Genomic DNA, 114390 nt, shown 5'->3' with positions numbered 1-114390 from the left:
CGGCCTGTGCGGCGGCGTGGCGATGTTCGTGGTGCTGGCCGCCGCGTCCGCGATCGTCACCCGCACGGTCGAGGCCGCCCAGATCACCACCATGCCGATGCTGATCGCCTGCTTCCTCGGCGCCGGGTCGTTCTTCCCGCTGGACGCGCTGCCCGGCCCGGTCCAGGACGTGTTCGCGCTGCTCCCGCTCGCACCCGTGATCGACCTGATCACCATGGGCTGGACCGGCACGGCACCGCTCGCGGACGCCGTCCGGCCGCTGCTGCTGCTCGCCGCCTGGCTGGCCGCCGGCGTGCTGATCACCCGGCAGTGGTTCCGCTGGGAACCCCGGCGATAGGGTCGGACCGGTGAACCCGATCGCGTGGTGGCACGCGCGCAGCCAGGCAGAACGCTTCGACGTGTCGTTCCGCAGCTCGTTCTACGTGAGCCTGCTGGCCGTGCCCATGCTGATCGGCACGTCCGTGGGCGTGGACCGCGGCTCGCAGGCGGCGCTGATCGCCACCGTGCTGGCGGTGGCCGACATGGCCCTGATCATGCTGCTGATGCACCACGGCATCGAGCACTACCTGGGCCGGCGCGAGCGGCCCACCGTGCTCCTGCTGACGGCCGGCGCGGTCACCGTGCTCGGCTCGGCCGCCGGGATCGCCGCGTTCCCGCTCCCGGACCCCGGGCACACCGACAGTCCCGCCAGCCTGATCCTGACGGCACTGTCCTGCACGTACATGGTCGGCCTCGCCGGCCTGCACAGCCTCTGGCCGGCGATGGTGGTCGCGGGCGCCGGGACGGCCGCGAGCACCGCGCTCGCGTTCGCCCAGGGCGCGGAGACCCCGCTCGGGCCCGCGACCGCGCTGCTGTTCCTGCTGCTGGTGCTGTTCGGGACGTACCGGTCCTCGCTGTGGATGCTCAGCGTCGTGTGGGAGCTGGACCGGGCCCGTACCGTGCAGGCCAACCTGGCGGTCACGGAGGAACGGCTGCGCTTCGCCCGGGACATGCACGACGTGCTCGGACGCAACCTGTCCGTGATCGCGCTGAAGGCCGAGCTCGCGGCGCAGCTGGCCAAGCGAGGGCGGGAGCAGGCGGTGGAGGAGATGCTGGAGGTGCGCCGGATCGCGCAGGACGCGCTCGCGGACGTGCGGGCGGTCGTGGCGGGGTATCGGAGCGCGGAGCTCGGGGACGAGCTGGCCGGGGCGCGGTCGCTGCTCGCCTCGGCCGGGATCGAGTGCCGGGTGATCGGTGACCCGGTGGACCTGCCGCCGGAGGTACAGGGGACGCTGGGGTGGGTGGTGCGGGAGGGGGTGACGAACGTGCTGCGGCACAGCGACGCGCGGAGCTGCACGATCACGTTGCGGTCGGACGCGCCGGGTACGGTGACGCTCAGCATGGAGAACGACGGTGCACGTGTTCCCGGCACGATCCGGTACGGCGGCGGTCTGCTCGGCCTCACGGAACGGGTCGCCACGCTGCACGGCGGCCTCACGGCGGGCCCGGTCCCGCCGAGCGGGTTCCTGCTGACCGTGACGATCCCGCTCCCGGCGGCGGGATCCACGCCTCCGGCGGCGACGGTCTCGCTGCCGCCCGCATGATCAGCGTCCTGCTCGCGGACGACGAGCATCTGATCCGTGGGGCGATGGCGGCGCTGCTGTCGCTGGAGGACGACCTCACCATCGTCGGGCAGGCCGCCACCGGGGGCGAGGCCGTGCGGATGGCGCGGGCGCTCAGGCCGGATGTGGCCCTGCTCGACCTGCAGCTGCCCGACACCGACGGGATCGCGGTGGCGGAGCAGATCAACTCCATCTGCCGGACCGTGATCGTCACCAGCCACGGACTTCCCGGGCATCTCAAGCGGGCGCTGTCCGCGGGCGTTCGCGGCTTCCTCTCCAAGACCGTGTCGGCGGACATCCTGGCGACGGTGGTGCGCACCGTCCACGCCGGCGGGCGCTACGTCGACCCGCAGCTCGCGGCGGAGGCGATCAGCATCGGGGACAGTCCGCTGACCGTGCGGGAGGCGGAGGTGCTCGCGCTGGCGGCCACGGGTGCCCCCGTCGACGACATCGCGCGGCGGTCGTCGCTCTCGCCGGGGACGGTCCGCAATTACCTCTCGTCCGCGGCCGGGAAGCTCAACGCCGTCAATCGTCACGAGGCGGCGCGGACGGCGCAGGCGTTCGGCTGGATCTGATCCGCTACGCCGGGGTGGGCGGGGCCGGCCGGGCGACGAGCGGGGCGAAGGAGTCCAGCGCGGGGGCGCGGATGACGTAGCGGTCGATTCCCCAGCGGCGGCGGTGGCGTGCGATGGAGGCGGCGATCTCGTCGAGCGTGCCTACCAGGACGAACGGGGTCTCCAGCAGTTCCGCGGCGGACAGGCCGGAGTCGCCGAAGGACGTGAGTGCGGCCTCGGCGTCGTCGGTGACGATCGCGGCCTGGACCAGGGCCTCCAGCGGCGGGCCGGAGGCCAGCGCGACCTGGGCGTCGATCTCGTCGACGGACCAGCGGGCGGTGTGGCGATGGCCGTCGGGCAGTGTTTTCCCGAGGCCGCTCAGACCGACGATGTCGGCGTGGGCGCCGGCCCAGCGCAGCAGCTCCGTGTTGCCGCCGCCGAACGTCAGCGGGATGTGGTCCTGCACCGGCCGGGGGTGTTCCAGGCGGGCGCCGGTCATGGACAGCGACGGGGTGGAGACCGTGACCTCCTCGCCGGCGAGGAGGCGTTGCACGGCGGTGGCGACGTCGATGCAGCGCTGGACCCGGCCGGCGACGCCGGGGCGGGAGCGGCCGATCGCGGACCACTCGGCGGGGGTGTGGCCGGCGCCGATGCCGAAGCGGGCGCGGCCGGCGGAGAGCATGTCGAGCGTGGCGACGGCGGTGGCCAGCAGCATGGGGTCGCGGATGCCGGCGTTGGAGACGTAGACGCCGAGCCGGATGCGGGTGGTGACGGCGGCAGCGGCGGCGAGCACGGGGTACGGGTCCGCGCACACGCCGGGGTGGTCCGCGGTCAGCAGCGTGTCGTACCCGGCCTCCTCGGCGCGGCGGGCCAGGGCGAGCCAGGCCTCGGCGCCGTCGCGGGGTGTGGCCTGCAGCGAGAACGTCGTCACCGGTTCAGCGTGTCCGACCCGTACCCGGAAGGACGAGCCTTTCTGCGGATAGCAGAGGATGGACGCTGTGAACGAGGACGAGATTCTGGACATCGTCGACGAGAACGACGTGGTCGTCGGGCAGGCGCCGCGTGGCGAGGTCTACGCGAAGCGGCTGCGGCATCGCGCGGTCTTCATCCTGGCGCGGGACGCGGAGGACCGGATCTTCGTGCATCGGCGGACCGCGGAGAAGCTGGTGTTCCCGTCGTACTACGACATGTTCGTGGGCGGGGTGGTCGGCGCCGGGGAGGACTACGACCTGGCCGCGCACCGGGAGGCGTCCGAGGAGCTGGGCGTGACCGGCCTGCCGCAGCCGGCGCCGCTGTTCAAGTTCCTCTACGAGACGCCGGAGCACACCTGGTGGTCCGCGGTGTACGAGGTGCGCTGCACGTCGCCGGTCGCGCCGCAGCCGGAGGAGGTGGCGTGGCACGCGTTCCTGACCCGGGAGGAGCTGGAGGCGCGCCTCGGCGAGTGGCAGTGGGTGCCGGACGGGTTCGCGGCCTACCAGCGGCTCCCCAAGTTGGCATAGCGTCATCGGTCGGCCACGGGTAGCGTCGGGATCCGACCGTCCACAGAGACCTTCCGCTTCAACCGCCGCACAGTCCGCCGGCGTCCCGGCCTGCGAAACCGGGGCGCCGGCGGTGCGGTATCACGCCGACGGAGGGGAGTAGAACTCCGTCGTGTTCTTCGCCGCCGCCTCGGCCTGCTCCGGCGGCGTGCCGGCCGCCACGCTCGCCCGCCGCCAGTCCTCGCCGGCCAGCGTGACGAACGTGCGCCCCTCCTCGGACACCGACCACGCCTCGATCACGGCCGGGTCGATGGCCGCGTCCGGCGCGGTGAGGTGCATGGCCAGGCCCATCAGCGACAGGTCCCAGCCGAGGCCGACCGCGCCGGGGCCGAACTGCGCCCACCGCTCGTCGTCGACGTGCGCGATGTGGTCCAGCGTGAGACGGGTCCGCTCCGGGCCCTCGGCGGTGAGCCGGACCTCGATCCAGGAGACCTCGCCGCCGAACTCCCAGGTGGCGTCGAAGCTGCGCGGCGGGTCGCAGGCGGTGACCGTGCCGGACGCGTTGCCGTGCAGCTCGTACCGCCCGCCCGGCTTCAGCTCGCCGGTGACCGGCGTGAACCAGCGGGCCAGCCGGTCCGCGGTGGTGCACGCGTCCCAGACGTCCTCGACCGGCGCGTCGTAGGTCTGCGTGGCGGTGACCACGCGCGCCTCCCCCGCCTCCAGCGTCCGCGCGCCGACCTGCCGCCGGACCGCGTTGACCTGCGCCACTACGTCGATCATGCCTGGCCCCTCTCGCTCGAAGGACCCAAATATAAGTCAGGACTGAAATTGAGCGGCCAGCGCGGTCAGCGTGTCACCGAGCGGCGCGTCCAGGCGCAGACCCGCGTACGCGTCTCCCCTGGTCACGCCCCTGTTGACGATCGCGACCGGGATGCCGAGCTTGGCCGCGCGCAGCACGAAGCGCCGACCGGACATCACGGTCAGCGAGGATCCGAGCACCAGCAACAGCCGGGCCGACTCGACCATCGCGAAGCACTCCTGCACCCGCTCCCGCGGCACGGTCTCGCCGAAGAACACCACGTCGGGTTTCAAGAGCCCATCCCCGCAAGCCCCGCACGGTACGACTCGGAACTCCCCCTCCAGGGCCGGGTCGATCGAGACGTCACCGTCGGGATTGACCGTGGTGACCTCGGCCGCGAACGCCGGATTCGCCTCGTGCAGCCGCGCGTCCAGCACGTCCCGCGGGCTCAGCTCGCCGCAGTCCAGGCAGATCACCCGGTCCAGCCCGCCGTGCAGCTCCACCACCCGTTTCGCGCCCGCGGCCTGGTGCAGCCCGTCCACGTTCTGCGTGATGATGCCGCGCAGCACGCCGGCCTGCTCCAGTGCCGCCACCGCGGCATGACCCGGATTCGGCGCCGCGCGCGCGATGGTCCGCCAGCCGAGGTGGCTGCGCGCCCAGTAGCGCCGGCGGGCGTCCGGCTCGCGGGTGAACGCCTGGTACGTCATCGGCGTCTGCACCCGCGCCAGCCCGGTCGGCCCGCGATAGTCCGGAATGCCCGACTCGGTGGAGAGCCCCGCGCCGCTCAGCACCGCCACGTCCCCGGCCGCCACCAGCGCGGACAGCCGCCCTATCCCGTCTTCCACGCGCTCCAGGCTACGTCGCGGACGTGACCTCACGCTCGAACCGGTCCCTCAGCGCGCGCGGCGGGTCGACCGTGGTGAAACCCTTCCTGGCCTGTACCCGGAATCGCTCCGGCATCATGGCGCGCAGCTGGGCGTCGAGGTCCTGTTCGAGCGTGGTGGTCTGCAGCCGGTCGCCGGGCCGGTCCGCGTCCAGGTGCAGCACGACCGGGCCCGCGTTCATCAGCGCGGCCAGGAACGGCGTGCCCGGCTTCCCGCTGGCGCACAGGTAGTAGCCGTACGCGGTCCGCACGTTCCGCTCGCGGCCGTCGCCGGACGGGTCGATGCCGAAGATCTCGGCCTCGCAGAGCATCCGGTCGTCCGGGCCGAGCTGGTGGCCGTGCCGGGCGTGCTCGTCCGCACTGGCCCGCTCCATCTCCGTCGCCAGCGCCACGGTCGCCCGCGCGCGCAGCTCGGGCTCGGCGAGCCGGGGCGCGACCGCGTTCCAGTACAGCCCGGCTGCCACCAGCGCGACCGCGGCCACCACCTCGGGCACGATCCACCAGGCGTTCCGACGGAGGCGCAATACATCGACGATTGACGACACGTTCGCCATTCTGGCAGGTGGCGGCCCGCACACGGAAGGGCCCGGGTAACCTCGCAGGGCCCCGTACGTCGCAAGGAGAAAACGAGCCGTGCAGATCCTGTTGCCCCCGTCCGAGGGTAAGGCGCATCCGGCCCGGGGCGCCGCCCTGGACCTGGCGTCGCTGGCGTTCCCGGAGCTGACCCCGGCCCGCGAGGCCGCGCTGGACGCGTTGATCACGCTGTCCGCGGGCGACGAGGACGCGGCGCTGGCCACGCTGGGGCTCTCCGGCGGACAGCGCGACGAGGTCCGGCGCAACACGCTGCTGCGGACCGCGCCGGCCACGACCGCGGCGAAGCTCTACACCGGCGTGCTCTACGACGCGCTGGACCTGGCCACGCTGCCGCCGGCCGCGAAGCGCAGGGCCACCGCGCAGATCCTGATCTTCTCCGGCCTGTTCGGCGTGTCCCGGCTCGGCGACCGCCTCCCGGCGTACCGCTGCGGCATGAATGTGAAGCTCTCGCCGCTGGGCGTCATGTCGGGTCACTGGCGGCGTGCGCTCCCGGAGATCATGTCCGGCCTGGGCGGCCCGGTGCTCGATCTGCGCTCCTCCTCCTACGCGGCCGCGTGGCGCCCTTCGGGCGATCAGACCACGAACGTCGCCACGGTACGGGTGCTGCACGAACGTGTGATCGGCGGCGAGATCACACGGTCCGTGGTCAGCCACTTCAACAAGGCCACGAAGGGACGCGTCGTCCGTGACCTGCTGCTGAGCGGCGCCGCGCCGCGCTCGGTTCCCGCGCTGGTCACCGCGTTGCGCGACCTGAAGTACATGGTGGAGGAGCCCGCGCCCGGCGCGCTGGACGTGGTGGTCCGCGAGCTGTAGGACCCCCTCCACAGTCGGGTGACGGGGCAGCCACGGAGCGCTGCGGGCGCTACCCTGTGCCGGTCACCGGTCGGTCTCTCGGGAGGGTGTTCAGTCGTGTCTGCGGACCACAGCGAGGTGGCCCCACCCGGGGTGGACACCAGCACGCCGCACTCTGCCCGCATCTACGACTGGTGGCTCGGCGGCAAGGACAACTTCGCGGTGGACCGCGCGGTCGGCCAGGCGTTCCTGAACACGATCCCGACCATCCGCGCGATGGCGAAGGAGAACCGGGACTTCATCCACCGCGTCGTGGCGCACCTGGTCCGCGACGTGGGCATCACCCAGTTCCTGGACATCGGCACCGGCATCCCCACCAGCCCCAACCTGCACGAGGTCGCGCAGGGCATCGACCCGCGTTGCCGGGTGGTCTACGTCGACAACGACCCGATCGTGCTGGTGCACGCGCGGGCGCTGCTGGTGAGCAGCCCCGAGGGCGCGACGGAGTACGTGCACGCCGACATGCGGGACGCGGCCGGGCTGCTGGCGACGCCGGCGCTGGCCGCCACGATCGACCTGACGAAGCCGGTGGCGCTGACCCTGATCGCGGTGCTGATGCTGATCGCGGACGAGGACGATCCTGGCCGCGCCGTGCACGAGCTGATGGACGCGCTCCCGTCCGGCAGCCACCTGGTGATCACCCACCCGGCGTACGACTTCGACCCGCCCGCGATCGAACGGCTGGTCGCGATCACCCGGGGCCAGATGACGTTCGTCCCGCGCTGGCGCAAGGACGTGGAGGCGTACTTCGCGGTCCCCGGCTGGGAGATGGTCGAGCCGGGCCTGGTGCCGGTGATGTCCTGGCACCCGCCGACGCCGCCCGAGGACCCGACCGCGGCCTACTACTGGGCCGGCGTGGCCCGCAAACTCTGAGCCGGACAGGTCTGAGTTTCACAAGAAAGTGGTGGTGGCCGGGGCATACCGGCCACCACCACTTTCTCTATGTCCCCGCGGCTCCGCGCACCGCGGGAGGGATCAGGCAGTCCGGGACTGCGGCAGCACGATCTTCTTGTCCAGCATCGGGTCGATCTCGGAGCGCGGCTGCACGAACCGGGCGGTGATCGTGTCCACGCCTGTCCCCCGGGAGCTGCTCGGCCGGTAGGTCACGGTCGCCGCGTCGCGCGACGCGACCTCGACGATGCCGGCACGCCACTCACCGCCGCGGAACACCCACACGCGGTCCTCGGGCCGGTAGGTGTCGGTCGAGGCCACCTGGGCGGGGTCGCGCCGATGGGGATCAACACTGGGGACAGACATGTTCATGACCCTCCTGCCTTGGAACGCGCCAGTTCGGTCGGCTGCCTGGGAATCACCGGTTTCATCGGGGTGACCGGCGGTCTAGGGGCCGGCGCGGCCTGCGGCTCGCGGCAGCGGAGGCTCTTCGCCACGTACATCTCCGTGTCGGCCCGGCCGAGCGCTTCGGCGAGGCTCATGCCCGGCGTCACCGGGACGAGTCCGACCGAGGCGGTGACCGTGACGGACAGGTCGCTCACTGTTCCCCCGAGGGGGATCGGCGAGGACAGCACGGTGGAGATGCGGGTGGCGTGGCTTCCGTTGGCGACGTCGATCGCGGCTCCGGTCAGCAGCGCGGCGAACTCGTCGCCGCCCAGCCGGGCCACCAGGTCGTCACCGGCATAGTCGGCCAGCCGCCGGGCCACCGTGCTCAGCACCGTGTCTCCCGCGGCATGACCGTACTCATCGTTGATGCGTTTGAAGTCGTCGAGATCCACGACCGCCGCGACGATGCCGAGCTTGTCATGGACCGCGACGCGCTCGGCGCCGAGCCGATAAAAGGCCCGCCGATTCGGCAGGCCGGTGAGGGGGTCGTGGAGTGCGGTGTGACGCTCGGCGTCGAGGGCGAGGCGCAGACCCGCGGCCTCGGCTTCGGCGCGCCGCGCCCGGCGGTGCGACCGCCAGGCGAGCCCGGCCGTGCCCGCGGCGAGCAGACAGGCCAGCGTCAGCGTCACATCCACGACCCGGACCCCCGTATATGAGCCGGAGCGGTGGCGAAGCAGTCCCGTGCGCGTCCGCCCGACCCGCACGCGGGCGGCCGGCACCGGGCGGAGCCCCTGACTGACTGGTCACTCAGTGTGTCAGTCGCGGCTACGCCAGCGAGGAAAAATGTCTGATTCGCCACCAGAAATCCGATTTCCGATCACAGAGAGTGAACGAGTATGTGCTTATGCACATGAGCTATCATCCTCGGTATGCCATGCAGGCGCAAGAGCGAATGCACGTGCATCCACGGCGTGCACAAGCACGCCGGGGAGGTTTGGTTGAGCCGCGTCCACGCCGGCCCATTGGGGGCGGTCGGCGCTCAGCGGTCACGTCCCCCAACCCAACCAGTAGAGAGAACCGCGATGCAGCAGACGACATACAACGGCGTTCCCGCCGCACAGTTGCCGGTCACCTGGCAGAAGAGCAGCTTCAGCAACCCGAGCGGCAACTGTGTCGAGCTCGCACCGCTCCCGGGCGGCGGCGTGGCGATGCGCAACAGCCGGGACCCCGAGGGCCCCGCGCTGATCTACACCCCGGCGGAGATCGAGGCGTTCATCCTCGGCGCCCGCGACGGGGAGTTCGACCACCTCGCGTTGTAAAAGCCCTGGAAAGTCTGAAAAAACCGGTGTGCGCCTGATACCACCGGGCGCACACCGGCCGGCCAATCTCCGGCCGAAAGTCCGACCCCTGGGACTGGAAGAGAATCGTGCTCCACGCGCTAGGCTGAGCGGCGGCTCATGGCGTGCGCCGGTGGATTCGGCGTGCCCAGAGGCAGGATCGCTTCGGTTCGACGGGGACCTTGGTTCAGCAGGCGGAGGCTGACGACGGTGAGCACGGCAGACAAAGACGGCGGTTCGGCGGGCAGCCCGACCGTCCTCCGGATGCTGCTCGGCTCACAGCTGCGGAAGCTCCGTGAGGCCAAGGGCGTCACCCGGGAGAAGGCCGGCTGGGAGATCCGATCCTCCGAGTCGAAGATCAGCCGGATGGAGCTCGGCCGGGTCGGCTTCAAGGAACGCGACGTCGCCGATCTGCTGACGCTCTACGGCGTCGACGACGAGCAGGAGCGCGCCAGCCTGCTGGCCCTGGCGCGGGAGGCGAACACGCCCGGCTGGTGGCAGAAGCACACCGACGTCCTGCCGAACTGGTTCCAGGCCTACCTCGGCCTGGAGACCACGGCCACGATCATCCGCAACTACGAGGTGCAGTACATTCCCGGCCTGTTGCAGAGCGCGGACTACGCACGCGGCGTCATCCTGCTCGGCCACGACAGCGCCCCGACGGACGAGATCGAGAGCCGGGTCAACCTGCGCATGTCCCGGCGGCTCGTGCTCAAGCGCCCGGACGCGCCGCGCTTCTGGGGCCTGCTCGACGAGGCCGCGCTGCGCCGCCCGATCGGCGGCCCCGGCGTGATGCGCGCGCAGATCCTGGAGCTGCTGGAGCTGGCCAAGCTGCCGAACATCACGCTTCAGGTCATCCCGTTCGAGGCCGGTGGCCACGCCGCGGCCGGCGGCGCGTTCAGCATCCTGCGCTTCCAGGACCAGGAGCTGCCCGACGTGGTCTACATGGAACAGCTGACCAGCGCGCTCTACCTGGACAAGCGCGAGGACGTGGACCACTACGCGGCGGCGATGGAGCGCCTCTGCGTGGAGGCGCTCCAGCCGTCTGACACCATCACGTTCCTCGAGCGGATCCTCGAGGAGCTCTACCCGGTCTGACCCGTCACTTCTCGTCGAGGTCCTTGAGCCGGATCATGTTGAGGTCGTTCGGGTCCGCGTTCCACTTCTGCAGCGTGGAGCCGTCGCACGGGCCGACGTAGATCTTCATGACCTTGTTGGTCGCGTCGAAGTAGTCGGGCGTGGTGGCGTTCTGGTCCCGCGGCTGCAGGCAGAACCCGTAGCCGTCCTTGATCTGGTAGCTGGTGCCGTAGTCGTCGGTCTTGCCGTACACCGTCCACCGCTGGTTCTGCGGGATGAGCGAGGCCGGCGTGGTCACCGTCGGGCACCTGAGGTTGAACCGGACGTAGGAGCCGACCGTGGTCGCACCGGGGCTGCTCATGCAGTAGTCGTTGGCGGAGCCGCTGCGGATCACCCCGACCGTGAAGTTGGTCGCCTTCTTGAAGTCGGTGCCGTCCGGCGGCACCGGAAGCGTGAACTTCTGGTTCCAGCTCACGCCGTTGGTGTTCACCGAGGTCTTGCACGGCCACGCGATCAGCGCCGGGCTGGACAGCACGTGGTTCGTGATGTCCAGGCACCGCCCGAACTGGCGGTAGTTGATCAGCTGGCCGGTCGCGGTGCCCGCGGCGCCGGCGCCCACGGAGAAGTCCTGCTTGAAGACCTTCTGCACATTGTTGCCGGAGCCGCAGGTCTGCAGGATCACGTTGCTGGCGGCCCGCGCGGTCTGCGCGAACATGCACAGGCTGTTGCCGTCGTAGGTGCCGTTGGAGTAGGTGGGCCGGAAGAACGAGCTGTCGTCGAACGTCCACCGCTGCGGCTGCGCGGTCGGGTTCGCGCACGGCGTGAAGACGACCGCGGCGCCCGCGACCGGGACCGACGGGCTGGCGCTCGAGCTGTATTCCAGGCACATGCCCAGCGGGTACCGGCCGGTGCCGGAACCGACCAGGCTGAGCGTCAGGTTGTCGTTGTACGCGAACATCTGCGACGCCTTGTTCGGCACACAGCGCTCCATCCGCACCTGCGTCGGCGCGGCCGGCGGCGTGGTCGGCGTGACCACGGAGTCCAGGCACAGGTCGGCGCCGCCGTCGTTCGCGATGTGGACCAGGCCGCCGACCACGTTCTGGTTGCCGAGCCGGAACGTGTAGGTGCCGTTGACCGTACGCGTCGGCACGTCCGCGAACGTCGTGGTCGGCTGGTCCGCGCCGATCGAGACCAGGTAGGCGTAGGCGGGCACCGCGCCGGTGCCGGTTCCCGGGTTGCACCGCAGCTTGTTCGCGGTCAGCCAGGCCTGGTCCTTGTTCTGCGGGTCGCCGAGGTAGTAGTCGACCGTGGTCCGGTAGACCGCGGTGCTGCCGTCGCCCAGCGAGCCGGTCAGCGTGCCGCACGGCAGCTTGGTCCGGTCCGAGCCGGTCGCGGTGGCGATGGCCCGGATGTGCCCGACCGCCACGTCCAGGCCGGCCTGCGCCGCGTGCAGCGCATGCACCCGGCGCAGGTCGACCCGGGTGGACGCGACCTGGCTGAGCACCAGCGTGCCGAGCAGCGCGGCCAGCGTGGTGCCGATCAGCACGATCAGCATGGCCATCGGAATCGAGCCGCGGTCGTCACGCGGCGACGGGAGACGCCAGATCCTGGTCACAGCCCGGTCCTCTCGTTGCACAGCCCGGTCGGGCTGGTCCCCGTCGTGTTCAGCGCCGTGAACGTGATGTCGGTGATCCGGCTGGTCGAGCCGCCCGCACCGCCGCCCGTGGTGGTGAAGTTGAGCCGCAGCCGCTGGTAGTCCTGCTCCGCGGACGGCGTGACCAGCGAGAACGCCGGCTTGGTGGTGACGCCGTCCTTCGCCGGAGCCACGCCGCTGAGCAGCGTGACCCAGCCGCCCGACGGCGTGGTGCCGTCCACCCAGCTGCGCTGCTGGAGCTGACCCGTGTCGGTGCGCAGCCGCAGCTGCACGCAGGTCGGGTTACTGACGCCCGGAGGCGGCGCCATCATGTACTCGACCGCGCTGACCGTGGTGCCGATCAGCGGCGTGGAGACCGCCTGGGCGTAGCGGACCTCCTTGTCCAGGCGCAGGAACACGTTGTTCACCTGCTCCTGCGCCGCGTTGGTGGCGTCCACCTTGTTGAAGGTGCGGTAGATCGTCACCACCGAGGAGGTGAAGAGCACCATCAGCACCGACATGATCGCCATGACGACGACCATCTCGATCATCGTGATGCCGGCGTCCCGCTCCTCGTCGTGCTCCCGGGCGTTCACGAGACCGTCCAGGTGAGGACGCTGGTGATGTCCGTGTTCGCCGGGTTCTGCGCGTCCCGGACCGTGATCGTGAACTTGTAGGTGCCCTTCACGGTCGGCCGGCCGCTGATCACGCCGGTGCTGGTGTTGAGCGACAGGCCGGTCGGCACGGTCGACAGACCGGAGCCGGCCCAGGACCAGGTGTACTGCCTGCTGGCGTTCTGGATGCCACCGGTGGCCACGACGGTCACGTTGGTCATGGTCTGGTTGTAGGTCAGCGTCCTCGTCACGGTCGGGTCGGTGAGCTCCAGGTTCGGCACGACCCAGGAGAACGACGTCGTGGACGTGTTCTGGTTCTTGTCCGTGACGGTCGCGCTCACCGCGTAGGTGCCCACCTTGTTCGGCGTGCCGGAGATGACGCCGGTCGCGGTGGCGAGCGTGAGGCCCGGCGGCAGGTTCGTCGCCGCCCAGGTGGCCGGCGTGCTGCCGTCGGTGACCCGCAGCGTGACCGCGGTGATCGCGTTGCCGCCGGTGGTGTTCTGGTTGCCCGGACTCTGCGCGGCCGGGAGACGGGTGACGGTCCAGGTGAACGTGGCCGTGTTGACCAGGTCGTAGTCGTCCTGGACGGTGACCGTGACGGTGTAGGTGCCGGCCGTCGCCGGTGCGCGGCCGGAGATCAGGCCGGAGGTGTTCATCGTCATCGTGGACGGCAGCCCGTCCGCGGAGATCCAGTTCAGCGGCGCGGCGCCGTCGGTCGCAGTCAGCTGCAGGCTCACCGTGCTGTTGACGTCGTCGATCTGGTTGCCCGGCGGCACGATCTGCGGCGGCATCGCCTGGTCGTTGGAGTCGAACTTCGGCTCCTGCTCCGCGTTGCTGACCAGCGTGGCGGTGACGTACGAGCAGACGCCACCGGTCTTGTCGCAGACGCTGTCGTTCCAGTTCACCGCGACGACGACACGGAAGAACCCGTACGCGCCGGACGCGGTGGTGCAGGTGCCGCCGGCCGGGAGGTTCTGCCAGCAGCGGCCGAGGTAGAAGCTCTGGCGGTAGTCGACGCCACCGAGCGTGACGGTCATCGGCGTGGTCGGCAGCTGCGCGGTCGGGCCCGAGCCCACCGCGGCCGTGCTGTCGTAGGCCATGGTCATGCCGGCCAGCCACGGCGCGACGCCGGGGACCGGGTTCTGCCACTGGGTGAGCGAGCTGTTCTGGTCGCGCTTGAGCGCGAGCTGCTGGCCGGCCAGCGAGCGCACGCGTTCCATCGCGTCGCCGGCCATCTGCGCCGCGGCCTGGGTCCCGGTCTGCTTGCCGGAGGCGCGCATGGACTGCACGAAGAACGTGCCGAGCGCGGACATGACAAGGCCGATGATCCCGATCGCCACGATCGTCTCGACAAGCGTGAAACCCGCGTCGGGCGCGGGTGCGGACGGACCGGTCCGTCGGCGGATGACGGCGCGCATCGCGCACCTCCTCTCGTACCTGGTGCCTGATCGGCTGGACCGGCGAGGTCCGGTAGACCCCGCCGGTGAAAGCAACCGGATTGTCAGCTGACGGCCGTCGCGCCGTCGGAAGCGGCGACGGGCGCGGCGCCGGAGACGAACACGTGCAGCGCGAGCGAGGCGGTGACGTCACCCTCGATCGAGCCGGCCTGGGCGGAGACGCCGACCGAGTCGATCAGCACGGCACGGTCGCGGTGCTGCTGCAGGTCGTTGAGGAACCGCTGGACGTTGTCCGAGTCCCCGGTCACGCTCATGCTCAGCGGCATGTCGAAGATGACCGGCGTGGTGCCCTCGATCCGGGCCGCGCCGGCCACGGAGAGCGAGCTGACCTCGACCTTGTTGTCCGTGGCCGCCTCGCGCAGCGCGCGCAGCAGGTCCGGGAACTGGTCGGACTCCGGGACGGCGCGCAGGATGTCCGCCAGCTCCGCCTGGTACGAGGGCAGGTTGACGCTGTCCTGCTCCAGGCGCTTGAGCGTCGCCTGCTGGGCGGCGGCCTTGTCGAGGTTGTCGGTCGCCGCCGTCCGGGTGGTCCGGGTCGCGTCGTTCTGCGGGCCCACCAGCAGCAGCCAGGTGAGCAGCGTCAGCAGCGCCGCGACGGCGGCGCCACCGGCCATCCAGATCTTGTCCGCGTGCTGGCCGCGCATCATTTGCCTCCGGTGGTGGGCGCGGTGGCCGGCGACTCCGCCGGATCGGGCGAGAAACGGCCGCCGAGCGCGGCCTGGGTGATGTCGACCTGGAGCGTGAAGCTCTCCTTGCCCTCCGCGGTGGCGACCGTGGTCGGCAGCGGGTTGGCCAGTCCGGTCACCCGGCGCACGTTGTCGACGAACGCCGCGATCTGGTCCTTGGTCGCGGCCTTGCCGGTGATCGTCACGCTGCCGACCAGCTTCTCCTCGGTCTGCGACGGCAGGCCGTCGCCGGAGGAGGCCGCGCTGCTGAGCCCGGCGGAGACCTGGCCGATCTCCACGCCGGCCGGTGCGGCGCCGCGGATGTCGGCCAGCAGCTTCTGCCACTGCGTGTCGGTGGACATCAGCGTGCTCAGCTGGGTCTGGGCCGCGTTCAGCTTCGCCTTGGTGTCGGTCAGCTCGCGGTACCGGCCCTGCTCCTGCTGGGCGGACGCGACCTGCGCCTCGGACCGGGCCAGTTCCTCCTCGGCGGTGCCGGACTGGACGAACGTGCTGCCGTACCAGCCGGCCAGCAGCAGCACGACCACGCCGAGGCCGCTGACGACCGCGGTCCGGGTACGCCGGGTACGGCGCCCGTCCGTGACCTCGTCCGGCAGCAGGTTGGCGGAGATCCGGACCAGGCGCAGCGGGTCCAGCTGCGGGGCCGGCATCTGTGCGGTGAAACCGGGTTCGGTGGTCATCACGCCGCTCCGAGGGTGAGGCCGATGGACACGGCCGCGGAGGAGCGGAACCGCTCCAGGTTGTCGTGCTGGCCGCGGTCGAGCGCCCGCAGCCGGCTCATCGGGTCCGCGATCACGGCGGGAACGTGCAGCTCGTTCGCGAGCGTCTCGGCCAGGCCGGGCAGCAGCGAGCCGCCACCGGCCAGCGACAGCCGCTGCACCTGGGTGGGCCGTTCGCTGGAGCTGAGGTACGTGAACGAGCTGCGGATCTCGCTGATCAGCGGCCGCAGCGCCTCGCGCAGGATGTCGGCCACCTCCGGGCCCTCCTCGCGGCGCAGGCCGACCCAGCACTTGACGGCCTCGGCCTCGGTGACGCCGATGCCGAGCCGGCTGGCCAGCACCTCGGTGAGCTCCTGGCCGCCGCGCGGCACGGTGCGCACGATCAGCGGCTCGCCGTCCGCGTGCACGACCACGCTGGAGGCCTGCGCGCCGATGTCGACGATCGCCTCCACGGCCGAGTCCAGCCAGGCCGTGGAGCGCAGCAGCGCGAACGTGGCCAGGTCGACGCGCTCGACGTGCAGGCCGGCCCGCTCGACCGCCTGCACGGCCATCAGCACGGCCTCCTTCGGCGCGGCGATGAGCAGCCCGCGGATGGTGTCGCCGGACGGCTCCTCCAGCGGGTAGAAGTCGAGCAGCGCGCGCTCCACGGCCAGCGGGAGCATGTCCCGGACCTGGAACGGCAGCGACTTCTTCAGCTGGTTCTTGGGCAGCTTCGCGACGGACATCTCGCGTACCACCGCCTGGGGGTTGGTGATGCCGAGCGACACGTGCCGGCTGCGGAACTTGGTGGTGGTCCACAGCTCCTTGAGCGCGGCGGTGACCGCCTCGGCGTCCCGGATCACGCCGCTGACGACCGCGCCGGCCGGCAGCGGGGTCTGGGCGTAGTTCAGGATGCCGAGACCCTCCTTGCCGCGTGAGGTCTCGACGGCTCGCACAGACATCGATCCGATGTCCAGGCCGATGAGGTTGGTGGCAGCCATCGAGCGTCCTTTCACGTACCGCGGGCGGGGTTGGGGTGTGGGTCTTGTAAAGGTCAGACGGAAGGCAGGAGCGACAGGTACCAGCCGGCGAGCGGGCCGGCCGCGAAGATCGCGAGGAACGCGCCGATCAGCATGTAGGGCCCGAACGGGACCGCGGTCTTGCCGTTCGCGCGGCGCGAGGCCAGCAGCGCGGCGCCGGCCAGGCCGCCGATCAGGAACGCGGCGAACGCGCCGACCAGCAGGGCGTCCCAGCCGAGCCAGCCGAGGTAGAGGCCGAGCACGCCGGCGAGCTTGACGTCGCCGCGGCCCATGCCGCGCGGGTGGACCACGGTGAGCAGCTTGTAGAAGAGCCAGAGCGCGGCCATCGCGGCGATCGCGCGGACCGCCTGCCCCCAGTCGCCGCTCGCGATGACCGCGGGCGCCAGGAGGACCAGGCCGACGAGGTACGACGGGAGGACGATCGCGTCCGGGAGGCGCTGCACGTCCAGGTCGATCAGGGCCAGCGCGACCGCGATCGAGGCCAGGTAGAGGTAGGCGGGCAGCTCCGGGGAGAACCCGAACCGGGCGGTGATCGCCACGAACAGCAGCGCGGTGCCGGCCTCGACCAGCGGGTATCGGGCGCTGATCGGTTCCTTGCAGGTGGCGCACTTCCCGCGCAGCGCCAGCCAGCCGAGCACCGGCACGTTGTGCCGGGGCCGGACCGCGTCGCCGCAGCTGGGGCAGTGCGAGCCGGGGCGCACCAGCGATTCGCCGCGCGGCACCCGGTAGATCACGACGTTGAGGAAGGAGCCGACCGCGAGGCCGAGGATCGCGGTGAGGAGCAGCAGTGGAGCCACGGCGGGTCAGTCCTTTCGGTCGGCGGGGAGTGGGGTGATGGGCCGGCGGGGTGTCCGCCGGCCCATCGTCAGTGCGATTTAGCGGTTGCCGGCGAGGCAGGCCGCCATGTCGGCCTGGCCCGCGGCCTCCTTGACGGAGCCGCCCTTGAGGCCGTTGTAGACGAAGAACTTGTTCGCGTCGACGTTGCGGGCGCAGAGCATGTAGAACGCCGGGTTACCGCTGGCGGCGGCCACCAGGAGGTAGCTGACCTCGTTGCCGGCCGAGACGTTGGAGGTGACGGACGGCGCGGTGGTACCGGTCGGCGAGCCCGCCGGGACGGTGCCGGTCAGCGTGAGGATGCCGCTGGCGGACGCGACGGCGGTGCCGGCGGTGCCCGGGTACGCGTTGCCGTTCTCCGAGTAGAACTGCTCGACCGTGCTGATCGCCGCCCGGATGTCGGACTGGGCGGCCTTGTTCAGCGCGCCCTTCCGGTAGTTCAGGTAGACCGGGACCGCGATGGCGACCAGGATTCCGATGATCACGACGACCACCAGAAGCTCGATCAGGGTGAAGCCCTTGTCGCTCTCCGCACGCTTCTGCTGCGACTTGGCGATGAGGTGCTGCATTGAGTGCCTCCTGTGGCGCTCGGGGGGAGGGGGAACCGGTCGTCCTTGACCGGGGTGAAGCGGTATTGCGTGGGTGTGTCTCAGGAGGTCCCGCCGATGTTCTGGTAGATCGTGAACATCGGCAGGTACAGGCAGACGACCATCGAGCCGACCGAGAGGCCCATGAAGACCACCATCAGCGGTTCGATCGAGGCGGTCAGGGCTTCCGCGGCGTCATCAACCTCGCGGTCATAGAAGTCGGCAATCTTGCCGAGCATCTGACTGATTTGGCCGCTCTCTTCTCCGACCTCGATCATCTGCGTGACCATCTGCGGGAAGACCTTGTGCTTGGACAGCGGCCCGGACATGGGCTGACCGTCACGGATCGCGGCCTGAAGATCCTTCATGGCCTCGGTGATGACGGAGTTGCCCGTGGTGGCGCCCACGACGTCGAGCGCCTGGAGCACGGGCACGCCGGCGGCGAGCAACGTGCCGAGGTTGCGGGAGAACCGGCTGATGGCCATCTTCCGCAGCAGGTTGCCGAAGACCGGCAACCGCAACTTGAACCGGTCGAACCACAACCGGAAATCGGTGCTGGTCCGCAGCGCGGACTTGACGCTGATCACGACCGCCGCGACCACGCCGATCGTCAACGGCCCGGACCAGTACAGACTGTGGCTGACGTTGACGATGATCTGCGTCGGCAACGGCAGCTGGCCGCCGAGCGACGAGAACATGCCCTCGAAGACCGGCACGATGAACAGCAGCACGCCGCCGATCAGGATGAAGCTGAAGGCAAGAACGATCACGGGGTACGTCAGCGCGCTCTTGATCTTGCCGCGGAGTGCCGCGTCCTTCTCGAAGTTGATCGCGATGCGTTCCAGCGCGTCGTCCATGAAGCCGCCGGCCTCACCCGCCCTGATCATCGCGATCATGAGCGTCGGGAAGATCCGGTCGTGCTTGCCCATGGCCGTCGACAGCGCGATGCCCGACGCGATGTCCGAGCGGATGTCGCTGACCGCCTTGCGCAACGGCGCCTTGGCGGTCTGCTCCTCCAGCACGGCCAGCGTGCGCAGCAACGACATGCCGGACGCGGTCAGCGTCGCGAACTGCCGCGAGAAGATCGAGAGATCCTTCAGCGTGACCCGGTTGCTCATGCCCGGGATGCTGATCTCCTTCTGCATGCCCTGGCCGGACTGCGCGATGGAGAGCGGCACGATCCCGCGCTGGCGCAGCAGCTGGGCCGCCGCCGCCTCGTTCGAGGCGTCGATCTTGCCCTTGCTGCGCTTGCCGGTGGCATCGACGCTGCTGTAGTCGAAGGTCTTGGTGGATGCCACCGCGTCACATCCGTCCGGTGAGACGGCGCAGCTCTTCCACCGAGTGGCAGAGGTCGAGCGCCTGGTCGATGGTGATGATCTGGTGCCGGACCCGCTCGGCCAGGTGCTGGTCGAACGAGAGCATGCCGTCGTTGCCGCCGGCCTGCATGAACGACGGGATCTGGTGGGTCTTGCCCTCCCGGATCAGCGACCGGATGGCCGGCGTCGCCGTCATGATCTCGGTGATGATGGTGCGGCCGGTGCCGTCCGCCCGCGCGCACAGCGCCTGCGTGACGACCCCCTGCAGCGCCATCGACAGCTGCGCGCGGATCTGCTGCTGCTGGTGCGGCGGGAAGATGTCGATGACGCGGTCGATGGTCTGGGTGGCGGACTGCGTGTGCAGCGTCGCCAGCACCAGGTGACCGGTCTCGGCCGCGGTCAGCGCGGTCTGCGTGGTCTCCAGGTCGCGGAGCTCGCCGACCAGGATGATGTCCGGATCCTGCCGCAGCGCGTGCTTCAGCGCGGTCGAGAAGTCCCTGGTGTCCGCCCCGACCTCGCGCTGGTTGACCAGGCTCTTCTTGTGCGGGTGCAGGAACTCGATCGGGTCCTCGATCGTCACGATGTGCGCCGACCGGGTCCGGTTCGCCAGATCCAGCAGCGCCGCGAGCGTGGTCGTCTTCCCCGAGCCGGTCGGCCCGGTGACCAGCACCAGCCCGCGGTGCAACGAGGCGAACCGCCCGACCGACTCCGGCACGCCCAGCTCGTCCAGCGGCCGGATCCGGTCCGAGATCGCCCGGAACGCCGCGCCGACGGAGCCGCGCTGCTGGTAGAGGTTGACGCGGTACCGCGACACGTGCGGCACGCTGTACGCGAAGTCGAGCTCACTGACGTCCCGGAACCGCGCCCACTGATCGTCGGACGTCGCCGCGCGGGCCAGCATGGCCACGTCGATCTGACTCATCCGCTCGTAGTCCGGCAGGTACCTGAGCTCGCCGTGCACCCGGATCGTGGGCGGCGCGCCGACCGTCAGGTGCAGGTCCGAGCCGCCCGCGTTGATCAGCGCGACGAGCATGGCGTCCAGCGACTCCCGGTTGTCGTGCCGGTCACCGCCCTGCACCAGGTCGTCGAGCGTCTGCTCTACGATCACCACGGCTCCTTCGAGGTCCAAACGGGGGTCCCGCTCCACTCAGCGGGCACCGGAGACTTCGGCACAAACGCAGCGGACCTTAGAAACGCCCTCTACGATCTCCGGACCACCCCCGCTCGGCGCGAACACGCAGCCCACCGGCACCGCCGCATCACTCCCCGCGCCATCCCGGGTCGCACCCCTCCAGCCCCGGTCCCCCGGTGCCCGCCGCGATCCAGCCCGCCGGCCCCGCGACACCGCGCGCTCGCACGCTCGCCCCGCCGGCCCCGCTATATCACGAAATTTCGGGCGCGGCGCGCCCGAACTGAGCCCTAACGGCACCCCGCCCCGACACCCCAAAGATCAAGACACAGACAGATCACCCGCCGCCTCGGCAAACACCGAGCCGGCCACCAGAGACGCAAGGATCTTGAACAGCCCTGACGCCCGCCCGCCGGCGGGTCTTTGTCTTTTATGCGCAAGCAGCCACAGAGGTGACCGCCTGGCTGCCCCGTATGCCGTCGACCCGCCCGCAGGGGTGCAGATCATCGGCAGGGCCGCCACCAACGCACCGGCGGCATACCGCGTAACGCAAGCCTGAACCCGACCACGACGCTGACCGGCACCGGCCCACCCGACGCAACCCTCAAAACCGGACCACCCACGAACCCGGCACCAAGCAGCGAGAAGCGACCGCCCAAACGCGAGAACCGCGAAGCCGCCGCACGACAGACCAAAGCTGGCGGCCCTGCCGATGATCTGCTCGGCTTGTCCCGGATCGACGGCAGACGGGGCAGACAGGCCGCACGAAACCCAGCCACCCACGGGTGTGGGCATCGCATTTGAAATGGCCTTTCCGCCGCCCCGGTGTCGGAGGCTCCCGCCGGAGGCCCGCCGGAGGCGAAAACAGCAACCAGCCCACCCAACGCAACCAATAACACGAAATATCGGGCGCGCAGCGCCCGGACCGCTCTATTCGGAACCACTCCACCGGCAGGCGTCGACCGACGGATCGCGGCCGACCACGGCCGCCGCGTGTGGGTGGATCTCTTCTATGGCCACGCGGGCCTCCCCCAAGGCGTCGGTCAGATACGGCCTCACCGTCAGCCGACGGATGAAGCACAGCGACAGCTCGCGGCCGGCCGGCGAATCGCGCCCAGCCGACAATCGCGCCCAGCCAACGAACCGCGCACACCCGACGAATCACCCCCAGCCGGCGGATCGCGCACAGCCGGCGAACCGCGCACAGCCGACAGATCGCGCACAGCCGGCGAACCGCGCACAGCCGGCGGAGGGTTAACAGCCGGTGGGGTCTTTGCTTGGAGCGTGACCACACGCGGGACCGGCAGGGAGGAGCCCCTGGGCGACGACCGGTGCCCGCGGGAGCATGCGGACCGCAACCACCCGCAAAGCGGGAAAATGCCCCAAATCTTGACCTTGAGACGGCAGCGGCTAGATGGCCACCCGGAGGACCTCCGAGATCGAGGTCTGCCCATTGGCTGCCTTCAGGAGCCCGTCGATGCGCAGGTCGAACATCCCCTGGGCCTGCGCGACCTCGTGGATGTCGCTGGCCGGCGCGCGGGCTACCGCCAGCTTCTCGATCTCCTCGGTGACCGGCATGACCTCGTGGACCGCGAGGCGCCCCTTGTAGCCGGTGCCGGCGCAGGTGCGGCAGCCTACCGGCTTCCAGAGGTTGGCGGGTGGGTCCCACTGGTCGAAGGGCCAGCGGGCGGCCTCGAGCTCGGCGTCGGGGGGCTCGTACTCGGTCTTGCACCAGTCGCAGAGGCGGCGGGCGAGGCGTTGGGCGAGTACGCAGTCGACGGAGGAGCCGACGAGGAACGGTTCGATGCCCATCTCGGTGAGGCGGACGATGGCGCTGGGGGCGTCGTTGGTGTGGAGCGTGGAGAGGACGAGGTGGCCGGTGAGCGCGGCCTCGACCGCGAACTGGGCGGTGATCGGGTCGCGGATCTCACCGATCAGGACCACGTCGGGGTCGGAGCGGAGGATGGCGGGGAGGACGGCGGCGAAGGTCAGGCCGGCCTTGATGTTGACCTGGACCTGGTTGATGCCGGGGAGCCGGTACTCGACCGGGTCCTCGACCGTGATGATGTTGACGGTGGGCTTGCTGATCTTCGCGAGTGTGGCGTAGAGCGTGGTGGACTTGCCGGATCCGGTGGGGCCGGTGACCAGGAGCATGCCGTGCGGCTTGCCGAACGAGCCGGAGAAGCGTTCGTAGTTGTCCTCGGTGAAGCCGAATCCGGCCAGGTCGAGGTTGATGCCGCCGGTGTCGAGCACGCGGAGCACGATCTTCTCTCCCCAGACCGTGGGGAGCGTGGCGGTACGCAGGTCGACCTTGCGGTTGTTGAGCTGCATCGTGATGCGGCCGTTCTGCGGGATGCGGCGCTCGGTGATGTCGACGTTCGACATGATCTTGAGGCGGGAGATGAGCGCGCTCTGCACGGCCTGCGGCACGGTGTCGACCTCGTGCAGCACGCCGTCGATGCGGTAGCGGACGCGCAGGTCCGTCTCGGACGGCTCGAGGTGCAGGTCGGAGGCGCGGTTCTGGATGGCCTGCTCGATCAGCGAGTTGACGTAGCGGACGATCGGCGCGTCGTCGTCGCCCTGGCTGAACGAGGCCATCGAGGGCGCCTGCTCGACGCGCAGGCTCTCGGCCATGTCGCCGAGGTCGTTCTCCTCGCGCTGGAGCTTCTCGATGATCTTGCGGACTTCGGTGCGCGCGACCACGACCGGGCGGACCACCATGCCGGTGGAGGCGCGCACGTCGTCCAGCGCGACGACGTCGGCCGGGTCGGTGACGCCGACGATCAGCTCGTTGCCGTCGATCGCGATGCCGATCACGCGGTGCCGGATGACCAGCGGCAGCGGGATCTTGGTGAGCGCGGCCTGCTCGATCGGGTAGCCGACCAGGTCCACGGTCTGGACGCCGTACGCGTCGGCCGCGGCGGCGGTGAGCTCCTGCTCGGTGACGATCTGATCGTTGATCAGCACCGCGCGGATCGAGCGCCCGCTGCGTTCCGCCTCCTCGGCGGCGTAGTCGACCATCACCGGGTCGACTCCACGCTGCTTCAGGGCGTCCATCAGCGGGCGGAAGGTCTGGTCCATCGGGTCCCTCATCGGCCGCCGACGGCCCGACCTGAGGTGTTTATTCCGTTATGCACGGCTCAGCACGTGGCTTCAGGGCGCGGTTCGGGCATTGGCTCGGTGCCGCGGATCAGCGGCACGATCTCGGCGGCGGCGACCGGGCGGGCGAACAGGTAGCCCTGGCCGTACTCGCAGCCCAGCTCGCGCAGCGTGGTCCACTGGTCGGCGGTCTCGATGCCCTCGGCCACGGTCTGCAGGTGCAGCGTGCGGCCCAGCTGCACGACCGCCTCCGCGAGCGTGGCGTCCCCGGAGTCCGCCGTGATCCCGTCCACGAACGAACGGTCGATCTTCAGGATGTCCACCGGGAACCGCTTGAGGTAGCTCAGCGAGGAGTAGCCGGTCCCGAAGTCGTCCACGGCGATCCGGACGCCCAGAGCTTTCAACGCCTCGAGGGTACGGACGGTGACCTCCGTGTCCTTCATCAGCAGCGACTCGGTGATCTCCAGGACCAGCTTGCCGGCCGGCACACCGGTGCGCTCGATGATGCCCGCGATCTCGGCCACCAGACCGGTGTGCTGGAACTGCCGCGGCGACAGGTTCACGCTCATCCGCAGGTGCGCGGCCTCCGGGTGGTCCGCGATCCACTCCGCGAGCTGGCGGCAGGCCTGGTCCAGCACCCAGCGGCCGAGCGGCACGATGAGCCCGGTCGCCTCCGCCAGCGGGATGAACGCGAGCGGGCTGACCAGGCCCTTCTCCGGGTGGTTCCACCGGACCAGCGCCTCGAAGCCGATCAGCTCCCGCAGCGGCAGTTCCACGATCGGCTGGTAGTGCACCACGAACTGCTCCTCGAGCAGCGCGCGCTCCAGCGCGGCCCGCTGTTCCGCCTCCTCCAGCACGTCCGCGTGCTTGGCCGGGTCGTAGACCGCGTAGCCGTCCCGGCCGGCCGCCTTCGCCGCGTACATGGCCAGGTCCGCGTCGCGCAGCAGCTCGTCGGCCTCGCCGAGGTCGTGCACGCCTGCCTTGATCACCGAGATGCCGATGCTGGCGGTGCAGATGACGTCGCGGATGCCGAGCGTGACCGGCTCGCGGACCGCGCGGACCAGCCGGTCGGCCAGCTCCGCGGCCTCCAGCTCGGTCAGGTCCTCGATCAGCACCGCGAACTCGTCGCCGCCGAGCCGGGCCAGCGTGTCCGCCGGGCGCAGCTGCGCGGAGAGCCGCTGCGCGATCACGCGCAGCAGCTGGTCGCCGGCGGTGTGGCCGAGTCCGTCGTTGACCAGCTTGAAGTCGTCGAGGTCGATCAGCATGAGCGTGATCCGGCCGGCGTCGCGCTGGTTGCGCGCGGCCGCGTGGGTGACCCGGTCGCGGAAGAGCGCGCGGTTCGGCAGCCCGGTCAGCGCGTCCGTGAACGCCTGCCGGGTCAGCTCGTCCTCCATGTGCTTGCGGGCCCCGACGTCGCGGATGCTGAGCACGGCCGCCTGCAGGTTCGGGTCGGCGAGCCGGTTGACGCCGATCGCCTCCGCGTAGACCCAGGTGCCGTCGCCGCGGCGCAGCCGGACCTCGATCCGGCTGGTGTGCTCCGGCGCGGCCGTGAACAGCGTGGACATGAACTCCCGGGCCCGGGTCAGGTCGTCGGCGTGGGTCATCTCGCTGAGCCGCTCGCCGGTGATCCAGGCCGGGTCCCGGCCGAGCAGGTGGTGGGCGGCCGGGCTGGCGTAGGTGACCTCGCCGTCCGGGGTGACGGCCAGCACCAGGTCGGACGCGTTCTCCAGCAGCGCCTCGGTGCGGTCCTCCGCGGCGCGGCGGCGCGCGTCCTGGGCCAGCCGGGTCTGCGCGGTCAGCACGCTGGTGGCGACCACCGCGACCAGCACCGCGACCAGGCCGGCGACCATGGTGGCCTGGGCGTCCGGCCGGCCGTGCGCGAGCGCGAGGAAGCTGCCGATGCAGAGCGCGCCGAGCACGGCCACCGGGATCGGCGGGTAGAGCACGGCCGAGGTGACCAGCACCACCATGGCGCCGGCCGGGAAGATCGCGAGCGCGGCATCGTCACCGCTGGCGAACAGGTAGAGCAGCGGGAGTTCGAGCAGCCACCAGGCGAAGAGCCATTCCCGGGCGTACGGGCGGCGGACCACCCGCGCCCAGGGTACCCAGAGCAGCCCGAACTGGATCAGCGCGGCCGCGATGATCGCGAGGACCAGCCACCGGGACGACGCGGGCCAGTCCAGGACGACGCGCACCGCGCCCACGGCCGAGATCACGATGGCGATCCAGCAGCCCATCCTGATCTGCCGGGTCCAGTGCTCGACCTGGTAGCCGTCGTCGATGGACTCGAACCTCATGGCCGCCCCGTTCGGCGCGCCGTCTCGCCAGCTGAGAGGAAACGAACCGCGTTTGAGCTGCCGAAACGGTCACACATGATCAGGCTCACACCCTCAGGTGCGGCGTTTCGAACTAAGGCTGACCTAACCTGGGCGGTCAGACTTACGCGCGAGCGAGCGAGGGATAAACGCAACCATGGAGGATCTCCGCCCACTGCGGGTCGCCGTCATCGGCGCCGGTCCGGCCGGCATCTACGCCGCCGACATCCTGTCGAAGAACCACCCGACAGCGACCGTCGACGTCTTCGACCGGCTGCCCACCCCGTACGGCCTGATCCGTTACGGTGTCGCCCCGGACCACCCGCGGATCAAGGAAATCATCAACGCTCTCCACAAGGTGCTGGACAACCCGCGGATCCGCTTCATCGGCAACATCGACTACGGCGTCGACGTGAAGCTGGAGGAGCTGCGCCCGTTCTACGACGCGACGATCTTCGCGACCGGCGCGGACAAGGACCGGGAGCTGGACATCCCCGGCGTGGACCTGCCCGGCAGCTACGGCGCGGCGGACTTCGTCAGCTGGTACGACGGCCACCCGGACGTCTCCCGCGAGTGGCCGCTGACCGCCACCAAGGTCGCCGTGATCGGCGCCGGCAACGTGGCCGTCGACGTCGCCCGGGTGCTCGCCAAGACCGCGGACGAGCTGCTCGAGACGGAGATCCCGGACAACGTCTACCAGGGCCTGCTGGCCAGCCCGGTCACAGACGTGCACCTGTTCTCCCGGCGCGGCCCGGCGCAGGTCAAGTTCACGCCGATGGAGCTGCGCGAGCTGGACCACTCCCCCAACGTCGACGTGATCGTGCACCCCGAGGGCATCGAGTTCGACGAGGGCAGCCTGGAGGAGATGCGCAAGACGCGCCACGTGAAGATGTGCGTGGACATCCTGCAGAACTGGGCCGTCCGCGACCCGCGCGAGGACCGCAAGCGCCGCCTGCACCTGCACTTCCTCCAGGCCCCGGTGGAGATCACCGGCGACCCGGCGACCGGCGTGACCGGCTTCCGCACCGAGACGCAGGAGCTGGTCGGCGACGGCACCGTGCGCGGCACCGGCGAGTTCACCGACTGGGACGTGCAGGCGGTCTACCGGGCGGTCGGCTACCTGAGCAAGCCGCTGGCGGAGCTGCCGTTCGACACGCGTACCGGCACGGTGCCGCACGAGGCCGGCCGGGTGCTGGACATGGACGGCAACCACATCCCTGGCGTGTACGTCACGGGCTGGATCAAGCGCGGCCCGGTCGGCCTCATCGGCCACACCAAGGGCGACGCGAACGAGACCGTCACCAGCCTGCTCGCGGACGCGCCGGCGATGGCCGAGGCGTCCCAGCCGGACCGGGACGCGGTCATCTCCTACCTGCAGCGGCGCGGCGTGACGTACACCACGTGGGCGGGCTGGCAGCTGCTGGACGCGCACGAGATCAAGCTGGGCGAGCCGCACGGCCGCAAGCGGGTCAAGGTCGTCCCGCGCGAGGACATGATCACCCTTTCGAACGGCTGATTGACCGGGCCGGGCCTCACGGCCCGGCCCGCTTTCATGTCAGGGCTGGTCGGCCATGACGAAGTCGAAGTCGCCGTCCTCCGTCATGGTGGCGTCCAGCGCCTTGTCGTCCAGGGCCTGCAACGCCACCGGGCAGAGGAACAGGTACGCGCCGCCCGCCTGCATCACCGTGTCGCCCTGGCTGGGCCGCGGCGACAGACCCACGGTCAGCTCGCCCGCGCTCGGGTCCGCCGCGATCCGCAGCCCCGCACCCGACGGCGCACGCTCCCGCTCCGCGAGCCGGCGGATCACCTCCGCCGCGTTGCCGGTAACCATGAACATGCTGTGCTCCACATCCTCGAAGTCCTGGGGGTCCGAGGGGGACAACGCGCGGGCCCCGCATGCGTCACCTTTCCGGCACACTGTTGCCCATGACGACACGCTGGTGGCGGCGGTACGCCTGGCTGGGGACTCTGATCGTCCTCGGTGGTCTGTACGCGCTGGTGCTGACAACGCTGGTCCGGACCGAGAATCCGAACCTCGTGCCCTCGGTGATCCTGCTCGGCGCCACGGTCGTGCCCGTGTCGTTCCTGGTCTTCGCGGAGGGCCGCACCGGCCGCTGGCAGGTCTCGCCGGCCGTGCTGATCTGCACCGCGTTCTTCGGCGGCGTCATCGGCGTGGTGGTGGCCGGCTGGCTGGAGTTCGACGCGCTGCGCGGCCTCGGCACGCTGCCCATGCTGTTCGTCGCGATCATCGAGGAGACCGCGAAACTCGTGGTCCCGGTCGTGATCCTCGCGGTCACGCTCGGCTCCGGCCGCCGGGAGCCCGCGGACGGGCTGGTCATCGGCGTGGCCAGCGGCGTCGGATTCGCCGCGCTGGAGACGATGGGGTACGCGTTCACCGCGCTGCTGTCCTCCAAGGGCAGCATCGGCGCGGTCGAGCAGACGCTGCTGATCCGCGGCGTGATGGCACCGGCCGGGCACATCGCCTGGACCGGGCTGACCACCGGCGCGCTCTGGGCACTCGCGGCCCGCCCCGGCGGCCGGCGGATCGGCACGTTCATCGGCGTCTTCGCGTTCGCGATCGTGCTGCACACGCTGTGGGACAGCATCGGCAACGAGATCGCCTACGCGGCGCTCAGCCTGGTCAGCGTGGGCTCGCTGCTGTTCGCCATGCGCAGATACCGGGCCCTGGCCAGGTGAACGAGGTGGGACGGCGCGCGCTCGTGCCGTACCTGTGGCTGAATCTGACGCTCGTGATCGTCGCGGCGCTGTGGCTGACGCTGCACCTCGCGGTCGACGCCGGTGGCGCGGTCCTGCCCGGGTACCTGATCGGGCTGTGCGCGATCGCGATCACCGCGGTGCCGATCGGCCGGGCCGGGATGCTGCCCTCGCTCAACCCGGCCGCCCGGCGCTTCTGGCACGGCCTGCGCGTCACCGCGCTGCTGTGCGCGGCCGGCTGGGGCGTCGCGGTCGCCGGGATCGTGATGGACCCGCCGCCGCCCGGGATCGCGCCGCGGCTGTCCCCGCTCACCACCGTGCCGATCGTCTGCGGCGCGCTGCTGTTCCTGACCGTGGTGCTGCTGCTCCCGCTCGGCACACGCAGCCCGGCCGAACGCCTGCGGTACGCGCTGGACAGCACCACGGCCGTGCTGGCCGGCTCGGTGTTCGTGTGGCACTTCGTGATCGAGCCGCTGGTCCCGGGCCGCGGCCCGGTCAGCGAGTTCGCGCTGCTGGCGATCGCGGTCGCGAGCCTGCTGGCCGGGTGCGTGCTGACCCGGCTGCTGCTCGGCGGCGACATCCCGGTGGACCGGCCCGCGATGTACCTGCTGTGCGGCACCGGGCTGCTCAGCGCCGTGTCCGGGTTCGCCACGATCGTCTGGGGCGAGCAGGGCAAGCTCGGTGCCGCCGTGATCGCGGTGCCGGCCGCGGCGCTGGCCCTGACCGGGGCCGCGATCCGGCAGGCGTACGCGCCGGAGGCCGTCCCCGCGGACCGGGCCGGTACCCGGATCCCGTTCGTCGTCTTCCCGTACGTGGCGGTCGCGGCCGTCAACGGCCTGCTGCTGCTCGTCGCGAACGCCGGCGCCGCGGACCGGCACGTGCGCACCGTGGTCATCGCCGCGGTCGCGACGTCCGCGCTGGTCGTGCTGCGCCAGCTCACCGTGCTCAGCGACAACACCCGGCTGGTCACCCATCTGCGCGCGCAGGAGATGCGGCTGCAGCGCGAGGCGACGCACGACGCGCTGACCGGGCTGGCGAACCGGGCGCTGTTCAACTCGCGCCTGCACTCCGCGGACGGCGCCACCGTGCTGCTGATCGACCTGGACGACTTCAAGACCGTCAACGACACGCTCGGCCACGCGGTCGGCGACCGGCTGCTGAAGGCGGTCGCGTCCGCGCTGCGGCAGGCCACCGGCGACCGCGGCCTCCCGGCCCGGCTCGGCGGCGACGAGTTCGCGGTGCTGGTCCCGTCGGACGGGCAGGCCGACCAGGTCGCGCAACGGCTGCTGGAGGCGCTGCACCGGCCGCTGCTGGCCGGCGGGCACTGGCTGCTGGCCCGGGTGAGCATCGGCGCGGCCACGGCCCGGCCCGGCGACCAGGCCGAGGACGTGCTGCGCAACGCGGACATCGCCATGTACGCCGCGAAGGCCCGCGGCAAGGCCCGGCTCGTGCACTACGCCAGCGGCATGGCGGAGCCGGTCCTGGACCAGATGCAGACCGGTGGCGAGCTGCGCCGGGCGCTGGACGCGGGCGAGCTGACGCTCTACTACCAGCCGATCGCGGACCTGGCCTCCGGGCGGACCATCGGCGTGGAGGCACTGGTCCGCTGGCAGCATCCGGTGCGCGGGCTGGTCTGCCCGGCCGAGTTCATCGCGGCGGCGGAGCGGACCGGGCTGATCGTGCCGCTCGGCCGATGGGCGCTGGGCGAGGCCTGCCGTCAGGCCGTCGCCTGGACCGAGGAGCTGGGGGACGCCGCGCCGTACAAGGTCAGCGTCAACGTCTCCGCCCACCAGCTGCAGGACCCGTCGTTCCCGGCCGAGGTGTCGGCGGCGCTGGCCGCGTCCGGGCTGGCGGCGGACCGGCTGGTCCTGGAGATCACCGAGTCCGCCGCGCTGCGCGGTGGCGCGATCATGGCGACGCTGCACGAGCTGCACACGCTGGGGATACACCTGGCGCTGGACGACTTCGGCACCGGTGAGTCCTCGCTCAGCCTGCTGTTCGCGTTCCCGGTCGGGATCCTGAAGCTGGACCGCTCGTTCGTCACCGGCATCGAGATCGACACCGCGGCGGGCGTGCCGGACGAGGCCCGGCTCGCGGTCGCCCGCGCGGTCCAGCAGATGGCCGATGCCCTCGGCCTGGTGACCGTGGCCGAGGGCATCGAGAACCCGTCACAGGCGGCCCGCCTGCGCGAGCTCGGCTACACGACAGGGCAGGGTTACCTGCTCTCCAGGCCGCTGTCCCCCGCCGACCTCGCAGCGTCCCTGACCGGGGCCGTCTAGGGCGTCACGAAGGCGTTGACGAACGCCAGGCTGCCGAAGACGCTGTCGACGAACAGGCCGCCGACGGACGGGCCGCGGATGGTGCAGGTGAGTTCCGTGTAGAGCGGGACCACCGGGGCGTACTCCCGCATGATCTTCTCGTCGAGCGCGGCCCACTGCGGGCTCTGCTCGTCGATCGGGAGCGCCTGGATCCGGTCGAACTCCGCGTCGAGCGGGCGCGCGTCCAGGTAGGACGTGCCGTTGTTGCCGCCCTCGGCGTTGATGCTGCGGCCGTCGTAGAGCGCGGGCAGCACGGCCGCGCCGCTCGGCCAGTCCGGGGCCCAGGAGTCGAGGTAGAGGTCCCAGGGGTTGTCGGCCTTCTGGATCTCGGGCAGGTAGTTGTCCGCGGGCACGGCCTTGGTGGTGATCGTGAAGCCGGCCGCGCGCAGCCCGGTCGCGAGCGAGGTCGCGGCCAGCTGTCCCTCCGCGTCGTCCGCGTGCGCCAGCACCAGCTCGCCCGCGCCCGCGACGTCCACGGCGGACTTCGGGTACGCGTCGTAGGCGTGCCATCCGATCGTCGACGGCGGCAGCAGCGTCGTGAGCGGACGGGCGACCGCGGCGCCGCCGAGCGCCTTGACCAGGCTCTCCCGGTCCACGGCCCTGTTGAGCGCGGCCCGCACGGACAGGTCGGTGACCCGGCGGGTGTTGATGCTGAGCATGGTCAGCCGCGGGGTCTGCGACCGGAGCATGCGCGGGTCGAGCGCGGGGTCGCCGGTGACGCGGGACAGCAGCGACGGGGGCACGCCGTCGAACGAGACCGCGGACGCGTCCGGGCCCTGCGCCGCCATGATCCGGTTGGTCTGCGCGACCGGGTCCGCGCCGAACGCGAGCGTGAACCGGTCCGGGTACTGGTGCCGGGTCGCGTCCGTGGCCGGGTCCCACTGGGGGTTGCGGACCAGCCGGAGCTCGGTGTCGCCGGTCCGGCCCTCTATCTTGTACGGCCCGGTCGCCACCGGTGCGCGGTCGTAGTCGAGCCCGGTGTCCGCCGCGGCCGGCACGGGCGCGGTCGCCGGCAGCGCGGCCGCGAACGGCAGGTCACACTGCGCCTTGGGGAAGCGCAGGCGCAGCGTGCGGTCGTCCGGGACCTCGACGCCGGGTGGCAGCGCCGCCTTGTCCTTCTCGAAGTCGAAGGCCTTGTCGTACTGCGGCGTGCCGGACAGCCACTCCTGAAGGTAGGTGGGGCCGCCGGCGAGCGTGAGGTCGAACGAACGCGCGATGCCGTACGCGATGTCCCGCGCGGTCACCGGCGCGCCGGTCTCGAACCGCACGTTCTCCTTGATCCGGAACTCCCAGGTGCGGCAGTCGCCGTTCACGTCCGTGCCGGGCGTCTCCGCCAGGTCGCCGACCAGCGTGAGTTTCCCGCTGCCGTCGTCGGCGAAGGTGGTGAGCCGCCGCGCGTACAGCTGGGAGATGCTCAGGCCCATGAACGAGTAGATCCGTTGCGGGTCCAGCCGGGCCAGCGCGGTCTGCCGGAACACGGTCACGGTCCCGCCGGGTACGGCGCCGGCTGTCTCGGGTGCGGGCCCGCGCGACGCGGCCGGGTCGGTCGCGATCACGCCGGTCGGCTGGCGGACCGGGTCCTCCTCCGGTGAGGCGCCGCCGCGCGGGTTGTCGGTGCAGGCCGCGCAGGCCGCCAGCACCAGGGCGAATGCCATCGTTCTCCTCATCGATCCCCTATCTATCGCAACCGCGGGTCTATGACGGCTTGCAGTCCGTCCACGATCGTGTTCGCGCCGATCACGAACACGGCGCCGAGCAGCACGGCACCGAGCATGACCGGCAGGTCGTCCGCACGGACCGCCGCGATGACGGTCCGGCCCAGCCCGTTCAGGCCGAAGGTGGTCTCGGTGATCACGGTGCCGCCGAGCGCGGCGCCGACGTCGAGCGCGCCCAGCGTGGCCAGCGGTCCGGCCGAGGCGCGCAGCGCGTGCCGGCCGACCACGGCGCGCCCGGTCAGGCCCTTCGCGGCCGCGGTGCGCACGAAGTCGGCGGAGAGCACGTCGCCGACCTGGGCGCGGGCCAGCCGGGTGTAGCCGGGCGCCAGCGTGGTCGCCAGCGCCACCCACGGCAGCAGCAGGCCGCCCGCCCAGCGCCCCGGGTCGTCGGTCAGCGGCGTCCAGCCGGGCGGGGGCAGCGTGCCGGTGCCGTACACCAGGATCAGCAGCAGCACGGCGCCGACCAGGTAGAGCGGCAGCGCCAGACCGGCCAGCGACAGCGCGCCGACGAGCCTGTCCGTGAGCGAGCCGGGGCGGGCGGCCGCGAGCGTGCCGAGCAGCACGCCGCACGTCATCCACAGCACCGCGGCCGGCACCACCACGCTCACGGTGATCGGCAGCGCGTGGGCCAGCACGTCACTGACCGGCTCGCCGCCGGCGTAGGACCGGCCCAGGCACGGCGCGGGGCAGCCGTCCGCACCGGTCACCAGCCGGCCGACGAAGGACAGGTACTGCACGGGCACCGGGTCGGACAGGCCCCACTCGGCGCGGATGCGCTCCAGGCGCGCGGAGTCGCAGCTCTTCGCGCACATCGCGGCGGCCGGATCGCGCGGCACGGCGAAGAACAGCAGGAACGTCAGCACGCTCACCGCCGCCAGCGTGAGCAGACCGACCGCGACCCGGCTCAGCAGCCGCCGCATCACCGGCCCGGTCCCGGGTCGAACGCCCGCCGCACCGACTCGCCCAGCACCGTGAACACGAAGACCAGCAGCACCAGCGCCAGGCCGGGAAAGATCACGTAGGCCGGGTCGGTCTGCAGGTAGCCGAGGCTGCGCTGGATGGTCCGCCCCAGGTCCGGCGTGGGCTCCAGCACGCCCAGCCCGAGGAAGCTCAGCGCCGCGCCCGCGGACGTGAACGTCGGCAGCAGCAGCGCCGCGCCCGCGGTGATCGGCGGGCCCAGGTGCGGCAGCACCTCCCGGCCCAGGATCCGGCCGGGGCCGGCGCCGAGCGCGACCGCCGCGGTCACGAACTCCCGCTCCCGCAGCGCGCGCACCTGGCCGCGGACCAGGCGCGCCACGCCGGTCCAGCCGAGCGCGCCGAACAGTCCGATCAGCACCGTCATCCGGAACGTGCCGGGCACCGCGTCCCGCGGGCCGTAGAACGCCAGCTCCAGCGGGCGGATCACGGCGATCGCGCAGAGCAGCAGGGGCAGCGCGATCGCCACGTCGGTGAGCCAGGTGAGCAGCGCGTCGACCCAGCCGCCGAGCAGGCCGGCGACCGCGCCGATCACGGTGCCGAGCGCGGTGGCCAGCAGCACGGCCGGGGCCGCGACCGTGAGCGAGGTGCGCAGGCCGTAGACGATCTGGATCATCAGGTCACGGCCGAGTCCGGGCTCCAGGCCGAGCCAGTGCACAGTGGACACTCCGCCCGCGATGCCGTACGGCATGCCGTACGCGTCCAGGTCGTCGGCGAACGTGTCCTGCGGGCCCGCGCCGTAGATCGCGGCGATCAGCGGCGCCGCGGCCGCGACCAGGGTGAGCAGGAGAGCACCAGCGGCTGCGGCCAGCACGGACCGGAAGCGCCGGAGCCGAAACGACATGACTCACATCAAATCGATCGGGATCGCGCAAATCAAGTCCGTATTTCGAGCAGGATCGAAGGTCCGTAGCCCAGACGGCCGCCACCGAGCACTCTATGTGCCGAGGACGGCGGCAGACGGGGGGTCGCCGTCCTCCTGGTTATGCTCCCGATGTGGCATTCTGTCGCGTGTTCGACAGCACCATCGACACCGCGGGCGGACACTGACGACCAATGGGCACTCTCTCGATCCACTTCACGGCCGAAGACGTGGCCCGCACCCGCCTCGCCCGCCGGCCGGACCCACTGTGGGAGATCGTCTGCAGCCTGCACCGCCTGCAGACCAAGCGCGGCTACGCCGCCTACGAGGGCTGGCACAAGCAGGCCCGGCTCGATCTCGGCCGCGCCGGGATGAACGATCTGCTGCGCAGCACGCTGCTGCCGATCTCACCGCTCGGCCGCTACTTCCCGGACTTCCTCACGCCCGGCGACATCACCGGCCTCGACCAGGGCATCGACGCGGTCCAGCACACCGAGGCCGCGCGCGTGAAGGAGGAGATCAACCTCATCCCGGACGCGGCCGGTGCGGACGTCTTCCTGGAGGACCTGGCCGCGGGCCGCACCCAGGCGATGCACTCGCTCGGCGACGGCCTGCGGAAGTACTTCGAGGTGGCGGTCGCGCCGTACTGGACCGAGATCTCCGGCGTGATCGCGGACGACCGGGCGCTGCGCGGCACCATGATGCTCGACAACGGCGCCGGCCACCTGCTCGACGACCTCGGCCCGCGCTGCGAGTGGAAGGCGCCGGTGCTGTCCATCCACGGCTACCCGATGGACCGGCACATGCACCTCGGCGGCCGCGGCCTGCTGCTCGTGCCGTCCTATTTCTGCTGGCAGGACCCGATCGCGCTGGCCAACCCGGAGCTGCCGCCGATGCTGGTCTACCCCGCCTACCGTCAGCGCCCGGCCGCCGCGGTCGGGACACCGGACGGCGGGCGCCGCCTCGGACCGCTGATCGGCGGTACCCGCCTCTCGGTGCTGCGCGCGGTCGCGGACTCGGCCACCACCGGCGAGATCGCCCGCCGCGTCGGCATCTCGCCGGCCACGGCCAGCCATCACGCGACCGTGCTGCGCGAGGCCGGGCTGATCACCAGCCAGCGTCACGCGAACCTGGTCCTGCACCAGGTCACCGGCATCGGCCGCGCACTTCTCGAAACCTAGAACCCTTTCTTCCCGCTCCCGGCGTGATTGCGGTCCGCATGCTCCCGCGGGCACCGGTCGTCGCCGGCGCTCCTCCCTGCCGGTGCCGCCGTGGTCCGGAAGAACCCGCCCGGTAGTCATAGGACTTCCGGCACCGACCCGCATGGGTTTGCCGGACCACGGCGAGACCGGCTCCTCGCGACGAGCGGAGCGCCGGCGGAGCCCGACGCGAGGTTTGCCCGCGGGAGCAACGCTGCTGAGCCACGCCGGAAGCGGGTAGATGAATTAGATCTTGATCTTGATCTGCAGCGGTGCACCATGAGGGACGCCCCGATCACGGGGGACCGCCGCGAAGCGTCGCGAGACAGTGATCAGGGCGTCCCTCATGGTGCTGGAACGACATGAGGGACGCCCTGATCATGGGGAGTTGCGGAGCGCACGGGCCGCGCGAGGGCTGGTCAGGGGGAGAATTCCCAGACCAGGGCGAGGTAGGTGCCGAACCAGGCGGAGAGCGCGGTCAGGGCGGTGAGGGTCACGGCCAGATGCGGGAGGCGGGCGCGGGCCAGCGCGAACGCTACCGGGATCAGCAGCGGGAACGCGGGCATCAGCAGCCGGGCCTTGGAGTGGAAGTAACCCTCGCCGCCGAGCGCCAGGGCCAGCACCACCGCGGCGAAGACCAGCAGCGGCCACGGGAGCCGCTCGGTGATCGCCAGGAACAGCAGCAGCACGCCGAGTGCCAGCACCGCGATGTTCATGTAGAGCGTCAGCGGGGAGGGCTCGGTGAGTACGGCCTTCGTCGTCCTCAGCGTGAAGACGCCGCCGTCGAACGCCATGCCCCACGCCTCGTCCTGCACGCGGAAGTAGCCGTCCGGGCTGCCGAGCCGGACGCCGACCCAGGCGATGTAGGCCAGCAGGCCGAGCGGCGACAGCGCGCCGGCCAGCCAGGGTCGCCAGCCGCCGCCGGTGAACCGGCCACGGTTGCCGATCACCGCGACCAGCGCGGCCAGCCCGACCGCGACCGCCAGCGCGCCACCGGTCGGGCGGGTCAGCCCGGCCAGCGCGCAGAGCAGCGCCGCGGTCAGCCAGTGGCGGCGCAGCAGCGCCCAGAGCGACCAGGCGGCCAGCGCGGTGAACAGCGTCTCGCTGTAGCCCATCGACTGGACCAGCGCGTGCGGCAGCACGGCCCAGAGCGCGGCCAGAAGCACGCCGGTGCGCCGGTCCCGCAGGTGGGTGCCGACCGCGGCGAGCCCGGCGGCGGCGACCAGGCCGGCCAGCCAGGAGACGACCACGCCGGCGATCGCGGCGCCGCCCGGGAGCACCAGGTCGACGGCCACGATCAGCGCCGGGAAGAGCGGGAAGAACGCCAGGTTCGTGGGGTCGGCGGCGCCGTCCGCGCCGATCGGGATCGCGGTGTCGTAGCCGCCGGTGGCGATGCCGGCGTACCACTTCGCGTCGAAGTCGGTCAGCAGCGCGGTGACCGGCTGGCCGGCCATCTTCGCGAACACGACCAGGACCGCGAGCGAGAAGAGCCGCAGCACGAGGTACGCCAGCACGGCCGGGCCGAAAGCGCGGAGCAGCCGGGTGTGCCACGGGCCGGAGGCGACGGCCTCCGGCGCGGCCGGATCCCCGGGCTCGGCCGGCGCGGCCGGTTTCCCGGGCCCGGCGGACGCGGACGAGGACGGCGGCACCGGCGCGGCGGCGGGCGTGCTCACGACAGGACCCGGCGGTAGACGTCTATCAGCGAGGCGGTGACCGCGTCCGGCTCCAGGCGGCGCAGGCGCTCGCGGCCGTTCGCCCGCCCGCGCGAGGCCAGGATCGGCTTGAGCGCCTCGGCCAGGTCGGTGACCAGCGCGTCCGTGGCCTCGGTCGTGCCCCACGGGTCCGGGAACGGGACCACGGTGGACGGCGTGACCGCGTCAAGGATCTCCGGGGTGTCGCCGACGTCGACGGTGACGACCGGCAGGCCCATCACCGCGGCCTCCTTGACCACCAGCGGGCCGCTCTCGGTGCCGCGCCGCGACGTGAGCAGCAGCGCGTCCGCGGCGGCGAACTTGCGGACCACGGCGTCGCGCTCCTGACCGGCCTCGGCCAGGACCAGCTCGCGGACCGGGAGCCCGTCCGCGGACAGCTTGTCGAGGACGGCGCGGAACACGTCGTACCCCTTCACCTGGTTTTCGGGTAGGGCACCGAACAGGACGACCTGGTCGCCGGGGGCGATGCCGAAGCTGGCCCGGACGCGTTCGCGGTCGGCCGGCGGCGTGAACAGGCCGAAGTCGACCGCGTTCGGCACGACGAAGCCGTCCGGGTCGCCGGCCGCGACCGCGAGCCGCCGGGACGGGTAGATCGTGGCCGCGACCGTGCCGGTGGTGGCCCGGGTGATCCGGCGCTGCCAGGGCTCGTTGACGTCGCTGCCGTACAGCGAAAGGACCCTGGGCACGCCCTTGACCAGCCGGGACGCGAGCGCGGTGAGTCCGTAGTGGACGTGCACGACGTCGTATCCGCCGGACGCGACCCGGGCACGCACGCGCGGCGCCGCGGTCAGGTAGTCGGACTTGCCGCGCGACTGCGCGACCACCTCGACGTCGACGTGGTGACCGGCCGCGCGCAGCGACTCGACCTGGTCCTTCACGAAGACGCCGCGGAACCCGCCGGGGGACGGCCACAGGTTGGTGACCGCCAGGATGCGAAGCGACGGCGGGGGGTCCGCAGACCCACCCGCCGCCGCGAACGACTCGGACATCAGTTCCCGTCGAAGTATGAACGGACCGCGGCGATGACCTCGTCGCGCTGCGCGTCGGTCAGCTCCGGGTAGATCGGGAGCGAGGCGCAGGTCGACTCGAACTTCTCGGTGTTCGGCAGGTCGCCCTGCTTGCCACCCAGGTACGCGAACGCGGGCTGCAGGTGCAGCGGCAGCGGGAAGTGGATGCCCGCGCCGATGCCGGCCGTCTTCAGGTGCGCCAGCAGCGCGTCCCGGTCCGCGGTGTGCAGCACGAAGTGGTGGTAGACGCTGCGACGGCCCGGGGCCTCCTCGACGAACGTCAGGTCGCCCACGCCCTCCAGGCCGGCCCGGTACCCGGCGGCGATCTCCCGGCGGCGGTCGTTGTCCGCGTCCAGCGTCTTGAGCTTCACGCCGAGGATCGCGGCCTGCAGCGTGTCGAGCCGGTGCGCGTAGCCGATGATGTCGTGCGCGTACTTGCTGATCCGGCCGTGGTCGCGCAGCTTGCGGACCTTCTCGGCCAGCTCCGGGTCGTTCGTGGTGATCGCGCCCGCGTCACCGAACGCGCCCAGGTTCTTGCCCGGGTAGAACGAGAAGCAGGAGATCGCGCCGTACGCGCCGGCCCGCACCGTGGAGCCGTCGGCCAGCGTGAACGAGGAGCCGTGTGCCTGCGCCGCGTCCTCGATCAGCGGGACGCCTGCCTCCTCCGCGATCGCGCCGATCGCGGAGAGGTCGACCGGCTGGCCGTGGATGTGCACCGGGATGATCGCCTTGACGTCGCCGGGGGCGAGCGCGGCCTTCAGCGCGGCCGGGTCCATGCAGCCGGTCTCCGGCTCGATGTCCACGAAGCGCGGGGTGGCGCCGAGCCAGACGACCGGCTCCGCGGTGGCGATGAACGTGTGCCCCGGAACGGCGACGACGTCGCCCGGACCGACCTCGAGCGCGGCCAGCGCCAGGTGCAGCGCGGCGGTGCCGGAGCCGACGCCGACCGCGAAGCGCGCGCCGCAGAACTCCGCGAACGCGGCCTCGAACTCCACCAGTTCCTTGCCACCGATGAACCGGGTGTTCGTGATGACCTCGGCCATGGCGGCGTCGATGCCGGCCTTGTGGCGCTGGTAGGACGCCTTGAGATCAACGAGGGGAATCGTCATGCGCTCGCTCCGATGGACTCGAGGGGTGGGTAGGGGCGGTGGTCCAGACCGGCCGGGCAGGTGAGCTCGTCGGTGGTCTTGGTCTGGCGGCCGGGGTTGCCGACCACCACGGCGCCGGGCGCGACGTCACGGGTGACGACCGTGCCGGAGCCGATGATCGCGTGCGCGCCGATGCGTACCCCGGGCAGGATCGTGGCATTTGCCCCGATCTTGGCGCCCTTCTCGATGTGCACGCCCTTCATGCAGGTCGAGACGGAGGGGCAGCGCGGGAACGGCGCGTTGGTGAGCGTGACGCGCGGGCCGATCCACGCGTCCTCCTCGATCACCGAGAACTCCGGGATGAAGCACTGCGAGTGGATCCGGACCCGGTCCCCCAGCGTCACGTGGTGCTCGACGACGGAGAGCGAGCCGATCGAGACGTTCTCGCCGATCGTGTTCGACTCACGGACCAGCGCGTGGTGGCCGGTCGCGAACTTCGGGCCGATCGTGTTGCCCGCGTAGAGCACGGTGTGCGTGCGCAGCGTCGCGCCGGCGCCGATCACCGTCTTCTCGTCCGTGGGGCCGGAGCGGCCGATGACGCAGAACTCCTCGACCACGCTCCCCTCCCCCAGCTCGACGCCGTCCGCGACCACGGACAGCGGGCTGATCACCGGGCTGGTCATGCGGACTTCCGCTGCGGGTTGACCGCGATCTGCTCGCCACCCTTGCGCAGCGACTCCTCGACGGCCTCCAGCACGGCCACGACCTCAACGCCGTTCCACCCGTCGGTGCGCGGGCGGGCGCCGGTGTCGACGCACTCCAGGAAGTGCTTGAGCTCGGCGCCGAGCGGCTCGGCCATCGGCAGGCTCGGCACGCGCATCGCGCCGTCGCGCAGCTTGTACTGCCAGGCGCCGTACGCGTCCGGGTCGAGGCGGTCGGCGCCCTTGTCGTACACCCGCAGCTTGGTCTCGGAGTCGACGTCGTCGAAGACCATCATCTGCTTCGAGCCGACGACCGTGGTCTTGCGGGTCTTGGACGGGTCGAGCCAGCTGACGTGCATGTGGGCCAGCACGCCGCCGGGGTAGCCGACGGTCACGAAGACCACGTCGTCGACGTTCTCGTTCAGGTAGCGGGCGCCGCGCGCGGAGACCCACTCCGCGCCCTTGCCGACCAGGAAGTTCGCGATCGAGACGTCGTGCGGGCCGATCGAGGTGAACGCGTTGACGTCGCTCTGGATCCGGCCCAGGTTGAGGCGCTGGGAGTGCAGGTAGAGCAGGTCGCCGATCTCGCCGGCGTCGATGATCTTCTTCATCTCCAGCACCGCGGGCACGTACTCGAAGACGTGGCCGACCATCAGCACCCTGCCGGCCGCGTCCGCCTGGGTGGCGAGCGAGGCCGCGTCCTCGGTGCTGAGTGCGAGCGGCTTCTCCACCATGACGTGCTTGCCCGCGTCCAGCAGACGACGGGTCAGCGGCGTGTGCGTGGCGGCCGGCGTGGCCACGATCGCGGCGGTCACCTCGGGGTCGTTGAGCACGACGTCGAGGTCGCTCACGACCTTCACCTGGGGGTAGAGCTGCTGGGCTCGGGCGGCCCGCTCCGGCGACAGCTCCACCAGGTAACGCCAGCGCGCGCCGGCGTGGTTCTGCAGGTTCCGGGCGAGGTTCGGGCCCCAGTAGCCGAACCCGATCAGCGCGACTCCACTCATGGTCGCCCCCTACTTCTCATCGTCGGTACGGCGAGCGGTCGGCTCGTCGGTGTCGGTGCTCACGGCCGTCTCGGCGGTCCCGGTGCTCGTGACGGCCACCGGCTCCTGCTGCTGCGCGCGGGACAGCATCACCCAGGAGATGCCCAGCACGGTGAAGAGCAGCGCCGGGAAGACCGGGTCCTCCAGCGACGGGGAGAGCACGGCGACCAGGCCGGCGAAGACGATGACCGCGATGCCCCAGAGCGTGGTCGGACCGGCCCGGTGCTGCTTCCACCGTTCCCTACGATCGCCCCACGAGCTGCGCAGCAGCGGCCAGGCCAGGAAGAAGATCCAGGTGAGGTACGCGACGACGCCCAGCAGACCGGTCTCCACCAGCAGGTGCAGCCAGAACGAGTCGACCTGCTTCTCGTTGGACCCGTAGAGCTGGAAGCCCTCCGGGCCGAAGCGGGTGTCCTGGTACCACTTCGGGTCCGCGGTGTAGGCCGCGATGCCGCCGAACTGGCCGATGCCGTAGCCGAGCACCGGGCGCTCGAAGAACAGCTTGACGCCCTGCTGCGCGTAGAGCACCCGGACCTCGCGCTCCGGGATGCCCTTGTCCTTGTCGCAGTTCGGGTTCGTCTCGACGCAGAACTCGTCGTCCTCCGCGCCGCTGGGCAGCCAGAGCGCGCTGAGCACGCCACCGAGGCGGCGTTCCAGCTCGGCGCGGTTCTCGTCCGAGATCGCGACCTGGCCGACGGAGAAGACCAGCACCAGCGCGGTGGCGACGGCGATCACGGCGTACTTGCCGCGGCGGATGATCGCGATGACGATCGCGGCACCGAGGAAGCCGAGCGCGGACTCGCGGGACTGGGTGGCGGACATGGCCAGCGCCAGGAAGCCGAAGCCCAGCCACCACTTCCAGCCGACCTTCTCCTTCGTGACGAACCAGCAGAGCAGGCCCATCAGCGCGATGGTGAGGAAGTGACCGAGGTGGTTCGGGTGGTCCATGAACGCGTGGGCGCGGTTGATGTTCGCCCAGGTCATGTTGTTCCAGCCGAGCAGCAGGTACGCGTTCATGCCGAACAGGAACTGCAGCAGCGCGACGACCGCGTTCAGCACGACCAGGACCGCGACCGGGGTGAGCACCCAGCGGATCTGCTTCTTGCCGGGCCGGGCCGCGCGCCAGGCGTAGAACACGATGACGCCGCGCAGGTAGACGTAGCCGGCCTGGGCGGTCAGCGACAGGTCCGAGCCGTTGGTCAGGCCGGCCAGCGCCAGGATCACGCCGAGCACGACGACCGCGATGTCGGCCTTGGTGGTGAAGTCACGCCACCGGTTGCTGATCACGACGACCAGCGCGGTGATGGCGAGCAGGATCAGGTAGACGGCGTTCTTGACCTGCTTGGGCCACGGCGGCAGGTCTTCGATGGTGCGGTTCGCGGCGTGGTCGACGGTCGTGGTGCTGAAGAGGGTCTGCACCCACGCTTCCAGCACGACCTCGACGAGGAGGAAGGACAGCAGGACGAGCAGGACTCCGGACAGCCAGCGAGTGAGGCGGCCGCGCGCCGAGGGCGCCGCATCATCCCGCTCGGCGTCACGCGAGAGAACCATCGAAGACAACCTGAACTCTTCCCGCCGCCACCGAGCCGGTGGCGGTCTTAGCCGGCCCCGCGGGGGCCGAGCGCCGTCGGACAGGGACAGTGGCCGGGTGTCGGGCCCGGTCACCCTTTCGGTTGACGGAGGCCGGCGCGGAACCGGCATCCGCCAGAAGGCTACCTTTCACGCAGCGTCACCGCTACCCGGGGTGGCGGGCGTGCCGCGACCGTCGCGCCAGAGCGTGCGGAGGTCTCCCGCCAGCACCGATGCGCCGATCAAAGCTCCTAGCAGGGCCGCTGCGACGTCTATCAGAACACCGGCGTTCCAGTGGTCCAGCAGGGCCGCGAACACAAGTGCCGAACCGACTACGCACAGTGCGCGAAGGACCGGTCCGAACCAGGACATACGGAGCAGGCGCCAGGCCACGATCAGCGGGATACCGGCCGTGATCGCGGTGCCCAGGACGTAGCCGCCCGCCACGCCGGCGGCACCGAACGCCGGGGTCAGCAGCGCCACCGCGATCAGGCCGGTGGAGGCGCCGGCCACCGCGGCCAGCGTGGGGACCCGGACGTGCTCGCCGCTGGACAGCGAGTTGACGGCCGCGACCGGGATGACCGCGAGATACGTTCCGGCCAGGATCAGGCGCAGGATCGGGGCGCCGTCCGCGTACCTGCCGGAGCCGAAGATCGTCAGCACCTCCGGCGCCAGCAGGATCGCGCCCACGAACAGCGGCGCGAGCACGGCCAGCAGCGCGCGGGTGGAGATGTCCGCCTGCTTCCGCACGCCCTCGGCGTCACCGGCGCCGTGCGCGCGCGCCATCGCCGGGAACAGCACCATGCCGAGCGCGCGGGGCAGGAAGTAGAACGGTGCGACGATCGCGACCGAGGCGGTGAAGTACGCGACCTCGTCGCGCGTGGCGAACCAGCCGGCCAGGATCTGCGTGCTCTGCAGGAAGCCGCTGGCGCAGACCGTGCCGATGCAGGCGAGCAGGATGTAGACCCAGATCTCGCGCCGGTCGGGGACCGTGCCGCCGGGGTGGTCCCGGCGCAGCCCGGCCCGGGTCCGCCGCAGTCGCCACCAGCCGGCCACGCCGAAGACGCCGTACCCGAGCGCGAGCGGCAGCACGTAGAGCGGGATTCCGGTCAGCACCACCGCCACGGTGCTGCCGACGGCGATCACCGAGGAGGCCAGTTCCAGTTTCGCGTAGTGCGCGACCTCGCCGAACGCGTAGAGCGTGGCCTTCTGCACGGTGTACGCGCAGAAGGTCACGCAGAGCAGCACGACCTGGACCACGTCGAGCGCCGGGAGGTCGTAGAACAGCCGGCTGACCGCGCCGGCCCCGGCACCCAGCACCACGGCGGCGGCCAGACCGAGCCGGGACAGCAGCCGGTCGACCGCGCCGACCGCACCGAGGTCGCCCCGGCCCTGTTGGAACGGGATGAACCGGGACGCGGCGCTGGCCAGGCCGGCCGGCAGCAGCAGGCTGGCGATCGTGCTGACCGCGACCAGCAGGCCGACCAGGCCGTAGACCTCCTGGTCGGTCGAGCGGGCGATCAGGGTGCCGTGGACGAACCGGGTCAGCCCCAGCGCGACCAGCGCGGCGAGGCTCATCGCCCCGCTGCGCGCCAGCCTGGCCGGCGCCGCCGTCCGCTCGGCCGTCTGATCAACCACGGTTCTTCCGGGCCGCCAGCCGGTCGATCACGTCGAAGTAGATCTGCTTCTGCGCGCTCCAGCGCAGGCCCTCCATCACCTTCGCGGCGCGGGCGGCCTGCTCCAGAGCCCGGTCCGGGTCCTTCGCCAGCGCGATCATCGCGGCCTGCAGCGTCTCCGGCGTGGCCGGGTCGACGTAGGTGACGGTGTCGTCCGGGAAGTACCGCTCGATGACCGGGTTACGGAACGTCACGCACGGCACGCCGAGCGCGGAGTACTCCAGCAGCTTGGTGGGGAGCACGCCCTCGGTCCACGGGTCGAGCATGCTCGGGACCAGGCCGATGTGCACGTTCTCCAGCTCGCCGACGATCTCGGTCATCGAGTAGAGGCGGGTGGGCAGGTCCACCGCGTCCTCGATGCCGAGCGCGCGGGCGGTCGCGCCGACCTCCTCGATGCCGTCGCCGCCACCGCGTATCTGCACGCGCGCGCCCGGCAGCGTCTCGCGGACGCCCTTGAGCGCCTTGACCACGTTGACCAGGCCGTGCCGCGGGGCTATGAGGCCGTGGTAGCTGAAGACGACCTCGCCGTCCGGGTCCCAGCGGCGCGGCTCCGGGCGGGGCGCGAAGAGGCGCTCGTCGGGGCAGTTCATCACGACCGAGACCGGCTTCTTCGTGTCCGCGCGCACCAGGTCCGCGTACGGCTCGTGGACGGTCATCACCTCGGTCGCGAAGCGCAGCGCCGCGCGCTCGGACAGCCGCACGCCGGACATGATCGCGCTCTTGCCCTCGAACTTCGCCGCGAAGAGCTTGCTGGTCAGGTCGTGCACGTCGAGCAGCAGCGGTACGCCGGCCAGCCGCTGGGCGAGACCGGCGAAGACCAGCGCCTCCGGCATCGAGTGGGCCTGGAGCACGTCGAACCGCCGGGGGTGGCGGGTCAGCCAGGCCGTGGCGCGCGCGCCGAACGAGCCGTACAGCCCGAGGTACGCCTTGGCGGAGGAGCCGCGGTACTTGCGCACCGGGAGGTGGATCACCCGCACGCCCTCGACCAGATCCTCGCGGGGACGGCCGTCGGCCTCCAGCGCGAGCACGGTCACCTCGTCGCCGCGCGCCACCAGCGCCTCGGCCTGGCGGCGGACCCGGGGGTCGGACTCGTACTGGCTGATCACGATCATGCCGATGCGCAGCGGCCGTCGGTTGTTCGGGACTTCGGCGTCACTGTCAGTGGTCACAGTCTCGGCCCGAGAGGTAGGAGTCGGGGACACCCGCAGACAATAGGTCGGCGCCGTCGCGCAACGGAGACCGGGGGGTCGTTGTGTGAGAAGCTTTCGCCCCTTACCTGCCGCAAGTTCACCATCCGTTGCCGTCCCGACGCGCGTGCTCAGGATTACCTTCGCATGCGGGTTAGGGTGACGGGTGTGAACCGGAGACCGCTGCTCGCCATCGACTCGGCCAGCCTGTACTTCCGCGCCTACTTCGGCATCCCGGAGTCCGCGGCCCGCGCGCCCGACGGCAGCCCGGTCAACGCGGTCCGCGGCTTCACCGACATGCTCGCCACGCTGATCCGCACGCGGAAGCCGGACAGGGTGGTCTGCGCGCTGGACGCGTCCTGGCGGCCGGAGTGGCGGGTCGCGCTGATCCCGTCGTACAAGGCGCACCGGGTCGCGGTCGCGCCGTCGGTCGAGGAGGTGCCGGACACGCTGGTGCCCCAGGTGCCGATCATCCTGGAGCTGCTGGAGGCGGTCGGCATCCCGGCGTTCGGCGTGGACGGCTACGAGGCGGACGACGTGCTCGGCACGATCGCGGTCACCCAGCCCGGCCCGGTCGAGATCGCGTCCGGCGACCGGGACCTGTTCCAGCTGGTCGACGACGCGCGCGGCACGCGGCTGCTCTACTGCGGGCGTGGCGTGGCGAAGCTGGAGGACGCGGACGAGGCGCTGGTCGCGGCGAAGTACGGCGTGGCGCCCCAGCGGTACGCGGACTTCGCGGCGCTGCGCGGCGACCCCAGCGACGGCCTGCCCGGCGTGGCCGGCGTCGGCGACAAGACCGCGGCCCGGCTGGTCGAGCGCTACGGCGGCATCGAGGACATCCTGGCCGCGCTGGACGACCCGGCGGCCGGCTTCGCCGCGGGCGTGCGCACCAAGCTGCTGGCGTCCCGCGACTATCTCACGGCGGCCGGCCCGGTCGTGCGGGTGGCGACGGACGTGAAGCTGCCGATCACCGACTACGACCTGCCGTCCGCGCCCGCGGACCCGGACGCGGTGCTGGCACTGGCCGAGAAGTGGAACCTCGCCGGGCCGTGCCAGCGGCTGGTGGACGCGATCACTGAGCCTTCTTCGACCGGAGCCGCCACCCGTTGACTCAGGCCCGGTGCGGAGGTCACGGCGCAGGTCGAGAATTGCTCATCGGTCTGTCCAGTCCATGAGCGCGCGGCCGAGCACCGCGTGCGCCTGCACGGCCGGGTGCGTCGCGCCGTAGTTGAGCACGTCGCCGAGCCGGTCCGCGAAGAGCGAGAACACCAGCGCGGGCCGGCCGGCGCGGTCGAACATGATGCCGGCCTCGTGCCGGGAGGCGAAGTCGTCCTCCCAGTCCGCGCCGTACTTGGCCGCCACCCGTTCCCGCTCCGCCGAGGACATCACCCGCCGGATGCCGTCGTGGTAGCCGCTGAGCGCGCGCAGCACACCCAGCATGAACGCGGTGGTGCCCGGCTTCAGCAGCCGGCCGGCGACCAGCCGGGACAGCAGGTCGTGGATCTCCCGGGGCGTGGTCACGCCGAGGAAGAACCGGTGCGGGTTCCCGACCGGCTCGACGCGCGTGTGCGTGAACCCCTTCGCGGCCAGGATCTCGTTGATGTCCAGGGCCGGGACCAGACTCCCGCACAGGCGCACCGCGGTGTTGTCGGAGACCAGCAGCATCGCGGCCAGCACGTTCGCCACCGTGACGCGGTCGCCCCAGACGGTCTGCAGGTCGTAGATGCCGCTGCCGGCCAGGATGACGTCCGCGGTCACCTCCACCCGGTGGTCCAGCGGGAACACGCCCCGGTCGACCGCGTCCAGCACCGCGACCGCGACCGCGAGCTTCTGCACGCTGTAGCCGTGCAGCACCGCGTCCGCGTCGTCCTCCAGGAGCGTGGCGCCGTGGTGGGTGATCAGCGCGTGCCAGCGGCCCCCGGCGGCCGCGGCCTGCGCGCGGTAGAGCGCACGCACGGACTCGAATCTCTGCACGGGCCGGAATCGTAGCCAGCGACAGCGCGGCCAGCGCGGCCGCCGCGCCCACCATGAGCAGCATGCCCATCGCGGGCCGGCCCAGCCACTCCCACGGCGGGTGCGCGATCCGGTGCGGCGTCGTCAGGCGGTGCGCGGCCAGCAGCGGCGCGGCGACCAGCACCGGGCCGCCGCACAGCGCCATGGCGAGCGCGAAGAACGCGTTCACCAGCGGGCGTGCGGGGGCCGGCGGCCCGCAGACGGGCGGCGATGTCCTCCGGGCGCACGGCGGGCAGGGCGCCGTCGGCCGTGGCCCGCACGGCGAGCCCGGACCAGCCCTCCCAGGGTGCGGGATTCCAGTGCGTCACGCTGCCGAGCATCGGGACCAGCCAGCCTTCCGGCACGGGGTCGACGCCTGCGGGCCATGCGCCGGGCACGGACCACCGCGAAGTGGGTGGATGAACCTAGCTTTTCGGGTTGAACGCCCGCCGGAGGTGGGCGGCCGTCTCCGCGAGCGCCCGCTGCGCCGTGTCCAGCGCCGGCGCGGCCGCCAGGAAGCCGTGCATCACCCCGTTGTAGCGCGTGGTGGTGACCGGGACGCCGGCCGCCGCGAGGTGGTGGCCGAACATCTCGCCCTGGTCGCGCAGCGGGTCGCGGTCCGCCGTGATGATCAGCGTGGGTGGCAGGCCGGCCAGCGCGGCCACGGGGTGGGAGAGCAGGTCGAGGCGGGGGTCGCCGGCCAGCGACGGCGGCACCGCGTGGGCCAGCAGCCAGGAGAGCGCGGTGAGCGGCAGCGGGCGCGCGTCGGCCTCGGAGGTCATCGAGTAGCCGTGCGGCGCGAGCGTGACCAGCGGGTGCACCAGGACCAGCGCGGCGGGCGACGTGTGGTGGGTGCGTTGCAGCGTGTCCGCGGTGGCCACGGCCATGGTCGCGCCGGTGAACTCGCCGGCGATCGCTGTCCGGGACGGGTCCGCGCCCAGGAAGCGGGAATGGTTCTCCAGCCAGTGGTACGCCGCGCGCACGTCGTCGAACGCGGCCGGGAACGCGTCCTCGGGCGCGAGCCGGTGGTCCGGGGAGACGACGATCGCGCCGGTACGGTTCGTCAGCGCCCGGCAGATCGTGTCCGTCTCGTCCGCGTCGCGCAGCACCCAGCCACCGCCGTGCGCCCACAGCACGACCGGCAGCGGCTCGTCCTGGCCGCCGGACGGGTGGTAGACGCGCATCGGCAGCCCGTCGTGCAGCAGCACCGTGCGCACGTCGCCGACCGGCTCGGGCGCCCAGGCCGGCAGCACGGCGCGGACCGCGGCGCCCAGCCCGGGGCGGCGGCGGGCCCGGTTGACGGTCAGCGTCTCCAGCGGCGCCGGGTGCAGCACGGCGAGCGCGTCGACCACGCGTTGCGCCTGCGGTTCGAGCAGGCCGGACGGGTCGGTGGCGAGCACGTCGCGGCGGCCGGAGACGCGGTCGCGGAGCCGGTCGACGGCGGCGGTGGCCGGGTCGGTGAGCCGGTGGGCGAGCGCGCCGGCCGGGCCGTGCGGGTGCGGGCGGGTCGGGGCGGCGCGCATCGCGGCCAGCCAGTCCTTGCCGAGCGCGGGCATGCTGTCCGCGCCGAGGTGTTCGCGCAGCTGGGGGAGGTATTCCTCTTCCTCCTCGGCCGCGTGCGTGCGGACGTCCGTGATCAGCTCCTGCACGGCCTCCTCGAACTCGGGGTCGCCGGGCTCGTTCTGCTGGATCACCACCAGCAGCTCCTTGAGCCGCTTGTTCTCGTCGCGCAGGTGCCGGGCCTCCGCGGCCGCGCCGGCCTTGGCGAGCGCGGGGCAGAGCACGCGTTCCTCCGCGTCGGTCTGCCGGGACAGCTCGTAGGAGACCTGGTCGGCGAGGACGCGGCGGTCGCCACGGCCGGCGGCGAGGTGCTGGAGCTGGCGTTCGACGACGGCGTGCCCGTCCGCGACGATCCGGTCCAGATCGCCGGGTCCGGTGGAGTAGTTGAGCATGTGCGGCCTCCCTCGCGAGACCCCCAGTGAACGATGCGCGGGTTGCGAGGGGGCGGGTTTCAGGTCTTTGCCGCCGCCGCGATCACCGTGGTCAGCGCCGCGTGCAGTTCCTGCAGCCGGCCGACGGGAATTCCGAGCCGTTCGACGATGGTGCCGGGGATCTTCTCGGCCTCGGCCCGCAGCGCGCGGCCGGCGTCGGTGAGCGTGACCGCGAGGCTGCGCTCGTCGTCCGGGTCGCGGTCACGCCGGACCAGGCCGCCGGCCTCGAGGCGTTTGAGCAGCGGGGAGAGCGTGCCGGGGTCGAGCATCAGCTGGCCGCTGAGCTCCTTGACGGACAGCGGCGAGCGCTGCCAGAGCGCGAGCATCACCAGGTATTGCGGGTGGGTGAGCCCCATCGGCTCCAGCAGCGGCCGGTAGACGCCGACCACCGAGCGCGACGCCACGGAGAGCGCGAAGCAGACCTGGCGTTCGAGCGCCAGCAGGTCTTCAGTCACGGTGACATCCTACCGATAGTTGGGGTACAAAGTATTTGCACACCAATCGTCGAGAGGCGCGATCATGAAGAACCCCGAGGACGGCGGCTGGGTCTGGCGTCAGCTCTACAAGATCTTCGGCCCGGCCACGGTGTCCGGGGACGCGCTGCAGGGCTGCTCCCAGGAGGCCCGCGATCAGTGGAAGCGCCATCTGGAATCGCGCAAGAGGGCATAGGTCCCGGGACGGACAGGTCCGCGTCCCCCGGCGCGATCGCCCCTCCTACGGCACGCTGGTGCACGGATGGAGATCGCATGAGGGGGTACGCGGTGACTGTGACCACCGTCGACGAGAATCTGCTGCACACGCTCGCCGAGCCGGGCGACGACGAGATCGCGAGCCTGGACGCCTGGTGGCGGGCGAACAACTACCTGACCGTCGGCCAGATCTACCTGGGCGCGAACCCGCTGCTGCGCGAGCCGCTGAGGCCCGAGCACATCAAGCCGCGCCTGCTCGGCCACTGGGGCACCAGCCCCGGCCTGTCGTTCGTCTACGCGCACGTGTCCCGGCTGATCAGCAAGACCGGGCAGCAGGCCATCTACCTGGCCGGCCCCGGGCACGGCGGTCCCGCGCTGGTCGCGGCCGGCTATCTGGAGGGCACCTACTCGGAGGTCTACCCGACGGTGTCGCTGGACGAGCCCGGCCTGCTGCGGCTGTTCCGCCAGTTCTCCGCGCCGGGCGGCATCCCGTCGCACGTCTCGGTCACCACGCCCGGCTCGATCCACGAGGGCGGCGAGCTGGGCTACGTGCTGGTGCACGCGTTCGGCTCGGTGATGGACAACCCGGACCTGCTGTCGATCGCGGTGGTCGGCGACGGCGAGGCCGAGACCGGGCCGCTGGAGGGCTCCTGGAAGGGCGTCTCGTTCATCAACCCGGCGCACGACGGCGCGGTGCTGCCGATCCTGCACCTCAACGGCGCGAAGATCGCCGGCCCGACCGTGCTGGCCCGCAAGAGCCCGCAGGAGGTGCACGCGCTGCTGGAGGGCCACGGGTACGACATCATCGAGGTCTCCGGCGCGGACCTGCCCGGCATGCACCGGCGGTTCGCGGCCGCGCTGGCCGAGGCGTGGGGCAGGATCCGGGCGATCCAGGCGGCGGCGCGCGGCGGTGACTGGGACGGCACGCGGCCCCGCTGGCCGCTGATCATCCTGCGCACGCCGAAGGGCTGGACCGGGCCGGAGGAGGTCGACGGGACGCAGGTCGCGGGCACGTGGCGGGCGCACCAGGTGCCGCTGTCGGGCGTGCGGGAGAACCCGGACCATCTGCGCATGCTCGAGGAGTGGATGAAGTCTTATCGCCCTGAGGAGCTCTTCGACGCTTCCGGGCGACCGACCGCGCTGGTCACGGCGCTCAGCCCCGCCGGGGACCTGCGGATGAGCGCGAGCCCGCACGCGAACGGCGGACGACTCACGCGCGACCTGGACATTCCGGACTTCCGGGACTACGCGGTGGACGTGAAGGCGCCGGCCACGCTCAAGGCGGAGTCGACGCGCAAGCTCGGCGAACTGCTCCGCGACATCTACCGCGACAATGCGGACAATTTCCGGCTCTTCTGCCCGGACGAGACGAACAGCAACCGGCTCGGTGCGGTCTTCGAGGAGTCCGACCGCGGTTTCATGGAGCAGACGTTCGCGCACGACACCAAGCTCAGCCGCGACGGCCGCGTGATGGAGGTGCTCTCCGAGCACAACTGCCACGGCTGGCTGGAGGGCTACACGCTGACCGGGCGGCACGGCATGTTCGCCACCTACGAGGCGTTCGCCATGGTCAGCGCGTCACAGACGGTGCAGCACGGCAAGTGGCTGCAGGAGTCCCGGCGGCTGGACTGGCGGGCCGAGGTGCCCAGCCTGAACGTGCTGCTCACGTCCACGGCCTGGCGCAACGACCACAACGGGTTCTCGCACCAGGGGCCCGGCCTGATCCAGGTGGTGCTCACCCAGCGCGGCGACATCGCCCGCGTCTACCTGCCGCCGGACGCGAACACGCTGCTCAGCGTGGCCGATCACTGCCTGCGGTCGCGGTCGTACATCAACCTCATCGTGATCGACAAGCAGCCGCAGCCGCAGTGGCTGACCATGGACGAGGCGATCGCGCACTGCACCCGCGGCGCCGGCATCTGGGACTGGGCCGGCAACGACGACGAGACCCGCGAGCCGGACATCGTGCTGGCCTGCGCGGGCGACGTGGTCACCATGGAGACCGTGGCCGCGGCGCAGATCCTCAAGGAGCGGCTGCCGCAGCTCTCGGTGCGCGTGGTCAACGTGGTCGACCTGATGGCGCTGGCCCGGCCGAAGGACCACCCGCACGGCATGAGCGAGACCCGGTTCACCGAGCTGTTCACGGACACGGTCGATGTGATCTTCGCGTTCCACGGCTACCCGGGCGCGATCCACCAGCTGGTCCACGGCCGGCCGGACGCGGACCGGTTCCGGGTGCGCGGCTTCGTCGAGGAGGGCACCACCACCACGCCGTTCGACATGACCGTGCGCAACCGGGCCTCCCGCTACCACCTGGTGATGGACGCGATCAACAACGCCACGCGGCTCCCGCGCGGCGCGGCGGACCTCAAGGAGTGGTGCCTGCGCAAGCTCGCCGAGCACGAGGCGTACGTGGTCGCGCACCTCGAGGACCTGCCCGAGATCCGCGACTGGTCGCTCTGAGGATCAACCCGTTCCGGGGGTACGGCTGGGAGAACGTACCCCCGGAACGGGTTTCAGGGTTTTTGCACGCTTACGGGTGCGGGCCGGGGCATGCCTAGACTGGCTGACGTGGAACCCCCGGCCCGCACCTCTCCCCCGCCCCGCACGGGCGGGCACTTCCACCAGGCCGCGTTCCACTCGTCCGCCGCGGAGCTGCTCGCCGTCGTCGTGCCGTTCCTGCTGGCCGGCGTCGCGCTCGGCGAACCGACCGTGGTCGTGCTCAGCGACGAGTACGAGGCGATGGTCCGCGACGCGATGCCCGCGGACGGCAAGGTCGACTTCTTCCCGGCCGCCCCGCAGTACCTGCGGCCCGCCACCACGATCCGCGGCTTCCGCGCGCTGCTGGCCGGGCACGTCGCCGCCGGCGCGCGGCAGGTCCGCCTGGTCGGCGAGGTCCCGCCGGCCCTGTTCGGCGACGCGTGGGACGCGTGGGCGCGCTACGAGTCCGCGGTCAACCACGCCTACGACGACTTCCCGCTGCGCAGCATGTGCGTCTACGACCGGGTGCGGACGCCCGCCCGGGTGCTGGACGACATAGCGCGCACGCACCCCTACGCGGCCGTGCACGGCGGCGGGCACGTGCGGCAGTCGACGTTCCTGCCGCCGTCGCAGTTCCTGTCGCTGTCCGGGCCGCGCCACTGGGCCGGCGGTGTGCCGCCGATCCCGCCGCACGCGGAGCTGCGCGGGCCGTCTCCGGCGGAGGCACGGCAGGCGGTGCTGTCGGCCGTGAGCGACGGGCGGCTGGGGGCGGACGCGCTCGACGATCTGACGGTCGCGGTCAGCGAGACCGTCACCAACGCGCACCGGCACGGGACGCCGCCGGTGACGGTGCGGCTGTGGTCGCTGCCGGACCGGGTCACGGTCGCGGTCTCCGACGCCGGAACCGGGCCGGCGAACCCGTTCGCGGGGCTGCTGCCGGCGGGGGACGGCGCGCGGGGCGGCCTGGGCCTCTGGGTCACCCACCAGTGCTGCGACCACGTCACCGCCCACTACGGCCCGGACGGCTACACGGTCACCATGACGATGAACGTGACCCGGTAGACGGTCCGTCGCCGTCCGGCGGGCGCTGGGCCGGCATCGGCGCCGGCGTTGCCCATCGGGAACGCGAGAGCCGATGGAGGCGGCCCGAGGCGACGGAGCGGGCGAAATCTCGGCTCACAAGCCTCAACGGCAGCCGCAGCTGTGGCGGCCTCAGCCGCCGATACGGAGGATCTCGCCCAGGTTGCGACGACGGCGGACCGCGGACTCGACCGGGACCACGACCGCGACCGCGCCGATCACGACGACGGCCAGGACCGCGATCTGCCACCAGGGCAGGGCGAGCGGAGGATCGGCGTCCTGGGCGGTGAGCAGGCGCAGGGACAGCGACTCCGTGGTCAGCAGGGCCAGCACGGCGCCGATGACCGGGCCGGCGATCGCGGCGACCAGGGGCGGGGGCAGCAGCTCGCCGGCCGCGACCCAGCGCATGTCGCGGGGGCGCAGGCCGAGCGTGCGGAGGCGGCTCAGGGTCAGCCAGCGGTCCGGGGCGCCGGCGGCGGCGCCGAGGAACAGCCCGAGCAGGCCGAGCGCGAGCAGCGTCGCGGCGGAGGCACGGGCGAGCAGCCGCAGGCCGGCGGTGAGCGGGGCGTCGCTGCGGCCGGCCAGGACCTCGGTGCGCACCAGCGGCACGGTGGCGTCGCCGATCGCCGTGACCGCGTCGCCGGCGCCGGGGCCGGTGGCCCAGATCGTGTTCGGCTCCATCGGCAGGCCGGCGTCAGCCAGGGCGGCGGCGTCCACGACGACCAGGGCGGGGGCGTCGCCGATCAGCGGGGCGGCGCCGACCGCGGTCAGCGGCAGCGCGGGTTCGTCCTCGCGGTACAACGTCATCGCCGCACCGGTCCGCATCGCCCCGTCCGCGGACCTGACCAGCACCGGGATCGCGGCGGCCGGGCCGCCGGACGGTGTCGGCGCCACGGTCGAGGGCGCACCCTCGACAGACGGCGAGGACGCACCGGGCGGCGGGACCGCGGGAGATGTGGCGTCCGCCAGCAGGTCCAGCGCGGACACCCCGGAGATCTCGGTGTCCGCCAGCAGCGTCCGGAACGCTGCCGAGTCGACGACCAGGAGCTCCGGCGTGAGGGCGTTCTCGTCGGCGGTGATCCGGACGGCGGACAGTAGCTGCGCCACCGCCGTGTGCCGGACGCCCGGCGCCGCGGCGATGCGGGCTGCCAGGTCCGGGACCGAGGCGGAGGCGGCCGGGGAGAGCGTGAGGCTGGCGTCGGCGCCGACCGTGCGCCACGCGCCCGCGTCGAGCCCCCGGTCGACGGTGACGCCGAGCGTCAGGGCGAACGTGGCGAGCGTGGTCCCGGCCACCATGATCAGCAGCGGCAGCGCCCTGCCGGACGTGTCCGCGGCGCGGGCCGCGCCGAAGACCGCGAGCGGGCGGCGGGAGCGCAGCGCGCCCCGCAGCACGAACCCGATCACGGCCGGGAGCAGGCGGAGCAGCAGCAGGCCGGCCGCGACGGCGGCGAGCGCGGGTGCACTGGCCGGGAGCCCGTCGTCGCCGGCGACGATGCCGCGCTGGCGGAGCGCGACGAACGCGCCGACCGCGGCGGCCACGACCGCGGCCTCCAGCGTGAGACGGCGGATCTGCACGGTACGCGCGGCCCACCGGCGGGCCGAGCGGTTCGCCGGGGCGCGGCGGTTGCGGGTGGCGCGCGCGGCGGCGAGCACGCCGAAGCCCGGCCCGGCGAGCACGGCCGCGACCACCACCGGCACCGCCCAGGTCCAGGCGACGCCGGGCCCGAACAGCAGCGTGAGCCCGAGCCCGGCCGCGCCGGCGAGCGCCGCCACCAGCACGGACTCGACCGCCAGTTCGGTCGTGAGGTCGGGCAGGGACGCGCCGCGCCGCCGGGCCGTGGCCAGCCCGGGACCGCGGCGGCGGGCGAGCAGGTCGGCGGCGAGCAGCAGGACCAGGACCGCGGCGGTGAGAACGGCGAGGAGCAGCACGGACGACTGGGTGACGGCGGCGTCGACGGCACGCCGGCCCTCGCGGAGCACGGAGTCCAGCTGGGACTCCCAGCGGATCGCCTCGCCGTACAGGCTGCCGGAGGTCGAGGAGGTGGCCTTGAGCCGGGTCACGGCCGCGCTCAGCGCCTCCGCGCCGGCGAGCGTGAGCCTGCCGGTGTCCGGGGTCAGCCAGACGGTCCGGTTGAGCTGCTCGTCCTCCATCCCGAGGCGGGCGTCGGGGAGCGAGTCGCGGGTGAGCAGCGCGCCGATCCGGGTGATGCCGATGCCGTCCGCGCCGTCGATCGGGCCGAGCGCCGCGGGCGCCAGCCGCCAGGCCGGATCGTCCGGGTCGACCGGCCGGAAGATGCCGCTGACCAGGATGTCCTTGGGGTTGCGATTCGTGTCGTCGGCCCTGATGTGGTCGCCGGGGCGCACGCCGAGCTCGGCCGCGGACCGTTCGGTGAGTCCGGCCTGGATGGTCCACGGGCCCGACGACGGCAGCTCGGTGAAGCCCGGTGCGGTGGCGGCCGGCGCGGTCCCGGCGATCCAGGTGACGTCCGGCCCGCCGCCGGCCTCCGGGGCGTTCGCCAGGTAGGCGAGCTGGACGGTGCGCGGCGCCGTACCCTCGGGGATCTTGAAGCTCTCGCTGATCGCCGACACGATCGGCGGGGCGACCAGCTCCTCGAGGCCGTCCGGGAGGCTGGCCAGGCTGAAGTCGCGCAGCCGGTCGACGTCGTCGGCCAGCTCGGCCTGGCGGACCCGGACGCCCCGGTCCCCGTAGTCGTGCCCCCAGTCGGACCGCATCCGCACGGAGGCCTGGTCGCCGGCCCGGACGACCGAGTCCCGGATCGCGGCGTCGGCGGTGTCGCTCAGCAGCGGCGGCACCGCGGACGCCAGCATCGACACGGACGCGACCACGGTCACGACCAGCGCGAGCGGGCCGGCGTCGGCGCGCGCCCGCCCGGCCACGCTCGGCCAGTGCGGCGCGGGGACGAACCGGCGGACCGGGCCCGTCACGACGCCACCCGCAGATGGGCCGCGTCCGCGCGCCGGGCCTGCACGGCGACGACGACGGCCACCGACACCAGGCACGCGGTCAACAGTGCCGCGATCAGCCCGGCCTCGGCGGCCCACGGCCATTGCGGCGTCACGTCCGGCACCGGCGCGGCCCCGGTGTCGGAGCGCACCAGCCACGGCACCACCAGCACCGTGGCCAGCGCGCCGACCAGCGCGCCGGCCACGACCAGCGGGGTCAGCACCCCGGCGTGCTGGCCGAGCAGCACCCGCCGGATCTCCCGCCGCGTCATTCCCAGCCCGCGCAACCGAGCCACCTCCAGCGCCCGGACCTGAAGGTCGCAGGTGACGTGCAGAATCACGCCGGCGAGGAGCAGCAGCGCGGCCGCGGGCACCAGCAGCCGGAGCGTGGCGGGCAGGCCGGCGCGCAGCGGTCCGCCGGTCAGCCGCGCCTCCTCGTCCGTGCGGGTGAGCACCGCGCCCAGGTGCAACGCGGTGGCGTTCGCCTCGGCGTCCGGCGCGAGGTTCCCGGCCCACCAGGCGTCGACCGACGGCTGGACCTCGCCGGCGCTGAAGATCATCGCGCGGGAGAGCCAATCCGCGTCGGCGAGCAGTGCACCGGCGCCGGGAGCGGAGGGCACGGACGGCACCACGCCCTGGACCAGCACGTTCACCGGGGTCAGGCCGACCAGGACGGACAGGTTCGCGCCGGCGCTGAGGCCGAGCTCGTCGGCCAGCCGCTGCGAGATCACGACCGGCACGCTGCCCGGCGCCGGGAAACCGGCGGCCACGACGGTCCGGGCGGCCTCGAGCGGGCCGACCAGCTGCACACGGCTGCGTATGGTGATCGTCTCGCCGGTCATGTCGAGCGCGGTCGCCCTGACCAGCTCCGGCAGCGGGCCGACCGAGCCGACGTCCCAGGCGCGGGCGGGAGCGCCGGTGAGACCCGGAACGGTGAGCGTGACCGAGACGTCGCTCTCCTCGGGCTGCGCGACCACGGAGGCGTACAGCGACTCCCAGTCGGCGATCAACGGCATGGTGACCGCGACCAGTTCCACGCCGTCCGGGACGACGCAGCCGGTCAGCGGATGCGCCGTGCCGTCCAGCATGATCTGGTCGGCGACGCAGGGCACGCGCAGCCCGGCCCGGTCCTGGAAGACCAGCTTCGGCGCGACCAGGAGCGGGATCGAGGCGGTCGACGTGCCGCGGACGGTGACCGCGGCCCCGGCCGGCACCGGCAGTCCGGCGAGCTCGTCGGCGGGGGCGAGCCCGGCACCGGCCTCGGCCCAGGTGCGCCCGTCGCCGAGCCGGCCGCGCAGCAGGTCACCGGCGTGGGTGGTGTCGATCGCGAGCAGCCGGGGCGCGTCGCCGCCGGTGCCGAGCCACTGCCCGATCGAGACCGGCCGATCGCTGACCGGGCTGACCGTGCCGCCGGTGGCGGTGCGGACCGCCTCGCCCTGCCCGGTCTCGGGGCGGGCGGCGAGCGTGAGCGCCAGGTCGGTGCCGACCGACAGCGCGGCCTGGTCCTGCTGGGACCGGTGCCAGGTGGCGTCGTACCCGAGGCCGAACGTGCCGGCCGCGCAGGCGAGCCCGACCAGCAGCCCGGCCGCGACCGCCTGCGGGCGGCGGGCCGCCTCGAACGCGGCCAGCGGGATCACGAAGCCGCGGGCGCGGCGGGCGAGGAGGTCGGCGAGCGCGAGCGCGGGCGGGACCAGCCGGAGTGCCAGCGCGGCGCCGGCGAGCAGCAGCAGCGCGGGGGCGAGGATCCGGACCGCGTCCTGGCCGCCGGCCTCGGCGGGCTGGGACCACAGCTGCCACAGTCCGGCCCCGGCGAACGCGACGAGCAGCACGTCCGCGCCGGAGCGGGCGATCAGTTCGCCGCGGCTCCGGCGTTCCTTCACCTCGGCGACCGGCTGCAGCGCGAGCGTGACGAGCACCGCGCCGAGCAGCAGCGCGCCGGCGGCCACGGTCAGCGTCTGGAGCCCGGTGACGGCGAACGTCTCGGTGAGCCCGGCGCCGCGCAGCGCGGGCAGCCGGGTGATGGCGGCGTGCAGGCCGGACGAGGCCGGTACGCCGATCGCGGTGGCGGTGGCGGTCAGCAGCAGTGCCTCGACGGCGGCGATCCCGGCCAGCTGGCGGCGGCTGAAGCCGAGCGCGGACAGCAGCGCGGCCTCGACGGTCCGCACGCCCGCGGTCAGCCTGGCCGCCAGCGCCAGCGCGGTCGCGGTGAGCACCGAGCCGATGATCGCGACCGCCGCGACCGTGGCCGTGGTGACCTGCTGCTGCGCGTCGGCCGCGGCGAGCGTGCGGGGCAGCGCGGTGGTGATCCGTTCGACCTCGACGCGGTCGCCGAGCACGCCGCCGAGCCGCCGGTCCGCGGCCCGCACCCGGCCCTCGACCGCGTCCAGCGCGGCGTGGTCGGCGGCGGAGAGGTCCGGCCGGGCGGTGACCTCCAGCCGGTCCAGGGTGGAGCCGCTGGCCAGCACGTCCGCGAGGTCGACCAGGAACGGTCCGTGGGTGGCCAGCGGACGCTGGAACCGTCCGTCGTTGTAGGCGGGGTTGAAGCCGGCGCCCTCCAGCGGGTCACGGTTCCAGCCGGCGCCGGGCAGCGTCTCGACGATGCCGACCACGGTGACCTCGAACCCGGCCGGACGCCCGCGGGTGTTCTCCGCACCGAACGGCACCCGGTCGCCGATCGTCAGGCCGAGCTGCCCGGCGGTGCTGCGCAGCAGCGCGGTCTCGAACCCGCCGGCCGGGAGCCGCCCCTCGACGATCTCCACCCGGGACGCCAGGTCGGTGACGGAGGACAGGTAGCCCTGGGACGGGAAGTCGCCGCTGTGCGGCATGCTCGGCAGCGGCCGCAGCAGCGTGGACGTGCGGGTGGAGAGCGTGACCTCGAACGGCGCGACCGCGTCGGTGAGCACGCCGCCGGTGTCCTCGATGACCGAGCGCGCGTCCGGCCCGGAGACGGTCACCGTGTACGCGGTGATGTCGGTGTTCTCCGGGGTGGCGCGGGCGGCGGCGGTCTCCACCGCGCGTTCGCCGGTGCGGGTGACCAGCAGCGCGCACACGCCGAGCAGCGTGACGCCGACCGTGACGACCGCGAGCAGCGCGGCCAGCAGCGGCCACTGGGCGCGGGCCCGGCGGGCCAGGAAGCTCACGGAGCGTCGACCTGTCCGTCATGGATGTTGATCACGCGGTCGGCGAGCGCCATCATCACCGGGTCGTGCGTGGAGACGAGTGCGGTGACGCCCTCGGACTCGACGATTCCGCGCAGCAGCGCCATCACGGCCAGGCCGGTCTCCGCGTCGAGCTGGCCGGTGGGCTCGTCCGCGATGAGCAGCCGCGGGGAGGCGGCGAGCGCGCGGGCGATCGCGACGCGCTGCTGCTGGCCGCCGGACATCTCGCCGGGGCGCTGTCGCGCGTGGTCGGCGAGCCCGACCAGTTCCAGCAGCAGCTGGACGCGTTTCTCCCGTTCGGCCGCGGGCGTGCGGGCCAGCCGCAGCGGCGCGCCGACGTTCTCCGCGGCGGACAGGACCGGGATCAGGCCGAACGTCTGGAAGACGTAGGAGACCTTCTCCCGGCGCAGGTGGGACAGGCCGTCCTCGTCGAGCGCGGTGACCTCGGTGCCGTCGACGTGCACGGTGCCGCCGGACGGGCGGTCGAGGCCGCCGATCACGTTGAGCAGCGTGGTCTTGCCGGAGCCGGAGCGGCCGACGAGCGCGACCATGGTGCCGGCCTCGACGTCGAAGGAGACGTCGCGCAGGGCGTGCACGTCGCCGAACCGGCGGCTGACACCCCGTACCCGCAGAAGGCTCATGAATTATCCGGTTTGATCGACACGTGGTCGGCTTCGAGCGCGAGACGGACCCGGCGGGTGAGCGCCAGCGCCTCCCGGTACTCGCGCGGCACCTGCACGCGCCCGGCCCGGTCCATCACCGCGTACTCCTCCGCGATCACGTGGGTGTCGCCGTCGCCGTCGACCGCGGAGCGGCGCAGCACCTCGCTGCTGGTGCGCCCGTCCCGGATCGCGATCGTGCGCTCGACCTGGCCGCTGACCTCGGGGTCGTGCGTGACGACGACGATGGTGACGCCGAGCTCGCGGTTGACGTCGCGCAGCGCGCCGAAGACCTCGGCCGAGGTGGCGGTGTCCAGCTCGCCGGTCGGCTCGTCGGCGAGGAGCACGCGTGGCTGGTTGGCCAGCGCGACCGCGATCGCCACCCGCATCTGCTGCCCGCCGGAGAGCTGCGCGGGCCGCCGGTCCGCCAGCTCTCCCACGCCGAGCATGTCGAGAAGCTCAGAGGCACGCGCTTTCCTGGTACGCACAGGGGTGCGCGCCGCCGTCATCGGCAGGTCGACCATCTGGTGTGCCGTCAGGTACGGCACCAGGTTGCTGGCGGTCTGCTGCCGGACGAACCCGACCGTCTGCCGCCGGTAGCGCACCCGGTCGGATCGTGACATGTCCAGCAGGTCCCAGGTGTCGACGCGGGCCTTGCCGGCGGTGGGCGCGTCGATGCCGGCCAGGATGGACAGCAGCGTGGACTTCCCGGACCCGGACGCGCCGACGACCGCGACCATCTCGCCGGACTCGACGGTCAGGTCCAGGCCCTGCAGCGCCTGCACCTCGATCGAGCCGGTCTGGTAGATGCGCACCAGGCTCTCGCAGGCGATCAGCGCGTCGCGGCCGAACTCGGGCGCCCGGTCGGGCGGCTTCGGAAGGGACAGCGGTGTGATGGACATCCCTCTCCTATGCCTGCGGTCGCGCAGACCCTATACATCGATCTCCCTCGGGTCAACGACCAAGATCGGTCCGTTGCATACGCCCCCGTATGGGTGAATCGACGGTGATTCCGCCCGACTCTGAACCTTCCTCATGGCGGGCCGCGTAGGACCGGTTGCGCGCACGTTCATGAATCCGATCCGGCTAGGAATGGTGAAGAGAAATGCAGTGGCGATACGGCACCCTGAAGAACCGCAAGGCGATCGGCGCGGCCGTTGTCGCAGGCGTGGTCGTGCTGGCGGGAGTCACCGGCCTCGGCTACGCGAACGCCGGTGAGCGCAAGCGCGACCGGAACAACGCGGTCGCCGCGAGCGTGATCAACGTGGAGGGCCAGCAGTTCGACGTCTCGAAGTGCGCCGAGCTGGAGATCAACGGCGGCGTCGTGAACTGCGACGGCGAGGAGCTGGCGCCGGTGGGCGGCGGCGACGCGGTGGAGGCGGCCCAGGCCGCGGCCGTGGCGCTGGACGAGTCGTGCGACATCTTCGCGGCCGCACTGCTGGCCGCGCAGGAGGAGGTCGCGGGCGAGGGGGCCGCCGACGAGGCTGCGCCGCCCGCGGCGGAGGAGAGCGAGTCGCCGGAGGACGCCGCCGCGCACGAGCAGGCGGAGAAGGACATCGCGGCCGCCACGAAGTCGTCGAAGAAGTCCGCGGAGATGGCCGCCGGCTGGGCCGAGAAGGCCGACGCCGAGGACGAGGCCGCCGACGACGCGGCTGCGGACGACGCCGCTGCCGATGACGCCGCTGCCGACGATGCGGCCGCTGACGACGCTGCCGCGGACGACGCCGCTGCCGACGATGCCGCCGCCGCTGACCAGGCCGTCGCGGACGCGCAGACCGCGTTCTTCGAGTCCTGCCTGGCGCTGTCGCAGGCCAAGGCCGCCGCGGGTGACGCGGGTGCGGCCGAGGGCGACGCCGGTGCCGAGGGCGCCGAGGGCCCGGCCGCCGAGGACAAGCCGGCCCCGCCGGCCCCGAAGGACGGCGGCCCCGCCGCGAAGAACGGTCCGGCCGCGTACGACGCGAACGGCAACAAGGTCGTCGGCGAGGACTGATCCCCTCCTCGCCGTACGTCGAAGGCCCCCTCCCGGCGCATCGGGTGGGGGCCTTCGTGGTTTCATCGATCGTCATCCATTGACATGCATCAATTCCGCAGCCTACCGTGTGGGTTCGGAAAGCGCTTTCCCCACACCCCCACACCGCTTCCACCGGCGGTCCAACGGCTCGGAAGGATCCCCATGTCCGAAACGGCACCCCGCCGCTCCCGGCGCCGCCGCACCAGCGTCATCGCCGCCGCGGCGGCGGGCATCATCGCCACCACCACGCTGATCGCGGTCGGCACGATGTCCGCGCACGCGGCCGAGAGCAGCCCGGTCGGGTTCGCCAGCCTCAACGGCGGCACGTCCGGCGGCTCCAGCAGCACGACCGTCACGGTCACCACGGCCAGCGCGCTCAAGTCCGCGCTCAGCTCCAGCACGTCGCAGACGGTCCGGGTGTCCGGGCTGATCACGATCTCCGGCATGTACAGCGTGGCCTCGAACAAGACCGTGATCGGCGTCGGCTCGGGCTCCGGCATCACCGGCGGCGGCCTCAACCTCTCCGGCGTCAAGAACATCATCATCCGGAACCTGAAGTTCACGAACGCCGCCGACGACTCGATCAACGTGCAGTCGTCGACCACGAACGTGTGGATCGACCACAACGACCTGTCCAACGGGTACGACGGGCTGATCGACATCAAGCGTGGCTCGGACTTCATCACGGTCTCGTGGAACCGGCTGCACAACCACGACAAGTCCATGCTGCTCGGCCACTCGGACGACAACGCGTCCGAGGACACCGGCCACCTGCGCGTGACCTACGTGCACAACTGGTTCGAGGGCACCGGCCAGCGCCACCCGCGCGTCCGGTTCGCCAACCCGGTCCACGTGCTGAACAACTACTACTCGAACATCGGCTCGTACGGCGTCGCGTCCACCGAGAACGCGGGCGTCTACGTCGAGCGGAACTACTTCGAGAACGTGGCCACCCCGACCGTCACCCAGACCGGTGACTCGGACTCCGGCAACCTCAAGGTGCTGAACAACTACAAGGTCAACTCCGGTACGGAGCAGGTCCGCAACGGCGCCAGCGTCGCGGCGATCCCCTACTCCTACACGCCGGAGTCGAACAACACGGTCAAGGCGACGGTCCAGGCCGGCGCCGGCACCGGCAAGATCTGATCCGCAGCACCGCCCCCGCGTGACCGGTGCGGTCGCGCGGGGGCGCCCGCGTCTCAGGTGCCGGTCAGACCCGGCGACGGCACCAGGTTGAGGTCGCGGATCGCGCCGCGCAGGTCGGCCGGCCAGAACCACAGCCGGTACTCGGGCGCGACGCGGATGTACTCCTCCGGCCCGAACAACTCCCGGGTGCGCATGTCCGCGCAGTACCGCTCCCGCCAGGCGCGAGGGCTCCCCTCCAGGTCACGGCCCTCGACCAGCGTGCGGGTGATCTGGAACAACCGTTCCGCCGACCGGTACTCGTAGGCCAGCAGCGTCTCCGCGGACTCCCAGATGCCCAGCCCGGCCGTGCGCGCGTCCACCGCGGCCTCGATCAGCAGCGCGAGATCCTCCGCGCCCGGGATCGACGGGTGGATCACGAACGGCGCGGCCCAGCCGGCCCGTACCAGATCGAGGTTGAATGTGGATCTCTGCGCGCGCGTCATCGTGCGCCGCTCCGCTGCGGTGTAGTCCGGCGCCACATAGGCCAGCAGCCGGTGGTTCGTGTCGAACGGCGCGTCCGACGTGCGCACGAACATGTTGCGCCGCGTCCCGTTCGGCCGGGCCAGCCGCGCCGCGATGTTCGCCTTGCTGAACTCGGACGCGGCCTGCCCCTGCGTGAAGTGCAGCGTGCCCGCGTGCCCGGTCTCCAGCCGCGGCTTCAGATGCTCCGCGAGCGTGTCGCCGATCGGCGCGCGCCCCTCGCCGATCCAGGCCGCGAGCTGCTTGAAGTCCTGATCGATCGCGGCCGCGCGCTCGGTCGTGCGCGCGGTCACCTCCGGCGTGTCCACGGACAGCATGCGCACCGGCATCCGCAGGTTCGGGGTGTCACCGTCGGTCACGTCGACGAGCGCTTTCGCGCCCAGGTTCGGCATCGAGGCGCCGTCCGGCGCCCAGAGGATCTGCACGGGGTCCATGGTGGGGTTCCGCCTGCCTGCAGAGGTGTCCAGTCACCCACAGTGCACCACCGCACACGCGCGGCCCGGCACCCCCGTGCCGAAACCCGACCCGATCGGGTCTTTCAAACAGGGCCATATCTGCCCACTTCCGCCGTGGTCACCGTCCGCACGCTCCCGCGGGCCGGCGGATCCGTGGGTGGTCACCACAAACCCGTGCGGTGACCTGCTACTCGGAACCTCCCACAGCCGACTGGTCCGGCCGCCGGATGTGACTACGATCGGATCATGCCGCTGTCCGGAGAGTACGCGCCCAGCCCCGCACCGTTCGCCCGTGAGCAGGCCGAGACGTTCGAGGCCAGCGGCGGCGCCGAGCGGGCCGACCTGCGCGGCAGACCGATCATCGTGCTCACCTCGGTCGGCGCGCGGTCCGGCAGGCTGCGCAAGACGCCGCTGATGCGGGTGGAGCACGAGGGGCGGTACGCGGTGGTGGCCTCGATCGGCGGCGCGCCCAAGCACCCGGTCTGGTACCACAACCTGGTGGCGAACCCGCACGTCGAGTTGCAGGACGGCCCGGACCGGCACGACTACGAGGCCCGCGAGGTGCACGGCGCGGAGCGGCTGGAGTGGTGGGCGCGCGCGTGCGAGGCCTGGCCGGACTACGCCACCTACCAGACCAAGACCGACCGGATCATCCCGGTCTTCGTCCTGACCCGCCGGCCGGCCTAGGCACGCACGCGCCCGGGACTCACCTCAGGTAGGCCGCCAGCCCGATGCCCTGCGCGCGGATCGCGGCCGCGACCAGGCCGGCGATCTGCTGGGCGCCGGCGGCCTCGAAGTGGGTGTGGTCGGCGCAGAAGAACGCGCCGACCGCGCCGGTGGAGTAGTCGCCGTTGTTCGGGCACAGCTTGAGGCTGTTGTAGAGCGTGACGCTGCGCGCGTGCAGGTCGATCACGGTCGCGCCGGCTGCGGACCCGGCGGTGCGGGTCTCGGTCAGGAAGCCCCGGTTCCCGACCGCGGACGCGCCGCTGCAGGTGATCGCCGCGACCGGCGTGAGGAACACCGGCGTCGTCCCGCGCGCCTTGGCCGCGGCCGCCATCGTGCGCAGCAGCGCCTGGTAGCGGGCCGATCCGACGTGCCGCGGGCAGGTGGCGGAGCCGTCGTTGATGCCGAACTGGATGAACAGGTAGTCGCCCGCGCCCATCCCGTCCAGCATCGCCTGCCAGCGCGCGCTGACCGTCTGCGAGCTGAGCACGCACTCCCCGTCGGACCCGATCGTGCCGGTCACGTTGCCCTCGTACATCCAGGTCTGGACGCTGCGGCCGCCGACCGCGCTGTTGTGCACGGCCACGCCGTCGACCAGGTACGACCCGATCTTGTTGCCCCAGCCGACCGGGCACGCGCCGGACGAGCCCGGGTTGGCCACGGTGGAGTCGCCCGCGATCCACACCTCAGGGGCCGCCTGCACCTCGGCCGCGGCCGCCGGGGAACCGCCGCACACCGACTGGCCCACCACCGCGACGGCCGTGCCGCCCAGCCCGAGCAGGGCCGCGATCATCATTCGCCGGATTCGCATCAGGTGCCTCCTCAGATCTGCGCGGACACGATCGGCGCGAGCCGGGCCGCGATCGCCCGGTGTCCCGCGTCGTTGGGGTGGACGTTGTCGGTGAGGCCGCCGGACGGGATCCAGCCGTCGGTGACCACGTAGAACGTGCGCGGGTCGTTGACCGCGGCCACCGCGGCCTGGGTCTGGGCCGCGTACCGCCCGGTGAACGTCTTCAGCGCGAAGATGGCCGCGTTCGGGTACTTGGCCCGGATGTCGCGCAGCAGCTGGGTGTAGACGGTCTGGAACGTGGTGGTGCTGACCGCGTGGCCGACGTCGTTCGTGCCGAGGTTGATCACGACGGCGGAGGCCTGGTAGCGGGAGAAGTTCCACAGCGCGGACCCGGCCGTGGTGTTGACCCGCAGGAACCGGTCCGCCATGCCGACGCAGCCGTCCGCGGCGGACACCAGGCAGGCACCGCCCTGGGCGATCTGGGTGTGGGCGGCGCCGAGCTGCTCGCCGGTCAGCCACCCGTACGCGGTGAGCGCGTTCTGCGACGACGTGGTGCCGACCGTGATCGAGTCGCCGATGAACTCCAGCAGGGTCGCCGGGCGGGCCGCCGCGACCGTGGCGGCGCCGCTGTCCAGCACGAGCCCCTGGAAGACCGCGTCGCCGTGGTAGGAGCCGGCCACCACGCGGTACGACACGCGCAGCCTGTGGGTGCCGGCGGCCAGCGCGGCCGGTGTCAGGTTGACGGTGCCGCTGACGTTCTGGATGTAGGTCCAGGCCGCGCCGTCGATGCTGTAGAACAGGTCGATCGCGTTGCGCTGCTTGAGCTTCACGGTCCGGCCGGTGAACCTGGTCTCCAGGTAGGCCCCGGCGAACCCGGGCACGTAGGCCGCGCTGTTCGTCGTGTCCCACCGGCCGTAGTAGGCGATGTTCGTGTCCGTCGGCGACCCGTCCCCCACGGCCGCGTGGGCGGCCGGAGCGGCGATCATGCCGGCGGTGAGGCCCGCCGCCAGCAGGACTGCGGCCACCAGGCCGCGTCTGAGCAGTGCCATGTGCACGTCCCGTCGTGTCCGCGGCGGCGCCTGAACCCCACCGCACGGTGTGGTGTAGGCCGCGCCCGGAAACGGCCAGGTGAACGCTCACATTCTAATCACAACCATCAATAAAAGGCCATCGCGGGTACGCTGAGCGCGCACTCAGCCGGCACCGAGGGAACCCGGTGCCCGCAACGATGGAACGCCCAGCCGGCGCCGAGGCGCTGACCGGGCGTACCCGTGCGAAAAGGGTTTCAGCCCTTGTTCTTCGGCTCGAATCCGTTGAAGCCGGATCCGCCGGGCGTCGAGGTCCGTCGCGGCGGCTGCTGCAGCGCACCACCGGCCGCGATCACACCCCGCCGGCCCTCTGCCGGAGCGGCGGGAGCGGCCGCGGGCCCCGCCGCGGACCGCCGTGACTCCAGATAGGCCAGAGCGGCCTGGTCGTCGTCGGACGGCGCGGACAGCATCGCGTAGACCAGCCCGATCAGGCCGACGATCACCGCCACCACGATCGGCACCAGCAGCGTGCTCGCGGTGACGCCGTCGCCGACCGGCTCGTCGTGCAGCTCCACGTGCATCGCGGTCATGCCGGTGTAGTGCATGCCGTTGACCGCGACGCCCATGATCAGCGCGGAGCCGACGATCGCCCAGCCGCCGCTGACCCGCACGGACAGCCACAGCGCCACGATCGCGGCGACCACCGCGATCAGCACGGAGAGCACCACCGGCACCGTGTCGTAGCCGATCGTGCCGGGCAGACGCATCGCGTACATGCCGGTGTAGTGCATGGCCGCGACGCCGAGCCCGGTGAACAGGCCGCCGGCCAGGATCTTGACGAAGCCGGCCCGGCCGAAACCGACCAGGCTCAGCCCGATGCCGACCGAGACGATCGCGAGCGCGGCACTGATCACGGTCGGGACCACGCCGTAGCGGATGGTGGCGCCCTCGACCGCGAAGCCGAGCATGGCCATGAAGTGCATGGTCCAGATCGCGGTGCCGCCGAGCGCCAGCGACGCCCCGGCGATCCACCGCGCGCGCCCGCCCGTGGTCGCGGCGCCACGGGCGCGCACGGCACAGGTGAGCGCCAGCACCGACCCGAGCACGGAGAGCGCGTAGCTGAGGATCGGCGTGATCACGCCGTACTCGAAATGGTGTATCTGTCCGGACACCGACGTCGCCTTCCCCGTGACACGCGAGACCAGCTCTGATACTGGCCGTCCACATGTCGGGATGGCAAATGGCGAACGGTGATATCTCACCTGGCCGAAACGGCAGGTCCGGACTTCGGACCACGAATCAGACAACCACCTCAGGACACCGCGTTGTAGGCCAGAACCCCCCGGTTCACCACGCCGATCGCCTGCCGGGCCGTGGCACGCACCGCGTCGGACGCGCCGCTCGCCTGCGAGATCTGACCGAGCAGGTCCACCACCATGCGCGCCCACCGGACGAAGTCGCCGGCCGGCATGTCGCCGTCCAGGTTGTGGCCGCTGGCCAGCACCTTCTCCAGCGACTCGCCGCGCGCCCACCGGTAGATCGGCCAGACGAAGCCCAGGTCCGGCTCCCGGGTCAGCTCCAGGCCGCGCGACGCCTCCTCGGCCTCCAGCTCGGCCCAGATCTTGCCGGTCGCGTCGACCGCGTCGCTGACGGCGCCCCGCGGCACGTTCGCCCGCTCGTCGCCCTCACGCCGTGCCTCGTAGACCGCGACCGAGACCGCGGCGGCGAGCTCGGCCGGCTGCAGTCCCTCCCAGGCGCCGCGCCGCAGGCACTCCGCGATCAGCAGGTCCGTCTCGGTCCAGATCCGGGCCAGCATGCGGCCGGCGTCCGTCACCTCGCCGGACGCGGTCAGGTAGCCGCGCGCGGCCAGCATGCCGCAGACCGCGTCGAACGTGCGGGCCAGCGACCCGGTCCGGCCCGCGACCTTGTCCCGCAGCTGGTCGGTGTCGCGCTCCAGCCGGTGCCGGCGCTCCGCCCAGCGGGCGTGCTCCTCCCGGTCCGGGCACTGGTGGCAGGCGTGCTGGCGCATCGACACGCGCAGCAGCGCCAGCTCGTGGTCGTCGGCCGCGCCGGACCGGGTGCGGTTACGACGGCCACCGCCGCCACCGCCGCTGCGGTCCAGACCGGTGGCGGTGACCGCGGCGGCCAGGTCACGGCGCGCGGCGGGCGAGCGCGGGTTGAAGTTCTTCGGCACGCGCACCCGGTCCAGCACCTCGACCAGGCCGGGGAAGTCGCCGGCCGGGACGCGGCCGGCCCAGCGGTCCTGGGTGAGCACCATCGGTTTGGGCTCGCCGAAGCCGCCCACGCCCGGGTCGATCACCACGGCCAGCCCGGCACGGCGGCCGGACGGGATGCGGATCACGTCACCGGGGCGCAACTTGGACAGCGCCGCGGCGGTCTCGGCACGGCGCTGCGCCTGACCCTGGCGGGCGATGCCGCGCTCACGCTCCGCGATCGCCACCCGGATCTCGAAGTACTCGTTGAAGTCGCCGTGGTGGCAGCGCACCTCCTCGCCGTACCCCTCGATGGTCTTGACGTTGCTCTGCACCTGACGCGCGAGGCCGACGACGGAACGGTCCGCCTGGAACTGCGCGAACGACGACTCCAGCAGCTCACGGGCGCGGCCGATGCCGACGCTGCCGACCAGGTTCGCCGCCATGTTGTAGGAAGGGCGGAAAGAGCTCTTCAGCGGGTACGTCCGGGTGCTGGCCAGCCCGGCCACGTGCCGCGGGTCGACCTCCGGGGACCACACGACCACCGCGTGCCCCTCCACGTCGATGCCCCGGCGGCCCGCGCGGCCGGTGAGCTGCGTGTACTCCCCCGGGGTCAGGTCGACGTGCGCCTCGCCGTTGTACTTGACCAGCCGCTCCAGCACCACGCACCGGGCCGGCATGTTGATGCCCAGCGCCAGCGTCTCCGTGGCGAAGACGGCCTTGACCAGGCCGCGGACGAACAGCTCCTCCACGACCTCCTTGAACGCGGGCAGCATGCCGGCGTGGTGCGCGGCCAGGCCCCGCTCCAGCGCGTCCAGCCACTCCCAGTAGCCGAGCACGGTCAGGTCCTCGCCGGGGATCGCGGTGATCCGCTCCTCCACCAGCGCCCGGATCTCCTCGCGCTCCTCCGGCGTGGTCAGGCGCAGCCCGGCCGCCATGCACTGCTGCACGGCGGCGGCGCACCCGGCGCGGCTGAACACGAAGATGATCGCGGGCAGCAGGTCGGCGCGCTCCAGGCGCTCGATCACGTCGAAGCGCAGCGGCGGCTGCCAGCGCTTGGGCCGGCCGCCGCGCCCGCCGCCGTTCCAGGCCGGGCCGTGCGTGCGGTCGCCCATCTCCATGCGCCGCAGCTGCTCGCGGGTGTAACGCAGCAGCTCAGGATGCACGTCGTGCTTACGGGCCGCGTCCGCGTCGTGGAACAGGTCGAACATCCGGCGGCCGACCATCATGTGCTGCCAGAGCGGGACCGGGCGGTGCTCGGAGACCACGACCTCGGTGTGGCCGCGCACGGTGACCAGCCAGTCCGCGAACTCCTCCGCATTGGAGACGGTCGCGGACAGTGACACCAGCGTCACAGTGGAGGGAAGGTGGATGATCACCTCTTCCCAGACCGCGCCCCGGAACCGGTCCGCCAGGTAGTGCACCTCGTCCATCACCACGTACGCCAGGCCGTCCAGCGCGGCGGAACCGGCATAGAGCATGTTCCGCAGCACCTCGGTGGTCATCACGACCACCTGCGCATCCGCGTTGATCACGTTGTCGCCGGTCAGCAGCCCGACCTTGTCCGCACCGTAGCGGTCGGCCAGGTCGTGGTACTTCTGGTTGGACAGCGCCTTGATCGGCGTGGTGTAGAAGCACTTGGTGTTGCCGCCGCTGGACAACGCCATATACACCGCGAACTCGCCCACCGCGGTCTTGCCGGCACCGGTCGGCGCGCACACCAGCACGCCGCTGCCACGCTCGACCGCCTGGCACGCCTCACGTTGGAAGTCGTCGAGATCAAAGCCCAGATCGAGCGCGAAGTCATCCAGACGGGGGAAATTAGCGGACTCCGCGGCCCGCCGGCGAGACGCCGCATACCGCTCAGCGGGAGATGTCACGTGCTCAACATTAGCCGAGGCCACACGATCTTGGCTTTTCTGTTTTCCGAGGACTTTCCGGCGGCCCGGGTCACGCGGCGCGGCGCGGCCACAGCGCACCGTGAGGCCGGGCCCCCGCACACCACCAGATATGGTTCACCACGTGGCGGATCACGACGAGCGTTCGATCGAGGGGATCCTCTTCGACTTCCACGGCACGCTCGCCCAGGTCGAGCCGCCGGTGGACTGGGTGCTCGCCGCCGCGGACGCGTGCGGCACCACCCTGGAACCGGCCAGGGCCACCGTCCTGGCCGACCGGCTGATCACCGCAGGGCGCGCCGGCGGGCCGATCCCCCGGCGCATCCCGCCGCAGCTCGCGGAGGTGTGGGCGGAACGGGACATCTACGCGCACTGCCATCGGGCGGCGTACGTCGGGCTCGCCGACACTGTGGACTCGGGGATCGACGGGCTCGCGGAGGCGCTCTACGAGCGGCTGCTGACCCCGGACGGGTGGTCGCCGTACTCGGACGCGGCGGAGACGCTGTCGGCACTGCACGACAAGGGCGTGCCGGTCGCGGTCGTCAGCAACATCGGGTTCGACATCCGGCCGCACTTCGAGGCGTGGGGGCTGTCGGCCTATGTCACGGAGTTCGTGCTGTCGTACGAGATCGGCCGGATCAAGCCGGACCCGCAGATCTTCGAGCGGGCCTGCAAGATGATCGGCGTGCAGCCGGAGCGGGCGCTGATGGTCGGCGACTCGGCGGCGGACGCGGGGGCCGTCAAGGCGGGGCTGGCGACGCTGGTGCTGCCGGCGGCGGAACCGGGGCGGGCGAACGGGCTGTGGGCCACGCTCGCGCTGGCAGGGTTGTTGTCGCGCGGATGAGCGGCCCGGTTGTCGATCTCGACATCGCGTCGGTGGCGGAGGACCCGGGGCGGCGCGGGCTCTACGGACGGCTGGACGGGATCTGGCCGAAGTTCATGATGCAGGACCCGACGTCGGGTCTCTATTTCGGTGATCATCTCGACGCGTTCCCGGACCATGTGCTGGTCGCGGTCGACCGCGCGACAGGGGAACCGGTCGCGCGCGGGTTGTCGGTGCCGCTCGCGTTCGACGGGGACATCGCGGCGGGGCTGCCGGAGGACGGCTGGGACTGGGCCATCCGGAGCGGGGTCCGCAGGCGGCTGTCGGGGGCGGCGGGGACGGTGGTCTCGGCGCTGGAGATCCTCGTCCGGCCCGATCTGCGTGGGGCCGGGCTGTCGGGGATCATGCTGGCGGAGATGCGGGCGCGGACGGCGGCGCAGGGGTTCGGCGATCTGATCGCGCCGGTGCGGCCGAACGGGAAGCATCTTCAGCCTCTGCTGTCCATCGATGAGTACGCGTTCGCGGTGCGGCCGGACGGGCTGCCGGTGGATCCGTGGTTGCGGGTGCACGTGCGGGCCGGTGGGCGGATCGTGAACGTGGCGCACTCCAGCATGGTCATGGTGGGGACCCTGGGCGAGTGGCGGCGGTGGACGGGGCTGCCGTTCGACGGTGCGGGGGCGGTGGTGGTGCCGGAGGCGCTGGTGCCGGTGCATTGTGATCCCGCGCAGGACGTCGCCGTTTATGTCGAGCCGAACGTTTGGGTGCATCACGTTCTGTCTTGATTGCGGGCTTGAGGTGGGGGCATGGCGGATCCGGGCGCTACGCGCCCGAAATTTCATGCTTTAGCGGTCCGGGTGTGCTTGTTGCGGTTTTGCCCCAGGCGGACCTCAGGCGGGAGCCCCTCGGAGCGTGGAAAACGTACAGACGAGCGTGGGCATGACCGGAGATCGCCGACGAATGGGGCAAAGGACGCATATCGGCACGGCCTGGCTGTGCGCGAACGCGCGAGGAAGGAGCGGGCGCGCCGCGTCCGAAATTTCGGGAAATAGCGAGGTGGGCCTGGCCGGGAGGAGCGGCACGAGCAGAGATCCGGGGGCGGCTAGATCAGCGCGAGGGACAGGGCTTGGGGCACACTGGAGATGGCGATGGGGAGCGGGGCACACCGCTCCCCATCGGCATAGCTGACGACGGGGGCGGCGACGCTCAGCTCGATGGTGCGGGCGCGCAGGGTGGTGACCAGTGGGTCGGTCACGTGGGTGCCGGTGCGCAGGCGAGGTTTGAGGCGCAGCAGGGTGTGGCGGGGCATGGGGGCGCCGATCGTCACGTCGAGCAGGGCGTCGTGGGGGTCGGCGGTGGGGCACATCTGCAGGCCGCCGCCGTAGGAGCTGGTGTTGCCGATGGCTACCAGGATGCCGTCGAAGGTGCGGGGCTCGCCGCCGTCGGCGCGCAGCGTGTAGCGGCGGGGGCGCAGCGTGAGGGTCTCGGCGAGGATGGCCAGGTCGTAGCGGCGGGGGCCGCGGGGGAAGCGCATGCGGTTGGCGCGCTCGTTGACCAGGGCGTCGAAGCCGGCGCCCAGGACGGCGCCGAACCAGCGGTCCGGGCCTGTGGCGGAGGAGACGCGCGCCAGGTCGTACCGGCGGAAGGTGCCGGTTTTCAGGGCCTGGGCGACGGATCGTGCGGCGGTGAGCGGGTCGGCGGGGAGGCCGGCGGCGGTGGCGAAGTCGTTGCCGGTGCCGGTGGGGATCAGGCCGAGCGGGGTGCCGGTGCCGGCGACTGATTGCAGCGCGCGGTGGAAGGTGCCGTCGCCGCCGATGGCGATGATCGCGGCGGCGCCGGACGTCACGGCGTCCCGGCAGGCCGTCTCGGCGGTGGCGGAGTCGTGGGCGTCGAGGAGGCGGATCGGGTGGCCGGAGCCGGCCAGGGCTTCCAGCAGCGCGGGGAGCAGGGTGCGGTGGCGGCCGCGGCCGGCGCCGGGGTGGGCGAGGACGGACACGACACGGCCGGCAGCGGAGAAGCTGCCGGCCGTGTCGTTGAGCTGAGGGGTCATTCTCAGGTCATGTCGTCGTAGTTGCGCTCGATCGGTTTCGGCGGGGTCACCGGCGCGGGGCCGGAGACGGGCTCGACGGGCTCGATGGCGCTGGGCGTCTCGACGCGGGCGCCCGCGGTCACCGGCTCGGCGTCGCCGAAGTCGATGGGCGAGATGTCGTCGTCGTTCAGGCCGGCGTAGATCTCCTTGCCGCGGCCCTTGCGCTTGTCGTTGAGCAGTGCGACGCCGACCGCGATGAAGTACAGCAGGCAGAGGCAGGCGGCGAGCGCGGTCATGCCGAACGGGTCGGGGGTGGGGGTGACGACGGCGGAGAACGCGAAGAACACGAAGACCGCGACGCGCCAGAAGCTCAGCAGTTTGCGGCCGCTGACCAGGCCCACGAAGTTGAGCATGAGCACGACGAGGGGGAACTCGAAGGCCACGCCGAAGATCAGGATCAGGTTCGTGACGAACCCGATGTAGCGGGTGATCTCCAGGGTGGTTTCGATGCTCTGGTCGGCGACGCTGAGCAGGAACTCCAGGCCCTTCTGCACCACGAAGAAGGCCAGCGTCGCGCCGAGCGCGAACAGCGGGGCCGCGATCGCGGCGAAGATGTAGGCGTAGCGGCGCTCGTGGCGGTGCAGGCCGGGCGCGATGAAGGCCCAGAGCTGGTACAGCCAGATCGGGCCGGCGATGACCAGGCCGACCCAGAGCGCGATCTTGAGGTCGAGGAGGAAGAGGTCGGCGGGGCCGAGCTGGACGAAGGTGCACTCGCCCTTTTCGTTGATCGACCCGGGCAGCTCACAGTACGGCTGCTGGAGCAGCGACCGGACGCGGCCGGACAGCCACATGCCGACCGCGAAGCCGACCAGGATCGACACCGACGCCTTGAAGAGTCTGTTGCGGAGTTCCCTGACGTGTTCCAGCAGGGTCATCTCGCCGTTGGCCGCCTGCTCGAACTTTGACGGCCCCTTGTTACGGCCAGGAAGGGCGATCTGCACGGCTCAGGTCAGCGGTCGCGAACGTGCTGGTCCGCGGTCGCGTGGTTCTGCGACGACGCGGGCGGGTAGACATCGCCCTGCAGCGGGGCGCGGCCGTTCTTGGCGTCGGCCTTGTCCGCCAGGTCGTCCGGCCCGTCCTTCTTGTCGTCATCCATCAGGCCCTTGGTCTCCGCCTTGAGGATGCGCATCGAACGGCCGAGCGAACGGGCCATGTCCGGAAGACGCTTCGCGCCGAACAGCAGAACGACCACGATCACCAGGACGATGATGTGCCACGTCTTGAATGCGCCCATTGTCAATCTCCAACTCGGTTATCGACGGCAGCCGGGTGGTGACCGGTGCCGTGCCCCATGGTACGTGCGCTTCGGCCGACTGCCACCGGGCCCGCACCATCCACAGGACAAGCACAGCATCACGGAGATGACCGTGCTTCACGTAGTCTCTGCCACACTGATCCGCACGTCAACAGCCTGACAGCAGGTCAGGACCGCCCGGCACGGATCACGGTGACCTGGTCGGCGGCCTTGCCCGCCTGTTCCGCCACGGTGAGCGTGCGCGTCTGCAGCGCCTCCGCCTTCGCGGCGAGCCGCTCCAGCGCCTCCTGCTTGAGCAGCAGCCGCCGCACGGCCCGGTCCAGCTCCGGCAGACGCCTCAGCACCGGTCGTGCCGCCAGCCCCAGCACGATCAGGGAGAACAGGGCGACACCGATGACGATCCACAACACCATGATCTAAACCCTAAGCCGAGGGTACGGAGTACGCAGCGAGCGCGGCCGCGGCCTGCTCCCGGATGCCGGTGATCAGCTCCGGCGGGCTGACCACGGTGACGTCCGGCCCGAGGCCCAGGATCAGCCGCCGTGCCCAGTCGAGGTCGGTGACCCGCATCGTGACCAGCCAGTCCTCGCCGGAGGCGCCGCGCTCGACGGTCTCGCACGGGTAATACTCCGTGATCCACCGTTCGGAGCGGCCGACGCGCAGCGTGATCAGCGGCAGCTCGGCGCCGGGCCGGAACACGCCCTCGCTGAAGTCGGCGGGGCGGGCCTCGGCGGGCGGGGCGGCGGGCTCGTCGAGCTCGGTCCAGCCGTCGATGCGGTCGACGCGGAACAGCCGGGTGGCCTCGGCGCGGCGGCACCATGCCTCCAGGTACGCCCAGCCGCCGACCATGACCACCCGGATCGGGTCGACCACACGGTCGGTGGTCTCGTCACGGGAGGCGGTGTAGTACGTGATCCGCAGCGCCTTGCCGCGCTCGACCGCGCCGCGGACCCGGTCGACCTTCTTCGAGTTGCCGGACATCCGGACCGCGACCGGCGCGTCCGCGTCCGCCCCGGCGGCCGACTCGATCTTCACCAGGGCGCGCTCGATCGCGTCACGGTTGCCCATGCCGGGCGTCTCGGCCAGCATGCGCAGCGCCACGACCAGCGCGAGCGCCTCGTCCGGCGTGAGCCGCAGCGGCTTGCCGATGCCGGCGTCGTAGGTGATCGTGACGTTGTCGCCGTCGAAGGCCATGTCGATCAGGTCGCCGGGGCCGTAGCCGGGCAGGCCGCAGACCCAGAGCAGCTCCAGATCCTCGCGCAGCTGCTTCTCGCTGACGCCGAGGTCGGACGCGGCCTCGACGATCGCGATGCCGGGGCGGGCCAGCAGGTAGGGCACCAGGTTGAGCACGCGGCCGAGGCGGTCGGCGGAGGCGCGGGAGGCGGACGGGGCGGTGGTCACGCGGGCACCTCCTCGGTGCGGGTGACGATCTCCTTGAGCCGCTGGATGACCGCGTCGCGCAGCTCCGGCGGGGCGAGCACCTGCACGGAGGCGCCGTAGCGGACCAGCGTGCCGGCCAGTCGGTCGGTGTCGGCGTACCTCATGATGATCTTGTCCTTGCCGCCCTCGGAGACCACCTGCTGTGCCCAGCGGCGCAGCCCGGCGCCGGTGCCCGGCTCGACGAGCAGCGTGGCGCGGCCGGTCCACTCGACCGGGCCGGAGAAGTGCGAGACGTGACTGATCAGGTCCAGGTCGGCGGGCGGGGTGAACGCGCCGGGCTGGCCGGTCACCCGGACCTTGCCCTGGATGCGGGAGAGCCGGAAGCAGCGGACCGCGTCGCGGGCGAGGTCGTGACCGACCACGTACCACTTACCGCGCCAGCAGACCACGCCCCACGGCTGGAGCTTGCGGGTGGCGGCCTCGTCGCCCTCGGGGGCGCGGTAGTCGAACGCGACCGCGCGGCGCTCCCGGGCGGCCGTGGTCAGCGGCGCGAACGCGGGGTCGACCGTGACGACCGGTTCGACGCCGAGCGTGGCGCGCGGGTCCATGTCGATGCCGGCAGCGCGCAGTTTCGCCAGCCCGGAGGAGGCGGCCGCGGCGAGGCCGTGGTGCTGCCAGAGGCGGCCGGCGATGCCGACGGCGGCGGCCTCGTCCGGCTCGAGCGGTATGTCCGGCAGCGCGTAGTCGCGGTGGGCGACGCGGTAGCCGGGCTCGTTGTCGAAGGCGCTGGCGGTGCCGGTCTCCAGCGGGACGCCGAGCTCGCGGAGCTCGGCCTTGTCCCGCTCGAACTTGCGCTGGAAGGCCTCGTGGTCCTTCGGGTCCTCGGGATCGTGCTCGTAACCGGGCACGGTCGCGGCGATCTGCGCAGCGGTCAGGAACCGGCGCGTGGACAGGAGGCAGATGACCAGATTGACCAGCCGCTCGGTGCGGATGCGCGACACGCCCGCAAAACTAGCAGTGTCCCGTCCACGGCCGCGCCCCGCGGCATCCCCCGTCCGGTTACGTTTAAGGTCTAACCCCATGATTCGGTGGCGGTCGGGAACGGTGACGGCGCTGCGGCGCAGCTGGGACGGGGCGAGCGAGCTGTCCGTGACGGTGGACGGCGAGCTGGACGCGATCAAGGCGCTCGCCTACACGCCGCTGGTCGGGGAGCCCGTGGTCGGTGACCGGGTGCTGCTGAACGTGGGCGCGCTGGAGATGGGCCTCGGCACCGGCGGGTACGCGCTGGTCGTCGCGCTGCCGGACAACCTCCCGGTCTCGCCGGAGAGGACGACGCGGGACAACGGTCACCTGGTCAAGGCCCGTTACACCCCGTTGCAGGCGATCATGATGGGCGTGGACGAGGAGGCGTCGCCGTACCGGGACGTGCTCGCCGAGGCCGACGACCTGGACGGCATGCCGGTGGTGCTGGCAGACCTGCACTCCGCGCTGCCCGCGATCCTGGCCGGCATCGGGCCCGGCCGCCGGGTGGCCTACGTGATGACGGACGGCGGCGCGCTGCCCGCCTGGTTCTCCCGCACGCTGTCCGCGCTGCGCGGCAGCCTCGCGGGCACGGTCACCGCCGGTCAGGCGTTCGGCGGTGACCTGGAGGCGACCACGGTGCACAGCGGCCTGCTGGCGGCCCGGCACGCGCTCGGCGCGGACATCACGATCGTGGCGCAGGGGCCGGGCAACCTGGGCACCGGCACCCGCTGGGGCTTCTCCGGCGTGGCGGTCGGCGAGGCGGTCAACGCGGTCAACACGCTCGGCGGCCGCGCGGTCGGCTCGCTGCGCATCTCGGACGCGGACCCGCGCCCGCGGCACCGGGGGATCTCCCACCACAGCGTCACCGCGTACGGCCGGGTCGCGCTGACCCCGGCCGACCTGGTCGTGCCCGCGGAGATCCCGGACGGCCTGGCCGAGGAGGTGGAGGCGACGCTGCGGTTGCTGGCGGAGCGGCACACGATCGTGCGGGTGCCGGTCGGCGGGCTCGACGAGGCCCTGCGGGCGCTGCCGGTCGGGCTGTCGACGATGGGCCGCGACCTGGACGGCGACCACGCCTACTTCCTGGCCGCGGCCGCCGCCGGCCGGCACGCGGCGTCACTGCTGGGCTGAGACCGCCGGGTCCCCGTCGGCCCAGCCGAGGTGCTGGATCAGCCTCTCGATCCGCCAGCCGTCCGCGGTGCGTACCAGGTGGCTGGTGTAGGCGCCGCGCATCACGAAGTCCCGGTCGGTGTCGCTCATGTGGTGCCGGGCGTACATGGCCGACTCGCACACCGCGCGGTCCGGGTCGGCCTCGTCGAACGTGATGACGTGGTTCGGGCTCAGGTGCTGGGTGGCGGTCCAGCCGCCGAGGCCGGCCCGGGAGAAGTCGACGAACTGCTCCCGGGTGAGGTCGGCCGCGGGCATGCCGGCCTCGGAGAAGTCGACGTGCAGCGTGCCGGTGAAGCAGGTGGCGTACCGGTCCCAGTCCCGGCGGTCGATCGACACGGCGTACCGGACGATCACCTCGCTGATCGCGTACCGGTCCTCGATCGTCCGCACGCGCCGTTCCAGATCGTCGCTCATGGCGTACCCCCTCATGGTTTTTCTTTTCTTGCGCACGCAACGATGCGCGAAGAAGTGTGCGTGCGCAAGGAAATGTTTTGTTGCGCACGCACACGCGCGCTGGAATCATCCGGTGATGAGCGAAGATCGGCTGGCCGCGGACGAGGACGCGCTGTGGCGCGCGCTCGCGCACGTCGTGCACCAGCTCCCCCGCGTGCTCGACGACGACATGAGCCGCGCCGAAGGGCTGTCGATGACCGAGTTCGCCATCCTGCTCAGCCTCTCCGAGGCCCCGGACCAGCAGTTACGGATGGTGGAGCTGTCCGCGGCGACCGCGCTGTCCCCCAGCCGCGTCACCCGGGTCGTCGCCGATCTCGCCCGGCTCGGCCTGGTCCGGCGCACCCGGCACGCCACGGACGCGCGCGGATCCGTCGCCGTGCTCACCGACGTCGGCGCGAAGAAGGTGGAGGACGCGCAGCCCGGTCACGTCGCCAGCGCGCGGCGCCGGGTCCTGGACCACATCCCCGCCGCCGACCGGCCCGCGGTCAGCCGGGCGCTGCGCGCGATCGCGGCCGGGCTCAGCCCAGAATGACGAACGCGGCCCAGAAACCCACGATCGCCAGCAGGACCGCGGCATAGACCCAGGTGGGCACGCGGTACTCGCCACGGCGGTTCGCCTGGATCTCCGCGACGATCTTCTCCCGGCGCCGCTCGATGCGGTTCTGCCGGTGCTCAGGTGTGGTCATAGTCCCGCCAGCGTAGCCGCCGGCGGGACCACGGTCACGCTCACATGCTCGCGATCAGCCGTTCCACCCGCTCGTCGTACGCCCGGAACGGGTCCTTGCACAGCACGGTGCGCTGCGCCTGGTCGTTCAGCTTCAGGTGCACCCAGTCGACCGTGAAGTCGCGCCGCTTCTCCTGCGCGTGCTTGATGAACTCGCCGCGCAGCCGCGCCCGCGTGGTCTGCGGCGGCGTCTCCTTGGCCTCGTAGATGTCCAGGTCGTTGGCGATCCGGTCGACCTGCTTGCGCCGCTCCATCAGCCCGTACAGCCCACGGCCGCGGCGGATGTCGTGGTACGCCAGGTCCATCTGCGCGATGCGCGGATGCGACAGCGGCAGATCGTTCTTCGCCTGGTAACGCTCGATCAGCTTCAGCTTGCTGACCCAGTCGATCTCCCGGGCCACCGGGTCCAGGTTGCCGCTCTCGACCGCGTCCAGCACCCGGCCCCACAGCTCGACCACGCGCTTGGCGGTGTCGTCGCCGCCGCGCCGCTCCACGAACTCGGTCGCCTTCGCCAGGTATTCCTGCTGGATCTCCAGCGCGGAGATCTCCTTGTTCGACGCCAGGCGCACCTTGCGACGGCCGGTGACGTCGTGCGACACCTCGCGGATCGCCCGGATCGGGTTCTCCAGCGAGAGGTCACGCATGACCACGCCCGCCTCGATCATCCGCAGCACGATGTCGGCCGTGCCGACCTTCAGCAGCGTCGTGACCTCGTTCATGTTCGAGTCACCGACGATCACGTGCAACCGCCGGTACCGCTCCGCATCCGCGTGCGGCTCGTCGCGGGTGTTGATGATCGGACGCGACCGGGTGGTGGCGCTGGAGACGCCCTCCCAGATGTGCTCCGCCCGCTGCGACAGGCAGTAGACCGCGCCGCGCGGCGTCTGCAGCACCTTGCCCGCGCCGCAGATCAACTGCCGGGTGACCAGGAACGGGATCAGCACATCCGCGAGCCGGCCGAACTCGCCGTGCCGGGACACCAGATAGTTCTCATGGCAGCCGTACGAGTTGCCGGCCGAGTCGGTGTTGTTCTTGAAGAGGTAGATCTCGCCCGCGATCCCCTCGTCGTGCAGCCGCTTCTCCGCGTCGACGAGCAGCCCCTCCAGGATCCGCTCCCCCGCCCGGTCGTGCGCCACCAGGTCGAGCACCGAGTCACACTCGGGCGTCGCATACTCCGGGTGGGAACCCACATCCAGATAGAGCCGGGCGCCGTTACGCAGGAAGACGTTGCTGGACCTTCCCCAGGAGACAACCCGCCGGAACAGGTAGCGCGCCACCTCGTCCGGTGACAAACGCCGTTGACCTCGATAGGTGCACGTGACGCCGTATTCGGTCTCAAGACCGAAGATTCGCCGCTCCATGAACGAACATTAGCCCCACGTGACCCCCTTGTGGCACCTGTGTGACCCGCGCCGTCGGACGGGTGCGAAAAAATCCTGCATTGGGAGGGGTATTTGCCCGGTTCGTGGGGCTGGCGGGGATTTGTCGGGCGCGCGTGAGCCTCCCCGGGGACGACCCCGGACCCCGATCCCGCTGACGCGATGACCCAGCCCGCACGCTGCCGCCGACTCCCACGTCGATCAGGAGAACTACCTCAGACCCTGACCTTCCCGCCTCTGGTGGCCCTTCCGCGGGCCAGCAGAAGGCCACCGGAGACGCAAGGATCTTGACCCGCCTTCTCGCCTACCCACGGGCGGGTTTTTGTTTTTATGCGCAAGCACCCACACAGGTGACCGCCTGGCTGCCCCGTATGCCGTCGACCCGCCCGCAGGGGAGCAGATCATCGGCAGGGCCGCCACCAACACAACCGCCGGCAAACAACGCGACGCAAGCCTGAACCCCACCACGACGCTGACCGGCACCGGCCCACCCGACGCAACCCTCAAAACCGGACCACCCACGGACCCGGCACCGAGCAGCGAGAAGCGACCACCCACACGCGAGAACCGCGCTGCCGCCGCACGACAGACCAAAGCTGGCGGCCCTGCCGATGATCTGCTCGGCTTGTCCCGGCTCGATGGCATACGGGGCAGACAGGCCCGCGCGAAACCCAGCCACCCGGGATGTGGGGTAGGGCAGTTGAAATGGCCTTTCCGCTGCCCCGGTGTCGGAGGCTCCCGCCGGAGGCCCGCCGGAGGCAAAACGCAACCTAAGCCACCCAACGCAACCAATAACACGAAATATCGGGCGCGCAGCGCCCGCCCAGCGTGCTGCGCGAACTCCGGCGTGCTGCGCGAACTCCGGCGTGCTGCGCGAAACCCGGCGTGCTGCCGGAACTACGGTGTCCTTCTGCCGAAACTCCCGGCATCCTGCCGAAACTCCGGACGCGAAGATCGACCCGATTAACCAGCACTCGCGAGGATCCGCGCCTCCGCGTCTCTCGCCGACCGGATCGCCGCAGCGCCTCCATCACCAGCCACCCCAACGTGCCAAGCCCGTATCCCCGCCGGCCCAGGCACGCCCCCGCCGCTAACGCTCCCAGTCGAGCAGCCGAAGAAGATAGTCGCCGTACCCGCTACGGAGCAGAGGCTGCGCCAAGGCACGGAGCTGCGCATCGTCGATGCGACCCGCGCGCCAGGCCGCCTCCTCGATACATCCGATCTTGAAGCCCTGCCGCGCCTCTATGACCCGCACATACTCAGCCGCATGGACAAGATCCGCGAACGTGCCGGTGTCGAGCCAGGCGGTCCCCCGGTCGAGCACCGTGACGGTGAGCTCCCCGCGGCGCAGGTACGCGTCGTTGATGCCGGTGATCTCGAGTTCGCCACGCGCGGACGGCCGCAGATCCTTGGCGATCTTCACCACGTCGGAGTCGTAGAAGTAGAGACCGGGGACCGCGTACCGCGACTTCGGATCGGCGGGTTTCTCCTCGATGGAGATGACCTTGCCGGACTCGTCGAAGTCGACCACGCCGTACGCGCTGGGGTCGGCCACCGGGTAGGCGAACACCCGCCCACCGGCATGCGCCGCGTTCTCCTTCAGCCGGTTGGGCAGGTCGCCGCCGTGGAAGATGTTGTCGCCGAGGATGAGCGCGACGTCGTCGCCGGCCAGGAAGTCCTCGCCGATCAGGAACGCCTGGGCGATGCCCTCCGGGCGCGGCTGGACCGCGTAGCTGAGCGACAGGCCCCACTGCGTTCCGTCACCGAGCAGCCGCCGGAACTGGTCCTGGTCGTCGGGCGTCGTGATGATCAGCACCTCGCGTACACCCGCGGTGACGAGCGTGGTGAGGGGGTAATAGATCATCGGTTTGTCGAAAACCGGCATCAGCTGCTTGGACACCGCCTGGGTGATCGGCCAGAGCCGAGAACCGGTGCCACCTGCCAAAAGGATCCCACGCACCGGCGAATAGTACTCACGTCAGGCCACTACCGGCAGTTACTTCGCAATCAAGCTGTGATCGACGCGCGTGGCAGACCGGCCGGGGCGCACGTGCTCCCTGGTACCGTGGCGAGCGCTCCTTGGCCGGGAGCATGTCATCGCACTCCTGGGGGGCCGGCACATGACCCGTTGGCTGATCACCGGCGCGGGAGGGATGCTCGGCCGCGACCTCGTCGCCGCCCTGACCGAGCCCACCGCACCGTACGGCCGCCATGCCCGCCGTAGTGACACCCCGGTCGAGATCACGGCTGCCACGCGCGACAACCTGGACGTGACGGACGCGGCCGCGGTCGCCTCCGCGGTCTCCGGACACGACATCGTGATCAACACGGCTGCGTGGACCGACGTCGACGCGGCCGAGGACCACGAGGACGTGGCGACGGACATCAACGGTCGCGCGGTCAACAACATAGCGGCCGCCTGCACCGTCAACGGCGCGAAGCTGATCCAGATCTCCACCGACTACGTCTTCGACGGCACCGGCACCACGCCGTACCCGGAGACGCACCCGACCGCGCCGATCAACGCGTACGGCCGGGGCAAGCTCCTCGGTGAGCAGCTCGCGCTCCGCACCGGCGGCTACGTGGTCCGCACCGCCTGGCTCTACGGCGACCACGGCCCGAACTTCGTGGCCACCATGCTGAAGCTGGCCGCGACCCGTCCCACCGTCGACGTGGTCACCGACCAGATCGGCCAGCCCACCTGGACCGCCGCGCTCGCCGAGCAGCTGGTCCGGCTCGGCACGGCCGCGCTCGCCGGCACCGCCCCGCCCGGCGTCTACCACGGCACGGCCGCGGGCCAGGCCAGCTGGCACGACCTGGCGCGCACCCTCTACGACCTGGCCGGCCTCGACCCCGACCGGATCAAGCCGACGACCGCGGAGGCGTTCGCCCGCCCCGCGAAGCGCCCCGCGTACAGCGTCCTCGGCCACGACGCCTGGGCCGCCGCCGGCATCCCCGCCCAGCCCGACTGGCGTGTCCAGCTCGACCACGCCCTCAGCGAGCCCGGCATGTCCGACCTGGCCAAGGCCGCGCGGTCGTAGAACCCGTCCACGGGACGGGTCGCCCTTGAGGGTGCCCGGGGACAGGTAGCTGTCAGGACCCGATTCGCGGCTGAGGCCGATCGTGTCGCCACAGCGGTGTCCTGTCACTGTGTCGTGCGCGGGGCCGTTCGTCTGCGGATTGTCATCGAGCGGCTCGGTGCACGACGTTCCCTTTCTCCCGGAGAGCGCGGTGCCGGTCGACGGCCGGCGCGGCCCCGCTGACACCGGGCATGCCGACGACGGCGCGCCGGCCGGCCGCGTGGACGGCACCGCGGCCGGCTGACCGTGCGTGCTCACCTCCCCCGTATCGGCAGGCGCGCATCGTCGATCCAGACCGCCCTTCGCCGCCTCCTCGAAGCATCCGGACCTGGCCTCGGTCCTGCGGGCGAGGCGAGTGCGACGGCCTCCGGACGGCGGGGAGGCCGCGCATACTTACTTCTCTGTTGATGGGTATTTACTTGTTCCAGACTTGTATCTAGCCTACATTTGCACGATGGGAGGGGAGCATATGCTGGATATCACGGTCAAAGTGCCTGAGGATCGGGTTGCCGAGTTCTACTCGATGTACGGCAGATGGCTGGCCGGGGACGACACGACCGAGTCGCCGGAGGCGGATCCAGCGCAGATCCGGCGGTGGACTTCCGCCGACGAGGCACTGGCTCGCGAGCTGTGGGCAAAGTTCAACGACCGGGCGAGAGCCCTGTTCTCCGTCCTGCTCGACAACCCGCACAAGGAGTTCAGCGGGCAGGAGTTGGCGGACCTGGTGGACATCCCGAACGGCGCGAACGGGGTCGCGGGCGTGCTGGCGTGGCCGGGCCGGTACTGCAGGCAGGCGCATCGCAACATCTGCTGGAGCGTCGGCAACAACCACGACGGCTCACTGGCGGTGTATTGGATGGACGGGGTCCTTGCCGATCTGTTCGGCAAGGCCCGGCGTTCCTGACGGATCGGAGTTTCGATGATCATGGCGATTCAGACCTGCCCGAGGTGCTTCAGCGCCGACGACGTTTCCATGCAACGGCTGCCGGACGGATTGGTCCGGTACACCTGCGCCGACGCGCGCCAGCACGACGGTCATGTGTACGTCTGGGAGCTGAGCGCTCGCCAGGCCACCGGGACCGCGGGCACCGCCGCCGAGGGCGTCACCGATGAACTCCTGGATCCGCTCATGCGGTGCATCGGCGCGCATGAACCGTTCCTGGAGTACGGCATCGTCGAGTATCGCTTGTCGAAGGTCCGGCCCGATCTCTATGCCGCGCACATACGGGAACAGGGACACGTGATGCTGGAGCCGAGCAGCGTGACGGCGACAAACTCCCGTTTCAGCCTGGCGCTGGTTCGTCTCCGAAGCGAAGGACAGCTGGTCAGTATCACCGGTCCAGCGACCGGAGCGTGGTCGTACAACGGACAGGTCAGTTACTGGGCACGGCCCGGAGCCCCGGGGCGGAAGTCTCTGACCTGGGAAGACTTCTGCTTGTCGGAGGGCCGCGAACCAATGTGGACGGCGGCCGACAGGGCCACGGCGCGAGGTGAGGCGGCCTGAACGCTCGGCCGGGGAACAGCGCGGTGACAGCAGTGGTCAGCGCACCACCCAGCCGAGCAGCGGGCTTCCGCCGCGCGCGCCGGACGCGACCTGCCCGAGTTCCTCCACGGCGGGCAGCAGCCGCTCACGGACTCGCTCCGGTCCCGACCGGAGCCGGTCGTGGAAGGCGGCGATCGTCTCCTTCGGGTCGCCGGTGCCCGGCACGGACAGGAAGAAGATCGCCTGACGCCACGCGTACGCGATGTCCTTCCTCGCCCGCAGGCTGCCCGGACGGGCCGCGATCCGCAGCGCGGTGCCGAACGCGCCGTCCGCGGCAGCGTGCCAGCCGTCCTGTGGCTCGGCGCCGACCGCGTACGCGAGTGTGGCCAGGTTGTGCGTGGTGATGATCTGGCCCTGCTCGATGATCGCGCCGTTCCCGGCGGTGGAGGCGCGCGGCTGTCCGGCCCGTGCCCGGCAGTAGCCGGCGAGGTCGGCGGCGGCCCACTTCCAGTCGATGTCGTAGTACCGCTGGTAGAGGCTCCCGTCGAGCAGTTCTCCGGCGAGCGCGGCGGCCTTGCGGAACTTGGGTGTGAACCCGCCCATGAAGATGTCCGCGGCCAGTTCCTCCACCCACGGGTGCACCGGTGAGAGCGTCGCCAGTTCGGTGACCAGCGGGCTCGGGGTGATCGTCCCGGGGAATCCGGTGAGGTAGTACGTGCCGAGCCGCCAGGCGGTCTCCGCACGCCCGGTCGGGCGGGCGGGCTTCTGCGCGGCGACCCACGGCAGCTCGCCGATGCGCACCTGGTGGGCGTAGTCGCGCAGCAGCAGTGATCGGCGGTTGCGGAACGCGCGGTAGACGGCGGCCATCAGTGCCGGGTCGGCGTACCCGGACGCCTCCACCACCGAGGTGATGTGCGGCGTGAGCCGGGCCAGGACCTCGGCCGACGGCACGACCCGGGCGGCGATCAGTTCGGGGATCGTCCCGGCGGTGGCTCGCCGCACCACGCGCCGGATCGGCTCCGGCACCGGCACGCCGTCGACCGGCGCGCAGATCGCGTCGACGTCGGACACTCCGGTGCGCGGGTCGAGCGCGCCGAGCCGGGTGGAGACGGCGTGGGCGAGCACGTGGTGGCCGGGCTTCGCCGCCTGCCGGGCCTGCGCGGTCCGCAGTGCCGTGTGACCGGGCGAGCCGGGCAGGCCGCGCTTGGCCGTCATCGACGCGATCGCGACGCGCAGCAGGCCGGTGTGCCGCGGGGTCAGGTCGCGGCCGGCGACGACGTGCTCGGCCGCGGTGCGCAGGATGTAGAGGTTCTCCTTGCGGCGCAGGTGTTTGCGGCTGTGCTTGTGCTTCGTCGCGAGCGTCCGGTAGCGGGCGATCAGGTTCCGGGCGCGGTCGGCGTCGAAGTCCAGCCAGAGCGTGAGGAACGCGTCGGCCAGCGGATTCCACACGGTCAGTGCCTCGCGCTGTGCGGCGATCCGCGGATTCTCCGTCCGTGCGGCCAGTTGCGAGGCGGCCTCGCCCGCGCCGGCGCGCCACACCACGTCCGGCGCGCGTACCACCGGGCGGTCCGGGACGGGTGTGAAGCACAGCCGGTCGGCGTACGGGCCGATCGCCTCCAGCACCTCCAGCGCGGCGGCGCGGTCGCCGGAGCGCAGCAGGGACGCGACGACCAGCAGCGCGCCCTGCTCGGGCACGTCGATGCGGTAGTCGCCGCTGTCGAGCATCGCGTGCAGCTCGGCCAGGCCCGCGTCCGTCAGGGCGTGGGCGAACGCCGCGGCCCGGCTGCCGAAGCGTGCCTCGTGCGGCCGCAGCGGTCCGCCGGCCGACGCCTCGCCGGTCGCGAACCCGCCCCGGGCCACGTCGAGCGTCACCCAGGCCGGAAATTCCTTCACGGGGGTACGGGAGCCGTGTGCGTGGCCGCCGGACAGCACCAGCGACCACCGTCGTACGCGCTCCTCCGCCCGCTGCCGGGTTGCCGGGTCCTCGTGCGTGGCGGCGGTGACGAACGCCGACGCGAGCTGCCCGGTCACGTATCCGGCCTGTGCCTTGTCCATGCCGGCGTGGCGGGCCCTGCCCCCGCGCCCTCCGGGTACCAAGCCCGGTGCTCTGTCTCGCTGAGCTACACGCCGTCGAATGGTCCGACCCTAGAGCAGCGGTCCCTCCGCCGCCGCGCATTTTCCGGGCGGCGGAGGGGACGCGACGCCTAGCGGAAGCCGAACACCGGCGGCAGGACCAGGACCACCGTCCAGAACCACACCGCGTACACGGGAAGATACAAGGTCTGCCAGCGCTCGATGGCGGCGAAGCCGGCGCGCCGGCGGACGAACCCGAACAGCAGCCACGCCGACCACGTCAGGTTGACCAGGAGCACGATGTTCTGGCCGATCGCGGTCGTGTTGTTCGGTGTGGTGCCGTACTCGGCGATCCGGCCGGCCATCGTGTAGAGCACGAGCGCGTCGATGAGCAGGGCGGCGACCACGAGGGCGAGCTGCATGACGTCGAACGGGCCGCGCGGGGCCTGCGGGTCGCGGGCCGACAGCGAGTACAGCAGCAGGCCCAGGACGACCGCGAGCAGCAGGTCGAACATGACGAGGGCGTCACGGTCGACGTCGATGCCGCTGCCGTTCCAGCCGATGACGGCCAGGTAGGCCAGCAGCGCCACGGTGAACAGCGGGGTGAACAGCCGGGTCAGGACCGGGGCGATGTTCTCGATGACGCCCTGTTTGACCTCGACCAGCCAGCCGCCGACGACGGTCGCGGCGACCAGGCCGCACGGCACCACCCAGTTCTCGATGAGGTCGTCGGCCGAGACTCCGATCGCGTCGAAGATGCCGTACAGGAAGGCGATGAGCACCCCGCCGCCGAGCATCATGAGGACGAGGTAGACGAACCATTCGCCGGTGAAGCGGATGAAGTCCATCCGGCGCCGGGACGCGCGCAGGTCGTCGGAGACGTAGGCCAGGCCCACGAGCAGCCACAGCGCGAGCGGCAGATGGGACATGACCAGGCCGATCGACTGGGAGTCGTCGCCGAGCGGGTAGGCGTTCGCGACGACGGCGCCGAGCGCGAACATCGCGGCCAGCACGCCGTAGACCCACGTCGCCGGGCGTCGCCGCCACACCAGGAAGGCGGCCAGCCAGGGCAGCGTGAACAGGCCGAAGTTCCGGGGGTAGAACATGGCGCCGTCGGCGAACGACAGGCCGAACAGCTCGGGCACCTTGATCGAGACGGCCGCGCCGAGCGCGCAGACCAGCATCGCGTACAGGCTGCCGCGCCTGGCCGGGTCGGCGGGTTCGCCGGTGAACATCAGCTGTTTCCACAGCCGTTCGGAGTGCTCGCGGGCGAACTCGCGGGACAGGTCGTCCAGGCCGCCCATCCGCTTGACCGCGACCAGGAACGCCTCGTCGCGGCTGAGCCCGAGCGCCACCAGCCCGTCGACGGTCTCGCGCAGGTGGTCCTCCAGCTCGTCGGCGTCGGACTCGCGCAGTTCGGGGCGGCGGCGCACGTACTCCCGCCACTGCACGAACTGGTCCTCGACCTCGTCCTTGCCGTCGGTGACGGTCACGCGGTGCCCTCCTGGGGGATGAGAAGCGGCCAGACCTGCGTGAGCGCGTCGACCACGGTCTGCCACTGACGTCGTTGCTCGGCCAGTTCGGCCAGCCCTTGCGGGGTGATCCGGTAGTACTTGCGGCGCCGCTCCCCCGCGACCGCCTGCCAGCTCGCCTCGACGTGCCCGAGCCGTTCCAGCCGGTGCAGCAGCGGATAGAGGAAGCCCTCGGTCCAGTCGAGTTCGCCGCCGGACAGCTCGTTGATGCGGCGCAGGATGGCGTACCCGTAGCTCTCCCCCTCGGCGAGGATGCCGAGCACGATGGGCGTCGCCGACGCGGCCACCAGATCCTTGGTCACCTTCACGGGCACCTCCCTGATACCTAGAAGTACGAGGCATAGTAGTTCTAGGCATCAAGAAAACCAAAACCCACAGGCCCACGGGGGTACGCCTCCGGCGTAGCCCGCGCCCATGGATGTTCACATCCATGAACCCGACGCCGCCGATCCGCGAAAAGGGCAGCTCAGAAGCGGTACTGCTCCGGTGGGGGCGGCGTCGGAGCGGCGGGGACGGGGCTGCGTGAATCGCGCGGGCGCACCTAGGCTGGCGCTCGGCACAGTGTCCAGCGTCTATGGGAGGCGTCGTGAAGGTACGCACAACCCTGCGCAGAACAGCACCGCCGCTCCTCGTGATGACCCTCGCCGTGACCGTCGCGGCGCCCTCACCGGGGCAGGCCGCGCCGCCGGATCCGGCGAAGCAGAAGAGCCTGGCCGCGACCGGCGCGAACCCCTACCTGTCGGTCGGCGCGAAGAGCATGCCCGGCGCCCGGTCCGAGACGCCCGGCCTGACGTTCGGTCTCGACGGCAAGCTGACCACCACGCGGATCGCGGCCTGGCAGCGCGCGATGGCCACCGGCGCGGAGGCGGCGGCCACGCGGCCGGGCGGGAGCGCCTACACCGAGCGGGAGCCGGCCACGGTCCGCGGCCGCAACGACACCCGGCCGGAGTTCATCCCGGGGGTCGGTTCCGGCCGGCACGAGACCGGCACGTTCACGATCAACGGCACGCTCGCGTCCGAGGCCCCGGTCGCGGTGCCGCTGGCGTCGCCGGCCGAGGACGACGGCGCGATCCCGCCGGCCACGGACACCGGCATCTCGGCCCAGCACCGGGCGGTCACCACCGGCGGCACGATCGGGGACGGCCCGCACGGCTCGGCCGGCACCGGCACCGGTGACTTCGACTTCTACGCGCTGACCGGGCGCGCGGGCGAGGTGGTCACGGCGGACGTGGACACGCCCGGCGCGGCGCTGGACAGCATCGCCGTGCTGTACGCGGCGGACGGCACGCTGATCGGCGGCAACGACGACCAGGCGCCGCCGGAGGACTTCAGCAGCCGGTTCTCGATCGAGCTGCCCGCCGACGGCACGTACTACGTGGCGGTCGGCGGCTGGAGCCCCGATCTGCTCCCGGCGGACCCGGACGATCCGGCCAGCGGGCCGGGCGCGGGCTCCGAGGGGCCGTACGAGCTGCTGCTGCAGGTCGCGGCCGAGGACCGGGACTCGTTCGCGGTGGATTTGGACAAGGGCGACGTGCTGGGCCTGACCGTGTCCGGCGGTGCGGCGCGGCTGGAGGTCTACGACCCGAGCGGCACGCTGGTGTTCGGGTCGGCGGTCGACCTGTCGTTCATCGTGCCGGCGTCGTCGGCGCTGCCGAAGGGCGGTAACGCGAACGCGGACCACATCGCGGCGGTCTCCGGGCGGCACCGGATCGTGGTCGAGCGCGGTGCCGGGGCGTACACGGCGAACGCGCTGATCACCCGCCCGCCGGCGGAGTCGGAGCCGAGGGGCACGAAGCAGACGCTGCTGATCGACACGAACGGCGCCACGATCGACCCGGCCATCTTCAACGCGGGCGCGACGCCGGGCGAGCGCCCGGTGACCGGCCTGCCGCAGTTCCTGGCGAACTGGGGCCTGACCGAGGCCGACCTGCCGCGGCTGCACGAGGTGATCACCCGGACCGTGACCACCCAGCTGCACCTGGCCCGCCGGGACGCGCGCGTGGACGAGCTGGCCGTGCGCGTGGTGACCAGCGCGGACGGGCCGGAGACGTGGGGTGCGCCGGACACCAGCCGGGTGATCATCGGCGGCACGATCGAGGAGCTGGAGATCCCCACGGTCGGCATCGCGCAGTCGATCGACCCGGGCAACTTCGCCCGGGAGGAGACCGCGATCGTGCTGCTGGATCTGCTCAGCGGCCCGGCCGGGGACGCGATCTCGCTGAACACCTACCTCACGCCGGCCAGCGACCGGGTGGCGTTCATCGGCCGGGTGCTGGGCACGCTCGTCACCCACGAGGCCGGGCACTACCTCGGCAACTGGCACATCAGCAGCATCGACGCCGCGCTGAACATCATGGACGAGGGCGGCGCCGACCCGGCGTTCTTCTTCGGTGTGGGCCCGGACAACGTCGGCGGCACCGCGGACGACGTGCTGGCCCGTTACGGGCCGGGCCCGCTGAGCACGTTCGAGGGTTTCGACGGCACCGAGAACACCGCGGTCCGCACCAGCTGGGCGCTGGTCGCACCCCGCAACCGATAGGTCCCACGGGGGTACGGGTCGCCGCCCGTACCCCGGCGTTGCTCGCAGTGCAGTTCCTGTCAAGAGCGCGTCCATACGCTTCGCCGGTGCTTCTACGGCGGGTCTATCATGCCCTGGTGATGTTCGGCGATCGGTTGCGTGCGCTGCGCCGGGACGCCGGGCTGACCCTGGAGCAGTTGTCCGAGGCGTCCGGCGTCAGTGACCGGACGATCAGTGACATGGAGCGCGGCCACAGCCGGGCGCCGCAGGCCCGCACGCTCGCCGCGCTGGCCGACGGGCTGCGCCTGACCGACGAGGCGCGGGACGTCCTGATCGCGGCCGCGAAGGAGGCCCGTTCGCCGAGCGCGGCCGGCCGCCCCCGGGTGGGCGAGCTGCCGCGCGGCGTCGGTGACTTCGTCGGCCGCGCGGCGGAGCTCATGATCGCCCGGGACGCCGCGAAGCGGACCGGTGACGGCCCGGCTCCGGTGCTGGTCGTGCACGGCACGGCCGGGCTGGGCAAGACCGCGTTCGCGGTGCGGGTCGCCGACGAGCTGCGGGGCGAGTTCCCGGACGGCCGTGTCTACGTCGACCTGCGCGGCACCGACTCCGCGCCGATCGAGCCCGGCGAGGCGCTGGGCCGGTTGCTGCGCGCGCTGGACGTGCCGCCGGCCCGGATCGCCGCGGGTGAGGACGACCGGTCCGCGCAGCTGCGCGCGCTGCTGCGGGACCGGCGGTGCCTGGTCGTGCTGGACAACGCCGGCGCCGAGGCGCAGGTGCGCCCGCTGCTGCCCGCGGGTGGTCCGTGCCTGGTCGTGGTGACCAGCCGACGCATCCTCGGCGGCCTGGAGGGCGTGCTGCGGATCCCGCTGCCGCCGCTGGCCCCGTCCGAGTCCGCCGGGCTGTTGCGGGCGATCGCGGCGCAGGCCGGCGACCCGGACGCGACCGCGCAGGTCGAGACGGTCTCCCGGCTGTGCGGGCACCTGCCGCTGGCGCTGCGGATCGCCGGCACCCGGCTGGCCAGCCGTCCGCAGTGGACGGTCGGCAATCTGGTGGACCGGCTGGCCGGCGCGGACCGGCGGCTCGCCGCGCTGACGGCCGGCGACACCCGGATCGCCGCCGCGTTCGGCCTGTCCTACGCGCAGCTGCCCGCCCCGGCCGCGACCATGTTCCGGCGCCTGGCCCACGTGCCCGGCCCGGACTTCGCCGCGCCGCTGGCGTCGGTGCTCACCGAGACGGACCTGCCGGACGCCGAGGACTGCCTCGACGAGCTGGTCGAGATCGGCCTGCTGCAGCCGCAGGGCGCGGACCGCTACCGGTTCCACGACCTGATCCGCCTCTTCGCCGAGGACCGGCTGCGCGCCGAGGAGACGGACGGGACCAGGACCGCGACGGCACGCCGGATGACGGACTGGCTGCTGGCCACCGCGACCGTCGCCGGCCTCTGGTACCACTCCCACGACGGGACGCCCCCGGACGGCGCGGACGGCCTCGTGCCGATGGCCGGCATGCAGGAGGCCGGCGACTGGCTGCGCGCCGAGACCGACAACTGGCTGGCCGCGCTGCGCACGATCGCGGCGGAGGACCGGCATCAGGTCGTCGTCGACACGGTCGAGGCGCTGGCCTACTACGCCAACTCGACGCCGCTCTGGCCCGGCTGGGCGGAGACGCACCGGCTGGCGATGCTGGCGGCGGCCGCGCTGCCCGACCGGCGGCAGCAGCTGGACCATCTGGTCAGCTATTCGTGGGCGCTGCTGCACAGCGGCAACCGGGCCGAGGAGTCCGTGCGGGTCGCGATGGACGCGCTGCGGATGGCCGAGGAGACGGACGACCTCGAGAACCAGGGGCTGGCGCTGCAGTACGCCGGCGCGGCGCTGCGTTACCTGGGCCGCCTGGACGAGGCGCTGGCGTCGTGGCGGGCCGCGATCGCGCTGTTCGAGCAGGGCGGTGACCTCGGCCCGCACGCGGCGAAGCGGGGAGGCTACGCCGCCACGCTCGCGACCGCGGGCCGCGACGCCGAGGCGGTGGAACAGTACCTGCAGATGCTGTCCGAACTGGACAGCATCGAGATGCCGCAGGGCGCCGTCGCCGTCATCCACGCGAGCGCGCATGCCGGCCTGACCACGTCGTACTGCGCGCTGGAGCAGTGGGACGAGTGCCTGCGCTGGGGTGCGACCGCGCTGCCGCAGGCCACCGAGCTGCACAACGTCCGGCTGGTCGGCCACGTCCGCATCGCCACCGGCCGGGCCCACGCCGCGCTCGGCGACACCGGCAAGGCCCGCGCCGATCTCGTCGCCGGCCTCGAGGCGCTCGAGGAGAGTCACGCCGCCGGCAGCGGGCTCGATCTGGCCTTCCTGAAGGCGGGCCGGGAGACCCTCGACGACCTGGGCCCCCACGCTTCTGCGTAATTTCCTGCGTGGCCCGGCCGTACCCCCGCTGGTTGCATGTCTGTCATGGCTTCCCACCTGGAACTGCAGCTTCTCGGTCCGTTGCGGCTCTGGCGCGACGGCGTCGAACTCGACACCGGCCAGCGGCAGCAGACCTACCTGCTCGCCCTGCTGGCGGCCCGCGCGGGCCGGCCGGTCAGCACCGCCGAGTTGATCGGCATGATCTGGGAGGACGACGCGCCCGCCTCCGCCGTCAACATCATCCAGAAGTACATCGGCGCGCTGCGCCGGCTGCTGGAGCCCGGACTGCCGGTCCGTGGCGCCGGCTCCTACCTGGTGCGGCACGCCGCCGGCTACCTGTTCACCGCGGCCCCGGACATGCTGGACATCACCGTGTTCCGGGAGCTGATCGCCGACGCCCGGACGATGCTCGCGCGGCAGCGGCCGGCCGAGGCGCTCGGCACCTACGCGCGGGCGCTGGAGCTGTGGCGGGGGCCGTCCGGCGACGGCACGACGCCCGGCCCGCGCGCGATGCCGGTCTTCGCCGCGCTGGACGACGAGTTCCTCGACGCGTGCGTGGCCGCGTCCCGGCTGGCGGTCGCGCAGGGCCGGCCGGAGCTGGTGCTGCGGTCGTTGCGCCTGGCCGCGTCGATGGCGCCGCTGCACGAGACCGTGCAGGCCGCGCTGATCGCGGTGCTGGACGCGGCCGGGCGGCACGCGGAGGCGCTGTCGGTGTTCCCGGCCGTGCGCGCCCGGCTCGCCGAGGAGCTCGGCACCGACCCGGGGCCGGTGCTGCAGGCCGCGCACCGGTCCGCGCTGCGCCGGACACCGGACGTGGTCACCGGGACCGGGCCACGGCCGGGTTCGCGTCTGATGGAGCGGCTCGCCGCGCTGCTGCGCGAGGAGCCGCCGACCGAGCCGATGGTGCTGGTGCTGCAGCCGGCCGGCCGGCGGTCCTGACATGCGCGGTCACCCGGCGCCGGCGGGGTCCGCCGGCCGCAGGTCCAGCAGCGTGGCGGCGGCCCGCGCGGGTGCGGCGTAGGCGCGCTCGAGGTCGCGGAAGAGCTTCTGCTCGTCGGCGTGGACGTCGCCGGTGACGACGTCACGCTGGTCAGCGCGCCGCTGTTCCACGTCGCCGCGCTGCACCAGTGCCTACTGCCGACGATCCTCAAGGGGGGCCGCACCGTCATCATGCCCGCCTGGGACGTCGACGGCGCCTACGACCTCATCGCCCGGCACCGGGTCACCTGGATGTTCGGGGTGACGTCGATGTACGCCGCGCTCGCGGCCTCCCCGCGCTGGCCGGACGCGGATCTGCGGTCCGTCCGGCGGCTGCTGGTGGGCGGCTCGGCCGTGCCGGAGGCGCTCATCCACACGTACCAGCGGCGGGGTCTGGTCTTCTGCCAGGGCTACGGCTTGACGGAGACCGCGCCGGGCGCCACCTTCCTGGAAGCGCCGGAGGCGGCCACCCATCCGGGCTCGGCAGGCCCGCCGGTCTTCTTCACCGACGTGCGGTGCGTGCGGCCGGACCTCACCGACGCCGATCCCGGCGAGCCCGGCGAGGTCGTCGTCCGCGGCCCGAACGTCACCCCCGGCTACTGGAACGATGCCGGCGCCACCCGCGACGCGTTCACCGGCGACTGGTTCCGCACCGGGGACATCGCCGTGGCCGGCCCGGACGGCCACCTGCACATCGTCGACCGTCTCAAGGACATGTATATCTCCGGCGGCGAGAACGTCTACCCGACCGAGGTCGAGGCCGTGCTCTTCGCGCACCCGGCGGTCGCCGAGGCCGCGGTGGTCGGCGTCCCCGACCCGGCGTGGGGCGAGACCGGGCGGGCATTCCTCGTCCCCGCGGCGGGCCGCCGGATCGACGCCGGCGAGATCCGCGCCTTCCTCACCGGCCGGCTCGCCCGCTACAAGATCCCCCGCTACATCGACGTCGTCGACGCCCTGCCCCGCACCGGTTCCAACAAGGTCCGCAAGCCACAGTTGCGCGCGCTGCCGCTGCCGGGCGCGACGGGCACGGCCGGGCTGGCGGGCTCCTGAACACGCGGCCGTACCCGATGCGGCTCTTGAAGATTGTGAAATTCAGGAGCCGTCGCCGGTACGACGGGAGCGCGTTCATCCGCCCGGCAGACCATCGGCGTAGGTTGAGATCATGGAATACACCCGCCTGGGCCGCAGCGGCCTGTCCGTGTCCCGGCTCGTGCTCGGCACCATGAACTTCGGCGTGGACACGCCGGAGGACGACAGCCACGCGATCATGGACCGCGCCCACGAGCACGGCATCAACTTCTTCGACACCGCCAACGTGTACGGCTGGAAGAAGGGCGAGGGCATCACCGAGAACATCATCGGCCGCTGGTTCGCCGGTGGTGGCGGCCGCCGGGAGAAGACCGTGCTGGCCACCAAATATCACGGCAGCATGGGCGACTGGCCCAACGACGACCTGTCGTCCGCGCTGAACATCCGCCGGGCCTGCGACGCCTCGCTGAAGCGGCTGCAGACCGACTACATCGACCTGTACCAGATGCACCACGTCGACCGGACCACGCCGTGGGACGAGATCTGGGAGGCGTTCAGCGTCCTGCGCCAGCAGGGCAAGGTGCTGTACTTCGGGTCGTCGAACTTCGCCGGCTGGCACCTGGCCCAGGCGCAGGAGGCGGCCCGGTCGCGGCACTTCCTGGGCCTGGTCAGCGAGCAGTCGATCTACAACCTGCTGACCCGCTGGGCCGAGCTGGAGGTGCTGCCCGCCGCCCGCGAGTACGGTCTCGGCGTGATCCCGTGGTCGCCGCTGCAGGGCGGCCTGCTCGCCGGTGTGCTGCGCAAGCAGCGTGAGGGCGCGACCGCGCGCAGCTCCTCCGGCCGCGCGGCCGACGCGCTGGCGACACACCACGATGCGATCGAGGGCTACGAGAAGCTGTCCGCCGACCTGGGCGAGGACCCGGCGAACGTCGGCCTGGCCTGGCTGCTGGCCCAGCCCGGCGTGACCGGCCCGATCATCGGCCCGCGCACGGTCGCCCAGCTCGACGGCGCGCTGCGCGCACTGGAGATCCAGCTGGACACGCCGACGCTGGCCCGGCTCGACGAGCTGTTCCCGCCGGTCGGCCCGAACGGCGCGAAGCCCGCCCCCGAGGCCTACGCCTGGTAGTCAGTCGGCCTTGCGCGCGACGTAGACGGTGTTGGCGGACCGGCCGCCGGTCAGCGGGTTCGCGAAGGTGACCACGTGCGCGGCCGCGGTGGCGAAACCCTGCCGGAGCAGGGACAGGAAGCTCTCCTCCGGGGCGTCGTCGGACCACAGGCCGAACACGCCGCCGGGCCGCAGCCGGTCGCCGAGCCGGGCCAGGCCGGCGGGGGTGTAGAGATCGGCGTGCGCGGGGTCGAGGACGTTGACCGGCGAGTGGTCGATGTCGACCAGGATCGCGTCGAAGCGCCGGTCCGGCGTGGCCGGGTCGAAGCCGGTGCCGTCGCGCAGCAGCGCGAAGAAGTCACCCTCCCGCAGCGTGGTGCGCGGGTCCGCGGTGAGCGCGGCGGCGTCCGGGAGCAGGTCCCGCCGGTGCCAGTCGATCACCGGTGCCAGCGCCTCGACCACGATCATGGCGCGGACCCGGTCGTCGGCCAGGACGGCCCGCGCGGTGTAGCCGAGCCCGAGCCCGCCGACCACGACGTCACACGGGAGGTCCGGCAGCGCGGCCAGCCCGAGCCGGGCCAGCTCCTCCTCGGCGACGGTGAACATGCTGGACATGAGGTACTCGTCGCCGAGCTTCACCTCGTACACCTGCGTATTGGTGGTGGGTTCGAGGCGCTGCCGCAGGCTGATCTCGCCGATGTGCGTGGAGGCCCAGCCGAGTTCGGCGAATCGCGGGTGCATGGTTCTTCCTCACGGCGTGGTGGTGGACCGCGCCAGGGAAGGCGAACGCGATGTCGCAGACCATAGCCGCTCCGGAGCGCGTGATCGGTGTCGGCGCGCGGTGCCGGGTGCGCGGCCCGAGCACGGGTACGAGGTCAGAGCGTGAGCACGATCCGCCGGGGGGCCGTCCCGGCGCTCTGCCGCGCCCACGCGTCCGCGACCGACTCGAACGGCGCCGGCTCGTGGTCGACGGTCAGCCGGCCGGCCAGCGCGTGCGCCGCGACCAGCCGGATCGACTCCGCCCGCTGCGCGACCGTGAGCGCGTTGTTCGTGTAGCCGATGATGCTGATCGAGCCGCTGCGCAGCGCGGCCGACTCGATCGGGGCGGTCGGGGCCGCGGCGCTGCCCAGGTGCACCAGACGCCCGCCCGCACCGAGCGCGCGCAGCGCCGCGGCCGCCGGGATCCCGAAGACCGGGTCGATCACCAGGTGCACCGGGCCGTCCGCCGCGTCCCGGATCCGGGCTGCCAGCGTCGCCGGGTCGTCGTCGGGCAGCAGCGGCACGGCAGCGGCGGCGCCGTAGCGCAGCGCCCGCTCGCGGGCCTCGGCGGCACGCGCCACGGCGATCACCCGGCGGGCACCGCCGAGCAGCGCCAGCTGGACCGCGGCCTGCCCGACCACGCCGCCCGCGCCGAGGACCACGACCTGTTCGCCCTCGGCCAGCCCGCCGGAACGGGTCAGCGCCGAGTGCGCGGCCACGGCGGACAGGCCCAGAGCAGCAACATCATTCAGGGGTACGCCCGCGGGCAGCGCGACCACGTCCTCGTCCGGCACGGCCACCGTCTCGGCCATGCTGCCGTCGCCGGGACGCATGCCGGCCGAGGTCGCGAACCACACCGGGGTGCCGTCCGCGCGATGCCCGACGCCCTGGACGCCGGGCACGTACGGCGTGGCCGGCACGCCGAAATAGCTGGTCCCGGACGCGCAGAGCACGTCGAGCGGGGTGATCGGCGCGGCGGCCACGATGATGCCCACCCGGCCGTCGCCCGGCACCGGCGCGGCACGGTCGGTGAGCTGCGGCGGCCGCCCGCACTCGGTCAGCAACGCCGCGCGGCTCATGTCGCGATGTCCGGGTAGGGCAGCGCGAAGTGGGTGAGCCGGGCGCCGAACGCCTTCTGGTACTCCAGCGGCTCCGTGTTGTCACGTTCGAACATGGCGATGAACAGCGTCAGCGTGAGGAACGGGTGCGCGCCGAGCGCGAAGAGCGCCACGTGATCGTGGGTGACCAGCGCCTCCCGCTCTGCGTCGTCGAACCGCTGCCAGGTGCTGTCCTCGGCGGCGACGCAGTTGAGCAGCCGGTTCGCGGTCGTGGCCTCCCACCAGGTGACCAGCTCGCGCGGGTCCTCCCGGTAGCGCTCGACGAGCTCCGGGTCGCGGTCGACGGTGAACAGGAACTTGTTCAGCAGGTATTTGCTCATGCCGGCGCTCCGTTCGGGTACCAGGTGAAGTAGGCCTCCATGGTGTGGAACAGGTCCAAGGTGTCGACGTAGTCGGCCTTCGCCCCGGCACCCGCGACGCCCATCATCAGCATGAAGTCCATGAAGCCGTGGGTGGCGTTGCCCGGTGAGTGCAGGCTGTCCAGCGTCACCTCGCGCACGCAGTTGTCGATGTCGCCGCTCGCGATCCACTCCACCGCGCGCCGGTCGAACTCCGGGTCGGGTCCGTGCGGGCCGAACTGGCGCGGGCCGCCCAGCTCCAGCGACAGGTGCCCGGTGCCGATCACCGCGACCCGCAGGTGCGACGGCCAGCCCTCGATGATCTCCCGGACCGCCTGCCCGAGCTGGACGAACCGCTTCGGCTGCGGCAGCGGCGGCGCGAAGATGTTCGTGTAGATCGGCACGATCGGCAGGTCAGCCTCGGGGCGCAGCGTGATGATCGGGCAGGTGACGCTGTGGTCGATGCGCAGCTCGTTGCTGAACGCCAGGTCGAAGCCCGCATCCAGGCCCTGGCGCAGGATGTGGGCGGAGAGGTCCTCCTGGCCGCGCAGCGTCATCCGTGGCAGGCCGAACTCGCGTTCCTCGTTGTACCAGTTCGCGTCGTAGAACGGCGCCTTGCCGACCAGGAACTGCGGCATGTTGTCCAGCCACAGCTGGTGGAAGTGGTCGGAGCCGACCATGACCAGCACGTCCGGGTTCGCGCGGGTCAGCGTCTCCCGGAACGCGAGGATCTTGCGGGTCCACTCGTCGGCGAACGGCGGGCGGTCGTCCCCGGTCGCGGTGCTGGCCCGGTAGTAGAACGGGTGATGCGTCGAGGCGATGACCGCGACGATGCTGGCCATGCTCACTCCCCTCGGGGTTCGTAGACGGCGTTACGGTCGACGGTGCGGTAGATGTCCATGCCGAGCGGCCGGCGGCGTTCCTCGGCGAGGTGCCCGAGCAGGCCGGCGGCGCGGGCCAGCAGCGCGAAGCCACGCAGCAGGTCGACGGGCAGGCCCAGGTCGGCGAGCGCGGCGCCGCACACGCCGGCGCCGTTGAGCGGCAGCGTCTTGCCGAGCACCTCGGGGTGCACCCGGCCGATCGCCTCGAACAGGCGCAGGTGCGGGCCGCGCAGGCCCTCCTGCTCGGCGATCGCGATCAGGACCGGGGTGCGCGGGTCGCGTTCCTTGTGCACGGGGTGGCCGAGGCCGGGAACGAATCGCTTTTCGTCCTTGGCGCGTCGGACGGCGGCGCGGGCGATCTCGTCGTAGTCCCGGTCGTCGCGGGCCTCGTCGTTGTCCCGGTCGGTGCCGGGGCTCCCGGCCGGTGTGCCGACGGTGCCGGCCGGCGGCCCGGCGGCAGTCCCGGCCGGCGGGTCGGCGGTCTCGGCCGGTGTGCTGGCGGTCTGGGCCAGCGTGTCGGCGGGCCCGGCCGGTCTGCTGGCGGTCTGGGCCAGCGTGTCGGCGAGGAAGCGGCCGGTGTCCTCGGTGACGCCGAGGAAGCGGGAGCCGCCGCCGAGCAGGCCGGCCGCGAGCGCGCCCTGCAGGGCTTCCGGCGCGGAGAGGTAGGTCAGCCGGGCCGCGATCGCGGTCGGGGTGAAGCCGTGGTCGGCCAGCGCGACCAGCACCGCCTCGAAGACGCGCGTCTCCCCTGCGGTGGGCCGACGCCCGGCGACCAGCCAGAAGGCGAGTTCACCGAAGCCGACCTTGCCCATCAGGTCCGCGGCCAGGTCTTTGCCCAGCAGCCGGATCTCGGTCGCGTCGGAGGTGCCGAGGCCGGTCGGGAAGCTCAGCTCCTCAGCCATGCGCGGATCTCCTCACCGTGTTCGTCGAGCCCGGGTGGTGGCAGCTCGTAGCGGGCGGGGGTGCCGGAGAACGTGATCGGGTTGCGGACGCCGGGCGTGCCGCCGGATTCGATCACCGGGTCGAGACCGAGATCCGCGGCGAGCGCGACGCCGCCGTCGATCGTGTTGATCGGCGCGCACGGGACCCCGGCCGCGAGCAGCTCGTGGAACCACTCGTCCCTGGTCTTCGTGGCGAGCCGTTCCACGAGAATCGGCCGCAGCACGTCGCGGTGGGCCGTACGGTCCTGGTTGCGGCGGAAGCGCGGGTCCTCGGTCAGGTCGTCGAGCCCGAGCGCGCCGCAGAGTTTGCGGAACTGCCCGTCGTTGCCGGCGATCACGATGAGTTCGCCGTCGGCGACCGGCAACGGCTCGTACGGGAAGAGGCTCGGGTGCGCGTTGCCCATCCGGAACGGGATCGTGCCGCCCGCGACGTACCCGCTGGAGTGGTTGACCAGCCCGGACAGCGCGGACGACAGCAGGTTGACCTCGACGTGCTGGCCGGTGCCGGTGCGCTCGCGGTGGTGCAGGGCGGCGAGGATGCCGATGCTCGCGTGCAGCCCGGCCATCACGTCGAAGACCGAGATGCCGGCCCGGTACGGCGGCCCGTCCGGGTCGCCGGTGAGGCTCATCAGCCCGGAGATCGCCTGGACCATGAGGTCGTAGCCGGGCAGGTCCGCGCCCGCGCCGGGCCCGAAGCCGCTGATGCTGGCGTAGACGATCTTCTCGTTGGCGGCGTTGACCGTGTCGTAGTCGAGGCCGAAGCGGGCCAGGCCGCCCGGCCGGAAGTTCTCGATCATGACGTCGGCGCGCCGGGCCAGCTCCTGCGCGTCGGCGAGGTGCGCCGGGTCCTTGAGGTCGAGCGCGACCGACCGCTTGTTGCGGTTGATGCCCAGGTAGTAGGTGGAGACGCCGTCGCGGTCCGGCGGGATCCAGGTGCGGGTGTCGTCGCCGCCGGGGCTCTCCACCTTGATCACCTCCGCGCCGAGGTCGGCCAGGAGCATCGTCGCGTACGGCCCGGCGAGGATCCGGGAGAAGTCCGCGACGAGCAGGCCGGCGAGGGGCCCGGCAGGTTGCTGAACCATCGTTACCGCCCGTTCTGCGGACATCCGTCCGCCAATCCAGCTTGGCCTGCCCGAGCGGCCGTGTCAACGCCCTCGTCATCGTGTCGTTACACGCCCTTGACACTACCGGTGACCGGGAACACACTGACGGCCGACGGGCTGACCGCACAGCGGACAGGCGTCCGAAAGGGGTGGAGATGAGCGCGAACGACCGACCGGTGATCTTCCGCAACGGCCTGGTTCTCACCATGGATGACTCGCACACGGTGCTGCCCGGCGCCGACCTCCTGGTCGTCGGCGGCCGGATCGCCGAGGTCGGCACCGGCCTCACCGCGCCGGACGACGCGGAGGAGATCGACGCCACCGGCGGCGTGATCATGCCCGGCATGGTCGACACCCACCGGCACATGTGGCAGACCGCCATGCGCGGGTACGGCGCCGACTGGACCCTCACGCAGTACTTCGTCTGGTACTACCTGGAGTCCGGCAAGCTGTTCCGCCCCGAGGACGTCCACGCGGGCAACCTGCTCGCCGCGCTGGAGGCGATCGACGCCGGCGTCACCACCACCGTCGACTGGTCACACGGCCTGCAGACCGTCGACCACGCGGACGCCGCCGTCGACGCGCTCGAGTCCGTGCCCGGCCGGTTCGTGCTCGCGTACGGCAACATCGCCCAGGGCCCGTGGGAGTGGTCCGCATCCAAGGAATTCCGCGACTTCCACCGCCGCCGCATCGACGGCGGCAAGCTGGCCGGGTTCCAGATGGCGTTCGACGTCACCGGCGACCCGGCGTTCCCGGAGCGGGCCGCGTTCGAGGTCGCGCGCGAGCTGGGCGCGACGGTCACCACGCACGCCGGTGTCTGGGGCGCCACCAACGACGACGGCATCCGGCTCATGCACGACAACGGCTTCATGACCCCCGGCACCGTCTACGTGCACGCGGCCACGCTCACCGCCGACTCGTACCACCGCATCGCCGCCACCGGCGGTTCGGTCTCGGTCTCCACCGAGAGCGAGCAGAACGCCGGGCAGGGATATCCGCCCACCTGGGCGCTGCGCAAGCACGACATCCCGGTGTCGCTGTCGATGGACACCAGCGTGTGGTGGAGCGGCGACCTCTTCTCCGCGATGCGCAGCACGCTCAGCGCCGACCGGGCCCGTGAGCACCTCGACGCCCACGGCCGCCAGGAGACCGTCACCCACCACCACCTGCGCGCCGAGCACGTCGTCGACTGGGCCACCCGCGGCGGCGCGAAGGCGCTCGGCATGGACTCGCAGATCGGCGCGCTCACCCCCGGCCGCGCCGCCGACGTGGTGCTGATCAGGAACGAGGCGTCACCGGTCATGTTCCCGGTGCTGCACCCGTACGGCCACGTGGTCTTCCAGGCGCAGCGCGGCGACGTGCACACCGTGCTGGTCGGCGGCAGGGTCGTCAAGCGCGACGGCAGGCTCGTCGACGCGGACCTCGCGGCCGCCCGCGCCAAGGTCGGCGCGACCCTGGACCACCTGCGCGCGACCATGGGTGAGGAGGCCTGGCAGCGCGGCATGAACCCGGACGTCCCGGAGCGCATCGTCCTGGAGAACCCGTACCAGTACACCGCGTACGACGCCGGTGCCGCGCAATGGAAGCATTAGGCCATGACCAGTAGCGGAAGGGGCGCCGGCCCGGACTTCATCGAGGCCCTGGCCCGCGGGCTCGACGTCCTGCGCTCCTTCCGTCCGGGCAGTCCGACGATGACGCTCAGCGAGATAGCCACGATCACCGGCCTCGCCCGGCCCACCGTCCGCCGCATCCTGATCACGCTGGAGGAGCTGGGCTACGTCCGCTCCGACGGCCGCGGCCACGCGCTCACACCGCGCGTGCTGGAGCTCGGCATGGCGTACGTGAACGCGCTGAACATGTGGGACGTGGCCCGCCCGCACATGCAACGGCTGGTCGCGCAGACCGGCGAGTCGACGTCCCTGGCCCAGCTCGACGGCAGCGACATCGTCTACGTGTCCCGCGTCGCCGTGCCGAAGATCGTCACGCTGGCCGTCACGGTCGGCACCCGCTTCCCGGCGCCGGCCACCTCGATGGGCAAGGTGCTGCTGGCGGCCCTGCCCCCGGCGTCACTGCCCGCGGTGCTCGCCGAGCCGTCCCGCTCCGGCATCACCCCGCGCTGGCAGCCGGCGCCGGCCGAGCTGGACGCGGCGCTGCGCGAGGTCCGGGCCAAGGGCTGGGCGCTGGCCGACCAGGATCTGGCGCCCGGCATCCGTTCGGTCGCGACCGGTGTGCGCGACGGCGACGGCCGGGTGGTGGCCGCGCTGAACGTCACCGTCCACGCGGCCGAGACCTCCGTCGAGACGCTGCTGGAGCAGCATCTCCCCCGTCTCCTGCGCGCCGCGGCCGACATCAGCCACGACTGGTCGCTGACCGCCGCCGTTCCCGCGTCCTGACTCGCTTCACACCAGCGGCGGGCCCGGATGCCCTACCGGTTCAGCCGACCCGCTGGCAGCCGGGGAAGGCGCCCACGTACGTCCAGTCCATCCGGGCCCCGGTGACCGGCCCGTACACGCCGTCTGCCGGGACACCGATCTGCCGCTGGACGGTGATCAGCGCCGATCGCGTCTGCGCTCCGAACACCCTGTCGACCGTGATGGCCTGGTGGTAGCAGTACCGCAGCGAGTTCTGCAGCGCCTTCACCCCGTCGGACACATTTCCGGAGCCCATGACGCAATCCCGATTACCGTTGTACGTCGGGATCCACGACTTGAGGACGGTGTTCCCCAATCCGGTTTGCTGATTGCAGTTCGGCGGCGCGGCGCTCGCCGGCGCGGCGACCGTGGCGGCGAGGCCGATCGTGGCCGCGGCCAGGACGGATGCCATAACGCGTCTCATATTCGCTCCTCGTTCGCGGAAACCCGGTGCGATTCATTCTGTGGCGCCTCGCCTCCGGCCGGATCGGCCTTTGCGCCCGGCCTCTCCGACGAATTCCGGGGCGATTCACGCCGAGCATCCGTGGTGATACCTCCGGACTCCGCCGGCGTTATCACCACGGCCATTTCCGGCAGGTCATTCGGTGGACACCCGCACGAATGACGAGAAACCGCTCTACGGGGGTCTTCCACGGTGGAAACGTTTCCGCAGCCTGCCGGCGCCCACGCGCCGAGGTGGCCGGGCCCGGGAGCGCACGGCCGTACCGGCGGAGGCTGTTGATCGTGAATCACGGCCGGCCGTGGCGCGAAGCCGGAGAGTGCCAGGCCGGGCACCCTCCGCGCTCTAGGGGGTTTCCCCGTTGCAGGGATATTGACGTGCGGCGTCATCGACGTAACAATCCCTGAGAGAGCGCTCTCCCATCGATGCGCACGGTTACCCGTCCCGCCGCACGTCCGCCACCGGATCAGCGGCAAACCGTAGGACAGGCAGGAACATGGCACTCCCCACACAGACGTCCCCACCGCCGCCCACACGCCGCCGCCGCGGGCTGATCGCGCTCAGCGGCGTCCTCGCCGCCGTCGTCGGCATCAGCGTCGCCTCGGTCACGCTCAACGCCAACGCCGCGGACATCCCGCTGTCGCAGGGCAAGCCGGCCACCGCCTCGTCCCTGGAGAACGGCTTCACCGCGGCCGCGGCCGTCGACGGTGACACCGGCACCCGCTGGTCCAGCGCGTTCGCCGACCCGCAGTGGCTGCAGGTCGACCTGGGCAGCACCCAGACGATCAGCCGCGTCGTGCTGAACTGGGAGGCCGCGTACGCGTCCGCCTTCACCATCCAGACCTCCCCGAACGGGACCACCTGGACGAACATCACCCCGGTCACCGCGGGTACGGCCGGCGTCCAGACGCTCAACGTCACCGGCAGCGGCCGGTACGTGCGGATGAACGGCACCACCCGGGCCACCGCGTACGGCTACTCGCTCTGGGAGTTCCAGGTCTTCGGCACCACCACCAGCACGCCGACCCCCACCGGCCCGGCGCTGCCGACCTCCGACACCCCGGACTTCGGCGCGAACGTGCGGATCTTCGACAACGGCACCTCGGCCGCCACCATCCAGACCGCGGTCGACCAGGCGTTCAACGCGCAGCTGCGCAGCCCGACCGCGCAGTTCGGCAGCCAGCGCCACGTGTTCCTGTTCAAGCCCGGCACGTACGGCCGGGTCTGGGCGAACGTCGGCTTCTACACCACGATCGCCGGTCTCGGCCTCAACCCGGACGACGTGACGATCAACGGCGCGGTCAACGTCGACTCCGGCTGGAACTACGGCGACGAGTCCAACGCGACCCAGAACTTCTGGCGCAGCATGGAGAACCTGTCGATCGTGCCCGAGGGCGGCACGAACCGGTGGGCCGTCTCCCAGGCCGCGCCGATGCGCCGCGTGCACGTCAAGGGCAACCTGACGCTCGCGCCGTCCAACCAGGACAACGGGCAGGGCTACTCCAGCGGCGGCTACCTGGCCGACTCCGTCGTCGACGGCGTCGTGTCCTCCGGCTCGCAGCAGCAGTGGTACACCCGCGACAGCCGCATCTCGCGCTGGGACGGCGGCGTGTGGAACATGGTCTACTCCGGCGTGCAGGGCGCCCCGGCCAACGCGTTCCCGAACCCGCCGCACACCACGCTGGCGACCACCCCGGTCACCCGGGAGAAGCCGTACCTGTACGTGGACAGCGCCGGCCTCTACCGCGTCTTCGTGCCCGCCATCCGGCGCAACTCCGCCGGTGCGACCTGGCCGAACACGGCCGGCACGTCGATCCCGATGCGCGAGTTCTACGTCGCCAAGCCGAGTGACAGCGCCGCGCGGATCAACCAGGCGCTCGCGCAGGGCCTGAACGTGTTCTTCACCCCCGGCACGTACACGCTGACCGAGACGCTGCGGGTCACCCGCCCGAACACGGTGGTGACCGGCATCGGCTTCCCGACGCTGATCCCGAGCAACGGCGTCGAGGCGCTGAACGTGGCGGACGTCGACGGGGTCAAGATCAGCGGTCTGACGTTCGACGCGGGCACCACGAACAGCCCGACGCTGATGACGGTCGGCACCGCCGGCGCGCACACCGACCACGCCGCCAACCCGATCAGCATCCAGGACGTGTTCTTCCGCATCGGCAGCAGCGTCCAGGGCAAGGCCACCACCACGCTGGCCGTGCACAGCGACGACACGATCATCGACCACATCTGGGCCTGGCGGGCCGACCACGGTGGCGCGCCCACCGGCTGGACCGTCAACACCGGCGACACCGGCCTCATCGTGAACGGCGACGACGTCCTCGCGACCGGCCTGTTCGTCGAGCACTACCAGAAGTACGAGGTCATCTGGAACGGCAACCGCGGCAAGACGATCTTCTTCCAGAACGAGAAGCCGTACGACGTGCCGAACCAGGCCGCCTGGATCGGGCCGCGCGGCAACGGCTACGCCGCCTACAAGGTCGCCGACAACGTCACCGACCACGAACTGTGGGGCGGCGGCTCCTACGCGTTCTTCAACGTCAACCCGAGCGTCCGGGTGGACCGGGGCTTCGAGGTCCCGAACCGCGCCGGCGTCCGGCTCCGCAGCGTCATCACGGTCTCCCTCGGCGACGTCGGCACCATCGCCAACGTCGTCAACGACACCGGCGGCGCCGTCCCCAACCCGGCCGGCAACACCGTCCCCCGCCAGGTCGTCGCGTACCCGTGATCCCCTGAAATTTCTGACGTAAGACCCGGCGGCCATCGGTGCGATCACGCACCGGTGGCCGCCACCGCATGCTCGCAGCCGCTACGCGCTCTTTCTGCCGAGGGCCCGCCTGTCCGGCCGCGGCAGCGACGGGGTCTTCTCCCCGCCTGAGCTCTCGACGACGATCGCGGTGCAGGACATGCAGAACCAGCTGCGCTTCCAGCGGCTGAACTGACGCTGGTTACGGTCGCGCTTCTTGTGGTAATCCTGCGCCCGCGCGTCGTTCTCACGTGTGATGCGTTCCGTTTCGGCCTCCGCGGCCGCGGCCTCCCTGGCACGGCGCCGGCGCAGACCCTGAACGCTGAGCGCCACCGCAGCCACCCACACCACGTCAGCGGCGAAGATCAGCCTGGACCACATCGGATCCTCCGGCCTCAGCGCGGCCAGGACCGGCGGCAATTCCGGCCACCAGATCAGACCCGAGGCGCAGAAGGCCAGCAGCCCGAAGCCGGCCAGTCTGCCGGGCCTGCCCGGCTCCGGCGGTTCAGGTTCCGGCACGTCTTCCATCGCCGGTTCGGTCGGCATTCGCGGCGGCGCCACACGAAAGGCGGTATTGGTCAGCAGAACGGTATTGCTACCCGAACGCCGGGTATTTTCCGACCACACGGCCTGAGTCCGCCGCATCGGTGACGCACCGCAGGTCGGGCACCGCTTTCCGTTCGTGCCGTCCGTAAGATGATTGACGATCTCAATGGTGTCGGCATTGTATTGAATGTCGACCCATTGGCCGGACTGGTCAACGAAGGCAGACGGCTGATCGGGGGCGGTCACACCGATTCAACCGCTCGCACGACCGCGGCCACCGCCGCGGCGATCATCTCGGTCGGGGCCGCCAGCTCGGCGGCACGCGCAAGATACGCCTTCATTTTCCCGTGGGAGCCGCGCCCCGCGGCGGCACGCGCTGATTCAAGAACGGGGATCACGCCGCTGGCGACAGCCTCCTGCGGCGCATCACGTTGCAGGCGCAGGATGAGCGCTTCGATCAACTGCCCGGGGTCGGCACCACCCGTGCCGAGAAACTGGATGTCGGCGTTGTTCTGATTGATCGCCGTCTGAAACTGCTGATTGAATTGAGCCACCAATTGCCCCACTCTGCGTTTACGGTAAATCAGGGGGACGGTACCAACGCACATCAAAGACCGGCAAGAGCCGTCGGCCCCGGTCCACGCCATCGGGTGACCCTTATGGCACGGCCCGCAGAATCGAGGCCGAGGAAATGGTGGCAGTGCCGGACAAGATCGATCCAGAGAATCGGAAGTGCGCGCCGGCCGAGTGAGTCATCAGCTCCATAAAGATCACAGCACGCCCGGCCTGGCGGTATTGCGCGACGGAAATCGAAAGCCCTGACACCCTTGCGACTATTCACGTCCTCGCCCATCAGAGCGGCCACCGGCGCGGGATCGCGCCGGTGGCCGTCACTCATGCGCCGCGGGCGTACGCGATGACCGCCTGCGCGCTGCGGTAGAGCGCACCCGCGACCACCGCCGGGTCGCCCAGGTAGCCGGTGACCATCGCCCCGTCGCGGAGCAGGACCAGGTCGGCGGCCGTCTCCGCGCCGTTGCCGAGTTGGAGCGGGGCCAGCAGCGACTCGAACATCCGCAGGTACCAGCGCCGGTGGGCGTCGACGACCTGCCGCACCGGATGCGCCGGGTCGGGGTATTCGGCGGCCGCGTTGATGAACGGGCAGCCGCGGAACCCCGGGCTGCAGCTGGTGGCGCCGATCCCGTCGGCGATGCGCCGCAGCGTCGCGTCGAGGTCCCCGCCCGCCTGCGCGATCTCCTGTGCGATGCCCTCGCGCTCCCAGGCCGCGCGGCGTTCGAGGTAGGCCACGATGAGGTCGTCCTTCGACCTGAAGTGGCGGTAGAAGGTCACCTTGGTGGTGCCGACCTGCTCGATGACCCGGTCGGCGCTGACCGCGCGCAGGCCCTGGGCGTAGAACAACTCGGTCGCGGCCGTGACGATGCGTTCCCTCATGGTGCCTTTCACGGCGTCCACCCTACGGATATCCCGGTGCGCGGCGCGTCCTCAGGCCAGCACGACGCGGTTGCGCCCGGTCCACGAGCGCGGGCGGGACGGCGTCGGTACCGAGCACATCGCCCGCCAGAGCGGCGATCGCGGTCCGGTCCAGCGGCGGCACGGTCAGCCGGGTGTCCAGTGCGTCGCCGGCGGCGCCGGTCCGGCTCGATCAGGATGTTGTCCGGTTTGACGTCGCGATGGACGACCGCGGCGCGGTGCGCGACATCGAGCGCCCCGGCTACCTCCGCGGCGATGCCCGCCGGCCGGCGCTCGTCCCGGATCCCGGCGTGTCCCGATTCCGGCCTTCTTGTGCCACCCCGGGAAATCGGGCGCCGCGATCCGTAAGTAGAGTTACTAGTTAGTCTACACGACACCGGGCTGAGGAAGGCCGATGACCGAATACGACTACATCATCGTCGGCGCGGGCACCGCCGGCTGCGTGCTGGCGGGCCGGCTGTCCGCGGACGGCACCACCCGGGTGCTGCTGCTCGAGGCGGGCGCGGCCGCCGGCCCCGACTCGTTGCGGACCTGGCACCGCTGGCCCGAGCACCTCGGCACCGACGTCGACTGGGCGTTCCGGACCGCCGACGGGCGCCGGCTCTCCCAGGGCCGTCTCGTCGGCGGGTCCAGCGCCACCAACGGCACCCTGCACCTGCGCGGGCTCCCCGCCGACTACGACGGTTGGGGTGCCGGATGGGACTACCCGGCCCTGCTGCCCTGGTTCCGCCAGAGCGAGACCGCGGCCGGCCGGGATCACGCCTGGCGGGGCACCGACGGCCCGATGCGCGTCGGCCCGGTCACCACCGCGCCGAGCACGCTCGCCACGGCGATCATGCGGGCCGCCGTCGAGGAGGGGTACCACCCCAGCGACGACCTGAACGGCGCGGAGCCCGACGGCGTGGCCTGGTGCGACCAGAACGTCGTCGGCGGCCTGCGCCAGAGCGCCGCCGACGCCTACCTGCGCGACCGGACGAACCTCACCGTCGTCAGCGGCGCGCGCGCCGACCGGCTGACGATCTCGGCCGGGCGATGCCACGGCGTGGAGTACACGACCGCCACCGGCGCCGCCCGCGCGAGCGCCCGCGGCGAGGTCATCGTCACCGCCAGCGCGATCGGCACGCCGAAACTGCTCCTGCTCTCCGGGATCGGGCCCGCCCGGCACCTGCGGGACATCGGCGTCGACGTCGTCGCCGCGCTGCCCGGCGTCGGCGCGAACCTGCACGACCACATCCTCAACGCCGTCGTGTACGCCACGGAGGAGCACGTCCCGCGCGAGCGGACGAGCACCCTCATCGCCCGTCACCGGGACTCCGGCATCGTGATCACCGGGACCGACTACGTCGTCGGCACCAACGCGACCGGGCCGGCGGCCGGCTTCACCGTGTCGTTCGGCCTGATGCGCCCGACGAGCCGGGGCAGCGTACGACTCGCCGGCGCCGATCCGGCCCAGCCGCCGCTGGTCGACCCCCGCTACCTCACGACCGACGACGACGCCCGCGCGCTGCTGCACGGCTTCCGGCTCGCACGCGCGCTCGGGAACCGGCCCGCGCTGCGGCCCTTCCGCGGCGAGGAACTGCGGCCCGGCACCGCGGTGGAAGGCATCGAGTACCTGCGCAGCACGTCACGGAGCTTCTTCCACCCCGCGGGCACCTGCCGCATCGGCGACGACCCGGACGCCGTCGTGGACCCGGGCCTGCGCGTGCACGGCATCGACGGCCTGCGCGTCGCCGACGCCTCCGTCATGCCCACGCCCGTCCGGGCGAACACCAACGCGACCGTGCTGGCCATCGCCGAGAAGGCCGCCGGCCTCGTCCAGACCAGTTAGGAACCGCCATGACAGTCACCGACCTCTTCCACGCCCAGCGCGCCGCCTACCTCCAGGAGGGACCGCCGGCCGCGGAGGTCCGGCGCGACCGGCTCGACCGGCTGCTGGTCGCCGTCCTCGGCGCCGCGGACGACCTCACCGAGGCGCTCGACGCCGATTTCGGGCACCGGCCGCCCACGATGAGCCTGATGGCCGACGTGGCCGGCACGATCGAGAACATCCGCCATCTCAGTGCCCACCTCGAAGAATGGATGCGACCGGCACCCGTCGCCAGCTCCGGCGCGGCAGGTCTGCCCACCGCGGTCGACGTCGTCCTGCTCGGCGTCACCGAGGAGATGGCCGTGGCCCGGGAGGAGGTCTTCGGGCCGGTCCTGACCGTCTACCCGTACGACACGATCGCGGACGTGATCTCGTACGTCACCGCGCATCCGGCCCCGCTGCTCGCCTACTGGTACGGCGACGACACCGAGGACTTCCGCGCATTCCGCCACCGCACCGCGTCCGGCGGTATCACCCGCAACGACTTCGCCGTCCACATGATGCTGCCGGACGTGCCCTTCGGCGGCATCGGCCAGAGCGGCATGGGCAGCTACCACGGCAAGGCCGGCTTCGACACGTTCAGCCACCGCCGTGCCGTGGCGGAGTCCACCGTCCCCGGGGGCATCGCCGCGGCCATGGGCCCGGAGGCCGTGACCGACCCGGCCACCGGCTCCGCGCTCCGGGCCGCCATCGCCGGCGCACGTCAGGAGGCGCTCCAGCGGCTGGGCCGCTCCTGACGGACGGGTAGTCCTACGGCTTGCGCGCGACCCCGCCGAAACCGGCCACGTCCTCGTGCCGGGGTCGCTGCGCCGGCGGCACCTCCGCGTGCCAGTCCGAGACGACCTCGACCGGGCCGACCGGGTCGAGGCCGGTGAAGAAGCCGGTGATCTGCTCCTTCGTGCGGGCGAACGCGTCGACCTGGCCGGCCGCGGCCCGCCGGTCGTGGTCGGCGCGCAGATCGGGCGGGAACGTGTCGACGGACAGGTGGGTCAGGGCCAGGTAGCTTCCGGACGGGAGCGCGTCGACCAGCCGGGCGACGATCGCGCGCGCCTCGTCGTCGTCCTGGATGAAGTGCAGGACCGCGATCAGCATCAGCGCCACCGGCCGGCCGAGGTCGATGACCTCGCGGATCTCCGGGTCGGCGAGGATCAGATCGGGGCGGCGCAGATCCTGCTCCACGTAACAGGTGCGGCCCTGCGGCGTGCTGGTCAGCAGCGCCCGGGAGTGGGCCATCACCATCGGGTCGTTGTCGACGTAGGCCACCCGGGCCGCCGGGTTGACCCGCTGCGCGATCTCGTGGGTGTTGTCCGCGGTCGGCAGCCCGGTGCCGATGTCCAGGAACTGGTCGATCCCGGCCTCACCCGCCAGGTGTCGCACGGCCCGCTGAAGGAACCGCCGGTTCTCCGTGACCGAGATGAACACGCCGGGGAACGCCGCCTTGATCAGGTCGCCGGACGCCCGGTCGGCGGCGAAGTTGTCCTTGCCCCCGAGCAGGTAGTTGTACCGACGCGCGGGATGCATCGTCTCCGGATCGATCCGCTGCACCCAGCCCTCGCCGTCTCCCATCCGCCCACAGTAGACCGTCGCGCCGCCCGCTTCCGCCCTGTCCCAGTACTCAGCCACCACCCATTCGGAAGCACGGAGGGGACAGATCAAGATCAAGATCCAGAGCATTTTCCCGCTTCCGGCGTGGTGGCGGTCCGCACGCTCCCGCGGGCACCGGTCGTCGCTGGCGCTCCTCCCTGCCAGTTTGTGGGCTTTTCCGAGCGCCGCGTGTGCGGGAAAATTGCGGGTGTGGCCGTTCG

Annotated in this window: 103 protein-coding genes and 1 tRNA gene (1 of these 104 only partly in view); 37 read left to right on the top strand and 67 right to left on the bottom strand. The window is 71.8% G+C overall.

Translation table 11 applies throughout. The features are described from left to right. The 3 genes in view from OP04_RS20585 to OP04_RS20575 are tightly spaced (at most 10 nt apart) and all read left to right on the top strand, a layout consistent with a single transcriptional unit that may run on beyond the window. Positions 1 to 337: the 3' end of an ABC transporter permease gene (locus OP04_RS20585; protein WP_033341379.1), read on the top strand. The gene continues 407 nt to the left of window position 1, outside the view; 337 of the gene's 744 nt are visible here — the last part of the coding sequence; its start codon lies off the left edge, out of view; it ends in the stop codon at positions 335 to 337. 10 nt (positions 338 to 347) lie between these two features. Then, the gene (locus tag OP04_RS20580) at positions 348 to 1583 is read left to right on the top strand and encodes a sensor histidine kinase (protein WP_051798413.1); all 1236 of its coding nucleotides are present in this window, start codon (positions 348 to 350) and stop codon (positions 1581 to 1583) included. Next, positions 1580 to 2176 (top strand): response regulator transcription factor, encoded by a 597-nt coding sequence (locus OP04_RS20575; RefSeq protein WP_033341378.1) that lies wholly within the window; start codon positions 1580 to 1582, stop codon positions 2174 to 2176. The genes OP04_RS20580 and OP04_RS20575 overlap by 4 nt, the downstream gene beginning before the upstream one ends. Before the next feature lie 4 nt (positions 2177 to 2180). Here OP04_RS20575 and OP04_RS20570 read toward each other — a convergent pair whose 3' ends face one another. After that, the gene (locus OP04_RS20570) at positions 2181 to 3086 is read right to left on the bottom strand and encodes an LLM class flavin-dependent oxidoreductase (protein ID WP_033341377.1); all 906 of its coding nucleotides are present in this window, start codon (positions 3084 to 3086) and stop codon (positions 2181 to 2183) included. A gap of 58 nt (positions 3087 to 3144) precedes the next feature. Here OP04_RS20570 and OP04_RS20565 point away from each other — a divergent pair, with 58 nt between their 5' ends. After that, on the top strand, positions 3145 to 3654 hold the full coding sequence (locus OP04_RS20565) for an NUDIX hydrolase (protein ID WP_033341376.1): 510 nt from the start codon (positions 3145 to 3147) through the stop codon (positions 3652 to 3654). Positions 3655 to 3774: 120 nt separating this feature from the next. On the opposite strand, the gene OP04_RS20560 is transcribed toward OP04_RS20565, so the two are convergent. The 3 genes from OP04_RS20560 to OP04_RS20550 are packed head-to-tail and all read right to left on the bottom strand — an operon-like array spanning position 3775 to position 5860. Next, positions 3775 to 4413 (bottom strand): SRPBCC family protein, encoded by a 639-nt coding sequence (locus OP04_RS20560; protein WP_033341375.1) that lies wholly within the window; start codon positions 4411 to 4413, stop codon positions 3775 to 3777. Between the two features lie 36 nt (positions 4414 to 4449). Then, complete coding sequence (locus OP04_RS20555) at positions 4450 to 5277, bottom strand: NAD-dependent protein deacetylase (RefSeq protein WP_033341374.1); 828 nt, start codon at positions 5275 to 5277, stop codon at positions 4450 to 4452. 10 nt (positions 5278 to 5287) lie between these two features. Then, positions 5288 to 5860 (bottom strand): hypothetical protein, encoded by a 573-nt coding sequence (locus OP04_RS20550; RefSeq protein ID WP_157240096.1) that lies wholly within the window; start codon positions 5858 to 5860, stop codon positions 5288 to 5290. 88 nt (positions 5861 to 5948) lie between these two features. Here OP04_RS20550 and yaaA point away from each other — a divergent pair, with 88 nt between their 5' ends. Further along, positions 5949 to 6722 carry a peroxide stress protein YaaA gene (yaaA, locus tag OP04_RS20545; RefSeq protein WP_033341372.1) on the top strand — a complete coding sequence of 258 codons (774 nt, stop codon included), beginning with the start codon at positions 5949 to 5951 and terminating at the stop codon, positions 6720 to 6722. A gap of 96 nt (positions 6723 to 6818) precedes the next feature. Then, the gene (locus tag OP04_RS20540) at positions 6819 to 7634 is read left to right on the top strand and encodes an SAM-dependent methyltransferase (RefSeq protein WP_051798411.1); all 816 of its coding nucleotides are present in this window, start codon (positions 6819 to 6821) and stop codon (positions 7632 to 7634) included. Positions 7635 to 7736: 102 nt separating this feature from the next. On the opposite strand, the gene OP04_RS20535 is transcribed toward OP04_RS20540, so the two are convergent. Both OP04_RS20535 and OP04_RS20530 read right to left on the bottom strand, forming a co-directional pair. Then, on the bottom strand, positions 7737 to 8018 hold the full coding sequence (locus OP04_RS20535; protein ID WP_232323666.1) for a hypothetical protein: 282 nt from the start codon (positions 8016 to 8018) through the stop codon (positions 7737 to 7739). A 2-nt stretch (positions 8019 to 8020) separates the two neighbouring features. Beyond that, a complete protein-coding gene (locus OP04_RS20530; RefSeq protein WP_157240094.1) occupies positions 8021 to 8734 on the bottom strand; it encodes a GGDEF domain-containing protein in 714 nt (237 codons plus the stop codon). 387 nt (positions 8735 to 9121) lie between these two features. Here OP04_RS20530 and OP04_RS20525 point away from each other — a divergent pair, with 387 nt between their 5' ends. Both OP04_RS20525 and OP04_RS20520 read left to right on the top strand, forming a co-directional pair. Next, entirely contained in the window at positions 9122 to 9358 is a 237-nt protein-coding gene (locus OP04_RS20525; RefSeq protein ID WP_033341370.1) for a DUF397 domain-containing protein, read from the top strand. Positions 9359 to 9640: 282 nt separating this feature from the next. Next, the gene (locus OP04_RS20520; protein WP_408606771.1) at positions 9641 to 10474 is read left to right on the top strand and encodes a helix-turn-helix domain-containing protein; all 834 of its coding nucleotides are present in this window, start codon (positions 9641 to 9643) and stop codon (positions 10472 to 10474) included. A 4-nt stretch (positions 10475 to 10478) separates the two neighbouring features. On the opposite strand, the gene OP04_RS20515 is transcribed toward OP04_RS20520, so the two are convergent. The 12 genes from OP04_RS20515 to OP04_RS20460 all read right to left on the bottom strand — a co-directional run bounded on the left by OP04_RS20515 (position 10479) and on the right by OP04_RS20460 (position 25840). Further along, the gene (locus OP04_RS20515; protein WP_033341368.1) at positions 10479 to 12068 is read right to left on the bottom strand and encodes a hypothetical protein; all 1590 of its coding nucleotides are present in this window, start codon (positions 12066 to 12068) and stop codon (positions 10479 to 10481) included. Then, a complete protein-coding gene (locus OP04_RS20510; RefSeq protein ID WP_033341367.1) occupies positions 12065 to 12682 on the bottom strand; it encodes a PulJ/GspJ family protein in 618 nt (205 codons plus the stop codon). Before OP04_RS20510 ends, OP04_RS20515 begins: the two co-directional genes overlap by 4 nt. Then, positions 12679 to 14118, bottom strand: coding sequence for a putative Ig domain-containing protein (locus OP04_RS20505; RefSeq protein WP_033341366.1), 1440 nt, complete (start codon positions 14116 to 14118; stop codon positions 12679 to 12681). The genes OP04_RS20510 and OP04_RS20505 overlap by 4 nt, the downstream gene beginning before the upstream one ends. 83 nt (positions 14119 to 14201) lie before the next feature. After that, complete coding sequence (gene pilO / locus OP04_RS20500) at positions 14202 to 14804, bottom strand: type 4a pilus biogenesis protein PilO (protein ID WP_085066617.1); 603 nt, start codon at positions 14802 to 14804, stop codon at positions 14202 to 14204. Next, entirely contained in the window at positions 14801 to 15520 is a 720-nt protein-coding gene (locus OP04_RS20495) for a PilN domain-containing protein (RefSeq protein ID WP_033341364.1), read from the bottom strand. The genes pilO and OP04_RS20495 overlap by 4 nt, the downstream gene beginning before the upstream one ends. Next, positions 15520 to 16539: a type IV pilus assembly protein PilM gene (pilM, locus tag OP04_RS20490; RefSeq protein WP_033341363.1), complete on the bottom strand. Its 1020-nt coding sequence runs from the start codon at positions 16537 to 16539 to the stop codon at positions 15520 to 15522. The genes OP04_RS20495 and pilM overlap by 1 nt, the downstream gene beginning before the upstream one ends. A gap of 53 nt (positions 16540 to 16592) precedes the next feature. Then, on the bottom strand, positions 16593 to 17375 hold the full coding sequence (locus OP04_RS20485) for a prepilin peptidase (RefSeq protein WP_033341362.1): 783 nt from the start codon (positions 17373 to 17375) through the stop codon (positions 16593 to 16595). A gap of 78 nt (positions 17376 to 17453) precedes the next feature. Next, entirely contained in the window at positions 17454 to 17981 is a 528-nt protein-coding gene (locus OP04_RS56485; RefSeq protein ID WP_033341361.1) for a prepilin-type N-terminal cleavage/methylation domain-containing protein, read from the bottom strand. A gap of 80 nt (positions 17982 to 18061) precedes the next feature. Beyond that, positions 18062 to 19297, bottom strand: a complete 1236-nt coding sequence (locus tag OP04_RS20475; RefSeq protein WP_033341360.1) for a type II secretion system F family protein — start codon at positions 19295 to 19297, stop codon at positions 18062 to 18064. Between the two features lie 4 nt (positions 19298 to 19301). Then, a complete protein-coding gene (locus OP04_RS20470) occupies positions 19302 to 20423 on the bottom strand; it encodes a type IV pilus twitching motility protein PilT (protein ID WP_232323665.1) in 1122 nt (373 codons plus the stop codon). A gap of 1431 nt (positions 20424 to 21854) precedes the next feature. After that, positions 21855 to 23525: a GspE/PulE family protein gene (locus OP04_RS20465; protein ID WP_033341359.1), complete on the bottom strand. Its 1671-nt coding sequence runs from the start codon at positions 23523 to 23525 to the stop codon at positions 21855 to 21857. A gap of 59 nt (positions 23526 to 23584) precedes the next feature. Beyond that, the gene (locus OP04_RS20460) at positions 23585 to 25840 is read right to left on the bottom strand and encodes a putative bifunctional diguanylate cyclase/phosphodiesterase (RefSeq protein ID WP_051798409.1); all 2256 of its coding nucleotides are present in this window, start codon (positions 25838 to 25840) and stop codon (positions 23585 to 23587) included. 175 nt (positions 25841 to 26015) lie between these two features. On the opposite strand from OP04_RS20460, the gene OP04_RS20455 reads away from it, so the two are divergent. Further along, on the top strand, positions 26016 to 27374 hold the full coding sequence (locus OP04_RS20455; RefSeq protein WP_198153903.1) for an FAD-dependent oxidoreductase: 1359 nt from the start codon (positions 26016 to 26018) through the stop codon (positions 27372 to 27374). Positions 27375 to 27413: 39 nt separating this feature from the next. Here OP04_RS20455 and OP04_RS20450 read toward each other — a convergent pair whose 3' ends face one another. After that, the gene (locus OP04_RS20450; protein WP_033341424.1) at positions 27414 to 27695 is read right to left on the bottom strand and encodes a hypothetical protein; all 282 of its coding nucleotides are present in this window, start codon (positions 27693 to 27695) and stop codon (positions 27414 to 27416) included. 89 nt (positions 27696 to 27784) lie between these two features. Between OP04_RS20450 and OP04_RS20445 the strand changes: the two genes are divergently transcribed. After that, the gene (locus tag OP04_RS20445; RefSeq protein WP_033341358.1) at positions 27785 to 28555 is read left to right on the top strand and encodes a PrsW family intramembrane metalloprotease; all 771 of its coding nucleotides are present in this window, start codon (positions 27785 to 27787) and stop codon (positions 28553 to 28555) included. Between the two features lie 5 nt (positions 28556 to 28560). After that, positions 28561 to 30852 (top strand): putative bifunctional diguanylate cyclase/phosphodiesterase, encoded by a 2292-nt coding sequence (locus OP04_RS20440; RefSeq protein ID WP_063746650.1) that lies wholly within the window; start codon positions 28561 to 28563, stop codon positions 30850 to 30852. Here OP04_RS20440 and OP04_RS20435 read toward each other — a convergent pair. The 3 genes from OP04_RS20435 to OP04_RS20425 are packed head-to-tail and all read right to left on the bottom strand — an operon-like array spanning position 30849 to position 34425. Further along, entirely contained in the window at positions 30849 to 32546 is a 1698-nt protein-coding gene (locus OP04_RS20435) for an ABC transporter substrate-binding protein (protein ID WP_232323664.1), read from the bottom strand. The genes OP04_RS20440 and OP04_RS20435 overlap by 4 nt on opposite strands. 23 nt (positions 32547 to 32569) lie before the next feature. After that, positions 32570 to 33526, bottom strand: a complete 957-nt coding sequence (locus tag OP04_RS20430) for an ABC transporter permease (RefSeq protein WP_157240084.1) — start codon at positions 33524 to 33526, stop codon at positions 32570 to 32572. Further along, the gene (locus OP04_RS20425) at positions 33526 to 34425 is read right to left on the bottom strand and encodes an ABC transporter permease (protein ID WP_033341355.1); all 900 of its coding nucleotides are present in this window, start codon (positions 34423 to 34425) and stop codon (positions 33526 to 33528) included. The genes OP04_RS20430 and OP04_RS20425 overlap by 1 nt, the downstream gene beginning before the upstream one ends. 212 nt (positions 34426 to 34637) lie before the next feature. Here OP04_RS20425 and OP04_RS20420 point away from each other — a divergent pair, with 212 nt between their 5' ends. Further along, complete coding sequence (locus OP04_RS20420; protein ID WP_033341354.1) at positions 34638 to 35624, top strand: ArsR/SmtB family transcription factor; 987 nt, start codon at positions 34638 to 34640, stop codon at positions 35622 to 35624. Positions 35625 to 36061: 437 nt separating this feature from the next. Here OP04_RS20420 and OP04_RS20415 read toward each other — a convergent pair whose 3' ends face one another. The 8 genes from OP04_RS20415 to OP04_RS20380 form a co-directional block, all read right to left on the bottom strand. Then, on the bottom strand, positions 36062 to 37315 hold the full coding sequence (locus tag OP04_RS20415) for a hypothetical protein (RefSeq protein WP_232323663.1): 1254 nt from the start codon (positions 37313 to 37315) through the stop codon (positions 36062 to 36064). Then, on the bottom strand, positions 37312 to 38343 hold the full coding sequence (locus OP04_RS20410; RefSeq protein WP_033341353.1) for a glycosyltransferase family 4 protein: 1032 nt from the start codon (positions 38341 to 38343) through the stop codon (positions 37312 to 37314). The genes OP04_RS20415 and OP04_RS20410 overlap by 4 nt, the downstream gene beginning before the upstream one ends. Beyond that, positions 38343 to 39470, bottom strand: coding sequence for a DegT/DnrJ/EryC1/StrS family aminotransferase (locus OP04_RS20405; RefSeq protein WP_033341352.1), 1128 nt, complete (start codon positions 39468 to 39470; stop codon positions 38343 to 38345). The genes OP04_RS20410 and OP04_RS20405 overlap by 1 nt, the downstream gene beginning before the upstream one ends. Then, positions 39467 to 40132 carry an acyltransferase gene (locus OP04_RS56480; RefSeq protein WP_051798405.1) on the bottom strand — a complete coding sequence of 222 codons (666 nt, stop codon included), beginning with the start codon at positions 40130 to 40132 and terminating at the stop codon, positions 39467 to 39469. The genes OP04_RS20405 and OP04_RS56480 overlap by 4 nt, the downstream gene beginning before the upstream one ends. Further along, positions 40129 to 41154: a Gfo/Idh/MocA family protein gene (locus OP04_RS20395; protein ID WP_033341351.1), complete on the bottom strand. Its 1026-nt coding sequence runs from the start codon at positions 41152 to 41154 to the stop codon at positions 40129 to 40131. Before OP04_RS20395 ends, OP04_RS56480 begins: the two co-directional genes overlap by 4 nt. 9 nt (positions 41155 to 41163) lie before the next feature. Further along, positions 41164 to 42744, bottom strand: a complete 1581-nt coding sequence (locus OP04_RS20390) for an O-antigen ligase family protein (protein WP_033341350.1) — start codon at positions 42742 to 42744, stop codon at positions 41164 to 41166. A 168-nt stretch (positions 42745 to 42912) separates the two neighbouring features. After that, positions 42913 to 44400 (bottom strand): lipopolysaccharide biosynthesis protein, encoded by a 1488-nt coding sequence (locus OP04_RS53490; RefSeq protein ID WP_033341349.1) that lies wholly within the window; start codon positions 44398 to 44400, stop codon positions 42913 to 42915. Continuing rightward, complete coding sequence (locus tag OP04_RS20380) at positions 44393 to 45607, bottom strand: glycosyltransferase family 4 protein (protein WP_033341348.1); 1215 nt, start codon at positions 45605 to 45607, stop codon at positions 44393 to 44395. Before OP04_RS20380 ends, OP04_RS53490 begins: the two co-directional genes overlap by 8 nt. 165 nt (positions 45608 to 45772) lie before the next feature. On the opposite strand from OP04_RS20380, the gene OP04_RS20375 reads away from it, so the two are divergent. Continuing rightward, positions 45773 to 46735 (top strand): 5'-3' exonuclease, encoded by a 963-nt coding sequence (locus OP04_RS20375; RefSeq protein ID WP_033341347.1) that lies wholly within the window; start codon positions 45773 to 45775, stop codon positions 46733 to 46735. Positions 46736 to 46777: 42 nt separating this feature from the next. On the opposite strand, the gene OP04_RS20370 is transcribed toward OP04_RS20375, so the two are convergent. The 3 genes from OP04_RS20370 to OP04_RS20360 all read right to left on the bottom strand — a co-directional run bounded on the left by OP04_RS20370 (position 46778) and on the right by OP04_RS20360 (position 50063). Continuing rightward, positions 46778 to 47599 (bottom strand): serine hydrolase, encoded by an 822-nt coding sequence (locus OP04_RS20370; RefSeq protein ID WP_157240082.1) that lies wholly within the window; start codon positions 47597 to 47599, stop codon positions 46778 to 46780. Between the two features lie 443 nt (positions 47600 to 48042). Then, positions 48043 to 49569, bottom strand: a complete 1527-nt coding sequence (locus tag OP04_RS51870; protein WP_051798403.1) for an alpha/beta hydrolase fold domain-containing protein — start codon at positions 49567 to 49569, stop codon at positions 48043 to 48045. A gap of 59 nt (positions 49570 to 49628) precedes the next feature. Further along, positions 49629 to 50063 (bottom strand): MarR family winged helix-turn-helix transcriptional regulator, encoded by a 435-nt coding sequence (locus OP04_RS20360; RefSeq protein WP_033341346.1) that lies wholly within the window; start codon positions 50061 to 50063, stop codon positions 49629 to 49631. Positions 50064 to 50127: 64 nt separating this feature from the next. Here OP04_RS20360 and OP04_RS20355 point away from each other — a divergent pair, with 64 nt between their 5' ends. The 3 genes from OP04_RS20355 (at position 50128) to OP04_RS20345 (ending at position 53840) form a co-directional block, all read left to right on the top strand. After that, positions 50128 to 50277 carry a hypothetical protein gene (locus tag OP04_RS20355; protein ID WP_198153907.1) on the top strand — a complete coding sequence of 50 codons (150 nt, stop codon included), beginning with the start codon at positions 50128 to 50130 and terminating at the stop codon, positions 50275 to 50277. Positions 50278 to 50354: 77 nt separating this feature from the next. Beyond that, entirely contained in the window at positions 50355 to 52760 is a 2406-nt protein-coding gene (locus OP04_RS20350) for a phosphoketolase family protein (protein WP_051798402.1), read from the top strand. A gap of 108 nt (positions 52761 to 52868) precedes the next feature. Further along, complete coding sequence (locus OP04_RS20345) at positions 52869 to 53840, top strand: sensor histidine kinase (protein WP_232323662.1); 972 nt, start codon at positions 52869 to 52871, stop codon at positions 53838 to 53840. A gap of 150 nt (positions 53841 to 53990) precedes the next feature. Here OP04_RS20345 and OP04_RS20340 read toward each other — a convergent pair whose 3' ends face one another. Genes OP04_RS20340 through OP04_RS20325 form a run of 4 tightly spaced genes read right to left on the bottom strand, consistent with a single transcriptional unit; the run spans position 53991 to position 61541 of the window. Beyond that, a complete protein-coding gene (locus tag OP04_RS20340) occupies positions 53991 to 56804 on the bottom strand; it encodes an FtsX-like permease family protein (RefSeq protein WP_033341344.1) in 2814 nt (937 codons plus the stop codon). After that, positions 56801 to 59962 carry an FtsX-like permease family protein gene (locus OP04_RS20335; RefSeq protein ID WP_198153902.1) on the bottom strand — a complete coding sequence of 1054 codons (3162 nt, stop codon included), beginning with the start codon at positions 59960 to 59962 and terminating at the stop codon, positions 56801 to 56803. Before OP04_RS20335 ends, OP04_RS20340 begins: the two co-directional genes overlap by 4 nt. Beyond that, positions 59959 to 60621: an ABC transporter ATP-binding protein gene (locus OP04_RS20330; protein ID WP_033341343.1), complete on the bottom strand. Its 663-nt coding sequence runs from the start codon at positions 60619 to 60621 to the stop codon at positions 59959 to 59961. The genes OP04_RS20335 and OP04_RS20330 overlap by 4 nt, the downstream gene beginning before the upstream one ends. Next, positions 60618 to 61541 (bottom strand): ABC transporter ATP-binding protein, encoded by a 924-nt coding sequence (locus OP04_RS20325; protein WP_033341342.1) that lies wholly within the window; start codon positions 61539 to 61541, stop codon positions 60618 to 60620. The genes OP04_RS20330 and OP04_RS20325 overlap by 4 nt, the downstream gene beginning before the upstream one ends. A 203-nt stretch (positions 61542 to 61744) precedes the next feature. Between OP04_RS20325 and OP04_RS20320 the strand changes: the two genes are divergently transcribed. After that, a complete protein-coding gene (locus OP04_RS20320) occupies positions 61745 to 62629 on the top strand; it encodes a hypothetical protein (protein WP_051798399.1) in 885 nt (294 codons plus the stop codon). Between the two features lie 183 nt (positions 62630 to 62812). Next, positions 62813 to 63796, top strand: coding sequence for a pectate lyase family protein (locus OP04_RS20315; RefSeq protein ID WP_033341341.1), 984 nt, complete (start codon positions 62813 to 62815; stop codon positions 63794 to 63796). A 53-nt stretch (positions 63797 to 63849) separates the two neighbouring features. Here OP04_RS20315 and OP04_RS20310 read toward each other — a convergent pair whose 3' ends face one another. After that, entirely contained in the window at positions 63850 to 64740 is an 891-nt protein-coding gene (locus OP04_RS20310; RefSeq protein WP_232323661.1) for a thermonuclease family protein, read from the bottom strand. 276 nt (positions 64741 to 65016) lie between these two features. Here OP04_RS20310 and OP04_RS20305 point away from each other — a divergent pair, with 276 nt between their 5' ends. Beyond that, a complete protein-coding gene (locus OP04_RS20305) occupies positions 65017 to 65457 on the top strand; it encodes a nitroreductase family deazaflavin-dependent oxidoreductase (RefSeq protein ID WP_033341339.1) in 441 nt (146 codons plus the stop codon). A gap of 19 nt (positions 65458 to 65476) precedes the next feature. On the opposite strand, the gene OP04_RS54720 is transcribed toward OP04_RS20305, so the two are convergent. From OP04_RS54720 to OP04_RS20285, 4 genes are all read right to left on the bottom strand, one after another. Beyond that, on the bottom strand, positions 65477 to 66304 hold the full coding sequence (locus OP04_RS54720; protein ID WP_232323660.1) for a GDSL-type esterase/lipase family protein: 828 nt from the start codon (positions 66302 to 66304) through the stop codon (positions 65477 to 65479). A gap of 11 nt (positions 66305 to 66315) precedes the next feature. Beyond that, positions 66316 to 67332: an SGNH/GDSL hydrolase family protein gene (locus tag OP04_RS20295; protein WP_051798396.1), complete on the bottom strand. Its 1017-nt coding sequence runs from the start codon at positions 67330 to 67332 to the stop codon at positions 66316 to 66318. Positions 67333 to 67568: 236 nt separating this feature from the next. Continuing rightward, positions 67569 to 68483, bottom strand: a complete 915-nt coding sequence (locus OP04_RS20290; RefSeq protein ID WP_033341338.1) for an MHYT domain-containing protein — start codon at positions 68481 to 68483, stop codon at positions 67569 to 67571. A gap of 140 nt (positions 68484 to 68623) precedes the next feature. Next, entirely contained in the window at positions 68624 to 71404 is a 2781-nt protein-coding gene (locus OP04_RS20285; protein ID WP_033341337.1) for a DEAD/DEAH box helicase, read from the bottom strand. 130 nt (positions 71405 to 71534) lie between these two features. Here OP04_RS20285 and OP04_RS20280 point away from each other — a divergent pair, with 130 nt between their 5' ends. Both OP04_RS20280 and OP04_RS20275 read left to right on the top strand, forming a co-directional pair. Next, positions 71535 to 72266, top strand: coding sequence for an HAD family hydrolase (locus OP04_RS20280; RefSeq protein ID WP_063746646.1), 732 nt, complete (start codon positions 71535 to 71537; stop codon positions 72264 to 72266). Beyond that, positions 72263 to 73027, top strand: coding sequence for a hypothetical protein (locus OP04_RS20275; RefSeq protein WP_033341336.1), 765 nt, complete (start codon positions 72263 to 72265; stop codon positions 73025 to 73027). The genes OP04_RS20280 and OP04_RS20275 overlap by 4 nt, the downstream gene beginning before the upstream one ends. Positions 73028 to 73344: 317 nt before the next feature. Here the strand turns inward: OP04_RS20275 and OP04_RS20270 are convergent, their stop codons facing one another. The 6 genes from OP04_RS20270 to OP04_RS20245 form a co-directional block, all read right to left on the bottom strand. Further along, the gene (locus tag OP04_RS20270) at positions 73345 to 74292 is read right to left on the bottom strand and encodes a diacylglycerol kinase family protein (protein ID WP_033341335.1); all 948 of its coding nucleotides are present in this window, start codon (positions 74290 to 74292) and stop codon (positions 73345 to 73347) included. Positions 74293 to 74294: 2 nt separating this feature from the next. Next, entirely contained in the window at positions 74295 to 75266 is a 972-nt protein-coding gene (tatC, locus tag OP04_RS20265) for a twin-arginine translocase subunit TatC (RefSeq protein ID WP_033341411.1), read from the bottom strand. A 14-nt stretch (positions 75267 to 75280) separates the two neighbouring features. Continuing rightward, entirely contained in the window at positions 75281 to 75565 is a 285-nt protein-coding gene (gene tatA / locus OP04_RS20260; protein WP_051798394.1) for a Sec-independent protein translocase subunit TatA, read from the bottom strand. 188 nt (positions 75566 to 75753) lie between these two features. Further along, positions 75754 to 75999 (bottom strand): hypothetical protein, encoded by a 246-nt coding sequence (locus OP04_RS20255; RefSeq protein ID WP_033341334.1) that lies wholly within the window; start codon positions 75997 to 75999, stop codon positions 75754 to 75756. 10 nt (positions 76000 to 76009) lie between these two features. After that, positions 76010 to 76987, bottom strand: coding sequence for a helix-turn-helix transcriptional regulator (locus tag OP04_RS20250; protein WP_033341333.1), 978 nt, complete (start codon positions 76985 to 76987; stop codon positions 76010 to 76012). Beyond that, positions 76984 to 77967 carry a helix-turn-helix transcriptional regulator gene (locus OP04_RS20245; protein ID WP_033341332.1) on the bottom strand — a complete coding sequence of 328 codons (984 nt, stop codon included), beginning with the start codon at positions 77965 to 77967 and terminating at the stop codon, positions 76984 to 76986. Before OP04_RS20245 ends, OP04_RS20250 begins: the two co-directional genes overlap by 4 nt. A gap of 79 nt (positions 77968 to 78046) precedes the next feature. Here OP04_RS20245 and OP04_RS20240 point away from each other — a divergent pair, with 79 nt between their 5' ends. Beyond that, complete coding sequence (locus OP04_RS20240; protein ID WP_033341331.1) at positions 78047 to 79120, top strand: DUF3866 family protein; 1074 nt, start codon at positions 78047 to 78049, stop codon at positions 79118 to 79120. On the opposite strand, the gene OP04_RS20235 is transcribed toward OP04_RS20240, so the two are convergent. Next, complete coding sequence (locus OP04_RS20235) at positions 79106 to 79573, bottom strand: nuclear transport factor 2 family protein (protein ID WP_033341330.1); 468 nt, start codon at positions 79571 to 79573, stop codon at positions 79106 to 79108. The genes OP04_RS20240 and OP04_RS20235 overlap by 15 nt on opposite strands. 115 nt (positions 79574 to 79688) lie before the next feature. Between OP04_RS20235 and OP04_RS20230 the strand changes: the two genes are divergently transcribed. Further along, positions 79689 to 80144, top strand: a complete 456-nt coding sequence (locus OP04_RS20230) for a MarR family winged helix-turn-helix transcriptional regulator (RefSeq protein WP_033341329.1) — start codon at positions 79689 to 79691, stop codon at positions 80142 to 80144. Here OP04_RS20230 and OP04_RS54715 read toward each other — a convergent pair. The 3 genes from OP04_RS54715 to rfbA all read right to left on the bottom strand — a co-directional run bounded on the left by OP04_RS54715 (position 80131) and on the right by rfbA (position 83675). Further along, positions 80131 to 80298, bottom strand: a complete 168-nt coding sequence (locus tag OP04_RS54715; protein ID WP_198153901.1) for a hypothetical protein — start codon at positions 80296 to 80298, stop codon at positions 80131 to 80133. The genes OP04_RS20230 and OP04_RS54715 overlap by 14 nt on opposite strands. Before the next feature lie 40 nt (positions 80299 to 80338). Further along, complete coding sequence (gene pafA, locus OP04_RS20225) at positions 80339 to 81697, bottom strand: Pup--protein ligase (RefSeq protein WP_033341328.1); 1359 nt, start codon at positions 81695 to 81697, stop codon at positions 80339 to 80341. A 1108-nt stretch (positions 81698 to 82805) separates the two neighbouring features. Beyond that, positions 82806 to 83675: a glucose-1-phosphate thymidylyltransferase RfbA gene (gene rfbA / locus OP04_RS20220; RefSeq protein ID WP_033341327.1), complete on the bottom strand. Its 870-nt coding sequence runs from the start codon at positions 83673 to 83675 to the stop codon at positions 82806 to 82808. Positions 83676 to 83835: 160 nt separating this feature from the next. On the opposite strand from rfbA, the gene rfbD reads away from it, so the two are divergent. From rfbD to OP04_RS20205, 4 genes are all read left to right on the top strand, one after another. Then, positions 83836 to 84756: a dTDP-4-dehydrorhamnose reductase gene (gene rfbD / locus OP04_RS20215; protein ID WP_033341326.1), complete on the top strand. Its 921-nt coding sequence runs from the start codon at positions 83836 to 83838 to the stop codon at positions 84754 to 84756. A gap of 157 nt (positions 84757 to 84913) precedes the next feature. Next, positions 84914 to 85039 (top strand): hypothetical protein, encoded by a 126-nt coding sequence (locus OP04_RS56475; RefSeq protein WP_269746689.1) that lies wholly within the window; start codon positions 84914 to 84916, stop codon positions 85037 to 85039. A gap of 225 nt (positions 85040 to 85264) precedes the next feature. Beyond that, positions 85265 to 85699 carry a DUF6416 domain-containing protein gene (locus OP04_RS20210; RefSeq protein WP_033341325.1) on the top strand — a complete coding sequence of 145 codons (435 nt, stop codon included), beginning with the start codon at positions 85265 to 85267 and terminating at the stop codon, positions 85697 to 85699. 15 nt (positions 85700 to 85714) lie between these two features. After that, positions 85715 to 86299: a hypothetical protein gene (locus OP04_RS20205; RefSeq protein ID WP_033341324.1), complete on the top strand. Its 585-nt coding sequence runs from the start codon at positions 85715 to 85717 to the stop codon at positions 86297 to 86299. Between the two features lie 36 nt (positions 86300 to 86335). Here the strand turns inward: OP04_RS20205 and OP04_RS20200 are convergent, their stop codons facing one another. The 4 genes from OP04_RS20200 to OP04_RS20190 all read right to left on the bottom strand — a co-directional run bounded on the left by OP04_RS20200 (position 86336) and on the right by OP04_RS20190 (position 90191). Further along, entirely contained in the window at positions 86336 to 88333 is a 1998-nt protein-coding gene (locus OP04_RS20200; RefSeq protein WP_051798391.1) for a hypothetical protein, read from the bottom strand. A 1-nt stretch (position 88334) separates the two neighbouring features. Beyond that, a tRNA-Pro gene (locus OP04_RS53480) sits at positions 88335 to 88408 on the bottom strand. 74 nt (positions 88409 to 88482) lie between these two features. Beyond that, the gene (locus OP04_RS20195) at positions 88483 to 89844 is read right to left on the bottom strand and encodes a permease prefix domain 1-containing protein (RefSeq protein ID WP_033341323.1); all 1362 of its coding nucleotides are present in this window, start codon (positions 89842 to 89844) and stop codon (positions 88483 to 88485) included. Beyond that, on the bottom strand, positions 89841 to 90191 hold the full coding sequence (locus OP04_RS20190; RefSeq protein ID WP_033341322.1) for a PadR family transcriptional regulator: 351 nt from the start codon (positions 90189 to 90191) through the stop codon (positions 89841 to 89843). The genes OP04_RS20195 and OP04_RS20190 overlap by 4 nt, the downstream gene beginning before the upstream one ends. 278 nt (positions 90192 to 90469) lie before the next feature. Between OP04_RS20190 and OP04_RS20185 the strand changes: the two genes are divergently transcribed. The 5 genes from OP04_RS20185 (at position 90470) to OP04_RS20165 (ending at position 97939) form a co-directional block, all read left to right on the top strand. Next, positions 90470 to 92422, top strand: a complete 1953-nt coding sequence (locus OP04_RS20185) for a PPC domain-containing protein (protein ID WP_198153900.1) — start codon at positions 90470 to 90472, stop codon at positions 92420 to 92422. 119 nt (positions 92423 to 92541) lie between these two features. After that, complete coding sequence (locus OP04_RS20180) at positions 92542 to 94806, top strand: ATP-binding protein (RefSeq protein ID WP_063746645.1); 2265 nt, start codon at positions 92542 to 92544, stop codon at positions 94804 to 94806. A 45-nt stretch (positions 94807 to 94851) separates the two neighbouring features. Continuing rightward, positions 94852 to 95745 (top strand): AfsR/SARP family transcriptional regulator, encoded by an 894-nt coding sequence (locus OP04_RS20175; RefSeq protein WP_033341320.1) that lies wholly within the window; start codon positions 94852 to 94854, stop codon positions 95743 to 95745. Positions 95746 to 95865: 120 nt separating this feature from the next. After that, on the top strand, positions 95866 to 96834 hold the full coding sequence (locus tag OP04_RS20170; protein WP_232323659.1) for an AMP-binding protein: 969 nt from the start codon (positions 95866 to 95868) through the stop codon (positions 96832 to 96834). A gap of 112 nt (positions 96835 to 96946) precedes the next feature. After that, positions 96947 to 97939, top strand: coding sequence for an aldo/keto reductase (locus tag OP04_RS20165; RefSeq protein ID WP_033341319.1), 993 nt, complete (start codon positions 96947 to 96949; stop codon positions 97937 to 97939). On the opposite strand, the gene OP04_RS20160 is transcribed toward OP04_RS20165, so the two are convergent. From OP04_RS20160 to OP04_RS20130, 6 genes are all read right to left on the bottom strand, one after another. Next, entirely contained in the window at positions 97940 to 98659 is a 720-nt protein-coding gene (locus OP04_RS20160; RefSeq protein WP_033341318.1) for a spermidine synthase, read from the bottom strand. It abuts the gene before it with no gap. 134 nt (positions 98660 to 98793) lie between these two features. After that, on the bottom strand, positions 98794 to 99756 hold the full coding sequence (locus tag OP04_RS20155; RefSeq protein WP_051798389.1) for a zinc-binding dehydrogenase: 963 nt from the start codon (positions 99754 to 99756) through the stop codon (positions 98794 to 98796). Then, positions 99753 to 100115, bottom strand: a complete 363-nt coding sequence (locus OP04_RS20150) for a hypothetical protein (protein ID WP_033341317.1) — start codon at positions 100113 to 100115, stop codon at positions 99753 to 99755. The genes OP04_RS20155 and OP04_RS20150 overlap by 4 nt, the downstream gene beginning before the upstream one ends. After that, on the bottom strand, positions 100112 to 100975 hold the full coding sequence (locus OP04_RS20145; protein WP_033341316.1) for a DODA-type extradiol aromatic ring-opening family dioxygenase: 864 nt from the start codon (positions 100973 to 100975) through the stop codon (positions 100112 to 100114). Before OP04_RS20145 ends, OP04_RS20150 begins: the two co-directional genes overlap by 4 nt. 2 nt (positions 100976 to 100977) lie before the next feature. Continuing rightward, positions 100978 to 101916, bottom strand: coding sequence for a citrate/2-methylcitrate synthase (locus OP04_RS55740; protein ID WP_035086499.1), 939 nt, complete (start codon positions 101914 to 101916; stop codon positions 100978 to 100980). Next, positions 101901 to 103037 (bottom strand): CaiB/BaiF CoA transferase family protein, encoded by a 1137-nt coding sequence (locus OP04_RS20130; RefSeq protein ID WP_033341315.1) that lies wholly within the window; start codon positions 103035 to 103037, stop codon positions 101901 to 101903. Before OP04_RS20130 ends, OP04_RS55740 begins: the two co-directional genes overlap by 16 nt. Before the next feature lie 176 nt (positions 103038 to 103213). Between OP04_RS20130 and OP04_RS20125 the strand changes: the two genes are divergently transcribed. After that, positions 103214 to 104650: an amidohydrolase family protein gene (locus tag OP04_RS20125; RefSeq protein ID WP_033341403.1), complete on the top strand. Its 1437-nt coding sequence runs from the start codon at positions 103214 to 103216 to the stop codon at positions 104648 to 104650. 3 nt (positions 104651 to 104653) lie between these two features. Further along, positions 104654 to 105451: an IclR family transcriptional regulator domain-containing protein gene (locus OP04_RS20120; RefSeq protein ID WP_033341314.1), complete on the top strand. Its 798-nt coding sequence runs from the start codon at positions 104654 to 104656 to the stop codon at positions 105449 to 105451. A 40-nt stretch (positions 105452 to 105491) separates the two neighbouring features. Here OP04_RS20120 and OP04_RS20115 read toward each other — a convergent pair whose 3' ends face one another. Beyond that, entirely contained in the window at positions 105492 to 105893 is a 402-nt protein-coding gene (locus tag OP04_RS20115) for a peptidoglycan-binding domain-containing protein (RefSeq protein ID WP_085066613.1), read from the bottom strand. A gap of 532 nt (positions 105894 to 106425) precedes the next feature. Between OP04_RS20115 and OP04_RS20110 the strand changes: the two genes are divergently transcribed. Beyond that, complete coding sequence (locus OP04_RS20110; RefSeq protein ID WP_033341312.1) at positions 106426 to 108666, top strand: discoidin domain-containing protein; 2241 nt, start codon at positions 106426 to 106428, stop codon at positions 108664 to 108666. A gap of 81 nt (positions 108667 to 108747) precedes the next feature. Here the strand turns inward: OP04_RS20110 and OP04_RS20105 are convergent, their stop codons facing one another. From OP04_RS20105 to OP04_RS20095, 3 genes are all read right to left on the bottom strand, one after another. Then, positions 108748 to 109476 carry a hypothetical protein gene (locus OP04_RS20105; RefSeq protein WP_157240078.1) on the bottom strand — a complete coding sequence of 243 codons (729 nt, stop codon included), beginning with the start codon at positions 109474 to 109476 and terminating at the stop codon, positions 108748 to 108750. Beyond that, complete coding sequence (locus OP04_RS20100) at positions 109473 to 109796, bottom strand: hypothetical protein (protein WP_033341310.1); 324 nt, start codon at positions 109794 to 109796, stop codon at positions 109473 to 109475. Before OP04_RS20100 ends, OP04_RS20105 begins: the two co-directional genes overlap by 4 nt. 328 nt (positions 109797 to 110124) lie before the next feature. Further along, the gene (locus OP04_RS20095) at positions 110125 to 110691 is read right to left on the bottom strand and encodes a TetR/AcrR family transcriptional regulator (protein WP_198153899.1); all 567 of its coding nucleotides are present in this window, start codon (positions 110689 to 110691) and stop codon (positions 110125 to 110127) included. Between the two features lie 421 nt (positions 110692 to 111112). Here OP04_RS20095 and OP04_RS20090 point away from each other — a divergent pair, with 421 nt between their 5' ends. Both OP04_RS20090 and OP04_RS49840 read left to right on the top strand, forming a co-directional pair. Next, the gene (locus OP04_RS20090) at positions 111113 to 112546 is read left to right on the top strand and encodes a GMC family oxidoreductase (RefSeq protein WP_033341309.1); all 1434 of its coding nucleotides are present in this window, start codon (positions 111113 to 111115) and stop codon (positions 112544 to 112546) included. Between the two features lie 8 nt (positions 112547 to 112554). After that, entirely contained in the window at positions 112555 to 113322 is a 768-nt protein-coding gene (locus tag OP04_RS49840) for an aldehyde dehydrogenase family protein (protein ID WP_051798383.1), read from the top strand. A gap of 13 nt (positions 113323 to 113335) precedes the next feature. Here OP04_RS49840 and OP04_RS20080 read toward each other — a convergent pair whose 3' ends face one another. Further along, positions 113336 to 114151, bottom strand: coding sequence for an SAM-dependent methyltransferase (locus OP04_RS20080; RefSeq protein ID WP_033341308.1), 816 nt, complete (start codon positions 114149 to 114151; stop codon positions 113336 to 113338). Positions 114152 to 114390 lie beyond the last annotated feature (239 nt).

The sequence above is a fragment of the Catenuloplanes japonicus genome (genome assembly GCF_000717135.1).
Lineage (GTDB): Bacteria > Actinomycetota > Actinomycetes > Mycobacteriales > Micromonosporaceae > Catenuloplanes > Catenuloplanes japonicus.
Note: the sequence above shows the minus strand (reverse complement) of the source record. Positions and strands in the feature narration are given on the sequence as shown.

Coding starts and splice junctions, on each gene's coding strand:
- pilM (WP_033341363.1), bottom strand. CDS start 16,539: ATGGCTGCCACCAACCTCATCGGCCTGGACATCGGATCGATGTCTGTG.
- rfbD (WP_033341326.1), top strand. CDS start 83,836: ATGACCCGTTGGCTGATCACCGGCGCGGGAGGGATGCTCGGCCGCGAC.
- OP04_RS20210 (WP_033341325.1), top strand. CDS start 85,265: ATGCTGGATATCACGGTCAAAGTGCCTGAGGATCGGGTTGCCGAGTTC.
- OP04_RS20330 (WP_033341343.1), bottom strand. CDS start 60,621: ATGAGCCTTCTGCGGGTACGGGGTGTCAGCCGCCGGTTCGGCGACGTG.
- OP04_RS20180 (WP_063746645.1), top strand. CDS start 92,542: ATGTTCGGCGATCGGTTGCGTGCGCTGCGCCGGGACGCCGGGCTGACC.
- OP04_RS20130 (WP_033341315.1), bottom strand. CDS start 103,037: ATGGTTCAGCAACCTGCCGGGCCCCTCGCCGGCCTGCTCGTCGCGGAC.
- OP04_RS20160 (WP_033341318.1), bottom strand. CDS start 98,659: ATGCACCCGCGATTCGCCGAACTCGGCTGGGCCTCCACGCACATCGGC.
- OP04_RS20205 (WP_033341324.1), top strand. CDS start 85,715: ATGATCATGGCGATTCAGACCTGCCCGAGGTGCTTCAGCGCCGACGAC.
- OP04_RS20450 (WP_033341424.1), bottom strand. CDS start 27,695: ATGTTCATGGTTACCGGCAACGCGGCGGAGGTGATCCGCCGGCTCGCG.
- OP04_RS20435 (WP_232323664.1), bottom strand. CDS start 32,546: ATGGCATTCGCCCTGGTGCTGGCGGCCTGCGCGGCCTGCACCGACAAC.
- OP04_RS20350 (WP_051798402.1), top strand. CDS start 50,355: ATGAGGGGGTACGCGGTGACTGTGACCACCGTCGACGAGAATCTGCTG.
- OP04_RS20230 (WP_033341329.1), top strand. CDS start 79,689: ATGAGCGAAGATCGGCTGGCCGCGGACGAGGACGCGCTGTGGCGCGCG.
- OP04_RS20575 (WP_033341378.1), top strand. CDS start 1,580: ATGATCAGCGTCCTGCTCGCGGACGACGAGCATCTGATCCGTGGGGCG.
- OP04_RS20240 (WP_033341331.1), top strand. CDS start 78,047: ATGATTCGGTGGCGGTCGGGAACGGTGACGGCGCTGCGGCGCAGCTGG.
- OP04_RS20560 (WP_033341375.1), bottom strand. CDS start 4,413: ATGATCGACGTAGTGGCGCAGGTCAACGCGGTCCGGCGGCAGGTCGGC.
- OP04_RS20280 (WP_063746646.1), top strand. CDS start 71,535: ATGGTTCACCACGTGGCGGATCACGACGAGCGTTCGATCGAGGGGATC.
- OP04_RS20315 (WP_033341341.1), top strand. CDS start 62,813: ATGTCCGAAACGGCACCCCGCCGCTCCCGGCGCCGCCGCACCAGCGTC.
- OP04_RS51870 (WP_051798403.1), bottom strand. CDS start 49,569: ATGCTCAACTACTCCACCGGACCCGGCGATCTGGACCGGATCGTCGCG.
- OP04_RS20525 (WP_033341370.1), top strand. CDS start 9,122: ATGCAGCAGACGACATACAACGGCGTTCCCGCCGCACAGTTGCCGGTC.
- OP04_RS20445 (WP_033341358.1), top strand. CDS start 27,785: ATGACGACACGCTGGTGGCGGCGGTACGCCTGGCTGGGGACTCTGATC.
- OP04_RS20295 (WP_051798396.1), bottom strand. CDS start 67,332: ATGGCACTGCTCAGACGCGGCCTGGTGGCCGCAGTCCTGCTGGCGGCG.
- OP04_RS20145 (WP_033341316.1), bottom strand. CDS start 100,975: ATGGCCAGCATCGTCGCGGTCATCGCCTCGACGCATCACCCGTTCTAC.
- OP04_RS20165 (WP_033341319.1), top strand. CDS start 96,947: ATGGAATACACCCGCCTGGGCCGCAGCGGCCTGTCCGTGTCCCGGCTC.
- OP04_RS20110 (WP_033341312.1), top strand. CDS start 106,426: ATGGCACTCCCCACACAGACGTCCCCACCGCCGCCCACACGCCGCCGC.
- OP04_RS20305 (WP_033341339.1), top strand. CDS start 65,017: ATGCCGCTGTCCGGAGAGTACGCGCCCAGCCCCGCACCGTTCGCCCGT.
- OP04_RS56485 (WP_033341361.1), bottom strand. CDS start 17,981: ATGCAGCACCTCATCGCCAAGTCGCAGCAGAAGCGTGCGGAGAGCGAC.
- OP04_RS54720 (WP_232323660.1), bottom strand. CDS start 66,304: ATGCGAATCCGGCGAATGATGATCGCGGCCCTGCTCGGGCTGGGCGGC.
- OP04_RS20455 (WP_198153903.1), top strand. CDS start 26,016: ATGGAGGATCTCCGCCCACTGCGGGTCGCCGTCATCGGCGCCGGTCCG.
- OP04_RS20125 (WP_033341403.1), top strand. CDS start 103,214: ATGAGCGCGAACGACCGACCGGTGATCTTCCGCAACGGCCTGGTTCTC.
- OP04_RS20410 (WP_033341353.1), bottom strand. CDS start 38,343: ATGTCCGAGTCGTTCGCGGCGGCGGGTGGGTCTGCGGACCCCCCGCCG.
- OP04_RS20320 (WP_051798399.1), top strand. CDS start 61,745: ATGCAGTGGCGATACGGCACCCTGAAGAACCGCAAGGCGATCGGCGCG.
- OP04_RS20090 (WP_033341309.1), top strand. CDS start 111,113: ATGACCGAATACGACTACATCATCGTCGGCGCGGGCACCGCCGGCTGC.
- OP04_RS49840 (WP_051798383.1), top strand. CDS start 112,555: ATGACAGTCACCGACCTCTTCCACGCCCAGCGCGCCGCCTACCTCCAG.
- OP04_RS20535 (WP_232323666.1), bottom strand. CDS start 8,018: ATGTCTGTCCCCAGTGTTGATCCCCATCGGCGCGACCCCGCCCAGGTG.
- OP04_RS20175 (WP_033341320.1), top strand. CDS start 94,852: ATGGCTTCCCACCTGGAACTGCAGCTTCTCGGTCCGTTGCGGCTCTGG.
- tatA (WP_051798394.1), bottom strand. CDS start 75,565: ATGGGCGCATTCAAGACGTGGCACATCATCGTCCTGGTGATCGTGGTC.
- OP04_RS20200 (WP_051798391.1), bottom strand. CDS start 88,333: ATGGACAAGGCACAGGCCGGATACGTGACCGGGCAGCTCGCGTCGGCG.
- OP04_RS20325 (WP_033341342.1), bottom strand. CDS start 61,541: ATGTCCATCACACCGCTGTCCCTTCCGAAGCCGCCCGACCGGGCGCCC.
- OP04_RS20120 (WP_033341314.1), top strand. CDS start 104,654: ATGACCAGTAGCGGAAGGGGCGCCGGCCCGGACTTCATCGAGGCCCTG.
- OP04_RS20405 (WP_033341352.1), bottom strand. CDS start 39,470: ATGACGATTCCCCTCGTTGATCTCAAGGCGTCCTACCAGCGCCACAAG.
- OP04_RS20080 (WP_033341308.1), bottom strand. CDS start 114,151: ATGGGAGACGGCGAGGGCTGGGTGCAGCGGATCGATCCGGAGACGATG.
- pafA (WP_033341328.1), bottom strand. CDS start 81,697: ATGGAGCGGCGAATCTTCGGTCTTGAGACCGAATACGGCGTCACGTGC.
- OP04_RS20275 (WP_033341336.1), top strand. CDS start 72,263: ATGAGCGGCCCGGTTGTCGATCTCGACATCGCGTCGGTGGCGGAGGAC.
- OP04_RS20355 (WP_198153907.1), top strand. CDS start 50,128: ATGAAGAACCCCGAGGACGGCGGCTGGGTCTGGCGTCAGCTCTACAAG.
- OP04_RS54715 (WP_198153901.1), bottom strand. CDS start 80,298: ATGACCACACCTGAGCACCGGCAGAACCGCATCGAGCGGCGCCGGGAG.
- OP04_RS20395 (WP_033341351.1), bottom strand. CDS start 41,154: ATGAGTGGAGTCGCGCTGATCGGGTTCGGCTACTGGGGCCCGAACCTC.
- OP04_RS20430 (WP_157240084.1), bottom strand. CDS start 33,526: ATGCGGCGGCTGCTGAGCCGGGTCGCGGTCGGTCTGCTCACGCTGGCG.
- pilO (WP_085066617.1), bottom strand. CDS start 14,804: ATGATGCGCGGCCAGCACGCGGACAAGATCTGGATGGCCGGTGGCGCC.
- OP04_RS20565 (WP_033341376.1), top strand. CDS start 3,145: ATGGACGCTGTGAACGAGGACGAGATTCTGGACATCGTCGACGAGAAC.
- OP04_RS20390 (WP_033341350.1), bottom strand. CDS start 42,744: ATGGTTCTCTCGCGTGACGCCGAGCGGGATGATGCGGCGCCCTCGGCG.
- OP04_RS20495 (WP_033341364.1), bottom strand. CDS start 15,520: ATGACCACCGAACCCGGTTTCACCGCACAGATGCCGGCCCCGCAGCTG.
- OP04_RS56480 (WP_051798405.1), bottom strand. CDS start 40,132: ATGACCAGCCCGGTGATCAGCCCGCTGTCCGTGGTCGCGGACGGCGTC.
- OP04_RS20420 (WP_033341354.1), top strand. CDS start 34,638: ATGGGCACTCTCTCGATCCACTTCACGGCCGAAGACGTGGCCCGCACC.
- OP04_RS20115 (WP_085066613.1), bottom strand. CDS start 105,893: ATGAGACGCGTTATGGCATCCGTCCTGGCCGCGGCCACGATCGGCCTC.
- OP04_RS20460 (WP_051798409.1), bottom strand. CDS start 25,840: ATGAGGTTCGAGTCCATCGACGACGGCTACCAGGTCGAGCACTGGACC.
- OP04_RS20425 (WP_033341355.1), bottom strand. CDS start 34,425: ATGTCGTTTCGGCTCCGGCGCTTCCGGTCCGTGCTGGCCGCAGCCGCT.
- OP04_RS20255 (WP_033341334.1), bottom strand. CDS start 75,999: ATGGTGTTGTGGATCGTCATCGGTGTCGCCCTGTTCTCCCTGATCGTG.
- OP04_RS20155 (WP_051798389.1), bottom strand. CDS start 99,756: ATGAGCCGCGCGGCGTTGCTGACCGAGTGCGGGCGGCCGCCGCAGCTC.
- OP04_RS55740 (WP_035086499.1), bottom strand. CDS start 101,916: ATGGCTGAGGAGCTGAGCTTCCCGACCGGCCTCGGCACCTCCGACGCG.
- OP04_RS20520 (WP_408606771.1), top strand. CDS start 9,641: ATGCTGCTCGGCTCACAGCTGCGGAAGCTCCGTGAGGCCAAGGGCGTC.
- OP04_RS20235 (WP_033341330.1), bottom strand. CDS start 79,573: ATGAGCGACGATCTGGAACGGCGCGTGCGGACGATCGAGGACCGGTAC.
- OP04_RS20270 (WP_033341335.1), bottom strand. CDS start 74,292: ATGACCCCTCAGCTCAACGACACGGCCGGCAGCTTCTCCGCTGCCGGC.
- OP04_RS20505 (WP_033341366.1), bottom strand. CDS start 14,118: ATGCGCGCCGTCATCCGCCGACGGACCGGTCCGTCCGCACCCGCGCCC.
- OP04_RS20465 (WP_033341359.1), bottom strand. CDS start 23,525: ATGGACCAGACCTTCCGCCCGCTGATGGACGCCCTGAAGCAGCGTGGA.
- OP04_RS20375 (WP_033341347.1), top strand. CDS start 45,773: ATGCGGGTTAGGGTGACGGGTGTGAACCGGAGACCGCTGCTCGCCATC.
- OP04_RS20150 (WP_033341317.1), bottom strand. CDS start 100,115: ATGAGCAAATACCTGCTGAACAAGTTCCTGTTCACCGTCGACCGCGAC.